This window comes from Pseudomonas sp. AC070, from assembly GCF_979258635.1.
Window position 1 is genome coordinate 1289486 of sequence record NZ_OZ409871.1, and the last position, 110962, is coordinate 1400447.

The 110962-nt window shown below is 60.6% G+C and carries 109 protein-coding genes, 2 tRNA genes and 1 pseudogene (1 of these 112 only partly in view); 64 read left to right on the forward strand and 48 right to left on the reverse strand.

What is annotated here, in order from left to right; genetic code table 11:
• Positions 1-147: 147 nt before the first annotated feature.
• Entirely contained in the window at positions 148-936 is a 789-nt protein-coding gene (locus ACZZ0Q_RS05675) for a DeoR/GlpR family DNA-binding transcription regulator (RefSeq protein WP_463539788.1), read from the forward strand.
• A gap of 7 nt (positions 937-943) precedes the next feature.
• Here the strand turns inward: ACZZ0Q_RS05675 and ACZZ0Q_RS05680 are convergent, their stop codons facing one another.
• Positions 944-2389, reverse strand: coding sequence for a SulP family inorganic anion transporter (locus ACZZ0Q_RS05680; RefSeq protein WP_463539787.1), 1446 nt, complete (start codon positions 2387-2389; stop codon positions 944-946).
• Positions 2390-3093: 704 nt separating this feature from the next.
• Here ACZZ0Q_RS05680 and ACZZ0Q_RS05685 point away from each other — a divergent pair.
• The 4 genes from ACZZ0Q_RS05685 (at position 3094) to ACZZ0Q_RS05700 (ending at position 6752) form a co-directional block, all read left to right on the forward strand.
• Complete coding sequence (locus ACZZ0Q_RS05685) at positions 3094-5022, forward strand: autotransporter family protein (protein ID WP_463539786.1); 1929 nt, start codon at positions 3094-3096, stop codon at positions 5020-5022.
• Between the two features lie 208 nt (positions 5023-5230).
• The gene (locus tag ACZZ0Q_RS05690; RefSeq protein ID WP_463539785.1) at positions 5231-5494 is read left to right on the forward strand and encodes a DUF3077 domain-containing protein; all 264 of its coding nucleotides are present in this window, start codon (positions 5231-5233) and stop codon (positions 5492-5494) included.
• 212 nt (positions 5495-5706) lie between these two features.
• Positions 5707-6171 (forward strand): helix-turn-helix domain-containing protein, encoded by a 465-nt coding sequence (locus tag ACZZ0Q_RS05695; RefSeq protein WP_463560358.1) that lies wholly within the window; start codon positions 5707-5709, stop codon positions 6169-6171.
• Positions 6150-6752: a mobile mystery protein B gene (locus tag ACZZ0Q_RS05700; RefSeq protein WP_463539783.1), complete on the forward strand. Its 603-nt coding sequence runs from the start codon at positions 6150-6152 to the stop codon at positions 6750-6752. The genes ACZZ0Q_RS05695 and ACZZ0Q_RS05700 overlap by 22 nt, the downstream gene beginning before the upstream one ends.
• A gap of 16 nt (positions 6753-6768) precedes the next feature.
• On the opposite strand, the gene ACZZ0Q_RS05705 is transcribed toward ACZZ0Q_RS05700, so the two are convergent.
• Positions 6769-7794: an AraC family transcriptional regulator gene (locus ACZZ0Q_RS05705; protein ID WP_463539782.1), complete on the reverse strand. Its 1026-nt coding sequence runs from the start codon at positions 7792-7794 to the stop codon at positions 6769-6771.
• 41 nt (positions 7795-7835) lie between these two features.
• Positions 7836-9542 carry a Na/Pi cotransporter family protein gene (locus ACZZ0Q_RS05710; protein ID WP_463560361.1) on the reverse strand — a complete coding sequence of 569 codons (1707 nt, stop codon included), beginning with the start codon at positions 9540-9542 and terminating at the stop codon, positions 7836-7838.
• Between the two features lie 201 nt (positions 9543-9743).
• Between ACZZ0Q_RS05710 and recC the strand changes: the two genes are divergently transcribed.
• The 4 genes from recC (at position 9744) to ACZZ0Q_RS05730 (ending at position 20542) form a co-directional block, all read left to right on the forward strand.
• On the forward strand, positions 9744-13085 hold the full coding sequence (recC, locus tag ACZZ0Q_RS05715; protein WP_463539781.1) for an exodeoxyribonuclease V subunit gamma: 3342 nt from the start codon (positions 9744-9746) through the stop codon (positions 13083-13085).
• Positions 13082-16633, forward strand: a complete 3552-nt coding sequence (gene recB / locus ACZZ0Q_RS05720; RefSeq protein WP_463560363.1) for an exodeoxyribonuclease V subunit beta — start codon at positions 13082-13084, stop codon at positions 16631-16633. The genes recC and recB overlap by 4 nt, the downstream gene beginning before the upstream one ends.
• Positions 16630-18522, forward strand: coding sequence for an exodeoxyribonuclease V subunit alpha (gene recD / locus ACZZ0Q_RS05725; protein ID WP_463539780.1), 1893 nt, complete (start codon positions 16630-16632; stop codon positions 18520-18522). The genes recB and recD overlap by 4 nt, the downstream gene beginning before the upstream one ends.
• A gap of 109 nt (positions 18523-18631) precedes the next feature.
• Positions 18632-20542, forward strand: coding sequence for a C1 family peptidase (locus ACZZ0Q_RS05730; RefSeq protein ID WP_463560365.1), 1911 nt, complete (start codon positions 18632-18634; stop codon positions 20540-20542).
• Between the two features lie 51 nt (positions 20543-20593).
• Here ACZZ0Q_RS05730 and ACZZ0Q_RS05735 read toward each other — a convergent pair whose 3' ends face one another.
• Positions 20594-20842: a DUF1127 domain-containing protein gene (locus tag ACZZ0Q_RS05735; RefSeq protein ID WP_463539779.1), complete on the reverse strand. Its 249-nt coding sequence runs from the start codon at positions 20840-20842 to the stop codon at positions 20594-20596.
• A 208-nt stretch (positions 20843-21050) separates the two neighbouring features.
• Here ACZZ0Q_RS05735 and ACZZ0Q_RS05740 point away from each other — a divergent pair, with 208 nt between their 5' ends.
• Positions 21051-22475, forward strand: coding sequence for an aminotransferase-like domain-containing protein (locus ACZZ0Q_RS05740; RefSeq protein ID WP_463539778.1), 1425 nt, complete (start codon positions 21051-21053; stop codon positions 22473-22475).
• A gap of 124 nt (positions 22476-22599) precedes the next feature.
• Here the strand turns inward: ACZZ0Q_RS05740 and ACZZ0Q_RS05745 are convergent, their stop codons facing one another.
• Together ACZZ0Q_RS05745 and ACZZ0Q_RS05750 are read right to left on the reverse strand one after the other, a co-directional pair.
• On the reverse strand, positions 22600-23760 hold the full coding sequence (locus tag ACZZ0Q_RS05745; RefSeq protein WP_463560367.1) for an MFS transporter: 1161 nt from the start codon (positions 23758-23760) through the stop codon (positions 22600-22602).
• Positions 23761-23966: 206 nt separating this feature from the next.
• Positions 23967-25460 carry an aldehyde dehydrogenase gene (locus ACZZ0Q_RS05750; RefSeq protein WP_463539776.1) on the reverse strand — a complete coding sequence of 498 codons (1494 nt, stop codon included), beginning with the start codon at positions 25458-25460 and terminating at the stop codon, positions 23967-23969.
• Positions 25461-25774: 314 nt separating this feature from the next.
• Between ACZZ0Q_RS05750 and ACZZ0Q_RS05755 the strand changes: the two genes are divergently transcribed.
• The 6 genes from ACZZ0Q_RS05755 (at position 25775) to ACZZ0Q_RS05780 (ending at position 30559) form a co-directional block, all read left to right on the forward strand.
• Positions 25775-26140: a cupin domain-containing protein gene (locus ACZZ0Q_RS05755; RefSeq protein WP_463539775.1), complete on the forward strand. Its 366-nt coding sequence runs from the start codon at positions 25775-25777 to the stop codon at positions 26138-26140.
• 741 nt (positions 26141-26881) lie between these two features.
• Positions 26882-27097, forward strand: a complete 216-nt coding sequence (locus tag ACZZ0Q_RS05760; protein WP_122452719.1) for a YjiS-like domain-containing protein — start codon at positions 26882-26884, stop codon at positions 27095-27097.
• 266 nt (positions 27098-27363) lie between these two features.
• Positions 27364-27579: a DUF1127 domain-containing protein gene (locus ACZZ0Q_RS05765; RefSeq protein ID WP_463539774.1), complete on the forward strand. Its 216-nt coding sequence runs from the start codon at positions 27364-27366 to the stop codon at positions 27577-27579.
• Between the two features lie 178 nt (positions 27580-27757).
• A complete protein-coding gene (locus ACZZ0Q_RS05770) occupies positions 27758-28078 on the forward strand; it encodes a DUF2388 domain-containing protein (RefSeq protein ID WP_463539773.1) in 321 nt (106 codons plus the stop codon).
• A 190-nt stretch (positions 28079-28268) separates the two neighbouring features.
• Positions 28269-28589 carry a DUF2388 domain-containing protein gene (locus tag ACZZ0Q_RS05775; RefSeq protein ID WP_463539772.1) on the forward strand — a complete coding sequence of 107 codons (321 nt, stop codon included), beginning with the start codon at positions 28269-28271 and terminating at the stop codon, positions 28587-28589.
• Positions 28586-30559 carry a DUF7844 domain-containing protein gene (locus ACZZ0Q_RS05780; protein ID WP_463560369.1) on the forward strand — a complete coding sequence of 658 codons (1974 nt, stop codon included), beginning with the start codon at positions 28586-28588 and terminating at the stop codon, positions 30557-30559. Before ACZZ0Q_RS05775 ends, ACZZ0Q_RS05780 begins: the two co-directional genes overlap by 4 nt.
• Before the next feature lie 3 nt (positions 30560-30562).
• Here ACZZ0Q_RS05780 and ACZZ0Q_RS05785 read toward each other — a convergent pair whose 3' ends face one another.
• Complete coding sequence (locus ACZZ0Q_RS05785) at positions 30563-30964, reverse strand: GFA family protein (RefSeq protein WP_463539771.1); 402 nt, start codon at positions 30962-30964, stop codon at positions 30563-30565.
• A 99-nt stretch (positions 30965-31063) separates the two neighbouring features.
• On the opposite strand from ACZZ0Q_RS05785, the gene ACZZ0Q_RS05790 reads away from it, so the two are divergent.
• From ACZZ0Q_RS05790 to ACZZ0Q_RS05800, 3 genes are all read left to right on the forward strand, one after another.
• Complete coding sequence (locus ACZZ0Q_RS05790; RefSeq protein WP_463539770.1) at positions 31064-31969, forward strand: AEC family transporter; 906 nt, start codon at positions 31064-31066, stop codon at positions 31967-31969.
• A gap of 240 nt (positions 31970-32209) precedes the next feature.
• Positions 32210-33514, forward strand: a complete 1305-nt coding sequence (locus tag ACZZ0Q_RS05795; RefSeq protein WP_463539769.1) for a CitMHS family transporter — start codon at positions 32210-32212, stop codon at positions 33512-33514.
• A gap of 122 nt (positions 33515-33636) precedes the next feature.
• A complete protein-coding gene (locus tag ACZZ0Q_RS05800) occupies positions 33637-34398 on the forward strand; it encodes a TerC family protein (protein ID WP_463539768.1) in 762 nt (253 codons plus the stop codon).
• Positions 34399-34446: 48 nt separating this feature from the next.
• Here the strand turns inward: ACZZ0Q_RS05800 and ACZZ0Q_RS05805 are convergent, their stop codons facing one another.
• Entirely contained in the window at positions 34447-34707 is a 261-nt protein-coding gene (locus ACZZ0Q_RS05805; protein ID WP_463539767.1) for a hypothetical protein, read from the reverse strand.
• Positions 34694-35041 (reverse strand): hypothetical protein, encoded by a 348-nt coding sequence (locus tag ACZZ0Q_RS05810; RefSeq protein ID WP_463560371.1) that lies wholly within the window; start codon positions 35039-35041, stop codon positions 34694-34696. Before ACZZ0Q_RS05810 ends, ACZZ0Q_RS05805 begins: the two co-directional genes overlap by 14 nt.
• Before the next feature lie 840 nt (positions 35042-35881).
• On the opposite strand from ACZZ0Q_RS05810, the gene ACZZ0Q_RS05815 reads away from it, so the two are divergent.
• Positions 35882-37254 (forward strand): IS3 family transposase gene (locus ACZZ0Q_RS05815; RefSeq protein WP_463539766.1). Its coding sequence is split into 2 segments (ribosomal slippage): positions 35882-36361 and positions 36364-37254, totalling 1371 coding nucleotides; the frame shifts between segments, so codons are not numbered across the junction.
• 99 nt (positions 37255-37353) lie between these two features.
• Here ACZZ0Q_RS05815 and ACZZ0Q_RS05820 read toward each other — a convergent pair.
• The 4 genes from ACZZ0Q_RS05820 to ACZZ0Q_RS05835 form a co-directional block, all read right to left on the reverse strand.
• Entirely contained in the window at positions 37354-37836 is a 483-nt protein-coding gene (locus ACZZ0Q_RS05820) for a thioesterase family protein (protein ID WP_463539765.1), read from the reverse strand.
• Positions 37837-37847: 11 nt separating this feature from the next.
• Entirely contained in the window at positions 37848-38813 is a 966-nt protein-coding gene (locus ACZZ0Q_RS05825) for an L-carnitine dehydrogenase (protein WP_463539764.1), read from the reverse strand.
• A 27-nt stretch (positions 38814-38840) separates the two neighbouring features.
• Entirely contained in the window at positions 38841-39728 is an 888-nt protein-coding gene (gene cdhC, locus ACZZ0Q_RS05830) for a 3-dehydrocarnitine:acetyl-CoA trimethylamine transferase CdhC (protein ID WP_463539763.1), read from the reverse strand.
• 75 nt (positions 39729-39803) lie between these two features.
• Complete coding sequence (locus tag ACZZ0Q_RS05835; RefSeq protein ID WP_463539762.1) at positions 39804-40736, reverse strand: choline ABC transporter substrate-binding protein; 933 nt, start codon at positions 40734-40736, stop codon at positions 39804-39806.
• A gap of 74 nt (positions 40737-40810) precedes the next feature.
• Here ACZZ0Q_RS05835 and ACZZ0Q_RS05840 point away from each other — a divergent pair, with 74 nt between their 5' ends.
• Both ACZZ0Q_RS05840 and ACZZ0Q_RS05845 read left to right on the forward strand, forming a co-directional pair.
• Positions 40811-40981: a hypothetical protein gene (locus ACZZ0Q_RS05840; protein ID WP_463539761.1), complete on the forward strand. Its 171-nt coding sequence runs from the start codon at positions 40811-40813 to the stop codon at positions 40979-40981.
• Positions 40959-41951, forward strand: a complete 993-nt coding sequence (locus ACZZ0Q_RS05845) for a GlxA family transcriptional regulator (RefSeq protein WP_463539760.1) — start codon at positions 40959-40961, stop codon at positions 41949-41951. The genes ACZZ0Q_RS05840 and ACZZ0Q_RS05845 overlap by 23 nt, the downstream gene beginning before the upstream one ends.
• Before the next feature lie 8 nt (positions 41952-41959).
• Here the strand turns inward: ACZZ0Q_RS05845 and ACZZ0Q_RS05850 are convergent, their stop codons facing one another.
• Entirely contained in the window at positions 41960-43930 is a 1971-nt protein-coding gene (locus tag ACZZ0Q_RS05850) for a sigma-54-dependent Fis family transcriptional regulator (protein ID WP_463539759.1), read from the reverse strand.
• A 318-nt stretch (positions 43931-44248) separates the two neighbouring features.
• Positions 44249-45433 (reverse strand): 4-hydroxybenzoate 3-monooxygenase, encoded by a 1185-nt coding sequence (gene pobA / locus ACZZ0Q_RS05855; protein WP_463539758.1) that lies wholly within the window; start codon positions 45431-45433, stop codon positions 44249-44251.
• Positions 45434-45567: 134 nt separating this feature from the next.
• On the opposite strand from pobA, the gene ACZZ0Q_RS05860 reads away from it, so the two are divergent.
• Both ACZZ0Q_RS05860 and ACZZ0Q_RS05865 read left to right on the forward strand, forming a co-directional pair.
• Complete coding sequence (locus tag ACZZ0Q_RS05860; protein WP_463539757.1) at positions 45568-46443, forward strand: helix-turn-helix domain-containing protein; 876 nt, start codon at positions 45568-45570, stop codon at positions 46441-46443.
• Positions 46444-46555: 112 nt separating this feature from the next.
• Entirely contained in the window at positions 46556-47380 is an 825-nt protein-coding gene (locus tag ACZZ0Q_RS05865) for an HDOD domain-containing protein (protein WP_463539756.1), read from the forward strand.
• A gap of 77 nt (positions 47381-47457) precedes the next feature.
• Here ACZZ0Q_RS05865 and ACZZ0Q_RS05870 read toward each other — a convergent pair whose 3' ends face one another.
• From ACZZ0Q_RS05870 to ACZZ0Q_RS05900, 7 genes are all read right to left on the reverse strand, one after another.
• Positions 47458-49806 (reverse strand): ATP-dependent DNA helicase, encoded by a 2349-nt coding sequence (locus ACZZ0Q_RS05870; protein WP_463560373.1) that lies wholly within the window; start codon positions 49804-49806, stop codon positions 47458-47460.
• A complete protein-coding gene (locus tag ACZZ0Q_RS05875; protein ID WP_463539755.1) occupies positions 49803-51443 on the reverse strand; it encodes a VRR-NUC domain-containing protein in 1641 nt (546 codons plus the stop codon). Before ACZZ0Q_RS05875 ends, ACZZ0Q_RS05870 begins: the two co-directional genes overlap by 4 nt.
• Before the next feature lie 95 nt (positions 51444-51538).
• A complete protein-coding gene (locus tag ACZZ0Q_RS05880) occupies positions 51539-51811 on the reverse strand; it encodes a hypothetical protein (protein WP_463539754.1) in 273 nt (90 codons plus the stop codon).
• Positions 51812-52151: 340 nt separating this feature from the next.
• Positions 52152-52862 (reverse strand): DUF3108 domain-containing protein, encoded by a 711-nt coding sequence (locus ACZZ0Q_RS05885; protein WP_122493948.1) that lies wholly within the window; start codon positions 52860-52862, stop codon positions 52152-52154.
• An 8-nt stretch (positions 52863-52870) separates the two neighbouring features.
• Positions 52871-53542, reverse strand: coding sequence for a phosphoribosylglycinamide formyltransferase (gene purN, locus ACZZ0Q_RS05890; RefSeq protein ID WP_463539753.1), 672 nt, complete (start codon positions 53540-53542; stop codon positions 52871-52873).
• Positions 53542-54600, reverse strand: a complete 1059-nt coding sequence (gene purM, locus ACZZ0Q_RS05895; protein WP_122452748.1) for a phosphoribosylformylglycinamidine cyclo-ligase — start codon at positions 54598-54600, stop codon at positions 53542-53544. Before purM ends, purN begins: the two co-directional genes overlap by 1 nt.
• A gap of 176 nt (positions 54601-54776) precedes the next feature.
• Positions 54777-56390: a methyl-accepting chemotaxis protein gene (locus ACZZ0Q_RS05900; protein ID WP_463539752.1), complete on the reverse strand. Its 1614-nt coding sequence runs from the start codon at positions 56388-56390 to the stop codon at positions 54777-54779.
• Positions 56391-56685: 295 nt separating this feature from the next.
• Between ACZZ0Q_RS05900 and ACZZ0Q_RS05905 the strand changes: the two genes are divergently transcribed.
• Positions 56686-57762, forward strand: a complete 1077-nt coding sequence (locus ACZZ0Q_RS05905; RefSeq protein WP_463539751.1) for a DUF2066 domain-containing protein — start codon at positions 56686-56688, stop codon at positions 57760-57762.
• Positions 57763-57788: 26 nt separating this feature from the next.
• Positions 57789-58898 carry an AI-2E family transporter gene (locus tag ACZZ0Q_RS05910; protein WP_463539749.1) on the forward strand — a complete coding sequence of 370 codons (1110 nt, stop codon included), beginning with the start codon at positions 57789-57791 and terminating at the stop codon, positions 58896-58898.
• 69 nt (positions 58899-58967) lie between these two features.
• Here ACZZ0Q_RS05910 and ACZZ0Q_RS05915 read toward each other — a convergent pair whose 3' ends face one another.
• The gene (locus ACZZ0Q_RS05915; RefSeq protein ID WP_463539748.1) at positions 58968-60020 is read right to left on the reverse strand and encodes a hypothetical protein; all 1053 of its coding nucleotides are present in this window, start codon (positions 60018-60020) and stop codon (positions 58968-58970) included.
• 511 nt (positions 60021-60531) lie between these two features.
• Here ACZZ0Q_RS05915 and hda point away from each other — a divergent pair.
• Positions 60532-61236: a DnaA regulatory inactivator Hda gene (gene hda / locus ACZZ0Q_RS05920; RefSeq protein WP_463539747.1), complete on the forward strand. Its 705-nt coding sequence runs from the start codon at positions 60532-60534 to the stop codon at positions 61234-61236.
• 126 nt (positions 61237-61362) lie between these two features.
• Here hda and ACZZ0Q_RS05925 read toward each other — a convergent pair whose 3' ends face one another.
• From ACZZ0Q_RS05925 to arsC, 3 genes are read right to left on the reverse strand one after another with little or no spacing between them, the layout of a single operon-like run.
• Positions 61363-61770 (reverse strand): DUF2069 domain-containing protein, encoded by a 408-nt coding sequence (locus tag ACZZ0Q_RS05925; protein WP_463539746.1) that lies wholly within the window; start codon positions 61768-61770, stop codon positions 61363-61365.
• Positions 61763-62380 (reverse strand): NAD(P)H:quinone oxidoreductase, encoded by a 618-nt coding sequence (gene wrbA, locus ACZZ0Q_RS05930; protein WP_463539745.1) that lies wholly within the window; start codon positions 62378-62380, stop codon positions 61763-61765. Before wrbA ends, ACZZ0Q_RS05925 begins: the two co-directional genes overlap by 8 nt.
• Positions 62377-62730, reverse strand: a complete 354-nt coding sequence (gene arsC, locus ACZZ0Q_RS05935; RefSeq protein WP_463542230.1) for an arsenate reductase (glutaredoxin) — start codon at positions 62728-62730, stop codon at positions 62377-62379. Before arsC ends, wrbA begins: the two co-directional genes overlap by 4 nt.
• Positions 62731-62841: 111 nt before the next feature.
• Between arsC and ACZZ0Q_RS05940 the strand changes: the two genes are divergently transcribed.
• Both ACZZ0Q_RS05940 and ACZZ0Q_RS05945 read left to right on the forward strand, forming a co-directional pair.
• A complete protein-coding gene (locus ACZZ0Q_RS05940; protein WP_122493937.1) occupies positions 62842-64080 on the forward strand; it encodes a virulence factor BrkB family protein in 1239 nt (412 codons plus the stop codon).
• Positions 64081-64245: 165 nt separating this feature from the next.
• Positions 64246-64461, forward strand: a complete 216-nt coding sequence (locus ACZZ0Q_RS05945; protein WP_122493936.1) for a hypothetical protein — start codon at positions 64246-64248, stop codon at positions 64459-64461.
• A gap of 150 nt (positions 64462-64611) precedes the next feature.
• Here the strand turns inward: ACZZ0Q_RS05945 and ACZZ0Q_RS05950 are convergent, their stop codons facing one another.
• Complete coding sequence (locus tag ACZZ0Q_RS05950; RefSeq protein ID WP_122493935.1) at positions 64612-65004, reverse strand: hypothetical protein; 393 nt, start codon at positions 65002-65004, stop codon at positions 64612-64614.
• A gap of 125 nt (positions 65005-65129) precedes the next feature.
• Complete coding sequence (locus ACZZ0Q_RS05955; RefSeq protein WP_463560375.1) at positions 65130-66539, reverse strand: PilZ domain-containing protein; 1410 nt, start codon at positions 66537-66539, stop codon at positions 65130-65132.
• Between the two features lie 63 nt (positions 66540-66602).
• On the opposite strand from ACZZ0Q_RS05955, the gene ACZZ0Q_RS05960 reads away from it, so the two are divergent.
• Positions 66603-67067, forward strand: a complete 465-nt coding sequence (locus ACZZ0Q_RS05960; protein ID WP_463542229.1) for a TlpA disulfide reductase family protein — start codon at positions 66603-66605, stop codon at positions 67065-67067.
• Positions 67068-67071: 4 nt separating this feature from the next.
• The gene (locus ACZZ0Q_RS05965; protein ID WP_122493933.1) at positions 67072-67347 is read left to right on the forward strand and encodes an acylphosphatase; all 276 of its coding nucleotides are present in this window, start codon (positions 67072-67074) and stop codon (positions 67345-67347) included.
• Between the two features lie 92 nt (positions 67348-67439).
• Here the strand turns inward: ACZZ0Q_RS05965 and ACZZ0Q_RS05970 are convergent, their stop codons facing one another.
• Genes ACZZ0Q_RS05970 through ACZZ0Q_RS05980 form a run of 3 tightly spaced genes read right to left on the reverse strand, consistent with a single transcriptional unit; the run spans position 67440 to position 70713 of the window.
• Positions 67440-68015, reverse strand: a complete 576-nt coding sequence (locus ACZZ0Q_RS05970) for a lytic transglycosylase domain-containing protein (RefSeq protein ID WP_463539744.1) — start codon at positions 68013-68015, stop codon at positions 67440-67442.
• Between the two features lie 7 nt (positions 68016-68022).
• Positions 68023-68979 (reverse strand): hypothetical protein, encoded by a 957-nt coding sequence (locus tag ACZZ0Q_RS05975; RefSeq protein ID WP_463539743.1) that lies wholly within the window; start codon positions 68977-68979, stop codon positions 68023-68025.
• Positions 68980-68997: 18 nt separating this feature from the next.
• Positions 68998-70713, reverse strand: a complete 1716-nt coding sequence (locus ACZZ0Q_RS05980) for a proline--tRNA ligase (RefSeq protein WP_463539742.1) — start codon at positions 70711-70713, stop codon at positions 68998-69000.
• Positions 70714-70827: 114 nt separating this feature from the next.
• On the opposite strand from ACZZ0Q_RS05980, the gene ACZZ0Q_RS05985 reads away from it, so the two are divergent.
• Entirely contained in the window at positions 70828-71235 is a 408-nt protein-coding gene (locus tag ACZZ0Q_RS05985; protein WP_463384737.1) for a PaaI family thioesterase, read from the forward strand.
• Positions 71236-71324: 89 nt separating this feature from the next.
• On the opposite strand, the gene ACZZ0Q_RS05990 is transcribed toward ACZZ0Q_RS05985, so the two are convergent.
• Positions 71325-72602: an OprD family porin gene (locus ACZZ0Q_RS05990; RefSeq protein ID WP_463539741.1), complete on the reverse strand. Its 1278-nt coding sequence runs from the start codon at positions 72600-72602 to the stop codon at positions 71325-71327.
• A gap of 803 nt (positions 72603-73405) precedes the next feature.
• Between ACZZ0Q_RS05990 and ACZZ0Q_RS05995 the strand changes: the two genes are divergently transcribed.
• Together ACZZ0Q_RS05995 and ACZZ0Q_RS06000 are read left to right on the forward strand one after the other, a co-directional pair.
• Positions 73406-73831, forward strand: coding sequence for an HIT family protein (locus tag ACZZ0Q_RS05995; RefSeq protein WP_463539740.1), 426 nt, complete (start codon positions 73406-73408; stop codon positions 73829-73831).
• Positions 73832-73834: 3 nt separating this feature from the next.
• Positions 73835-74041 (forward strand): SlyX family protein, encoded by a 207-nt coding sequence (locus ACZZ0Q_RS06000; protein WP_463539739.1) that lies wholly within the window; start codon positions 73835-73837, stop codon positions 74039-74041.
• 67 nt (positions 74042-74108) lie between these two features.
• Here ACZZ0Q_RS06000 and ACZZ0Q_RS06005 read toward each other — a convergent pair whose 3' ends face one another.
• The 4 genes and pseudogenes from ACZZ0Q_RS06005 to ACZZ0Q_RS06020 form a co-directional block, all read right to left on the reverse strand.
• Positions 74109-74333, reverse strand: coding sequence for a cold-shock protein (locus ACZZ0Q_RS06005; RefSeq protein ID WP_163016622.1), 225 nt, complete (start codon positions 74331-74333; stop codon positions 74109-74111).
• Positions 74334-74390: 57 nt separating this feature from the next.
• Positions 74391-74711: pseudogene (locus ACZZ0Q_RS06010) on the reverse strand (cold shock domain-containing protein membrane protein); the annotation flags it as partial.
• A 162-nt stretch (positions 74712-74873) separates the two neighbouring features.
• Positions 74874-75941 carry a GGDEF domain-containing protein gene (locus ACZZ0Q_RS06015; RefSeq protein WP_463539738.1) on the reverse strand — a complete coding sequence of 356 codons (1068 nt, stop codon included), beginning with the start codon at positions 75939-75941 and terminating at the stop codon, positions 74874-74876.
• A gap of 113 nt (positions 75942-76054) precedes the next feature.
• Entirely contained in the window at positions 76055-76525 is a 471-nt protein-coding gene (locus ACZZ0Q_RS06020; RefSeq protein ID WP_122493924.1) for a Dps family protein, read from the reverse strand.
• 346 nt (positions 76526-76871) lie between these two features.
• On the opposite strand from ACZZ0Q_RS06020, the gene ACZZ0Q_RS06025 reads away from it, so the two are divergent.
• The 17 genes from ACZZ0Q_RS06025 (at position 76872) to nadA (ending at position 90359) form a co-directional block, all read left to right on the forward strand.
• On the forward strand, positions 76872-77093 hold the full coding sequence (locus ACZZ0Q_RS06025; protein ID WP_110616213.1) for an FmdB family zinc ribbon protein: 222 nt from the start codon (positions 76872-76874) through the stop codon (positions 77091-77093).
• 44 nt (positions 77094-77137) lie between these two features.
• Complete coding sequence (gene aspS, locus ACZZ0Q_RS06030; protein ID WP_463539737.1) at positions 77138-78913, forward strand: aspartate--tRNA ligase; 1776 nt, start codon at positions 77138-77140, stop codon at positions 78911-78913.
• A 93-nt stretch (positions 78914-79006) separates the two neighbouring features.
• Complete coding sequence (locus ACZZ0Q_RS06035) at positions 79007-79756, forward strand: YebC/PmpR family DNA-binding transcriptional regulator (protein ID WP_463383512.1); 750 nt, start codon at positions 79007-79009, stop codon at positions 79754-79756.
• A 195-nt stretch (positions 79757-79951) separates the two neighbouring features.
• On the forward strand, positions 79952-80476 hold the full coding sequence (ruvC, locus tag ACZZ0Q_RS06040) for a crossover junction endodeoxyribonuclease RuvC (RefSeq protein ID WP_122493921.1): 525 nt from the start codon (positions 79952-79954) through the stop codon (positions 80474-80476).
• Positions 80477-80507: 31 nt separating this feature from the next.
• Positions 80508-81113, forward strand: a complete 606-nt coding sequence (ruvA, locus tag ACZZ0Q_RS06045; protein WP_463539736.1) for a Holliday junction branch migration protein RuvA — start codon at positions 80508-80510, stop codon at positions 81111-81113.
• Positions 81114-82163, forward strand: a complete 1050-nt coding sequence (gene ruvB, locus ACZZ0Q_RS06050) for a Holliday junction branch migration DNA helicase RuvB (RefSeq protein WP_463383511.1) — start codon at positions 81114-81116, stop codon at positions 82161-82163. It begins immediately after the preceding gene.
• Between the two features lie 76 nt (positions 82164-82239).
• Positions 82240-82689, forward strand: coding sequence for a tol-pal system-associated acyl-CoA thioesterase (ybgC, locus tag ACZZ0Q_RS06055; RefSeq protein ID WP_463383510.1), 450 nt, complete (start codon positions 82240-82242; stop codon positions 82687-82689).
• A gap of 2 nt (positions 82690-82691) precedes the next feature.
• Positions 82692-83387, forward strand: a complete 696-nt coding sequence (tolQ, locus tag ACZZ0Q_RS06060; RefSeq protein WP_122493917.1) for a protein TolQ — start codon at positions 82692-82694, stop codon at positions 83385-83387.
• 42 nt (positions 83388-83429) lie between these two features.
• Entirely contained in the window at positions 83430-83882 is a 453-nt protein-coding gene (tolR, locus tag ACZZ0Q_RS06065) for a protein TolR (RefSeq protein ID WP_122493916.1), read from the forward strand.
• Positions 83882-84892 carry a cell envelope integrity protein TolA gene (gene tolA, locus ACZZ0Q_RS06070; protein WP_463383509.1) on the forward strand — a complete coding sequence of 337 codons (1011 nt, stop codon included), beginning with the start codon at positions 83882-83884 and terminating at the stop codon, positions 84890-84892. The genes tolR and tolA overlap by 1 nt, the downstream gene beginning before the upstream one ends.
• Before the next feature lie 17 nt (positions 84893-84909).
• Entirely contained in the window at positions 84910-86190 is a 1281-nt protein-coding gene (gene tolB / locus ACZZ0Q_RS06075; RefSeq protein ID WP_463561001.1) for a Tol-Pal system beta propeller repeat protein TolB, read from the forward strand.
• Positions 86191-86242: 52 nt separating this feature from the next.
• The gene (pal, locus tag ACZZ0Q_RS06080) at positions 86243-86740 is read left to right on the forward strand and encodes a peptidoglycan-associated lipoprotein Pal (protein ID WP_463539735.1); all 498 of its coding nucleotides are present in this window, start codon (positions 86243-86245) and stop codon (positions 86738-86740) included.
• Positions 86741-86746: 6 nt separating this feature from the next.
• Positions 86747-87565 carry a tol-pal system protein YbgF gene (ybgF, locus tag ACZZ0Q_RS06085; protein WP_463560376.1) on the forward strand — a complete coding sequence of 273 codons (819 nt, stop codon included), beginning with the start codon at positions 86747-86749 and terminating at the stop codon, positions 87563-87565.
• Between the two features lie 119 nt (positions 87566-87684).
• Positions 87685-88332 (forward strand): 7-carboxy-7-deazaguanine synthase QueE, encoded by a 648-nt coding sequence (gene queE / locus ACZZ0Q_RS06090; RefSeq protein WP_463561003.1) that lies wholly within the window; start codon positions 87685-87687, stop codon positions 88330-88332.
• 1 nt (position 88333) lies between these two features.
• Complete coding sequence (queC, locus tag ACZZ0Q_RS06095; protein ID WP_463383508.1) at positions 88334-89008, forward strand: 7-cyano-7-deazaguanine synthase QueC; 675 nt, start codon at positions 88334-88336, stop codon at positions 89006-89008.
• Positions 89009-89062: 54 nt separating this feature from the next.
• Positions 89063-89138, forward strand: a tRNA-Lys gene (locus ACZZ0Q_RS06100).
• A 162-nt stretch (positions 89139-89300) separates the two neighbouring features.
• Complete coding sequence (nadA, locus tag ACZZ0Q_RS06105; protein ID WP_463539734.1) at positions 89301-90359, forward strand: quinolinate synthase NadA; 1059 nt, start codon at positions 89301-89303, stop codon at positions 90357-90359.
• A 78-nt stretch (positions 90360-90437) separates the two neighbouring features.
• Here nadA and ACZZ0Q_RS06110 read toward each other — a convergent pair whose 3' ends face one another.
• Positions 90438-91871 carry a M48 family metalloprotease gene (locus tag ACZZ0Q_RS06110; RefSeq protein WP_463539733.1) on the reverse strand — a complete coding sequence of 478 codons (1434 nt, stop codon included), beginning with the start codon at positions 91869-91871 and terminating at the stop codon, positions 90438-90440.
• Positions 91872-91968: 97 nt separating this feature from the next.
• On the opposite strand from ACZZ0Q_RS06110, the gene ACZZ0Q_RS06115 reads away from it, so the two are divergent.
• Together ACZZ0Q_RS06115 and ACZZ0Q_RS06120 are read left to right on the forward strand one after the other, a co-directional pair.
• Entirely contained in the window at positions 91969-92208 is a 240-nt protein-coding gene (locus ACZZ0Q_RS06115; RefSeq protein WP_463539732.1) for a sulfurtransferase TusA family protein, read from the forward strand.
• Between the two features lie 22 nt (positions 92209-92230).
• The gene (locus ACZZ0Q_RS06120; RefSeq protein ID WP_463539731.1) at positions 92231-93301 is read left to right on the forward strand and encodes an AI-2E family transporter; all 1071 of its coding nucleotides are present in this window, start codon (positions 92231-92233) and stop codon (positions 93299-93301) included.
• Between the two features lie 67 nt (positions 93302-93368).
• On the opposite strand, the gene ACZZ0Q_RS06125 is transcribed toward ACZZ0Q_RS06120, so the two are convergent.
• Positions 93369-93842, reverse strand: coding sequence for a peroxiredoxin (locus tag ACZZ0Q_RS06125; RefSeq protein ID WP_463539730.1), 474 nt, complete (start codon positions 93840-93842; stop codon positions 93369-93371).
• Positions 93843-93853: 11 nt separating this feature from the next.
• The gene (locus ACZZ0Q_RS06130; protein ID WP_122493907.1) at positions 93854-94414 is read right to left on the reverse strand and encodes a glycine cleavage system transcriptional repressor; all 561 of its coding nucleotides are present in this window, start codon (positions 94412-94414) and stop codon (positions 93854-93856) included.
• A 167-nt stretch (positions 94415-94581) separates the two neighbouring features.
• Between ACZZ0Q_RS06130 and dapA the strand changes: the two genes are divergently transcribed.
• The 4 genes from dapA to ACZZ0Q_RS06150 all read left to right on the forward strand — a co-directional run bounded on the left by dapA (position 94582) and on the right by ACZZ0Q_RS06150 (position 97837).
• Positions 94582-95460 (forward strand): 4-hydroxy-tetrahydrodipicolinate synthase, encoded by an 879-nt coding sequence (dapA, locus tag ACZZ0Q_RS06135; RefSeq protein ID WP_463539729.1) that lies wholly within the window; start codon positions 94582-94584, stop codon positions 95458-95460.
• Positions 95461-95478: 18 nt separating this feature from the next.
• Complete coding sequence (bamC, locus tag ACZZ0Q_RS06140; RefSeq protein WP_463539728.1) at positions 95479-96597, forward strand: outer membrane protein assembly factor BamC; 1119 nt, start codon at positions 95479-95481, stop codon at positions 96595-96597.
• 125 nt (positions 96598-96722) lie between these two features.
• Positions 96723-97592 carry a phosphoribosylaminoimidazolesuccinocarboxamide synthase gene (locus ACZZ0Q_RS06145; protein WP_463560378.1) on the forward strand — a complete coding sequence of 290 codons (870 nt, stop codon included), beginning with the start codon at positions 96723-96725 and terminating at the stop codon, positions 97590-97592.
• Between the two features lie 155 nt (positions 97593-97747).
• Positions 97748-97837 (forward strand) — tRNA-Ser (locus ACZZ0Q_RS06150).
• A gap of 99 nt (positions 97838-97936) precedes the next feature.
• Here the strand turns inward: ACZZ0Q_RS06150 and ACZZ0Q_RS06155 are convergent.
• Complete coding sequence (locus tag ACZZ0Q_RS06155) at positions 97937-98644, reverse strand: NUDIX hydrolase (RefSeq protein ID WP_463539727.1); 708 nt, start codon at positions 98642-98644, stop codon at positions 97937-97939.
• A gap of 174 nt (positions 98645-98818) precedes the next feature.
• Here ACZZ0Q_RS06155 and ACZZ0Q_RS06160 point away from each other — a divergent pair, with 174 nt between their 5' ends.
• The 3 genes from ACZZ0Q_RS06160 to nadE are packed head-to-tail and all read left to right on the forward strand — an operon-like array spanning position 98819 to position 101535.
• Positions 98819-99466, forward strand: coding sequence for a nicotinamidase (locus ACZZ0Q_RS06160; protein ID WP_463539726.1), 648 nt, complete (start codon positions 98819-98821; stop codon positions 99464-99466).
• 10 nt (positions 99467-99476) lie between these two features.
• Positions 99477-100709 (forward strand): nicotinate phosphoribosyltransferase, encoded by a 1233-nt coding sequence (pncB, locus tag ACZZ0Q_RS06165; protein ID WP_122493901.1) that lies wholly within the window; start codon positions 99477-99479, stop codon positions 100707-100709.
• Position 100710: 1 nt separating this feature from the next.
• Positions 100711-101535, forward strand: coding sequence for an ammonia-dependent NAD(+) synthetase (gene nadE / locus ACZZ0Q_RS06170; protein ID WP_463539725.1), 825 nt, complete (start codon positions 100711-100713; stop codon positions 101533-101535).
• Positions 101536-101598: 63 nt separating this feature from the next.
• Here the strand turns inward: nadE and ACZZ0Q_RS06175 are convergent, their stop codons facing one another.
• Positions 101599-102876, reverse strand: coding sequence for a flavin-containing monooxygenase (locus ACZZ0Q_RS06175; RefSeq protein ID WP_463539724.1), 1278 nt, complete (start codon positions 102874-102876; stop codon positions 101599-101601).
• Positions 102877-103341: 465 nt separating this feature from the next.
• Here ACZZ0Q_RS06175 and ACZZ0Q_RS06180 point away from each other — a divergent pair, with 465 nt between their 5' ends.
• Both ACZZ0Q_RS06180 and ACZZ0Q_RS06185 read left to right on the forward strand, forming a co-directional pair.
• Positions 103342-103629, forward strand: a complete 288-nt coding sequence (locus tag ACZZ0Q_RS06180; protein ID WP_122493898.1) for a hypothetical protein — start codon at positions 103342-103344, stop codon at positions 103627-103629.
• Positions 103630-103677: 48 nt separating this feature from the next.
• On the forward strand, positions 103678-103983 hold the full coding sequence (locus ACZZ0Q_RS06185; RefSeq protein ID WP_463560380.1) for a hypothetical protein: 306 nt from the start codon (positions 103678-103680) through the stop codon (positions 103981-103983).
• Between the two features lie 74 nt (positions 103984-104057).
• Here the strand turns inward: ACZZ0Q_RS06185 and ACZZ0Q_RS06190 are convergent, their stop codons facing one another.
• The 7 genes from ACZZ0Q_RS06190 to ACZZ0Q_RS06220 form a co-directional block, all read right to left on the reverse strand.
• Complete coding sequence (locus ACZZ0Q_RS06190; protein ID WP_463539723.1) at positions 104058-104345, reverse strand: DUF3509 domain-containing protein; 288 nt, start codon at positions 104343-104345, stop codon at positions 104058-104060.
• Positions 104346-104398: 53 nt separating this feature from the next.
• On the reverse strand, positions 104399-104635 hold the full coding sequence (locus ACZZ0Q_RS06195; RefSeq protein ID WP_122452914.1) for a hypothetical protein: 237 nt from the start codon (positions 104633-104635) through the stop codon (positions 104399-104401).
• A gap of 561 nt (positions 104636-105196) precedes the next feature.
• A complete protein-coding gene (locus tag ACZZ0Q_RS06200; RefSeq protein WP_108095560.1) occupies positions 105197-105409 on the reverse strand; it encodes a cold-shock protein in 213 nt (70 codons plus the stop codon).
• A 201-nt stretch (positions 105410-105610) separates the two neighbouring features.
• Positions 105611-106381: an L-cystine ABC transporter ATP-binding protein TcyN gene (gene tcyN / locus ACZZ0Q_RS06205; RefSeq protein ID WP_463542227.1), complete on the reverse strand. Its 771-nt coding sequence runs from the start codon at positions 106379-106381 to the stop codon at positions 105611-105613.
• A gap of 7 nt (positions 106382-106388) precedes the next feature.
• Positions 106389-107054, reverse strand: a complete 666-nt coding sequence (tcyL, locus tag ACZZ0Q_RS06210; protein ID WP_463539722.1) for a cystine ABC transporter permease — start codon at positions 107052-107054, stop codon at positions 106389-106391.
• 13 nt (positions 107055-107067) lie between these two features.
• A complete protein-coding gene (gene tcyJ / locus ACZZ0Q_RS06215) occupies positions 107068-107868 on the reverse strand; it encodes a cystine ABC transporter substrate-binding protein (protein WP_463539721.1) in 801 nt (266 codons plus the stop codon).
• A gap of 138 nt (positions 107869-108006) precedes the next feature.
• Positions 108007-109014, reverse strand: a complete 1008-nt coding sequence (locus ACZZ0Q_RS06220) for a D-cysteine desulfhydrase (RefSeq protein ID WP_463542226.1) — start codon at positions 109012-109014, stop codon at positions 108007-108009.
• 667 nt (positions 109015-109681) lie between these two features.
• Between ACZZ0Q_RS06220 and ACZZ0Q_RS06225 the strand changes: the two genes are divergently transcribed.
• A complete protein-coding gene (locus ACZZ0Q_RS06225; RefSeq protein WP_463539720.1) occupies positions 109682-110092 on the forward strand; it encodes a tetratricopeptide repeat protein in 411 nt (136 codons plus the stop codon).
• Between the two features lie 267 nt (positions 110093-110359).
• Positions 110360-110962 carry the start of a DNA recombination protein RmuC gene (locus tag ACZZ0Q_RS06230; protein WP_463542225.1) on the forward strand. It continues 798 nt past the right edge of the window, so only the first 603 of its 1401 coding nucleotides appear in the window; the start codon lies at positions 110360-110362; the stop codon falls past the right edge of the window.

A 110962-nucleotide genomic window follows, 5' to 3' on the forward strand; every position in this document is an offset into this window, starting at 1 on the left:
GAGGCCAGTAAGGCCGGGGAGTCTACAAGAGCGGCGGCGCTGATCGCAAAAGCGCCGGAAAGGTCGCCGTTGTATTTGCCTGAATGCCCCGCTAGGCTTGCGCTTATTCAGCGAAAAACGCACAAACATGCACAAGCAGGCATAACCATGCAAAGCCAGCACACCGTTACCGATCTACCGCAAGTTCGGCGCCAGAAGATTCTCCTAATGTTGGAGCGCGATGGTCGCGTATTGGCCAGTGAGTTGAGCGCGCACTTCGAGGTGTCGGAAGACACCATTCGCCGCGACCTGGCCGAGCTGGCTGGCGCCGGCCTGGTGCAGCGCGTACATGGCGGCGCGCTGCCACGGCCCAAGGATTCCGGGAAAGATTATTTCGCGCGGCTGAACGACAGCGACGACATGAAACGCCAACTGGCGCAATTGGCCGCCGAGCGTGTGCAAGACGGCCAAGTGGTGATTTTCGACTCCGGCACCACGCCCCTGCATATCGCCCGCGCGTTGCCGCTGGATATTCGCCTGACCGCGATTACCGCTTCACCGATGACGGCCGTAGCGCTGGCGGAATATCCCGGCATCAACGTGATTGTGGCGGGCGGGCAGCTCAATCCCACCACCATGGCCACCTACGGGCGCGAGGCGCTGGAGCTGATTCGCGGCGTGAAGGCCGACCTGCTGTTTACCGGCGTGTGCGCGTTGCACCCGGACATCGGCCTGACCACGCCGCGCTTCGAAGAAGTGGAGTTGAAACAGGCGCTGCTAAACAGTGCCTCGCAGGTGATCGCGGTGACCACCGCCGACAAACTGGGCGCTGTGGAGCCTTTCGTCATCGCGCCCTGCGCGCGGGTGCACACGCTGTTCACTGAAGCCCGCGTGCCTTCTGGTGACATCGAAGACTACCGACGCGTCGGCCTCGAAGTGGTGGTGGCCGACGCCTGATCGGCGATTAAGCGTGCTCGGCGCCGGCGCGCTTGAGCAGCTTTTTGCAGCGCTCGGATAAATGCACCACGCGCAGGTGCTTGCCGGCTTTGCTGTAGCGCTCACGCAGGGTTTTCAGCGCGGCAATGGCTGAGTAATCGACAAAGCTCAGGTGCTGGCAGTCGAGCGTGACGTGCGCCGGGTCTTGGGCGGGGTCGAATTGATTGAGAAACGGCGTCGTCGAGGCAAAGAACAAGGTGCCGTGCAGGCGGTACAACTTGCTACCGTCGGGTTCCAGGTGAATGTCGGCGTACAGCTCACGGGCGTGCTGCCAGGCAAAGTTGAGCGCGGCAATGATGATGCCCAGCAGCACGGCGGTGGCCAGGTCGGTGAACACGGTGATTACCGTCACCGCCACGATCACCAGCACATCATTCAGCGGCACTTTGTGCAGCACCCGCAGCGAGGCCCAGGCGAAGGTCTGCTGCGAGACCACAAACATCACGCCTACCAGCGCTGCCAGCGGAATACGCTCGATCAGCGGCGACAGAAACAGCACGAACAGCAGAATCATCACCCCGGCCACCACGCCTGACAGCCGCCCTCGGCCGCCGGAGCTGAGGTTGATGACGGTTTGCCCGATCATTGCGCAGCCACCCATGCCGCCAAACGCGCCCGACACCATGTTGGCCGCGCCCAACGCCACGCATTCGCGGTCGGGGTAGCCACGGCTTTCGGTCACTTCATCGGTGAGGTTAAGGGTGAGCAGGGTTTCCAGCAGGCCGACCATGGCCATCAGCAGCGCATAGGGCGCGATGATTTTTAGCGTCTCGACGGTCCAGGGCAGCGCGGGCAGGGCGAAGGTCGGCAGACCGCCGGCGATGTGCGCCATGTCACCGAGGGTGCGGGTGGGCAGGTTCAGCAGATACACGGCCAGGCCAACGCTGAGAATCGCCACCAAGGCCGGCGGCACCGAACGGGTCAGGCGCGGCAACAGATAGACGATGGCCATGGTCAGCGCCACCAGGCCGAGCATCAGCGCCAACGGCACACCGTTCAGCCACTGCTCGCCGCTTTTGAAGTGCTCTAACTGGGCCAGCGCAATGATAATCGCCAAGCCATTCACAAATCCCAGCATCACCGGGTGCGGCACCATGCGCACCAGCTTGCCCAGGCGCAACAACCCGAACAGCACCATGATCGCCCCGCCGAGCAACACCGTTGCGAGCAGGTACTGGACGCCGTGCTGCACCACCAGCGCCACGATCACCACCGCCATCGACCCCGCGGCCCCCGACACCATGCCGGGCCGCCCGCCAAACAAGGCGGTGAGCGTGCAAATGATAAAAGCGCCATACAGGCCCATCAGCGGATTGAGGTGCGCTACCAAGGCAAAGGCGATGCACTCCGGCACCAACGCGAATGAGGTAGTAAGACCGGCGAGGAGTTCGGCGCGAAGGCGAGCGGGTTTCATGGCAGCGGCTGCGGTACGGCAAAAAGGGGGGCGGATAGTACGGAAAATAGACGGGGGCGGCCAGCGAACACCGCCGTCTGGCAGGTAGCGGTTTATGGCTGAGTTGCGTGTGAAAGTGGGTGTTTTAATTCGGTTTCAGGCTGATTAATTTTTCTTCAATCCCAATGCTTTGTAGGGAAGTTCCTTGGCGTGGACAACTAAGTTTTCAACTTGGTACCGTCCGCGCCTGTCGTTACCGTCAGTCCCCCTTTTCTTCTAATGCTTCGGCCGTTATGGCAGCAGCGAATTTATTGTTTCGCCTATTAAGTGTCGCGGTGAAGTTGCTTTCTCAAGGAATAATCATGAATACATTTAAGTTGTCTGTTATTTGCGCTGTTGTTGCTCAGATTATTGCGGGTCATGCGCTTGCCGCAGATTACGATGCAAGCACTGATGGTGCTATCGCCATAGATATGGGCTTTGCTGGGCAAGATGTGGTGCAAGCCAATATAGAACACGCATTTAAAACGGGAACTTCGGTAGAGTTCTCGGGGGATAGTCAGTTGCAAGCAACAGTCGCCAATGCGCTGGATGCCGGCAAACAATACTTTAAAGATAATTCAAGTCTGGTGGCTTCAGCTAAAGGCTCGTTGAATGGTGCGCAAGTTACATTTTCAGATGCAAGTTTTATTCGCGTGACGGCTGAAGACGCTATTGCAGGCGGTTTGCTTACATTCAACGACAGTAGTTATTTAAAACTCGAAGGCGTAGACCTGACCAGCAAGATTGTCGCGGTGAAACTCAAAGGTACGGCAACCAGCTTGCAACTGGCTGGCCAGCGTTTGACGTTGGGTGGCTTGGTGGGCGAGGGCACCGTTCGCAATGGCGGGCAAGACAACAGCACATTGATCATCGACACCGGCGCGCTCGGAGCGTCGGCGTTCGACGGTGTGCTGGCAGATGGCGGCACCGGCACGCTCAGCCTGATCAAAGACGGTCTGCACGAATGGACATTTAATGGCGATGGCAGCGCCATGACTGGCACCACCAGCGTGAACGACGGGCAATTAACCGTTAACGGAACGCTGGCCAATTCCGCCGTTACCGTTAACAGCGGCGGCGTATTGAGCGGCAAAGGCACGGTCGGCAGCGTGGAAGTGAAAAAAGGCGGTGCGTTGGGCGCAGAGTTTGCCAGCGACACCCTGACCATCAACGGCAGTTTGAAAATGGAGCTGGGCACTACGTTCTATGTCAGCGCCGGTCCAGACGGCAAAGCCGGGCTGGTGGATGTGCGCGACAACGTCTCGATTCAAAACGCCAGTGTGCAGGTGGCGGCCGGGATGGGCGCCTATCAGCCGGATACCCGATACACCATCCTCAGTAGCGGAGCGGGCGTCAGCGGCACGTTCGAAGGGGTAAAAACCAATCTGTATTTCCTCGATCCGAAGCTTATCTATAACAGTCACTCTGTCGAGCTTGAGCTGCACCGTAACGACAAGTCGATTGTTACGGCAGCCACCAGCCCCAGCGCGATCAACGCCGCCAACAGCATGGGCGTGGCAACTCCCGGTCTGATCAATCACCTGTTGATGAGCGATTTGGATACAGCCGGCATCGCCTTGGAACAGCTGGCCGGCGCCGCCAATGCCAGCCGCGTTTCGGCCATGCTTGCCAGCACCGGGCAAGTCAGCAGCGGCATGCTGCAAGCGATGCAGCAACTGGAAAGCCGCGGCAACAGTTTGCAAGCGGCAATGCTCCGCGACGATGGCCCGCTGCTGGTCGCTACCGGCACACCCGACGACGCGCGTGGCCTGCAAGATCCGCAGGCGCAAGGGCGCGTCTGGCTGCAGGCACTCGGCAGCCAAGGCACATTCGAGCAGGACGACAACCCCGCAGATCTGCAACAGCGCACCAGCGGCGCGCTGGTCGGTGCCGACTGGGCGGTTACCAGCGACTGGCGCTTGGGCGTGGTGAGCGGCTACTCGAAAACCGACCTGGACGCCGGCAACTTTCTCACTGGAGCAGTGAACAGTTACCACCTCGGCGCCTATGCCCTGCATCAGAACGGTGCCCTGGCCACGCGTATGGGCATGGCCTACAGCGGCCACAGCGGCACCAGCAAACGGGAGCTGAGCTTCAACCAATTCAGCGATGCCCCACGTGGCGAATATTCGGCGAACGGCCAGCAAGCCTTTGTGGAGTTCGCCTACCAGACCGCCAGCGGCCGGCTGCTTAAAGAGCCCTTTTTCAACCTGGGTTACCAGCGCTACAACCGCGACGCCTACGATGAGAAAGGTGGCGCCGCGGCGCTGCACGTGGACGACCAACAGCAAAGCAACCTCAGCGCTACGCTTGGCCTGCGTTTGGCACACCTCGGCCAGCTTGAAAACGGCATGAGCGTCACGCCGCATGCGAGCGCTGGCTGGCGTCGGCTGTTTGGCGACGTAGACGTGATTACGCAGCAGGCCTACCGCTCCGGCGGCAGCACCTTTGACGTTTACGGCAGTACGCTGGACCGCAATAGCATGACGCTGGAGGCCGGCGTTGACCTGGGCATCAGTCCCTCGCAAAACCTTGGGGTGGGCTATGTCGGGGAGGTGGGCAGCAATTCCCGTAACCATGGTTTGCAAGCGGAATGGCGTGTGAATTTTTAAACACCGTTGCGGTTCCGATCACGCTGAAACGCCGTCTTGTGACGGCGTTTTTTTCGCCTGCCTCAGCCACAAAACAGCGATTTTGTTCCCGTTAGCCTGCGACCTTTTCCGTCGCAGCCGACATTCTTGCACCGCGTCACGACGTAGAGTTCGCCGTCGCTCGAATTGCAGCTCGCTTGGCCGCTTAATGGAGCTAAGGAAGATGACGATGAAAAACGCCGTAACCACGCCCCAACCATTTGACACCGTAGACGGCGTTGCGCTGTTCTCGGTCAATGCTGGAGTGCCCATCGAAGCTGCGCTGGAGCGCGCCGCCGATTTGATGCTCTACGTCGAAACGCTTGCAACCGCCGACGCCTTTATCAACAAGGCGCACGAATCTGGCGTGATTCAACAGCTGAGCCAAATGGCCAGTGCGTTAGTGAGAGCGAGCCAGCTCAGCGTGCGCGAGCTGCTTGGCGCCAGGATGTGACGCCCGTCTGCACACAGTGAACCCCAGCGTTTCCCTTCTACAACCCAACCCTGAATGAATCCACGTTGCGCCATAGACGCGCCTTTTTTTGTTCATCTGTACGCCTATAGGCGCACATAGAGTGGCTAATTTACTGCCTATAGGCCTACATAAAGAGGTGTCTTGTGTGCTTATACACATACAGACCGCGTTTTGGTTCGCAGGGGGGCGCCATGCAGACGTTCTCTTTCTTCAAGCTTCGTCTCCATCAAATTGAACGTGCCGTTGAGCCTTTCATGCTGGTGCAAGGCACGACTAAACCGCGCGGGGGGTGGTTAAAAGCCATTCGCGAGTCGCTTGGCCGCTCGGTTCGGGTTCAGGCGGCACTGGTCGGGGTATCGGCGTCCACGCTGCAAAAATGCGAGGTGTCAGAGGCCAACGACCGCATCACGCTCGGTCAACTTCGAAAACTGGCGGCCGGGCTGGATTGCGAACTTGTGTACGCCTTGGTCCCTCGCCAGCCGCTGGGCGACATGATCGAAGCGCGAGCCGACGCGTTGGCACGGCAAGAGGTAATGGGCGTCGCTCACACAATGGCCCTGGAAGATCAGCGGCCTTCGGACAGTTACATCGAGCGCAAAGTGGCGGACCGGCGACAGGAGTTGCTGTCCGGCTCATGGACGCGTTTGTGGCGGTGACGGTGGCGTTGCAGCCAGGTCAAACTCCACTCGATCCCGACGAGGCGGCAGGGCTGTTGCCCACTCATATCCGCACTCAAAGCGAGCTGGATGAATGGGAGGCCGAGAATATCTACAGCGCCCACCGCTGGCTCGATCGACAGAAAAAACTCGACGTGCTCACCGATCAGTTTTGCCGCGAGCTGCACAAACGCATGTTCTCCGACACCTGGGAATGGGCAGGGCGGTTTCGCCAGCCAGGTAAGAATATCGGCTGTGAATGGACCCAGATTGCTGAGCAGCTTCGGCACCTGCTTGGCAATGTCAGCTACTGGATTGAAAACGATGTTTACCCACTCGAAGAGAGCGCCGCTCGCTTCCATCACAAGCTCGTGTGGCTCCACCCGTTTGCCAACGGCAACGGTCGCCATGCTCGGCTGATGGCCGACTTACTACTGCGTCAATGTGGCAGTCGCGCCTTTTCATGGGGAAGCGCGGCTAATCTTGCGGTGGCCGACGCAGTGCGCAAAAGGTATATCGAGGCGCTGCGAGCCGCCGACAAGGGCGACTACCAAGCCCTTTTTGCCTTCGTTCGCACGTAGCGCCTCGCTGAGTGCTTTAGGCCGAACGTTTGCGCGACCGATACTCCCCCGGCGTCAACCCCGTCCAATTCCTGAACGCCCGAAAAAACACGCTCGGCTCCGAATACCCCAACAAAAGCGCTATTTCCGCCGCCGGTAATTGGCCATCGTCGAGGTAGCGTTCGGCCAATTGCTGGCGGGTGTCGGTAAGCAATTGCTGATAGCTGCTGCCTTCTTCGGCCAGGCGGCGTTGCAGAGTTCGCTCGCTCAGGTTGAGGGTGCGCGCCAGATCGGCACGGTCCGGTTCGCCATGGGCGAGTTGGGCGCCGAGTAGGGCAACTACACGGGCGATTAAACCTTCGCTGGGCAGGCGTGCCAGCAGCGCTTCGGCGTGCTGGCGCAGCAGGGTCTGTAGCGGTGGGTTGGCTTGAATCAGCGGTGCGCTGCGAAGCGCCAATGGCAATACCAGTACGTAGTCGGCGCAGCCGAAGCGAAGTTCGGCATTGAAGGCGGCGAGGTAGGGCCGCGTATCAAGCGGTTGCGGGTGGGTAAATTCGGCACGAAGCAGGCGATAGGCGTGCAGCAGCGGCGCCATCATGTGCACCCAGAACACCATCAGCGCCAGCACGCGCGTGCGAGTGGCGGGCAGCTCGGGGTGCACGGGGCGATAAATCACGCGCAGTTCCTCGCCCTCGGCGTGCAGGTGCAGCTCGCCACCTTCGCCCACCAGACGCTGATAACGCAGCGCCGCCGCCAGGGCGTCGCCCAGGGTCGCGCTGCTTTGCAGCAAGTAACCCAGCACGCTGAATGGGCCGGGCGCCAGATTGGCGCCGATGAGTAGGCCGGGCTCGCTGGCCTCCAGACGATTATCCAACTCCTGCCACAGCTGCTCATGGGCGCTAAAGGCCACGCGGCCGTCAGGATCGGTCAGCTGCTGCTCGTTCAAGCCGCAGCGGGCTAGCAAGTCGTTGCGGTCCAAGCCCAGTCGCACAGCGGCGTGCAACACCGACTGGGTGAGGCTGGCGCTGACGGAGGCGTGGCGGGGGTCGATGGCGTTGGGCATGGCGCCAGATTCTGCCCAAGCCGTCGGTTAAAAGACAGCGCTCAGCGTGCCGCCGGTTTTGCCTCGTGGGCGTCCATGTGGGTGGCGTGCTGCTCGGCTGATTCCGGGTGATCGTCGTCACTGTCGGCCAACGCACCGTGTTCGTGCGCCTCCAGCGCGGCATAGGCGCTGCTGCAGAACAGCGAGTTAAGCCGCTTCATATCAGCGATCAGCTCCAGGTGCAGCGAGCTGGTTTCAATGCTTTGCACAATGTGGTGATGCAGGCGGTACACGTGGGCATGAGCCATGCGCCGTTCCTGGGCGCGGAACCGACGTTTCTCGCGCAGCAACTGGCGCGCGCTGTGGGCGTCGCCCGACAAAAACACGCTCAGCCCCAAGCGCAAGTTAGCCACCAGTTGCTGGTGCATTTCCGTCAGCTCTTGCAGGCCAGCTTCAGAAAACGAATGTTGCTGCGCGGTCTTCTGGTTTTGCACTTTGCCGAGCATGCGTTCGAGCAGGTCGGCGGCCTGTTGCAAGTCCACGGTCAGCTCAATGATTTCCGCCCAGCGCCGGCGATCGTGCTCGCCCAGCGCCTCGCCTGGCACCTGCGCCAGGTACAGCTTCACTGCGTTATAGAGCGCGTCGACGTCATCGCCCAGTCGCCGCAGCTCCTTACCTGCCAGCGGCTGCGGACCGCGCAATACGGCAAGGAAATGGCTGAGCATGGTTTCGATCAAATCGCCGATGCGCAGGGTTTCGCGCACGGCGTTGTTCAGCGCCAGGCTGGGTGTGTCGAGCGCGGTCATGTCGAGGTGACGGGGTTTAGCGATGCCGTTGTCCAGCTGACGGTCAGGCAGCAGCCAATTGCAAAAGCGCGCCATCACATGAACCGTCGGCAGCATCAGCAGGCACCGCGTGGTGTTGTAGGCCAGGTGAAAGCCGATCACCAACGTTTGCGGGCTCATTTTCAAGGTGCTCAGCCAGTGCACCAACGGGTGAATAAACGGGCTGATCAGCAGCAGGCCGATGATTTTGTACAGCAGGCTGCCCAACGCCACGCGGCGGCCCGCTTCGGTCTGCATGCTGCTGGTAAGCAGGGCCAGAATGCCGCTGCCGATATTGGCGCCGATCACCAAACCCAGCGCCACCGGCAGGCTGATCAAACCGGCGCTGGCCATGGTCGCGGTCAAGAGCACGGCGGCCAGGCTGGAATAGGAAATCAGCGCAAACAACGCACCTACTAGCGCATCGAGCAGCACGTCGCCGGTCAGCGAGGAAAACAGCACTTTAATGCCGTGGGCTTCGGTGATCGGCAGGGCGGCGCTGACGATTAATTGCAGCGCCAACACAATCAACCCCAAGCCAATTGCCACGCGCCCCAACTGGCCGGCGCGGCTCTGTTTGCGCGAGAGGAAAAAAATCACGCCGAGGAAAATCAGCAGCGGCGACAGCCAGGACAAATCCAACGTCAGCACGCGCGCCATCAAGGCCGTACCGACATCGGCGCCGAGCATGATCGTCAGCGCCGGCGTAAGCGCCATCAGCCCCTGCCCCACGAACGAGGTCACCAGCAGTGCGGTGGCGTTGCTGCTTTGCACCAGCGCGGTCACGCCGATGCCGGCCGCGAAAGCTAGCGGGCGCGTGTCCATGTTGTGGCTAAGTATTTTGCGCAGTTGCGAGCCGTACACCCGAAGGATGCCGGTTCGCACAATATGGGTGCCCCAAATCAGCAGGGCGACGGCAGAAAGCAGGTTGAGCAGGGTCAGCATAAGCGCGGCCTCCCTGGCAGCATGGCGAATATGGGCAGTGGACCGGAAGCAAACGGCCCGCGTTCGATTTTTTCTTGTGCGCCATGCAGTTAGCTGTAGTTGGCGAATGCGCTTCACGCCAGTTTCCAGGCGCGATTTGCCGGTCCCGAACGGCCTGCCGAGCTGTTAACCTACGTGCCATCTTTGCAAGCGACGGCGCCCATGCTCACGCTCTACCACGCCCCCGATCTGGAAACCCTTGGCGCGTTGGCCACCACGATGTTGGCCCAACCGCAGCGCGAGCCGTTTGCCCCGGCGTTGGTGGTGGTGCCGAGCCAGGGCATGGGCCGTTGGCTGACGCTGGAGTTGGCGCGCAAACAAGGGATCGCCATGCAACTGGAGGTGCAACTGCCGGCCAAATTTGTCTGGGAAGTTTCGCGGCTGGTGCTGGGCGAGCTGATCGACAAGCTGCCGGAGCAATCGGCGTTTTCCCCCACCACGTTGACGTGGCGTCTGTACGACTGGCTGTGCGAACCGAGCAACCTGGAGCAAGCGCCACGGCTGGCGCAGTACCTGGAAGGTGGCGATGAACGTCGGCGATTGTCGCTCGGCGCTCGCATTGCCGACGTCTTCGACCAATACCTGCTGTACCGCGACGACTGGCTCGCCGCCTGGGAGCGCAACGAGTTGCTCGACCTTGGCGCCGACGAAGGCTGGCAAGCCTTGCTCTGGCGTGAACTGACCCGCGACGGCCATCCGCACCGCGCCCGCTTGCTCGACGATTTACTGCGCCGCCTGCACGACGACACCCCCATCGCCGGCCTGCCCGAACGCCTGTTGGTGTTCGGCATCAGCAGTTTGCCGCCGCATCATATGCGCGTGCTCGACGGCCTGGCTCGCCATGTTGAAGTGGTGGTTTGCGCCCTTAACCCGTGCCGCGAAGCCTGGGGCGATATTCGTGACGTACGCGAGCTGGCCCGCCAGCCGGTGCTCAATAGCGCCACGGCGGCGGATGATTGGTACCTGGACGTCGGCCACCCGCTGCTCGCCAGTCTCGGCAAACAAGGGCGCGACTTTTTCGACGCGCTGTTCGGCCTCGGTGGCCAGGAAATAGGGCTGTATTCCGAAGACGCCGACCTGCACGACACCTCGCTGCTGCGCGCCCTGCAAAACGATATTTTGCGCCTGCGCACACGCCAGCCCGAAGAGCGGCTGGTGCTGCGTGAGGACGACCGCTCCCTGGAAGTGCATATCGCCCATTCGCCACTGCGCGAAGTGGAAATTCTGCACGACCAACTGCTCGCCCGCTTCGCCGCCGACCCCACGCTGACGCCCGATCAGGTGGTGGTGCTGACGCCCGATATCGAACGCTACGCGCCCTTTATCGAAGCCGTGTTTGCCACCCGCGACAGCCACGGCCGCGGCCCCCGTTCGCCGCGTATTCCGTTCAGCCTGGCCGACCGCAGCTTGCGCGCCGAGCTGCCGATTATCGAAGCCTTCCTCGCGCTGCTGACCCTGGAGCAAAGCCGCTTCGGCGCCGAAGAAATTCTGACTTGGCTGGAACAACCGTCGATTGCCCGCCGTGCCGGCATTGAGAACGAAGATTTGCCGCTGCTGCGCGACTGGCTGCGCGAAGCCGGCGTGCGCTGGGGCCGCGACAGCGAGCACCGCGAGCAACTCGGCTTGCCTGCCGATGCTGCCTTCACTTGGCGCCAAGGCCTGGACCGTCTGCTGCTGGGCTTTGCCGCGCCGCCACAATTGGCGGGCGATGCCGCGCCGCTGTTGGGCGACACCTGGCCGCTGGACGCCCTTGAAGGCGCCCGCGCGCAATTGCTCGGGCGCCTGGCTGGTTTCGTTCAGCGCCTGGCGTCCTTGGCCGAAGACCTGCAACGCCCACGCTCGCTGGCCGCCTGGGCCGACACGCTGCAAGCGATGATCGACGCACTGTTCGACGAGCGCGAAGCCGGCGACACTTTGTTGTTGCTCAGCCAGGCCTGCGCCGCGTTGCGTGACCAGGCACAGGCCGCCGGCATCGAGCGGCCGCTGGAACTGGCGCTGGTGCGTCAACAGCTGAGCACGGCGTTGGAGCAGGGCAGTGGCGCCTCGGGTTTTCTGACCGGCGCCGTGACCTTCTGCACCATGGTGCCGATGCGCAGCCTACCGTTCCGTCTGGTCTGTTTGCTGGGCCTGGACGATGGCGCGCTGCCCCGGCGCACGCCGGCTGCCGGCTTCGACCTGATTACCCAACACCCCCGTCGCGGCGACCGCGCGCGGCGCCTGGATGACCGTTATCTGCTGCTGGAAATTCTGCTGTCGGCCCGCGATGCCCTGTACCTCAGCTACGTCGGCCGCGACCCACGCAACAACGCCGAACTGCCGCCATCGGTGCTGATCAGCGAAGTGCTCGAAGCCGTCGACCTCACCGCCCAGAGCACCTGTAAGAGCGGCTTCAGCCGCGATGCCCTTGAAGCGGACACCCAGGCTCAGGAGCTCGCCAGCAAACACCTGACCATCGCCCACCCCTTGCAACCGTTCTCGCCCGGCAACTTTTCCGGCGGCGCCCAGCGCAGCTATGCCGCGTCATGGTTCCGCGCCGCCCAGCGTCTGGCCGAGCCGCCGCAAAGCAGCCCGGCAGCGTTTGCCGGGCGCCTGCCGGAACCCGACGCCGATTGGCTGCATATCGAGCCGTCGCAGCTGCTGCAATGCTTCCGCCACCCGGCGCGGTTTCTCTTGGAACAACGCCTTGGCTTGCGCCTGGCTGACAGCGACGAAGCCTTGGCCAGCGACGAACCCTTCGTTCTTGAAGGCCCGGCATGGCGCGGGTTGCGCCAGTTGGCGCTGGAAGCGGTAGAGCGCGACTGGACGCTGGAACAGGAACGCGACATCGCCCGCGCCGCCGGCTGGTTGCCCACCGGCGAATTGGGTCAGGCGCTGTGGGGCAAGTTGCGCGGCCCGGTTCGCGCCTTTGCGCCACGGCTGTTTGAAGCGCGCCCGGAAGAACAGCCGCAGCCGCTGTTGGTCGACGTGCACATGGCCGGCGTGCATATCCACGGTTGGCTGGAAGGCGTGACCTCCAGCGGCTTATTCGAGTGGCGTCTTAACGCCCCGAGCGCGTGGGATTTGCCCTCGTTCTGGCTGCGGCACGTGCTGCTCAACCTCAGCGCCACCCCCGATATTGCCCGTGAAAGTTTGCTGATTTCTCCGGTTCACGACTGGCAACTGGGCCCGTTGGCCAACCCGCGCGAGCTGCTGGAGCCGTGGCTGTTGGCCTACCGCGAAGCATTGTGCGAGCCGCTGCCGCTGATGCTGAAAAGCAGCTATGGCTTTGCTGAAGGGCTGCTCAAGCCCGGGCGTAAAGAGCCGATTGAAGCGGCTCGCTATAAAGCCAAAGTCGCGTGGGAAGGTGCGGACTTCAGCCCGCTGCCCGGCGAGTCGCAAGACCCGTGGTACGCCCTGGCGTTTCGTGATCGCGAGGTGCTCGGCGAGCGCTTCGAGGCCTTGGCCCAAGCGCTGATTCTGCCCGCGCTGCAAGCCTTGGCACCGGACGGGGAGGACGAAGAATGAGCCTCGACCTTCACACCTCATCATTCGCTGGCCGTTCGCTGATTGAAGCCAGCGCCGGCACCGGCAAAACCTGGACGCTCACCGCGCTGTATGCACGCCTGTTGCTGGAGCGGCAACTGGGCGTCGGGCAGATTCTGGTGGTCACCTACACCACCGCCGCCACGGCGGAATTGCGTGAACGTATTCGCGGGCGCCTGGCCGAGTTGCTCGCGGTGTATGAAGGCACCCCCAGCAGCGACGACTTCCTCACGCGCTTGCACGCCGAGTACCCCGGCGAAGAGGCGCGGCGGCGTTTGCTGCTGGCCGTGCATGGCTTCGATGAAGCGGCAATTTTCACCATTCACGGCTTCTGCCAGCGCGCCCTGCAAGACGCCGCGTTCGAAGCCGGTGGCGATTTCGACAGCGAACTGGCCAGCGACGACCGCGAAGTGCTCGACGCCTTGCTCACCGACGCCTGGCGCCATGAATTGGCATCGGCCGATCCGGCCTGGGCGCGCTTTCTGGCGAAGAAAAAAATCACCCCGGCACTGTTGCGCCAGCGCTTGCGTCCGCATTTGGGCAAACCCTATTTGCGTATCGAGCCGCGCCTGGCTGAACCGGCTGCGGCCTCTGATGAGCTGGCCGCAGCCAGCCAGGCATGGCAGTCCGCCGCCGAGCTGTGGCGCCGGGGCGGCTACGGCTGGATTGAGGAACTGCAGGAGCACGGTGGCCTGAGCCAGAGCACGCACAAGGTGGCGAAGCTGCCATTGTGGTCGGCCGAGCTGGACAGCTATTTCGCCGACCCGGCGGCGCTGTTCGATGCGCCGATTGGCCTGGGCAAACTCACCGGCAGCGCGTTGTTCAAGGCCACCAAGAAAGGCCATAACCCGCCGGTCAGCGCCGTTGCCGAAGCGTTCGACGCGCTGTTGCTGGCCATCGCCGACGCGCTGCCGGCGGGCGAGCAACGCTTGATTGCCTTGCAGGTGCGTTTGCTCGACCGCCTGAACGCCGAGCTGCCGGCACGCAAAGCCGCCCAGCGGATTCTGGCGTTCGATGATCTGCTCAATCGCTTGAACGAAGCCCTGCACGGCCCGGTGGCCGAGACCCTGGCGCAAACGCTGCGCACGCGTTATCCGGTGGCCTTGATCGACGAATTCCAAGACACCGATCCGGTGCAGTACCAAATTTTCGACCGCATCTACCGAGACGGCGGCGACCTGTGTTTTGTCGGTGATCCCAAGCAGGCGATCTATGCGTTTCGCGGCGCTGACCTGGCCACCTACCTAACCGCCCGCGCCGCCGCCGAGCGGCGCTACGACCTGCCATTCAACTACCGCTCCACCGCCGAGCTGATTGGCGCCCTGAACTTGCTGTTCGCGCGGCCGCAGCCCTTTGCCGTGGATGGCTTGGACTATCCGCAGGTAAGGGCTGGCATCAAGGCGCGCTCGCAACTGGTGCTGCCGCCCGGCAATGAAGCGCCGTTGTCGCTGGTGTGGCTCGGCGATGAACCGCTGAACAAAGGCCGCGCCGATGCGCTGGTGGCGGTCGATACCGCGCAACGCATCGCCACGCTGCTGGCTGCCAGCGCACAGGGGCAGGCGTATTTCGACAAAGACGGCACGCGCACGCCGCTCAAGGGCGGCGACATTGCCGTGCTGGTGTCCAACCACCGGCAAGCCTCGGACGTGGCCGAGCAATTGGTGGCACGCGGCGTGCCCAGCGTGCGACGCGGCAACCAAAGCGTGTGGCACAGCGAGGAAGCAGCCGAGCTGGCGGCGGTGCTGGCGGCCTATGCCGAACCGGGCCGCGAGGGCGTGCTGCGGTATGCGTTGTCCACGCGCCTGCTCGGCCGCGACGCTCAGCAACTGGCGCGCTGTCAGGACGACGAGCGCGCCTGGGACCGTGAGCGCGAAGACGCCGAGCTTTATCACCAGCTCTGGCAGCAACAAGGGTTTATGCGCGCCTTCCGCGCCTGGCTCGATCAAGAGCAAGTGGCCGAGCGCCTGCTGGCAGCGCCTGATGGCGAGCGGCGGCTGACCAACGTGCTGCACCTGGCCGAACTGCTGCAAGCCGAGAGCCAGCAGCGGCCAGGCTTTGAACCGTTGCTGGCATGGCTCAATGCCCAACGCGGCAGCGAAGGCGCCGGTGAAGACGCCTTGCTGCGTTTGGAGAGCGATGCCGAGCGCGTGCAGATCGTCACCATCCATACCAGTAAAGGGCTGGAATACCCGTTGGTGTTCTGTCCGTATCTGTGGAATGGCCGGCTGCTGGGGCAGCACAAAGACAGCGCCACCTGCCACGACGAGCACGGCCAGCCGATGCTCGACATGGGCAGCGAAAACCTCGACAGCAACCTGCAGCGCGCCCGCGAAGAAGTGTTCGCCGAGCAACTGCGTCTGGCCTATGTCGCGCTTACCCGCGCCCGCGATCGGCTGTGGTTGCACTGGGGGCCGGTGGCGGTGCCGGCGCCGGTGAAGAAAACCGGTTTGCTGCCCGAGGAAGGCCTGCACAGCAGCGCCCTGGCGTGGTTGCTCCATGGCCGCGAGCTGGCCGGCGCCGATGCGTTGGGCGAGTTGGCGCAGCACCTGAACGAGCGCAGCGGCGAAGCATTGGCCAGCGAAATTGATGAACTGGCAGCCGTAAGCGGCGGCACCGTTGCGCGCTTGCCGCTGCTCAATAGCGAAGCTTCGGCAGCGGGCGAGCAGCGCGCACCGGCTCCGCAGCAGCTCGGGCAATTCGAGCGCAGCCTGCACAGCGCCTGGCGTATCGGCAGCTTTTCCGGGTTGTCGGCTGGCATGCACATGGAAGCGCCCGACCGCGACAACCTGAGCATTCCTGATGCCAGCGACCCTGGCCTGGGCTTTTTCGCCTTCCCCCGAGGCGCCCGCGCCGGTACCTGTTTGCATGCGGTGCTGGAAGAGTGGGCGCGGGGTAAAGGCGAGCTGCCGGCGTTGGTGGAACACGCGCTGACCGACCACGGTCTGTCTCGCGACTGGACCGAGCTTGCCGCCGACCATTTGCAACGCGTGCTCGACACCGACCTCGACGGCCACGGCCTGACGCTTGCCAGCCTGGTATCGGCGCGGCGCCTGCCTGAGCTTGGCTTTACCTTTCCGGTGGCAAATCTGGATGTGTATCGCCTGCGCGCCATTCTCGCCGACCCGCAACACGGCCTGGCGGCTCCCATGCGCGAAGCGGCGCAGCGGCTGGAATTCGACAGCCTCAAAGGCTTTCTCAAGGGCTTTATCGACCTCACGTTCGAGCACGAAGGCCGCTGGTATATCGCCGACTACAAATCCAACTGGCTGGGGCCGGACGCCAGCTTCTACAGCGGCGAGCGCCTGTTGCAAGCGCTGGCCGGCGAGCATTACTACCTGCAATACCTCATCTATCTGGTAGCGCTGCGCCGCTTCCTGCGCCAGCGCCTGGCCGACTTTACCGACGCGCAACTGGGCGGCGTCTATTACCTGTTCTTGCGCGGCATGCCGACGGCGGGCGTGTATTTTTCGCGGCCCGCCGACAGCCTGCTCGATGCCCTCGACCAGTTATTCAACGAGGAGCAGCCATGAGCCTTGCCGATCTGCCCCTTGGGCCATTGGAGCGCGCATTTGTCGCCAGCTTGCAGCGCCTGGATGACGACGCCAGCGAGCCGGTGCTGCTGGCCGCGGCGCTGACCTGCGCGGCGTTGGGCAATGGCGATGTGTGCCTGCTGCTGCGGCGCTGGGCCGGGCAGCGCGCGTGGCCGGAAGTGGGCGGCGGTTTGCTGGTGCCGGCATTGGCGCCTTGGGTGGCACAGTTGCAGGCTTCGCCTCTGGTGGGCGCGCCCGGCGAGTTCGCGCCGCTGATACTCGACGGCGAGCGCCTGTATCTGGCGCGTTATCACCACTACGAAACGCAGCTGGCGGCGCAGTTGCTGGCCCGCGGCAGTGCCAACCCGGAGGTGGACGAACGCGTGCTGGCCGACGGCCTGGCGCGCCTGTTCGCCCGCAACAACAATCAAGCTGGGCCAGACTGGCAGCGTCTGGCCGCCGCGCAAGCGGTGCGCCGTAACCTGGCGGTTATCTCCGGCGGCCCCGGCACGGGCAAAACCACCACGGTGGTGCGCCTGCTCGCCGCGTTGCTTGAACAACCGGGCGGCGAACGCTTGGCCATTGGCCTGGCAGCGCCGACGGGCAAAGCCGCCGCGCGCATGGCCGAGGCCATTCGTAACGCCAAGGCCGAGCTGCCGGTGAGCGAGGCGATCAAAGCGGCTTTGCCGGAAGAAGCGCGCACCTTGCACCGGTTGCTCGGTAGCCGGGGCGACACGCCGCGCGTGCGTCACACGGCGGCCAGCCCTTTGCCGCTGGACGTGCTGGTGGTGGACGAAGCGTCGATGGTCGACCTGGCGCTGATGGCCAAACTGCTCGACGCGCTGCCTACTCACGCGCGCCTGATTTTGCTCGGCGACAAAGACCAACTGTCTGCCGTGGAAGCCGGCGCAGTGTTTGCCGAGCTGTGCGAGGGCCGAGGCTTTACCGCCGAAACTGCCGCCGCCTTGCAGCACCTCACCGGCCAACCGGTGGAAGCGCAAACGCCGAGCTCGCGGCTTGGCGATGCGGTGGTGCTGCTCACCCACAGCCACCGTTTTGCCGGCGACAGCGGTATCGGCGAGCTGGCGCGCCGCATCAACAGCGGCGATGCCACCGGCACGCTCAACCTCCTGAAAGAGGGCAGGGCAGACCTGGCCTGGGAGCGTGAGCCTACGCCGAGTGCGCTGCTTGATCGTCTGGACCAGGGCTACGCGCCTTATCTGACGGCAGCGCGCAGCGGCGACGTGGCGGCGACCTTCGCAGCCTTCAACCGTTTCCGCGCGCTGACCGCGCAACGCCAGGGCGCTTGGGGTGTTGAAGGCATCAACGAGGCGCTGGAAGCGCGGTTCAAACGGCGCTTCAGCCTGCCAAGTCGCGAGCGTTGGTACCCCGGCCGGGCGGTGATGGTGCGCCAGAACGACTATGCGCTCGGCCTTTTCAACGGCGACATCGGCATTTGCCTGGCCAGTGAAAACGGCCTGCGGGTGTTCTTTGAAAGTGCCGGCGAAACCGAGCCCACCTTCCGCCCGTTTTCCCCGGCGCGGTTGCCCAGCCACGACAGCGCCTTCGCCATGACCGTGCACAAAAGCCAGGGCTCGGAATTCAGCGAAGTGCTGCTGGCACTGCCCGATACCGCCAGCCCGCTGCTTACTCGCTCGCTGTTCTACACCGGCATTACCCGCGCCAAGCACAAGGTTGAAATCTGGGCGTTGCCGGCGCGTTTGATGGAAGCCGTCGGCACCCGCGCTGAACGGGCGGCGGGGTTGGCGGAGCGCTTGCGAGTGGACGGGTTTGTGGCGCCGGTCGCGGCCGCTGAACCGGCGCCCGAACCGCCGAAAAGCCCGGAGAGCAAACTGGCAGGCGAGCAGGATCAGTTGAGTTTGTTTTGAGGCGATGGGCAGGCCTTTGGTCGGGTGCTGCCGCTGCGGTTTGACTCTGGGGAAAAGCGGTCAATGCTTGGCAGCAGCAGTGTTTCCCACCTCTGGACAAGGAACGGTCATGGCCAAGCGTCCTGTTGCCTCCGGGGCTCGCGCGACCGCAGCGAACACCGGCAAAAAAGCTGCCTCCACGAAAAGCCCCGCCAAGAAGCCCTCCAAGAAAAGAAGCGCCCCGCAAACGTTGGACGTGCGCCGCGATTCCATGGATTTTCGCGACCTCACCTACAGCGCCTCGCTTACGCCGCTGCCCGATGAGTTGTACCCGGTGTGGTCGCAGCTGACGATTCTCGACCAGGGCACGCAAGGCGCCTGCACCGGCTTTGGCTTGGCCGCGACGGTCAATTATTTGCGCGCCGGCCGAGGTCAGCAGGGGCTGGTCAGTCCAGCCATGTTGTTCGCCATGGCGCGCCGCTATGACCAATGGCCGGGCGAGCGCTACGACTACAGCAGCGCTCGGGGGGCCATGAAGGGCTGGCACAAACACGGCGTGTGTTTGGACGCCAGCTGGCCGCTGGCACGCAAAGCCGGCATCACCCCGGCGATTCAGAAGGAAGCCTTGGACATTCCCCTTGGTGCCTACTTCCGGGTGTTCTCGCGTATCAACGATGTGCAAGCAGCGTTGCGCGATGTGGGCGTGGTGTTTGCCTCGGCGCAAACCCATGGCGGCTGGGAGGCGCCGCGCGATGGCACGATTGTCTGGCGGCCCCAGGCCGGCGAAGAAGACAGCGGCCACGCCTTCGCCATTGTTGGCTACACCCGCGACGGATTTCTGGTGCAGAACTCTTGGAGCGACTGGGGCGGCTTCACCGTTGGCAAACACACCTACGCCGGCGTGGCGCTGTGGAGCTATGCCGACTTTGAAGCCAACATCTGGGACGTGTGGGTGGCGCAGCTGGGGGTCAAGGTCAACTTCCAGGTCACCGATACCGCCAGCCGTTACACCGCCGACGGCGGCGTGGCCCGCGCGACGCAACCGGCGCCGCCACAGGAATCGATTTACCTGCACTACCTGCACATTGATAACGGCCGCCTCGACGATCAGGGCCAGTACGCTTCCGACACCACGCAGCTCGACGCCATCATCGCCTCGCTGCAAACCACCCAGCCCAAGCACATCGTGTTGTACGCCCACGGCGGCCTGAATGCGGTGGAAGGTTCGGCCATGCGCGCCTTCAAATGGCGGCCGGTGTTCGAGGCCAACGGCATCTTTGAGCTGCACTTCATTTGGGAAACCGGCTTGTGGAGCGAGCTCGGCGATTTGCTGCGCATCAAGAAGCCGGCGGTGGACGAACGCGTCGGTGCGGCCAGTTCGTGGTGGGACAATCAGGTCGAAAAACTCACCCAGCCGTTAGGCTTTTCGCTGTGGCAGGAAATGAAGCTCGATGCCCAGCGCGCGTTTGTGCCGCAGGGCGCCGGCACCCAGGTGCTGAAGCGCTTGATTGCATGGTTGGCGGGGCAGGGCAGCGCGGTGCCTAAAGTGCACCTGGCGGGGCACAGCGCCGGTTCCATCTGGCATGCGCATCTATTGCAGCGCTGGCAGGCGCAGGGCGGGCCGAAAATTGCCAACCTGCTGTTGTTCGCCCCGGCGTGCAGCGTGGCGCTGTATGAGCAAACCATTCTGCCGGCGTTGGGCACGACCATTGCCCAGCAAAAGCTGCTGATCCTCTCGGACCAGGCCGAGCAAGACGACAACGTGGGCCAGGTGTATCGCAAGTCGCTGCTGTATTTGGTTTCCAACGCCTACGACAACAAAACCGCCCGCATCCCGATTCTGGGCATGGATGCCTTTCAGCCTGAGCGCCAGCCAAAAAACAGCACGCTGGTGATCGCCAGCAGTGCCAGCGCGCAAAGCAGCAGTCGCAGCCATGGCGGGTTCGATAACGATTTGCCAAGCATGAACAACTTGCTGCAAACGGTACTGGGCAGCGAGGTGCGGCGCTTGTTTAAAGACGAGGATATGCAGGGGTATTGAAGCGCCGTTTTGCCCGCGAGCAGACAAAACGGCGGCGGTGAACCATACAGATCAGAGCGTCCAGAACGGACGCAGCGCCTCATGGTTCGCTTCAGCGCGGGTAATGCCGATGTCGGCGAGTTGGGCATCGGTAAGATTCAGCAGCGCGCGGCGGGTGGTCAGTCGCCGCCAGAAGGCGCTCCAACGCGAGGCGTGCGGCGCTTTCACTGCGGTGTTGAACGCCGCTGCCTTGGCGTGCGCCAACCTGCCCACCAACTCATCCTGACCCAAGGTCAACCGAACATCGCTAAGCCCATTCATTTCCCTCACCTGCTTCTGTGTGTATGTGGCAAGCATGATGCCGAGCCGAACAGAAACCCGACAGATTCAAAAAATTGGTATTTGCTCCATACAGATAACTGCCCTACGCACCTGAATGGTGTTTTTCTTTGGTATCTGTATGGGTGTTGCCAAAACGCCGCACAAAAAGCACCATCTGTGCTTTCCACGCTCGGGCAGGTGCCGCGCCATGACCCTTTATGTAAATCTCGCCGAGCTAATAGGCGCCCGTATCGAACAGGGCTTGTACCGCCCGGGCGATCGCCTGCCGTCAGTGCGCGCGCTAAGCGCCGAGCACGGCGTGAGCCTGAGCACGGTGCAACAGGCTTACCGTCATCTGGAGGATCAGGGCCTGGCGCTGCCGCGTCCGAAGTCGGGCTATTACGTGCCCGAGGAGCGCGAACAGCCGGCGCTGCCGATGGTGTCGCGCACGGCGCAGCGGCCGGTCGAGGTGTCGCAGTGGGATCAGGTGCTGGAGCTGATCAGCGTGGCGCCGGGCAGCGATGGTCTGATTCAACTGGGCCGCGGCCGGCCGGATCACACCAGCCCGACGCTCAAGCCGTTACTGCGTTCGCTGTCGCGCCTCAGTCGCCGGCAAGACCTCAACGGCCTCACCTACGGCTGCATTCGCGGCCACTTGCCGCTGCGTCAGCAAATTTCCCGGCTGATGCTCGACTCCGGCTGCCAAATTCCCGCCGAAGACGTGGTGGTGACCACCGGTTGCCATGAGGCGCTGTCGGCGGCCATTCGCGCCATTTGCGAGCCGGGCGATATCGTCGCGGTGGATTCGCCCAGCTTTCACGGCGTGATGCAGGCGCTTAAAGGCTTCGGCATGAAAGCGCTGGAGCTGCCCACCGACCCGCTCACCGGCATCAGCCTGGAGGCGTTGGAACTGGCATTGGAACAGTGGCCGATCAAGGCCATTCAACTGACCCCCACGTGCAATAACCCCATGGGCTACATCATGCCGGACGCCAACAAGCGCGCCCTGATCGCCCTGGCCCAGCGCTATGACGTGGCGATTATTGAAGATGATGTGTACGGCGAACTGGCCTACCACTACCCGCGTCCACGCACGATCAAGTCATACGACGATGACGGTCGCGTGCTGCTGTGCAGCTCATTTTCGAAAACCGTGGTGCCGGGGCTGCGCATCGGCTGGATCGCACCGGGGCGCTATCTCGAGCGCGTGCTGCACATGAAATACATGGGCACCGGCACTACCGCGCAGCTGCCGCAGCTGGCGCTGACCGAGTTTATTGAAGGCGGTCATTACGAGCCGCATATTCGCCGTATGCGCGCGCAATATGCCCGTGGCCGCGACCAGATGACCGAATGGGTACGCCGCTATTTCCCGGCAGGTACGCGAGTGAGCCGGCCGCAAGGCAGCTTTATGATTTGGGTAGAAATGCCCGAAGGCTTCGACAGCCTGCGCCTGAACCGGGAACTGAAAGCGCACAAAATTCAGATCGCACCCGGCAGCATTTTTTCGGCAGCGGGCAAATACCGCAACTGCTTGCGCATGAGCTACGCCAGCAAGCCAGACGCCAAGACTGAGGCTGCGGTGAAGGTGGTAGGGGAGACGGTGGCGCGGTTGTTGGCGGAGCATGCCTAAACCGCTAAAAGCCCCTCACCCCTAGCCCCTCTCCCGCAAGCGGGCGAGGGGGACGGAACAGCGCGGTCAGCTCCCTCTCCCGTTTACGGGAGAGGGTTGGGGTGAGGGCAAGCGGCTGACGCGATCATTTCCCCCCGACCGCATTCGAGGGCGCGTGCTCCCCCAACCCATTCCCCCGCCACAGCAACAGCACAAACCCCGCAGCACCCACCGCCATCAGCAGCGGCAACGCATGGCCGCTGATCCACTGGCTAACGGCGCCCGTCAGCAGCGGCCCGATCAGGCAGCCAATACCCCAAAGCTGCGAAATGTGGGCATTGGCGCGCACCAGTTGGTCATCGCGAAACCGCTCGCCGATCAGAATCAACGACAGGGTAAACAGCCCACCCGCGCTGGCGCCGAACAGCACCCACACCGGCCAGATCAGCGGCGTATGCAGCAGCACGGGCACGCACAAGCTGGAGATCAACAGCACCAAGCCGCACCCCAGAAACAGGCGCTCGCGCGACATGCGATCGGCCAACCAGCCGATGGGCAGTTGCAACAATGCATCGCCCACCACCACCACGCTGGCCATCAGCAGCGCGGTTTCCTGACTGAAGCCCTGACGCAAGCCGTAGACCGGCAGCAGGGTCAGCATCATCGCCTCGAAGGCGGCAAATAGACTGACCGCCCAGGCAATCGCTGGCATGCTCGCGCAAAACGCCCACAGGCCGCGCCCCGAGGCGCTATGGCCGTCCACTTTCGGCGCGCCGGTGCGGCCCATCAGCATCAGTGAACCGCCAATCAGCAAGCCAGTGCCCGTCCAAAAGCCGAGGTCGGTGGCGGTGCCCAGCAGGCTTAGCACCAGCGGCCCGCACAGTTGGCTCAGCGCGTAACCCGTGCCATACAACGCCACCAACCGCCCGCGCCAACGGTCGACGGCTAGTTGATTGATCCAGCTTTCGCCGAGGATAAACACCACCGTCAGCGCGACGCCCAAGAGCAAGCGCAGCACCAGCCAAACCGGATAGCTGGGCAACAGCGCCATGGTGGAAATGCCCAGGGCGCTGATCAGAAAGCAGATTTGCATCAAGCCCGTGGTGCCAAAACGCGCCGCCAAGCGGCCGGCCAATACCGAGCCCAGCAGCACGCCCACCGCCGGCATCGCCGCCATCGCACCAATGGCGAAGTTGCCGTAACCCCAGCCCTCCAAACGCAGCGACACCAACGGCATGGTCACGCCCAGCGCCAAGCCGATGCTGACCACCGCCGCGACCACGGCGAAATAGGTTCCCCAACGCATCACCACGGACTCTTCCCTCCAGTCGCGCCACAAAATAAAACGGCCGGGTCTCTTCGCAGAAACCCGGCCGCAGGTATGGCTCCAAGAGCCGGCTCTTAAAGAGCGGACCTTAATGTCGTAAATCCAATGCACCGCGATAAAGGTTTCCGGGGCTAAGGTCAGGCAACGCAGCCTGGCCGACGACCCGGAGACCGCCCCGATATCGCTTACAGCTTGATCCAGGTGGATTTGAGCTCGGTGTACTTGTCGAAAGCGTGCAGCGACTTGTCCCGACCATTACCCGACTGCTTGAACCCGCCAAACGGCGCAGTCATGTCGCCGCCGTCGTATTGGTTCACCCACACGCTGCCGGCGCGCAGGGCCTTGGCGGTGAGGTGAGCTTTGGAGATGTTGCTGGTCCACACCGCAGCGGCCAGGCCGTAGATGCTGTCGTTGGCGATTTCGACGGCTTCTTCGGCGGTGTCGAAGGCGATAACCGAGAGCACCGGGCCGAAGATTTCTTCCTGGGCGATACGCATGGAGTTGGTCACGCCGTCAAAAATGGTCGGCTCAACGTAAGTGCCGCCAGTGGATTCCAGCGTACGTTTGCCGCCCGCCACCAGCTTGGCGCCGTCGGCATGGCCGGCTTCGATGTAGCTCAGTACGTTGTTCATTTGCTGAGTGTCGACCAGGGCTCCGACATTGGTTTCCGGGTCCAGCGGGTTGCCGGCTTTCCAGCCTTTCAGGGCGTCGATCACCATCGGCACGAAGGTGTCTTTGATCGAACGCTCGACCAGCAAACGCGAACCGGCGGTGCACACTTCGCCCTGGTTGAAAGCGATGGCGCCCGCAGCGGACTCAGCGGCGGCTTGCAGGTCTGGCGCGTCGGCGAAAACGATGTTCGGGCTCTTGCCGCCGGCTTCCAGCCAAACGCGTTTCATGTTCGATTCGCCCGCATACACCATCAGTTGCTTGGCGATTTTGGTCGAGCCGGTGAACACGATGGTGTCGACATCCATATGCAGCGCCAGGGCTTTGCCAACGGTGTGGCCGTAGCCTGGCAGTACGTTGAGCACGCCAGCAGGAATGCCGGCTTCGATGGCCAATTGAGCGATGCGAATGGCGGTCAACGGCGATTTTTCCGAAGGCTTGAGTACCACCGAGTTACCGGTGGACAGCGCTGGGCCGAGCTTCCAGCAGGCCATCATCAGCGGGAAGTTCCACGGCACGATGGCGCCCACTACACCGATTGGCTCGCGCGTTACCAAGCCCAGTTCGTTGTGCGCGGTGGCGGCTACTTCGTCGTAGATTTTGTCGATGGCTTCACCGCTCCACGACAGCGCGCGGGCGGCGCCCGGTACGTCGATGTTCAGCGAGTCGCTAATGGGTTTGCCCATGTCCAGAGTTTCGAGCAGGGCCAGCTCTTCGGCGTTCTGATCGAGCAGGGCGGCAAAGCGGATCATGATTTCTTTGCGCTCAACCGGCGCTTTGCGCGACCACACGCCGGAATTGAAGGTGGCGCGGGCGTCTTTGACAGCGAGGTCGGCATCGGCCTGGTCGCAGCTGGCGACTTTGCCCAGCACACGGCCGTCAACCGGGCTGACGCAGTCGAAGGTGTCGCCCGATACCGCTGCGGTGTATTCACCGTGGATAAAGGCGCGGCCTTCAATCTTCAGATCCTGGGCGCGTTTTTCCCAATCGGCGCGGCTCAAGGTAGTCATGTGTGCGTCCTCTTATTAGTTGAGCTTTATCAAGACGAAACAGGCGTTGCATGCACGCGCGCCTGTCAAAAATTCTGCAAGCCTGCTTGGCCCGCCGGTGCCGGCCACACTAAACCAGAGCACGGCGCCTTTCCAATATTTTTTACACGAAGGCAGTAAACACCCTTGTCATGTTCGTTTTATTAAACATAGACTGCGACGCTCCGCTGCACGGGTCGTCGTCTCGACGTTCAAGGCATTGAGCGGCTGTGCTGGCCACGAAGGCTGCGCAGAAAAACACACACTTACTTACGAGCTTGGACTGGGACCAGACCATGAATATTGCCGCCATCGTCGACTTCGCCGCTGCCACCACTGCCGCCGAGCACTACCGCCCCGCCGCAGAAAAGGTGCTCAAGGGCGACCCCGAGCAAAGCGTGCGCAACCACTACTCCAGCCCGTGCGGCCAGTTTGCCAGCGGCATCTGGGAAGGCGCGGTAGGGCAGTGGACGGTGAATTACAGCGAACATGAATACTGCGAAATTCTGCAAGGCGTGTCGGTGCTGCGTGACGGCGAAGGCAACCCCAAAACCCTGCGTACCGGCGACCGCTTTGTCATCCCGGCTGGCTTCTCCGGTACCTGGGAAGTGCTGGAAGCGACCCGCAAGGTCTATGTAATTTTCGAGCGAGCGGCGAGCTGATCCCGCTTCGACTGATTTCCTGCGTGAACTTTTAACCCGCTCCCCGCGGGTTTTTTTATGGCCCGAATAACCCGGATGTGGATGGGCTGCGTGACATCTATATAGGGGCGCTTGTGCCGATCCTGCTGATCCGCGTTCAAGTCGGCATCGGCGGCGGTTCTGAGTCCGCATCTCGCGACGCTTGTGAAGGAGCGCGCGCAGTTGAAACTGTTACGCGAAGCACTGCGGTGACCTGTCAATTTGAAGGAAAACGATCATCTGCGCAGGGCTGGTGCGGAGCGCGTGCACTTGAGGCAAGTAGCGCGAGGGGGCAGTGCTGAGCAAGGGGAAGCTGTATTTTCCGCTTTCTCGCCAGTTGCATTGCGCAATTCTGATTTTTCGCGCAATTAACATTAAATAGTGGTTGGCCGGGCTCACCTGAACAGTTACCGCGAAACCGGAAAAAATCTGTTTTCCCTGCGCATCAACAGAGAAAACACCTGTAGGAAATTGAAAACTGTACTGGTCGTCAGCCGCTGTCCTGGCAGAACCTGGCGAACTCGTCAGGATTTTTTGAGTAAAAACGCCTCAAAATTGGGCGTACCGATACAGTTTGCACCGTTATGGATAAAACAGTTTGTGTATAAACTTCCCACCACCAGCACAATTTGAGGGAACTGTGACTACAAGGTCAGCTGTGCGAGGCGCAACATACGCTTCAGTTAAATAACCAGTCCCGCCATAAGCGGAAGGAAGCAAACCATGGAACGTACCCTCAGTTCCGACATGTTCGTAAGCGAAAAAAGTTCGAAAGCCCAAGCTGCTCTGCCACTGCGCATCGTCTCCAATCTGCTGCTCTGGCAACGCCGCATGTCCAGCCGCCACCAGTTGGCCCGCCTGGATCCACGTCTGCTGGCAGACGCCGGTATCAGTGAAGCCCAGCGCTTCGCCGAGCTGAGCAAGCCGTTCTGGCGTTGAGTGTTGTAACTGGCTGAAGCATTTTTCGCACCAGCCACTGAATTGAATAAACGAAGCCCGCCGCAGGAGACTGCCGGCGGGCTTCGTCGTTTCCGGCTCAGAAAAGCCATTTAAACAGCTACACCTGGGAAGGGCGGTACAGTTTTAAAAATACGTGAACTGAAGCCGTACAATTTCTGCTTGCTGTCACTGCCGCGTTACCAGCTCGCTGGGGGACGATGTTTTCCCATACCCAGCACTCGCGACACAGCGAGAAGGAACGTGCCATGGAACGCGCACTCGGCCAAACCGCCGCTCTTCTGCCCACCCTTGCCCAACGGCGACCTTTTGTTAAACGCGTTGCCGGCGCCATTGCGCTGTGGCTGCGCAACGCCCATACCCGCCGGCAGTTGGCGCGGTTGGATGAACGTCAGTTGGCGGACGCGGGCATCAGCCTGTGTGATCGGGAAGTGGAGTTGAGTAAACCGTTCTGGCGCGAGTGAGCGCCAGTGACGCCTTGTGTTGGGCTTCGCCAGAGGCTCAACCCAACCTGCGGTCGCGAACCTTTTGTTTTCCGCGTGCGAACCTTCCTTATTCATGCCCCTCCAAGTGCGACCCAAGCGCCGCCGCTGCGCTAGTCTGTCTAGCGACGTCGCCCTTCGTCTCATCCGGAGAAATGCCATGACCACCTTGCGCCTGCTAACCGCTGCTGCACTGCTAACCGTCGCCGCTAGCGCCTCGGCCACCAGCTTTGTTTACACCACCGATGCCGTGGTCGGTGCCGTTAAAGGCACGTCCGATGTCACCTCGGATCTTTCCTCCTCCTTCGGCGACGACAAAATCGTGCTAGCCGCCCGCGAAGACGCTGCCAGCTTTGTCGCCACCGCCGGCGATATCCGTGGCGCGCGGTTGGAAGCGGCCCTCGCGCATATCCGTCAGCAAGCGCCGCAATTGCAAGCCCGCAGCGACTTGCAACTGGCCGAGTCCATTCTGGTTCTGTAAGCCCTGCGACACCGCGCGACGCTGGCCCCACGTCGCGCCTTCAGCTAGCCTTGGCGCCCGCCGTTGCGGGGCGTTTTGCGACCGCCATCAAATAGCCACAATTGGCTTGGAACTGGCGCGGTGCAAATTCGTCCAACTGTTTCACTCGCTATCAGTCAATTTTCCCCGCATTTGTTTCGGAGATTTCCTTATGCGTCGTCCGCTTCCGCTTGCCGTTTTCGCTCTGCTGCTGACCACCGGTGCCGCTCAGGCCCACACGTTGGTGGAAACCAGCGAAATCATCGTTCGCGCCTTCGGCCGCACCATCGATTTCACCTCCGACACCACCACCTCCGTGCGCGACTCCAAAGTCGTGCTCGAAGCCCGTGATGACGCCGCCAGCTTTGTTGCCAGCGAAGGCTCCATTCGTGGCGCTCAATTGGAAGCCGCGTTCACCACCCTGCGTGACCGCGTTCCCGAAGCCCGCGATGCCAGCGACCAAACGCTGGCCGAGGCTATTCTCGCCCTGTGAAGCGCCTTTTCGTTCGCGGCGGCGCCTGGCTGTTAGGCGCCGCTCTGCTGTGCGGCGCGAGTCTGGCTCAGGCGCAACTGCGCCTTGAGCTGCAACCTGACGGGTTGAGTGCCAGTGAGCAACAGGCCAGTCAGACGCTGCTCGACGAGGCCATGGCCGCGCTCCCCCCGGCTTTCGTTCAGCGTCTCGACCGATCGGTGCAGGTGCGTTGGACCGACGAACTGGAAACCAACGCTTACGGCCAAGCCCGCGACGCATCGTTGTTAGTGCTCAACCAACGGCTATTGCCTGGGTTGACTGACGGCTCGGCCGCCCGCGAACACACGCAACGCCCCCACGGCACCGTGCGCCGGGAATTGCTGGCTACGGTGCTGCATGAACTCACCCATATTTATGACCGCGCGCGGCTGTGGTCGCCGGCGGAGAAAACGCTGCTGCTGCGTTGCCAGCGTCAAGCCAAAACCCAGGGCGTGATTGGCCTGATGGCGGACTGCCGTGGCCAGACGGAGCGGCGCTTTACCCTTAGCGACGACCCGCGCTTGCTCGATCTTGCCGGCTGGCCGCAATACGTGGGCCGACGCGGCGAGCGTGAAGCCCGCAACGGTCAGGTCGCGCGTAGCCCCGACATCTACGAACTGAGCAACCCGCGCGAATTCGTCGCCGTGAACATGGAGTACTTCCTCCTCGACCCGGCGTACGGCTGCCGCCGCCCAGCCCTCAACCGCTACTACCGCGAACAATTCGACGGTTGGGCGCCGGCCAATGCCCAGCCTTGTCCTAGCACGTTTGCTTACCTCAATGCCGGTCGTGATTTTGCCCGTCAGCCTTTGGGGAAGCTGGATCCCGAGCGCGTATACGAGGTTGATTACCTGCTCGCCGAGGCCAACGACGAGTGGGCCAGCCGCTGGGGCCATAGCATGTTGCGCCTGGTGATCTGCGCCCCAGGCCGCCCGCGCGGCCCGGATTGCCGGCTGGATATGGATCAGCACCTGGTGTTGTCGTACCGCGCCTTTGTTGGCGACTTGCAGCTGTCGAGCTGGGACGGCCTCACCGGCGTGTACCCCTCGCGCCTGTTTGTGCTGCCGCTTAGCCAGGTGATCGAGGAGTACACCAAGGTGGAGCTGCGCGGCCTAGTCTCGGTGCCGCTCAAACTGGATCGCCCCCAGTTGGAAGCCTTGGTCGAACGGGCCGCCGAGCAGCATTGGAGCTACGACGGCAACTACTACTTCCTGTCCAATAACTGCGCCGTGGAAACCCTGAAATTGCTGCGCAGCGGCACCGAGCAGGCGCAGCTGCAAACCCTCGACAACATCATGCCCAATGGCCTGCTGGAAGTGCTGGCCGGGCGAAATCTGGCGGACCTTAGCGTGCTCGATGATCGCCGCGAGGCTCTGCGGCGCGGCTACCGATTCGACTCGTTTCGCGACCGTTACCAGGCCATGTTCGAGGTGCTCAAAGAGCGCATGCCCATCCCGCAGCAAGCCGTGGATGAGTGGATCAGCCTGAGCGCCGAGCAGCGTCGCAGCTGGTTTGAAAAAGCCGACCTGCGTGCGAGCGCCGCCATGCTGCTACTCGAACAGGCCGCCCAGCGCCGCCAACTTTTGCTGGCCCAAGACGAACTCAAGCGCCGATACCTCAGCAGCCGAGCGCTGGCCGATGGCAGCAGTGGTGAAGCCGGCAAAACCCTGGAAAAAATTCTCGCCAACAGCGGCTTTTTAAGTCGTCCGGCGGAGCTGCTCGACGGCGGCTATGGTCTACCGCAAGCCAGTGAATGGCAGACGCTGCAAGCCGAGAGCGACAGTCGCCAAAAAGAGCTGCGCCAGCTCAGCGACGACCTCGACGACCAGGTGCGCAGCCTGCTCGAACCCCAGCGCCTGGCCGCGCTGGATGCCGGAGACGCCAACCTGAAACTGCTCAGCGAACACCTGCGCGCGCTGCACAAAGCGTCCGGCGGTTTGGTGCTGCCGTAAGCCTCAGGTGCTTTCGCCATCTTCGGACGGCAAGTGTTCATCCAGATGCAGCCACGGCAAACGCGTGGTGACCCAGATGTGCCGATCAGGTTTGGCCTGGTCGGGGTGGTCGAGGGTGCCGACCGTAATGTCGATGGTTTGCGGGCTGTGCTCGGTATGAAACGTCAGGTGCGCGCCGCAGGTGGGGCAAAACGAACGGGTACAGCCGGGTGAAGAAACGAAGCCTTGGGGCGTGCCCTGGGTCCATTCGAAACGCTCCAGCGGCACGGTAAACCAGGTGGTGACCACGGCGCCGCTAGTGCGCCGGCACATGCTGCAATGGCAGTGGGCAACGTCGTTCAATGGCGCGTTGAAGCGGTAGCGCAGCGCGCCGCATTGGCAGCCGCCGGTGTGGATGTCCGTCATGGTGAAGCCTCCTGAGTTGCCGACAACCCGCCCGGTTCGTGTTGCGCCTCGCGCCTTGCCTGCGCAAGATGCCGGCTTGAGCCAAGCGGGGAGCGTGTCGTGTTGCAGTTGTGGTTGGCCTTGTGGCCGTTGTTTGCCTTGATCATCGCCGGTTTCGCCCTGCGTCGCCTGCGCTTTGCCGGTGACGAGTTCTGGCCGACGGCGGAACGTCTCAATTACTTCGTTCTTTTTCCGGCGCTGTTGTTCAGCAATTTAGCCACCGCGCCACTGGCCGACCCGGCATTGCCGCGCCTGGCGTTGGCCGTGCTGTTGGGCCTGGGCGTGGCGTGGGCGGCGCTGCTGCTGTGCAAGCGTTTGCGCAAATGGACGGCGGCGCGTTTCGGCGCCATCAGCCAGGGCGTGCTGCGGTTCAACACCTACCTGGGGCTCGCCGCCGTGGGTAGTTTGTACGGCAAGGAAGGGCTCACGCTCGCCGCTTTGATGCTGGCAATGATGGTGCCGGCCGTAAACCTGTTGTCGGTGTGGGCGCTGACGGCGGAGCGGGGCGTTAGCGCGCGCAACTTGCTGCTGCCGATTGTGCGCAATCCGCTGATTCTCGCCTGCGCCGCTGGCGCGCTGGTCAATGTGTTGGGCATTGGCTTGCCCGGTGGCACGGACCGTCTGCTCAACCTGCTGGCCGTCGCCAGTTTGCCGCTTGGCTTGCTGTGCGTCGGCGCGGCCTTGCGCCCGCAAGAGCTGGCCGGCGAGGCGTCGGCGTTGGCGTGGAACTGTGTGGTTCGCTTGCTGCTGATGCCGCTGCTGGCCTTTGCCGTGGCCCGCGCCTTGAGCCTGCCGGCGCTGCCGAGCAGCGTGTTGATACTGTTTTTCGCCCTGCCTACCGCGCCGACTTCCTACGTGCTCACCCGCCAACTGGGCGGCGACAGCCAGCTCATGGCCGGCATCATCACTCTGCAAACCTTGTTCGCTGCCCTCAGCCTGCTGTTGGTCCTGAGCCTGCTCGGTTAAGCCCGCTGCGCATTGAAAGCTGGCTGAAAGTTTCGCCGCTTAGCATCCCACCACTGCCGGCATTCGACCGGCCGCCGGCCGCTGTGTGCGTGCTGGTGACTTCCAACAATAAAAATTGGTGATTGCCATGCCCCGCTGCGCTGTTTCTGCACCTGTTCTCCGTCCCCCTCGAGCCTGTCGCTGAGCCCGTCACCCTGACGGCCGCCCGCCACCACGCCCGCTAATGCACGGAGAATTCCTATGTTGACCCTCCTTGGCTTCGCCATGGTCATCACGTTCATGTACCTGATCATGAGCAAACGCCTGTCGGCGCTGATCGCTCTGATCATCATCCCGATTGTTTACGCGCTGGTTGGCGGCTTTGCCGGGCAGATCGGCCCGATGATGCTCGAAGGCATCACCAAGCTCGCACCCACCGGCGTGATGCTGATGTTCGCCATTCTCTACTTCGCCCTGATGATCGATTCCGGCCTGTTCGACCCGGCCGTGCGCAAGATTCTCAAACTGGTCAAAGGCGACCCGCTGAAAGTGTCGGTGGGCACCGCCGTGCTGGCGCTGGTGGTGTCGATGGATGGCGACGGCGCCACCACCTACATGATCTGCGTGGCCGCCATGCTGCCGCTTTATCAGCGCTTGGGCATGAGCCCACGGATCATGGCCGGTCTGATTATTCTGGCCGGCGGGGTGATGAACATGACCCCGTGGGGCGGGCCGACCGCACGCGCCGCCAGTGCGCTGCATGTGGACCCCTCCGACATTTTCGTACCGATGATTCCGGCCATGGCCGCAGGCGTGCTGGCGATTCTGGCCATCGCCTACTTCTACGGCAAACACGAGCGTGCGCGCTTGGGTGAGCTGCATTTGCCAGGCGAGGCCGTGGGTGGCGCCGAGATTAGCGTGTCGCAATTTCCCGACGCACGCCGGCCGAAGTTGCTGTGGTTCAACGCCGCGCTGACCGTGGCCTTGATGGTCGCACTGATTCAGGGCCTGCTGCCGTTGCCGGTGCTGTTTATGCTCGCGTTCGGCATCGCCATGATCGTCAACTACCCCTGCCTGCAACAGCAAAAAGAGCGCGTGGCGGCCCACTCGGCCAACGTGTTGGCGGTGGTTGGGTTGATTTTTGCGGCGGGCATTTTCACCGGCATTCTTTCTGGAACCGGCATGGTCGACGCCATGTCGAAAAGTTTGCTGGCCGTTATTCCCACCGCCATGGGCCCGTATCTGGCGGTGATTACGGCTGTGGTGAGCATGCCGTTCACGTTCTTTATGTCCAACGACGCCTTCTACTACGGCGTTCTGCCGGTGTTGGCCGAAGCCGCGAGCCACTACGGCATCAGTGCGGTGGAAATGGCCCGGGCTTCAATCGTTGGCCAGCCGGTGCACTTGCTCAGCCCGTTGGTGCCTTCGACCTATTTGTTGGTGGGCCTGGCCGGCATCGAGTTTGGTGACCATCAGCGCTTTACCCTGAAATGGGCAGTTCTGGTTTGCCTGTGTATCCTTGTCGCCGCGCTGCTGATGGGAATTTTCCCCGTGTTTGGCGGCTAGGCATTTTTAGGAGCCAGCAAGCTGGCGAACCCCTGGAAGCGCGAGGTTTGCAGGGGTTCGCCAGCAAGCTGGCTCCTACAGGTTCCAATTGACGTTTTATTTGAAACACGAGGACGCTGTACATGGAATGGCTGACCAGCCCGGAAATCTGGATTGCATTTTTTACCCTGACGGCGCTGGAGATTGTGCTGGGGATCGACAACATCATCATGATTTCGATCCTGGTCAGCCGTATGCCCAAAGACATGCAGCCCAAGACCCGTTTCTTCGGTTTGGCGCTGGCCATGGTCACGCGAATTCTGCTGTTGCTGTCGATCACCTGGGTGATGCGCCTGACCGCGGACCTGTTCAGCATCATGGGCCACGGCTTCTCCGGGCGTGACCTGATTCTGTTCTTCGGCGGCCTGTTTCTGCTGTGGAAAAGCAGCACCGAGATGTACCAGAGCCTGGAAGGCGAAGACGAAAGCGCTGAAGGCCCGAAAGGCGGCGGCGGCAGTTTTATAGCCACCATTATTCAGATCGCCATTATCGACATCGTGTTCTCGCTGGACTCGGTCATCACCGCTGTCGGCATGGTGTCCCATGTGCCGGTGATGATCGCCGCCATCGTCGTGGCCGTGATGGTCATGATGCTTGCCGCCGGCACCATCAGCGCGTTTATCGATAAGCACCCGTCGCTGAAAATGCTCGCCTTGTCGTTCCTGATCATGGTCGGCACGGTGTTGATTGCCGAGGCCTTTGATGTGCATGCGCCGAAAGGCTACGTGTACTTCGCCATGGCGTTCTCGCTGGCGGTGGAAGCGGTGAACATCAAAATGCGCACCGTGCGGGATCGCAAAAAGAACGAAGCGGTAAAGCTGCGCAAGGATATTCCAGGGCAGTAATGGCCCATCGGTTGACGTGAAAAATCCCCGGTTATGCCGGGGATTTTTTCATCCGTGGTTTTCTTTGTACTGGGCGAGGGCGGGTAGCAATTGCCGGGAAATGGCTTCGCGCACGGCCGGCAGCATCACCGCGCCGCTGCCGAGCATTTGCTCGACGAGTTTGCGCAGGGCCAGCGCACGCGGGCCGTCGAGGCCGAGCACGGCGTGTTCGCAGGCCTGTTCCGGCGAGGCGCCGGGCGGCACGGCGAAGCCCAGGGTTTGCAGGCGTTCGCGCAGGTCGTCCTGGTCGATCAGGTCAGCGTGCATCATGGCCGTGGTCCTTGTTGCGGAGGAGGTGGGGTCGATTCTGGTGAGGGGTTGGGCTGGCTTCAAGGGCGATGGCTGTTATATGCATGAAGAGGTCGTTTTCAACTAATTCTCGGTCGTTCGCGATGGGCACAATGGCGGCCAGAGTGTCAGCCTTGATTGGCGTGCGTTGGCTGTTTTGGTTGGGTTTGGTCACCTGATCGAGGTTGTCCGGTTCGACGTTGGCGCTCCCTGTTAGAAGCATTTTGGCCCCCCGTGCTGTGTCGGCTTTTCGGGGGGCTTTTTTTTGGGTGCTGGATTGTCGTTTGGCGCAGGTGGCGGCAAAAAAAACCGTCATTCCCGCGCAGGCGGCGGTCCGACGATTCGGGATCCCGAATTTCCAGTCGAATGCGGTAGCAGCACAAACCCCCGTCATCCTCGCGTACGCGAGGATCCAGAATCTCCAGTCGGACGCGGTGGCGGCCCAAACCCCGCGTCATCCTCGCGCAGGCGGCGGTCCGACGATTCGGAATCCAGAATCTCCAGTCGAACGTGGTGGCGGCACAAACCCCGCGTCATCCTCGCGCAGGCGGCGGTCCGACGATTCGGAATCCAGAACCTCCAGTCGGACGCGGTGGCGGCCCAAACCCCGCGTCATCCTCGCGCAGGCGGCGGTCCGACGATTCGGGATCCAGAATTTCCAGTCGAACGCGGTGGCGGCACAAACCCCCGTCATCCTCGCGCACGCGGGGATCCAGAATTTCCCGGCGGACGCAGTTGTAGAGGTATTCGTTACCGTGTGCGCTGAACGTTTTAGTTTCGCGCCTTACGCGCGAGTCACTTTTGTCATTGCGACAAAAGTAACCAAAAACGCTAGCCCCTACCTTGGCCCTACGCTGCGCTACGGGTTCCCTCGCTCCGTCGCCACTCCGGGGGCACGGCGAGACGGGCCATCCTTGGCCCGACACGCCTCTCGCGGCTCCCGGCCGCTCAACCCCCTGCGCAACGACTCCACTCGGCCTGCGATGAACGGTGCGGGGTGGATCACAAGCGAGATCAAAAGCGGTGAAGCAAAAGCGTGGAGCAAAAGCGTGGAGCAAAAGCGGTAGGTCAACATCTCGCGGCTGAAGCCGCTCCCACAGGGGAGTGAAGTGCGCCCCAAAAGTTGGACACCCATCCAACCTTTGGGGCTTCTTCCATGAGCAAGTACACAACGCAGTTCAAGCTGTCTGTTATCACCGCCTTTCTTGAGCGAGGCCGAGGCTTTCGCTTTATTGCTGAGCAATTCCAGCTAGATCCCACCCTGCTTCGGCGTTGGGTAGAAGCCTACCGGTTGCATGGCGATGCCAGCCTGCGGGCCCGGCCAGTCAGCTATAGCGCAGAGTTCAAGCTCGCTGTTCTTCAGCAGATGTGGCGTGAAAATCTTTCTTTTCGTTGCGTGGCCGCGGCTTTCAATTTGGGTAATTCAACCCAAGTGGGCATATGGCAGCAGCAGTATTACAGTGGCGGCTTTGAAGCCCTGGAGTCAGCCAGGAAAGGACCGCCCGCCGTTATGACACTACCTCCCGCCAAGCCCTCTGCACCTGAAACCACAAGCGATGAAGATCTTTCGCATGCTGAGTTGCTGCTCAAGCTACGCAAGCTCCAAGTGGAGAACGCCTGGCTAAAAAAGCTCAAGGAGCACAGGGAGGAGAAGAAAAGGCAGGAGAAAGCAGCAAAGAAAAAACGAAGTTGATCACCGAGCTGCGTGATCATTTCTCGCTCGAAGAACTGCTTGAAGTCGCGCAGTTGGCGCGCAGCACGTATTACTACCAGCTCAATCTGATGAACACCGGAGATCGGTTCGCGCCTCTGAAAGCCTCTATCCAGAGCGTTCAGGAGGAGCATATGGGGCGCTATGGCTATCGCCGAATGACCGCTGCGCTGCGTAATGCTGGCCAGATGGTTAACAGCAAAACGGTGCGGCGCCTCATGGGCGATCTAAATCTCAAATGCACGGTGCGACCGAAAAAGTACCGCTCGTATCGGGGCTTGGTCGGCAAGGCTTCGCCTAATGTTTTGGCCCGTCAGTTTGAAGCGGACCAGCCAAACCAGAAGTGGGTCACGGACGTAACCGAGTTCAAAGTGGCCGGCGAAAAGCTTTACCTGTCCCCGGTGCTGGACCTGTTCAACGGCGAAATCGTTGCCTATCAAACCGACACCCGACCACGTTACGCCTTGGTAGGCCGCATGCTGGAGCAAGCGCTTGAAGGTCTGCCCGAGACGGCAAAACCGCTGCTGCACTCAGATCAGGGCTGGCACTACCAATATCCTGACTACCGGGAGCGCTTGGAAAAAGCAGGCCTGAAGCAAAGCATGTCACGCAAAGGCAACTGCCTGGACAACGCCACAATGGAGAGCTTTTTTGGCACGCTTAAGTCGGAGTACTTCTACCGCGAGCGTTTCGATAACGTCGCTCAGCTGCAAGCCGGGCTGGACGAATACATCCGTTACTACAACCATGATCGGATCAAGATGAAGCTAGGCGGCCTCAGCCCTGTTGCTTACAGAGCAAAGGCCGTCATGGCTTAACCAGTACGTGTCCAACTTTTGGGGCGCACTTCAGAGTGGTGGTGGTAATGGCGGTGGCGCTGCTTTGCTTTTTGTAGGAGCGGCTGGGCGGTATTCCGATTAGCCGCGATGCTTTTGCGCCGGAAGGCTGATTATCCGGCCGGCATATTCGGGCTTTTCCATCTCGCCCTGCGCGATCACCAGTCCTTCAATCCTGGCCAATGTCGTGGCGCTGAAGGGCGTCGATTTCGGCCCGTTGGTGTCCACGTGCAGCAGCATCTGTTCACTCACGGCCACGGCATCTTTGTGTCCGTCGCAGTAAAGGCTGAGGTACAGGTGCAGCCGTTTCTGGTCATGCCCGAGCACCAGTAAACGCACCTCTACAGCCTGGTTTTCTTTCACTTCGTGCAGGTAGTTGAGGTGCACTTCCAGGGTGAACAGGCTGTGGCCGGTGGCTTCGCGGGCGCTGGCGTCGAGGCCGATGGTGTCCATCAGCGCGTCGACGGCCTGGCTGAAGATCAGCAGGTAGTAGGCGTCGCGCAGGTGGCCGTTGTAGTCGACCCAGTCGGCGCTGATGGGGGTGCGAAAAAGTCGGTGTTCCATGGGCGCGGTCCTCAGTCGGCGAAGGCGAAGCCGTGTTTGGTTTTGCAGGTTTTGATCGCGTCCAGCACGGCCATCAGGCAGTCGTCGCGGTAGCGTTCCAGTTCGGCGATGCTGCGTTGGCCTTGCTGTTCGGTGGTGCCAGCGACCACGTCGTCGATGAGTTTTTCGGTCAGCTCGGGGGCGGGCAAGTAGGTCCAGGGCAGTTGCAGGGCGGGGCCGAATTGGGCCATGAAGTGGCGCATGCCGGCGTCGCCACCTGCCAGGGTGTAGGTCAGGAAGGTGCCCATGAAGGACCAGCGCAAACCGGCGCCAAACCGAATCGCATCGTCGATTTCACCGGTGGTGGCAACGCCGTCGTTGACCAGGTGCAGGGCTTCGCGCCACAGCGCTTCGAGCAGGCGGTCGGCGATAAAGCCGGGCACTTCCTTGCGTACGTGCAGGGGCCGCATCCCAAGGGCTTGGTACACCTCGATGGCGGCCTGAACCGCTGCCGGCGCGGTGTGTTGGCCGCCGACCACTTCCACCAGCGGCAGCAGGTAAACGGGGTTGAACGGGTGGCCGACTACGCAGCGTTCCGGGTGCGTGGCGTCGGCGTAGAAATCGCTGGGCAGCAGGCCAGAGGTGGACGAGGCAATCAACGCGTTGGGCTTGGCCGCCGCGCTGATTTTGGCGTGCAGGTCGAGTTTCAGATCGAGGCGTTCCGGGGCGCTTTCTTGGATGAAGTCGGCGTCGCGTACGCAGGCTTCAATGCTGTCGACAACGCGCAAACGCTCGAGACTCGCGCCTTCTGCCACGCCTTGTTTGACCAGCGCCGGCCAGGCGTTGGCCACGCGCTGGCGCAAGGCGGCTTCGGCGCCGGGTGCGGGGTCCCAGGCGATTACGTCTAGGCCATGGGCGAGGGCGCGGGCAACCCAGCCGCTGCCGATTACGCCGCTGCCCAGGGCTGCGAAAACCTTGATGTCGGTGATAAAGCTCATAGCCACTCCAGCAGGAAAAAAAACAGGTCAGCCGCGACGGCTGAGGTTCATTTTTGCCCGGCCCTCGGCCGGCGTCAGAATGCGCGCGCCAAGGCGTGTGAGAATTTCACCCACGCGCTCGACCAGTGCGCCATTGCTGGCCAGCACGCCTTTGTCCAGCCACAGGTTGTCTTCCAGCCCGACCCGCACGTTGCCGCCCAGCAGCACGGCTTGTGCCGCCATGGGCATTTGCATGCGGCCGATGCCAAAGCCGGCCCAGGTGCAGTCGGCGGGTAGGTTGTCGACCATGGCTTTCATGGTGGTGGTGTCGGCCGGCGCGCCCCAGGGAATGCCCAGGCACAGTTGGAATAACGGGTCGTGCAGCAGGCCTTCCTTGATCATCTGTTTGGCGAACCACAGGTGGCCGGTGTCGAAGATTTCCAGCTCGGCTTTCACGCCTAGCTCGGTGATGCGTTTGGCCCCGGCGCGCAGTTGGGCGGGGGTGGAAACGTAGATGGTGTCGCCGTCGCCGAAGTTGAGGGTGCCGCAGTCTAGGGTGCAGATTTCCGGTAGCAGTTCTTCCACATGGGCCAGGCGGGTGAGCGGGCCGACCAGGTCAGTATTGGGGCCGAATTCCATGGGCGTTTCGCCCGGGCCGATTTCCAGGTCGCCGCCCATGCCGGCGGTGAGGTTGACGATGATGTCTACGTCGGCCTCGCGGATGCGCTCCATCACTTCACGGTACAGCGCCACGTCGCGGCTGAATTTGCCGGTATCGGGATCGCGCACGTGGCAGTGCACCACCGTCGCGCCGGCTTTGGCCGCTTCCACCGCAGCGGCGGCGATTTGTTTGGGGGTGATGGGCACCAGATGGCTTTTGCCGGTGGTGTCGCCGGCACCGGTCAGGGCGCAGGTAATGATCACGTCGTGGTTCATGGCATGTCCTTCAACAAGCAGGCAGGGCAAGCCGCTGCGCAGTCACGGTGGACTGTGCAGCGGTAGGTTGGGCGGTCAGGGGTTGGTGCTGAGTTTCAGGTGTTCGCTGGCCGGGCGGCCGTCGAGGGTGGTCACGCCTTCAAGCCAGCGCTGCTGGTCTTGCGGGTGATCCTTGAGCCATTGCTTGGCCGATTCGAGCGGGTCTTTGTGGTCGAGCAAGGGCTGCATCATGCGGCTCTCGTCGGCGGCGGTGAAATGCAGGTTGTTGAGCAGTTTGTCGACGTTCGGGCAGCGGCTGGCGTAGTCCGGCGCGGTAACGGTCCATACGGTGGCGCGGCCTTCGTCCGGGCCGAGGGCGTCCTGGCTGCCGGACAGGTAGGTCATGTCCTGGTTGACGTTCATGGGGTGCGGCGCCCAGCCAAAGAACACCACGGCTTCCTTGCGTTTTACCGCACGGCTGACGGCGGACAACATGCCGGCTTCGCTGGATTCCACCAACTGGAATTTGCCCAGGCCGAACTGGTCTTTGGCGATCATTTCCTTGATCTGCGTGTTAGCGCCTGAGCCCGGTTCGATGCCGTAGATTTTCCCGCCCAGCTCCTTCTCGAACTTGGCGATGTCGGCAAAGGTTTTCAGGCCTTTGTCGGCCAGGTAGGTGGGGACGGCGAGGGTGGCGCGGGCGTCGTCAAGGCTGGGTTTGTCCAGTACGCGCACCTGTTTGGCCTCGATAAACGGCGCGATGGTGCGGGTCATGATCGGGTTCCAGTAGCCCAGGAACAGGTCCAGGCGTTTGTCGCGGATGCCGGCGAAAATGATTTGCTGCGAGGCGCTGGTTTGCTTGGTTTCATAGCCCAGGCCGTCGAGCAGCACTTGGGTCATGGCGCTGGTGGCGATCACGTCGGTCCAGTTGACCACGCCCAGGCGCACGTTTTTGCATGAGGCCGGGTCGGCGGCGAAAGCGGTCTGGCTGGCGAGCACTAACAAACAGCAACTGAGTACGGTCTTCATCGGTGTTCCTCATGTGGCTGATTCCTCGCCAGCGCGGTGCTGCCGGGAATACTTGTTGTCGAGTGGAGCCAGCGATGCCTTGCCAGCTGTGGGCCAAATTACCGGCAGCGCCGGCGGCAAAATCACACGGTAGCGACCCGCATTTGTACTCAGGCGACCTGCTGCATTGCCAACACCACCGCAACGGCGTAAGCCACGACTATTCCCTTGCCGAGCCGTGTCATGCCTTCGACTCCAGTCACTGAAGACTTCTGGTTTCTGCTGCTGCCGGGCTTTTCCATGCTCGGCTTTCTGTCGGCGGTGGAGCCGTTGCGCGTGGCCAACCGTTTTCAGGCCGATTTGTACCGGTGGCAGGTGATGAGTCTGGACGGCGGGCCGGTATTGGCCAGCAATGGCATGTCGATCAACGCCGACAGCGGCCTGGTGCCGCTCGCGCGTACTGCGCGGCTGCTGCTGGTGGCCGGTTTTGAGCCGTTGCAGGCCTACAGCCCGGCGCTGGCGCGGTGGCTCAAGCGCCTGGACGGCGACGGCGTTACCCTGGGCGGCATCGACACCGGCGCCGTGGTATTGGCCGAAGCCGGGCTGCTCGACGGCCATACCGTGACGCTGCATTGGGAAGCGCTGGACGCCTTCAAGGAGTCGTACCCGCGCCTGCACGTGACACAGGAATTATTCGAAGTGGATCGCTCGCGCATCACCTGCGCCGGCGGCACGGCCTCGATTGATCTGATGCTCGACCTGATCGCCCAGGCCCACGGCGCCGAGCTGGCGGTGCAGGTGTCGGAGCAGTTTGTGCTCAGTCGCATTCGGCCGCGTCAGGACCACCAGCGCATGGAAATCGCCACGCGCTACGGCATCAGCAACCGCAAGCTGGTGCAGGTGATTGGCGATATGGAGCGCCACACCGAACCGCCACTCGACACCCTGGAATTGGCCGAGCGCATTCAGGTGACGCGGCGGCAATTGGAGCGCTTGTTTCGCTTGTACCTCAACGACACGCCGTCGAATTTCTACCTGCGCCTGCGCCTGGAAAAAGCCCGGCAACTGCTGCGCCAGACCGACATGAGCGTGTTGGAAATCAGCCTGGCGTGCGGCTTCGAATCGCAGTCGTATTTCTCCCGCTGCTACCGCACGCGCTTCGCCTGTTGCCCGCGTGAAGACAGGCACCCGGTGCCTGCACGTTCACGCAAAACCCTGGCGCCGCTGCTGGGCTGAGGCGCCTGTTAAAACACCTCGTTGGGCTGCACGATGCCGTGCTTTTTCATCTTGCGGTAAAGCGTCGAGCGCGAGATGCCAAAGCTCTCGGCGGCGGCGGTGATGTTCCATCGATGCTGACGCAGCGTGGCGTACAGGTGGCGGACTTCATCGCTGTCCAATTGCTCGGCGAGGTTGTTACTCGCCGGCGCGGCGACGGAGACGGGCGCTGGGCTGATCGCGCCTTGTAGCTCGGCGGGCAGGCAGTCGCTGTCGATCACGCCGTCTTCGGCCAATGCCACGGCGTAACGCAGGCAGTTGAGCAACTGACGGATATTTCCCGGCCAGCCGTAGCCGAGTAACCGCGCCCGTGCCTGTTCATCCAGACGCAATCCTTTCGCCCCCGGCTGCGCAGCCAACAGCTGCTCGATCAGTTGCTCGCGGTCGCTGCGTTCACGCAAGGCGGGCAGGTGCAACGTCATGCCGCTGAGGCGGTAGAACAAGTCTTCGCGAAACTGCTTGGCGCTAATCATGCCGGCCAAGTGCTGGTGAGTAGCGGACACCACTTGTACATCCAACCCAACCGGCGTTTCGGCACCCAGTGGGGTGATCTCGCGCTCAGCCAATACGCGCAATAAACGGGTTTGCAGGTGCGCGGGCATGTCGCCAATTTCATCGAGAAACAGCGTGCCGCCATTGGCCAGTTCCAGCTTGCCCTTCATGCCTTTTTTGTTGGCGCCGGTAAAGCTGCCGCTGCGGTAGCCGAACAGTTCGCTTTCGATCAGGGTTTCTGGAATGGCTGCGCAGTTAAGCGCCACGAACGGTCCGTTACGCCGCGCGCTGGCCTGGTGAATGGCGCGGGCAAAGGCTTCTTTGCCGGTGCCGGTTTCGCCGGTAATCAGCACGGCGATGCCTTTGTCGAGCACCTTGCGAATACGCCTTACGCCTTGCTGCAACTGCGGGTCGTTGCCGCCCAGTTGCTGGAGCTGCGGATGTTGCTGAGCCGCACTGCGCGTGGCAAGCGGGCTGGCAGCCGCCGGGCTCGCCTGAGCCGGACGAACACGGCCGACGGGAATGCGCAGGCCCACGTCAACCAAGGCTTCGTCCACCAGCGCCCGCAGTTGCACGCCGCGCGCGCCGCCGCTGGTCATGCTTAGCAATTCATCCACGCTGGCGGGCAGCAGCGTGTCGATACGCCGGCCCAGCAGCGCCTGGTTGTGCGCCTGGTCGTAGGCCACAAAGGCGGCGCGGTTGGCGCCGATAATGCGGCCGCTTTCGTCGATCGCCAGAAGCTGCTCGTTGGCCAGGTCGGTGACGTCGTCGCGCGGTTTGATCGCCAGGGTCAGGCAGTCGCGGTAGCGCTGGCGAAAGTGCGCGTTCTCGATCAGCCGCGCATACATGATCACCAGTTGCAGGGTCAGGTATTGCGCTTCTTTGGGGCCGTCGCTGTTCAGGCTGGTGGCGTTCAGGCAGCCACGCAGCAGGCCTTGGGCATCGAATATCGGCGCCACCGAGCAGCTCAGGCGAAAGTTGGAGGTGAGGAAATGCTCTTCGCGGTGAATGGTCATCGCCTGCTCGGCCGCCAAGGCGGTGCCGATGCCGTTGGTGCCGGCCACCGACTCATCCCAGCGTGCGCCAACAATCAATCCCGACTGGGTGTACAAATCGCGCTGATTGGGCAAGCGCGAGTCGAGGGTGATGCCTTTTTCATCGCTCAGTAATACCGCGAAGCCGGCTTGCACCACCCGCTTGGCCAGGCCGCTGACGCCCTGGCTGGCGATGGCCAGATATTCCTGATGTTGCTGCTGATGCTGGCGAATTTCTTCGGCGGTGAGAATGTGTTTGACGTTCACCGCGCGGGGGTTGAGCTGGTGTTGGTTAACGCTGCGGTACCAGGATTGGGCGATAACGCCGTCCGGGCGAATACCACGTTCAGGAAAGTTTTCGCTGACGAACGCGGCCAGTTCACTGGCGCTGGTTTCCAGGGCATGCAAAGGCATAGCAGGACTCCCGATGGCCGATGTCGCGGGGCGAATCGGCGTCTTGTTCTTGTGATGAATCGGCGCCGGAATGTCGTGCTTAATAGCAGGGCAGACGCTGCGCAGGTGACACAACCATAGCCTGATGGGTTGCCGCTTGCAGTCATCCTTCCGTCGCATGCCGGGGTTGCAGCAAGCGACATGCCCAAAGCGCAGCGCCCGGCTACAACGCCCGAAGTAGCGCGGTGCAAGGCTTGCGGCGCGGTGGTGAGCGGTGTGCCGGGAGTGACACACCTGTCGCAGTGGGGTGATTCATGTGTTGCAGGGTCGCGCGCTGTTTTACTCGATCGCCTCGTAAGGCAAGCCCACGTAGTTCTCGGCGATGGTCTTGCGCCCGGCTTCGGAGCTCACGAAGTAATCCAGCTCGGTTTGCTGCATGCGCAGGCTGAACGCATCGGTGTCGGGAAAGCGGTGCAGCATCGAGGTCATCCACCAGGAAAAGCGTTCGGCTTTCCACACGCGGCGCAGGCAAATCTCCGAGTATTTATCGAGCACATCGGTACGGCCCTCGCCATACACTTTGAGCAGAATGCGGTACAGCGTGCTGACGTCGCTGGCCGCCAGGTTCAAGCCCTTGGCGCCGGTCGGCGGCACGATGTGCGCGGCGTCGCCGAGCAGGAACAGGCGGCCGTATTGCATGGGCTCGACTACAAAACTGCGCAGCGGCGCGATGCTTTTCTCGATTGAGGGGCCGGTTACCAAACGGGCGGCTACCGGAGCGGGAAGGCGCAGTTTGAGTTCGTCCCAGAAGCGCTCGTCGGACCAGTCTTCCACCTGCTCATCCGCGCCCACTTGCACGTAATAACGGGTGCGGGTGGGCGAGCGCATGCTGCACAGGGCAAAGCCGCGTTCGTGGTTGGCGTAGATCAGTTCTTCATTTACAGGCGGCGTGTTGGCCAGGATGCCCAGCCAGCCGAACGGGTAAACCCGCTCAAACTCCTTGAGCACGCCAGTTGGAATGGACTGGCGCGAGACGCCGTGAAAACCGTCGCAACCGGCGATGTAGTCGCAGTCCAGGCGCAGGGTTTGGCCGTTGTGTTCAAAGGTGACGTAGGGCTGGGCGCTTTTCATATCGTGCGGCTGCACGTTGCTGGCGCTGTAGAACGTCTGCGCGCCGGCTGCCTGGCGGGCCTGCATGAGGTCGCGGGTCACTTCGGTCTGGCCGTACACCATCACGGTTTTGCCGCCGGTCAGGCCCTTGAGGTCGATGTGTTCGCTACGCCCGTCGAAGGCCAGTTCGAAGCCGTCGTGCACCAGGCCTTCGGCGTCCATGCGCTCGTTGACGCCGGCTTCGCGCAGCAGGTCGACCATGCCCTGTTCGAGCACGCCGGCGCGGATGCGGCCGAGGATGTAGTCGGGGGTTTGGCGTTCAATGATGACGTTGGCGATGCCGGCTTTGTGCAGCAACTGGCCGAGCAACAAACCGGACGGGCCGGCACCGATGATTGCGATCTGGGTTTTCATGGCGTTGTCCTGTGCAGCTCTGCGGTGGGCGAGAGCACTTAGTTGTTTTTATGACTCCTGTATTTTTTGTGGTTAAAGGCTGGCCGGGAAGGCAATATCGAATCGCTTTTCTGTACTTTTCGTGGGTGATGGTTGTGCTGAAAACTGCTGAAAACCCCGTGCCGGTGTTCAAGTTGTATGGCGAAACGGCGGCCTGGCCGACGCCGGATCTGATTCATTGCGAAACCATTCCGGCGCGCAGCCGGTTGCACCATTGGGAAATCAAACCGCACCGCCATGGCGATCTGGTGCAGTTGCTGTATGTGCAATCCGGGCAGGCGCAGTTGCAGGTGGAGGGCTCGCTGGTCGAGGTGGTCAGCAGTTCGGTGCAGGTGGTGCCGGCGTTGTGTGTGCACGGTTTTCGCTTTTCCGACGATGTGCAGGGCTACATCCTCAGCCTGGCGCAACCCTTGGCCGAGCAACTGGCCGCCACCCTGGAAAGCCAGGTGCTGCGACAGCCCGCCTGTTTCGCCATCGACCGGGAGGGCGGCAGCGAGGGGCGGTATCTGGATGCGCTGTTCGAGTCGATTGCCGCCGAGTACGACCAGCAGCAAAGCGGCCGCGATGTGATGTTGCAGTCGCTGATCAGCGTGTTGTTGGTGTCGCTGAGCCGCCGCGCCCAGGCGCAATCGCTGGCGCACGGGCCGGACCGGGGGCGCGAGCATGTCGACGCGTTCACCCGCTTGCTCGAAGCCCATTACCGCGAGCACCTGCCAATTGAGCATTACGCCAGCGCCCTGAACATCAGCACTGCCCACCTGAATGCGCTGTGCCGACGTTTGGCCGGGCAATCGGCGTTGCAGATGATCAATCAGCGGCTACTTTTAGAAGCCAAACGCTGCCTGGTTTACAGCGCCATGACCGTTAATCAGGTCTCTGACCGTTTGGGGTTTTCCGATCCGGCTTATTTTTCGCGGTTCTTCAAGCGCGGCACGGGGTTGTCGCCAAAAGGCTTTCGGATTCAGCGCTAGCGCAGGCAGCGACGCCTTGCTAGCTTCAATGGGGCAGCCCACACGCGGTGTCGGTACGCGGAAAAACTTTGCCTATGCTGTCCTTACACGCCGTTTAACTGAGAGTGAGCTCATGGATATAGAAACGCTGTTTGCCGACCTGCATGCCCTGCCGAGCATTCCCAAGGTGGCCCTGGAACTGATTCAGCAATTTGACAGCCCCTCGTCCAGCCTGGACGCCGTGGCGCGCAATATCTCTCTGGACCCGGTGATCGCTGCGAAGGTGCTGCGTTTGGCGAACTCCTCGCGCTACCGCGGCGCCCGTGAATCCACCAGCATCGAAGACGCCGCCTCGCGCCTGGGTTTCAACACCTTGCGCACCCTGGTAATGGCCTCGGCGGTGACGGGCGCCTTTAAAGCCGACGCCACGTTTGATCTCAAAGGCTTCTGGATTCACAGCTTTCAGGTCGCCAGTATCAGCCGTTTGCTGGCCAAGCAGGCCGGCCAGGACGCCGACACCGCCTTCACCTGCGGCATGATGCACAACATCGGTGAACTGCTGATTCAAACTGGCGCGCCGCAATACGCGCCGCAACTGAACAACAGCAAACACGCCAACGCCGCTGGGCGCGCTGCCAATGAAACCTTGCAGTTAGGGTTTGGTTACCCGGAAGTGGGCGCCGAGTTGGCCCGTCGCTGGCAACTGCCGAAACTGATTCAGACCGCCATCGCCATGCAAGGCAACCCCAAACAGGCACCGGCCGACCAACCCCTTGCGAAAACCCTGGCGCAAGCCGTGCTGATCGCCGAAGCCATGAAAGCCCATGGCGGCGCCACAGAAGAAGCCAAAGCCTCGCTGAGCGGGCCGTTGGTGGAAGAACTGGATCTGGACGCCGTGTTTGCTGCGTTGCCAGCGGTGCTTGAAGCGGACAAGGCGTTTGCCGAGTTGCTTGGGTAACGATCAACAGCATCGCGGCTAAAGCCGCTTCTACGCACCCTTGTAGGAGCGGCTTTAGCCGCGATTCCTGGAAACGGTTATGCATCAGTTGGGGAAGGATCAACCGCATCGCGGCTAATCGGAATGCCGCCCAGCCGCTCCCACAGGTTGTCCACCGTCGGCAACCGACACCGCTGCACTTCCCACCACGTTGGCAATAAGCGCCGCACGGCCGCCTGGCTGAAGCGGTCGTCCATCAAATACACCACGCCATTGTCTTGCTGGGTGCGAATCACGCGGCCCGCGGCCTGCACCACTTTTTGCAAACCGGGATACAGGTAGGTGTAGTCGTAGCCGCTGCCGAACATGGCTTGCATGCGTTGCTTGATCTGCTCGTTGATCGGGTTGATTTGCGGCAGCCCGAGGGTAGCGATAAAGGCGCCTATCAGCCGATTGCCAGGCAGGTCGATGCCTTCACCAAACGCGCCGCCCAGCACCGCAAAGCCGATGCCCTGACCGTCTGCGTGAAAGCGTTCAAGGAAATGCTGGCGTTCGGCTTCGTCCATTTGCCGCGATTGCACCCAGATCGGCACCAGCGGGTGCGCGGCGATAAATTCGTCGCGCACTTGTTCCAGGTAGGCGTAGCTGCTGAAAAACGCCAAATAGTTGCCGGGCCGCTCGGCGAATTGGCGGGCCATCAGCGCGCTGATTGGCGCCAGCGAACGCTCGCGGTCAACGTAGCGGGTCGACAGGTTGCTCACCGCCTGCACGTTTAATTGCTCGGCCAAAAACGGCGATTCCACGTCCACCCAGGGCGTGTGTTCCGGCAGGCCGAGCAGGTCGGCGTAGTAGTTGGCCGGGCTCAACGTGGCCGAGAACAGCGTGCAACTGTGCGCCGCTGCCAGACGCGGCGCGAGAAACGGCGCGGGCACCACGTTGCGAATGCACAGGGTCGATTGCGCGGTACCACCAGGGCCGAGGTGGCGGCTGATGTCGAACAACGAGTGTGGGCCGAACACTTCGGCCAGACGACAAAACAGCATGGCGTCGAGGTAGAAATGCAGCAGCTCGGCTTCGTTGCCGGTGGGCTGGTCGGTGAGGTGGTCGGTGATCGCGCTCACGGCTTTTTGCAGGGCCATGATGAACAGGTCCGGCGCGGCCGGGTACACCTGGTACAGCGCTTCCTGGTCTTTGTGCAGCTGGTTCCAGTGACGGTTTACCCGGTCCAGCACGCTCTTTAGGGCTTTGGGCGCCAGGCCGCGCATGGTCTTGAAACGCGCTTGCTGCAGCTCGGCGCTGTACATGCCGCGCCCGCGCTCCACCAGGTTGTGGGCTTCGTCGACCAGCAGCGTCACTTTCCATTCGTTGAGCTGGGTGAGGCCGTAAAGCAAAGCGGTCATGTCGAAGTAATAGTTGTAGTCGCCGACCACCACGTCGCTCCAACGACACAGTTCCTGACTGAGGTAGTACGGGCAAATGCCGTGCGCCAGGGCCACGTCGCGCACCGCGTTCTGGTTCAACCACTGACTGTCGAGGGCCGCTTTGCGCGCGGCGGGCAGGCGGTCGTAAAAGCCTTTGGCCAGCGGGCAGGAGTCGCCGTGGCAGGCTTTGTCGGGGTGCTCGCAGGCTTTGTCGCGCGCGACGTGTTCGAGCACGCGCAGGGCGATTTTCGGTTCCTGGGCGCGCAGGGTTTCCAGTGCATCGAGGGCCAATCGCCGGCCCGGTGTTTTCGCGGTGAGGAAAAACAGGCGGTCGAGTTTCTGCTCGGGAAACGCCTTGAGCTGGGGAAACAGCGTGCCGATGGTTTTACCAATGCCAGTGGTGGCCTGGGCCATCAGGCTGTGGCCGTCGCGGGCGGCGCGGTACACCGCTTCCGCCAGTTGGCGCTGGCCGCTGCGAAACGTGGCGTGGGGGAAACGCAGATGGCCGAGGCTGTCGTCACGCTCGATGCGGTGCGCCTGTTCCTGCTTGGCCCAAGTGATAAAGCGCTGGCAATGCAGCTCGAAAAACGCCTGCAAGGCGCGGGCGCTGAAGGTTTCGCGAAAGCTGGTTTCCTTGTGGGTGAGCACGTTGAAATAGACGACCGCCAGGTCCACCTCTTCCAACTCGTACTCGCGGCACAGCAGGGCGCCGTACACCTTCACCTGCGCCCAATGCAGCAGCCGGTGGTTTTCCGGAATGCGCGAGATGTCGCCACGGTGGGTTTTGATTTCTTCCAGCAGGTTCTCGTCCGGGTTGTAGCCATCGGCGCGGCCGCGTACCAGCAAGCCTTCGTACTCGCCGCTCAGCGGCAGCTCGGCGATATAACCCGAGCCGCGCCGAGCCACCACGCTCATGTGGCCGGCGATGCCTTCCTGGGCGGTGGGCGAGGGGGTGAAGCGCAAGTCGAGGTCGCCTTGTTTGGCGGTGAACTCGCAGAGGGCGCGCACGGCCACCTGATAAATCACGCATCACTCCATTGCACGTAGCAAACGTCCACCGGCATACCGTGTTCGGCGCAGAACGCCAGCCAGCGCTTTTGATTGTCTTGCAGGCGGTCGCCGGGGCCTTTCACTTCAATCATGCGGTAGCGCTGTTCGGCGGGCCAGAACTGGATCAGGTCGGGCATACCGGCGCGGTTGGCTTTGATGTCACCCAATAAACGCTGAAACCAGGCCCGCAGGTGCGCCGCGGGCAGGCAGAGCAGCGCGTTTTCCAGCAGTTCTTCGCTGAGCAGGCCCCAATACACGAAGGGCGACTGAATGCCGAATTTTTCCGCGTAGGTGGCACGAATGCGTTGCCGGTAAGCGTCGCCGTTCAAGGCGTCGAGGCAATCCGCAAACTGCGCGGCGCGGCGTTGGCTGAAGTCGGCACGCAGCAAGTCCACGGGCCCGGCATGAAAGGGATGGAAAAACGCGCCCGGCAGCGGCGCATAAATCGCCGGCCAGCAGAGCAAGCCGAACAGGCTGCAAATCAGCGCGTTTTCCACGTAGTACACCGGCGCGCCGTCTTCGCTCAGGTGCAGCTGCACGCGTTGCTCCACGCTAAAGTCAGGATGGAACGGCAGGCTCAGTTCGATCAGCCCGGCTTCCACCTTCGCCGGCCGGCTGGCTTTGGCCAGGCCCAACTGCCGGTTTAGCCGAGTGAGCGCGCGGCCCACCAGTTGCGCCTCGGCATCATTGACTGGCGCGGCGGCAGCTTGCTGGGCCAGGGCATGGGCCTGTTCAAAATCACTGAGGCGTTCCAGCACACGAATCTGCCGCTGCCGCGCCTGCGGGTAGCCGCTGACGCCATACAGCCCCAGGGCGTGTTCCAGCTCGCCGAGGCGCTCCAGGTGCTGGCCAATGCGAAACAGCAGCTTGCCGCGTCGCTCCAGCAGCAGCGGGTTGTCGGTGTGCACCTGAGCAATTTGCTCGATCACTTCGGCCAACGGCTCGCCCGCCTCGAAGCGCTGGCGGCAATTCCATAGGTGGATATAGGTGTCGACGTCTTCACGCCGCGTGAACCCGCGAGACTCGGCGCTGAGCTCAACCTGTTCGTAACGGAAAATGCCTAGATCTGAGAGCACGAACTCCACCCAGTCCTGATGCAGATTGCCGAAGAACATCAGGCGCAGGCGGTCGATCAATTCGCCGATGGAAAGGGTTAACAAGGGATCGTCCAGCGCCGGGCACCACTGACTGAACGGGCGCGCGCCGGGCAAGTGCTCTTCGAGCTGTTCCAGCAATTGCGGCTTGTTGGCCGTGCGGGTGAGCAGCAAGGCGCCGAAGTGGTTGAGTACTTCGTCTTTGCGCAGGTAGGCAAACAGCTCGGCGAGGCTCAGTGCGTGTTCGTTATGCACCCAACCGTAAGCCAGCAACGGCTCGGCGGCCTGGCGCGGACAGCCGATTTCTTCATAGCTGAGCTTGCTGGCGCGAAAGTGCGGCCCTTTGCGCATGATCATCCGCGTGAGCAGCGCTTGCGAGGGCAACGGCAACTCGACAAACACGCGTACAAAGGCCGCCTCGTCGGCGCTCAGCAGGTCGCTGTAACGCGCAGCAAGCCAGGCCAGCGCTTTATGAAAGTTGGCCAGGTAGTAGAAACGGGGATCGTCGAGGGAGTGCATCGGTACGCCAAACCACTGTGTGCATGTACAGATACCAGCGCCCGGGCGCGCTGGCAAATACAAATAGATCGGTGGCTTGGCGAGGGCGGTGGCGGTCAGTTGTAGCTGATGGTGATCACTGGGCTGTCGAGGTCGGTTTGGCTGCCGTCCAGAGAGCCGACCTGGGTCGTAAACGCTGGGGCGCCGCGCGAGCAGGCGTCGTTTGCCGGGCGGGTAATGACCTGGACGTTGCTTGCCGTTGCAGTGGGCTCGGCGCTGACCGTACAGGCGGCTTCGACGATCTGGCCCTCGAAGCGGATGGTGCCGCCGTCGGCAAGGGCGGGTAGAGCGGTGAACAGGGAAAGCAGCAAGGCGAAGCGTGCGGGCATGGCGGTGACTCCGTGGGCTGGATGGCGCACGGGGAAGTTAAGAGGGGTTTGAGGGTTGCTGCCAGATGGTGATGTTTGTTTTGTGGGAAGGGTCTTGGATTGATTATTTTCCTACACGTGTAGGACGGGGTTTTGTGGTTGGGGGGATTTGCGGGGTGGGTGGTGATTGAGGTTTGGGGGCGAAACGGCGGCACCTTCACGATTCTGGATCCCGAATCGTCGGACCGCCGCGTTCGCGAGGATGACGGGTGTTTGGTGAGGGTTTTCCGTCATTCCCTGCTTCCATCCCCCAAGAAAAAGCCCCGCACAAGGCGGGGCTTTTTTCGCAGTCGGTCAGGCGTTAGCTGCCCTTAACTGCCTTGCCATCGACGCTGCCGTCTTTGAGCATGATTTGGTATTCCTTGCCGTCTTTCTCGACCTGATACAGGCGAACCAGCAAGTAATTCCAGTCTTTGGCAAACCAAAGCACGGTTTTACGGCTGCTTTGGGTCGGGTCGCGCACGCGCTCGACTTTGATGGCGTCGACGCTGCCGGCCATGGTCTCGACTTTCTCTTCGCCCAGCACGCGGAAGTCGTAGGTTTCGATCTCGCCGCCATCAACCACTTGGTAGCTCATGGTTTTCTTGCCGGCCGCGACGTCGGCTTGCAGCACCACTTGATAGGTGGATTTGTCTTGCACGCCACGGTTGAGCGGCAAGGACACTTGATCGCCACGGTCGCTGCCGATGACTTTCTTGGCTTCCCAGTCGAAGTCCAACTCAACCGATTTGCCCTTGCCCAAGCCGCTGCGTTCGTAGCGGTAGGTTTGTGGCAGGAAGGCGTTGTTGTCGATGCGGAAGGCGCTTTCTTCGGTGAGGCTGGCCACCAACATGGAGGCTTTGAAGTTCAGCAACCAGCGACCGTCCGCTTGCTTTTGCAGACTGCGCTCGGCAGTACCGCTTACGGGAAGCTGTTTCCAGTCGGCGGTGTAGCTGGCCGAAAAGGGTTTCAGCTCCAGGGCCTGCGCCGGCAGGGTGAGCACGGCGAGGACGAACAGCAAGGCACGACGCATAAAGTCTCCTAGGTTCGAATCAAATGGCCAGTGGCCGGTAACAACTGCTGGTGGAGCATTGCCCCCTCGCGGGTCAGTTGCAAGTCGCCGGTGGCGAACCAGCGAACCGCGAGCGGGTAAATCTGGTGTTCCTGGGCGTGCACGCGGTTGGCCAGGGTTTGCGCCGTGTCATCCGAGCGCACCGGCACAACTGCTTGTACGACCAGAGGCCCTCCGTCGAGTTCCTCCGTTACAAAGTGCACGGTGCAGCCGTGCTCGCGGTCACCGGCATCCAGCGCACGCTGGTGGGTATGCAGGCCTTTGTAGTTGGGGAGCAGGGAAGGATGAATGTTCAGCAACCGCCCTTCGTAGTGCCGCACAAAGGCGCCGCTGAGGATGCGCATAAAACCAGCCAGCAACACGAGCTGCGGTTGGCAGCTGTCGATCAGCGCCATGAGCGCGGTGTCGAACTGTTCACGGTCGGTAAAAGTGGTGTGGTCGAGCACGTGGGTGGCGATGCCGGCCGCCTTGGCCCGTTCCAGGCCATAGGCGTCGCTGCGGTTGGAGATGACGGCGCAAATCCGCGCGGGGCTGCGCGCTTGCGCGTCAGCACCGCCGTGGAGATCGTCGATCAATGCCTGCAGATTGCTGCCCGAACCGGACAGCAGAACCACCACGTTGCAGGGCGAGGCGTCTGGCATTAGTGGGCTTTCAGGTTGTTCAGCACAACGCGCTCGGCATCAGCTGCGCCGGCGTTGATCTGGCCAATCACCCAAGGCTGCTCGCCGCTGGCACGCAGGTTGGCCAGAGCCGCTTCGACGTGTTCTTGAGCTACGCAGATGACCATGCCCACGCCGCAGTTCAGCACGCGGTGCATTTCGGTTTCGTTGACGTTGCCTTGTTGCTGCAGCCAATCGAACACGGCCGGGCGTTTCCAGCTGGCCACATCGACCACGGCTTGAGCGCCGTCTGGCAGTACACGCGGAATGTTGTCCAGCAGGCCGCCACCGGTGATGTGCGCCATAGCTTTCACGGCGCCGGTGTCTTTGATCAACTTGAGCAGCGGTTTGACGTAGATGCGCGTCGGGGCCATCAGCAGTTCAGTCAGGGCTTTGCCTTCGAGCTGAACGGTTTCGATGTCGGCACCCGACACTTCGATGATCTTGCGGATTAGCGAGTAGCCGTTGGAGTGCGGGCCGGACGAGGGCAGGGCGATCAGGGCGTCGCCGGTTTGCACCTTGGAGCCGTCGATGATTTCAGACTTTTCCACCACGCCAACGCAGAAACCGGCCAGGTCGTAATCTTCGCCTTCGTACATGCCAGGCATTTCTGCGGTTTCCCCGCCAACCAGCGAGCAGCCCGCCAGTTCGCAGCCGGCGCCGATGCCGGTGACCACGGTGGCAGCTACATCGACGTTGAGCTTGCCGGTGGCGTAGTAATCGAGGAAGAACAGCGGCTCGGCGCCGCACACCACCAGATCGTTGACGCACATGGCGACCAGGTCCTGGCCGATGCTGTCGTGTTTGTTCAGGTTCAACGCCAAGCGCAGCTTAGTGCCCACGCCGTCGGTGCCGCTAACCAGGACAGGCTGTTTGTAACCAGCCGGGATCTCGCAGAGGGCGCCGAAGCCACCCAGGCCGCCCATCACTTCCGGACGCGCCGTGCGCTTGGCCACGCTTTTAATGCGCTCGACCAGGGCTTCACCTGCATCGATATCGACGCCGGCGTCCTTGTAGCTAATGGAGGGTTGCTTGCTCATAGATCCAGGCCTTTAGAAAGGGATGTTCGGGGAGCGACCGAGACAGGCGTAGGCACTTGGCCAGCGCGCGGAAGAGGCACGGTCTGCGAAGGCGCGCGATTTTATCAGGCTTGCCCGTAGGCGGCCATCCGCGCAGCCGGATGGCCAGAAAATTAATGAAAAAGGCGGGGCCAGGCTTACAGACGAAAGCGATCAACCGATAACGACAGCTGCCCGGCCAGCCCTGAGAGTTCATCCGTGGTGTCGGCGGTTTTGCCAATCACCGTGCTGTTGCTGACCGACATGCTGGCGATGGTTTCCACCTGATGGGCAATCTCGTTGCTGGCCAGGCTTTGTTCGCCGATGGTGCGGCTGATGTCGTTCACCAGTTGCGTGGTGCTCAACGTGGCGGCCAGGATTTCGCGAATCGCCCGTTCCACGTCGGCGGTCACGGCCATGCCTTTATCCACCTGGGCAACGCCGGCTTCCATACTGTTCGCCGCCTCGCGGGTGCTGGTTTGAATGCGCTGCACCATGGCAGCAATTTCCTGCGTCGAAGCGCTGGTGCGGCCCGCGAGGCTGCGCACTTCGTCGGCCACCACGGCAAAACCCCGGCCCTGCTCGCCAGCCCGCGCCGCCTCGATAGCGGCGTTGAGGGCGAGCAGGTTGGTTTGGTCGGCGATGCCCTTGATCACCTGAATGATGCTGAAAATCTGCTCGGACTCTTGGTCCAGCGTGCGGATCACCTGCGCTGATTGCTGCACGGAGCGGGCGATGCCGTCCATGTCTTGCACCACTTGGTGAATCACTTTGCCGCCGTCGTTTGCCAGGCGCTCGGCCTGGTTGGCCATGTCCAGCGCCTGACCGGCATGGCGGGTAATTTCCTCGATGCTGGCGGTCATTTCGCTGGCAGCGGCGGCCATGGTGTTGGAAGCCTCGCTTTGTTGCGTACTGCTGTTGGCGACTTGGTGGCAGCCGGCGCTGAGTTGCTGGGTGAGGCTGTTGACGTTGTTGGCGTTGCTGCGCACCACGCCGATCATGTCGCGCAGGTCGCGTTGCATGGTGGCCAGGCTGCGGATCAGCGCGCTGGCTTCGTCCTGGGTAGCCGGCTCTTCGATGCGCCGGCTGAGGTCGCCCTGGGCGATGCTGGTGGCAATTTCACTGGCAGCGAGCAGCGGCCGCATGATGCCGCGAATGATCCACGCGCCTTGCAACACCAGCAGCACTAAGCTCGCTATCAGCACAATGGTCAGCGTGAGGTTGGCGGTGCTGATGGCGCTTCCGGTGTCTTTCGACGTTTGCCCGGTGTTGCTTTCGATCAGCTCGCTGAGGTCGGCCATTTCGCCTTCCAACTTGCTGAACGCCGCGTTGAACGTGGGCAACTGCCCTTGTGCCGCGTCGGGGTTGGTGAGCGCTTGGCCGACGATGGCTTCGGCGGCAGCGATGTAGGAATCCAGACTGGGTTTGACCGTATTCAGTCCCGCCTTGATTGCCTCGTTCACCGGCAATTTCAGGTTATCGGCCAGCACCTCGCGAAAATGCCCGGCGTGTTCTTCCAGGCTGGTTCGTGCTTCGGCAGCGGTGGTGGGGCTTTTACCCAGCCCGACTAACATGGCCGCCAACACATCGGCGCGCAGGGCGTCGTGCATCATGTCCGCTTCCATATGGTTGCGCAGGGCATTGAGGCTGATCTGATTGGCTCGTACGGCATCGGCCACGTGGTAGTTACCCACGAAGCCAACGAGGCTGAGAATCAGCGCAGCCAACAGGCCGGTACCCGTTAGTAGCAGCAAGCGTAATTTTATCGACACCGCAAGTACCCCTTCCTTTGTTGGCCAAACGGCGCCTGTGCTGCTCGCCTAGTGTGCTTATGTGCTGCGTATCGGCCGGCCGCTGCGCTAGTTGAGCGGGGCGTTTGATTAGCTAGTTAAGCCGCAAATGTCAAAGCGTGCCGGTTGTGCGGGTTATATGCGCTCGACAGCCCCCAAGTCGCCTGTTTAAGGTAGGGCTCTTTGCATTGGGGTACGGCGCGTTTTCGCAGCGCCGCACCGCCGTCATGCGACTGGCCACTAGCGCTGGCGCCCCTTTCCGAGCCGAGAGCCCATCATGCGTTTGTCCGCCTCACTGTTCAGCCCGTTACTCGCCCTAAGCTTGTCGTTGTGCAGCTTCGCGTCCCAGGCAGCGAGCGTTGAAGACCTCTATCAAGTGCGCCAACCGGTGACCAGCCAGCAACCGCAAGAACGCGCCGCCGCCCTCAGCAGTGCCCTCGATACGCTGGTGCTGCGCCTGACCGGCGACAACAAGACCCTGAGCAATCCGGCCATTGCCGAACTGCGCAAAGACCCGCAGCAATTGGTGAGCCAATACGCTTACGAGAACGGTCCGCCTGAAGTGCTGGTGGTCGACTTCGACGCCATCAGCACCGACCGCAGCCTGCGTCAGGCCGGCATTCCGTTATGGAGCGCCAACCGCCCGGCGGTACTGGCCTGGTGGCTGAACACCACGGCCGAAGGCGCCAGCCTGGTCGGCGACAGCCAGCCGGCGGCCACGGCCCTGCAAGGTGCGGCGCAAAACCGTGGCTTGCCGCTGCGTTTGCCGATTGCCGATCTCAACGAACAACTGGCCGGTACCGCTGAAAACCTGGCGGCGACCAATGCTGATGCGCTGAAAGAGCCGTCTGCCCGTTATGGCGCCGACGCCTTGTTGGCCGTTAACGCTCAGGAAGACGGCGGCAAATGGCAGGCGCAATGGCGGTTGTGGTTGGGTGAAAGCCGCGAGCAGGGCAAAGCTGAAGGTGCCGACGCCGATGCGCTGGCCGACGCGGTAATGCTCGCCGTCAGCCAACGCCTGGCCACCCATTTCGTCGCGGCCCAAGGCGCTGCGCAAGCGTTGACTCTGGATATCCAGGGCGCAGACCTGAACCGCTACGCCGAACTGCAACGCCTGCTGGAACCGTTCGATGCCCGCTTGCAAAGCGCCGTGGGTGATCGTCTGACCTATCAAGTAAAAGCCAGCCCCGAACAACTGCGTGCGCAACTGGCCTTGGCTCGCCTGCGCGAGCTGCCGCCAGAACCGGTTGCCGCTGCGCCGGTAGACGCCAGCACCGCACCAGCTGGCCAAGCACCGGTTCCAGCGCCAGTGGCGCCTGCACCGGCAACCAACGTGCTGCATTACGGCTGGTGAATTCTTCTCCCCTGAGGTTGCTGAGCATGACTGACTCACGTCATTGGCCATGGATTGCCGCGCTGGTTGTGCTCGGTGTTCTGCTGTACGCCATTCACCCGATTCTTTCGCCCTTTCTGATCGGCATTTTGCTGGCCTACATGGGCGACCCGCTGGCCGACCGCTTGGAGCGCTGGAGACTGTCGCGCACCTGGGCGGTGATCGTGGTGTTCAGCGTGTTTACCCTGATTCTGGTGATCGCCCTGCTGGTGCTGGTGCCCATGCTCGGCAGGCAATTGGTTCGCTTGTACGAGCTGGCGCCACAGATGATCGACTGGGCCCAGCACAGCGCCTTGCCGTGGGTGCAAGCAAAGCTGGGGCTGGCCGATGGCTTCTGGAAGTTCGATCAGGTTAAAACGGCCGTTACCGAGCACTTGGGCAAAACCACCGACATCGTTGGCGCCGTGCTGGCTTCGGCCACCGCCTCGAGCCTGGCCTTGCTCGGCTGGCTGGGCAACGTGGTGCTGATTCCGGTGGTGAGTTTTTATCTGCTGCGCGACTGGGACGTGATGGTCGCCAAGCTGCGCGGCCTGCTCCCTCGCAGCCGCGAAGGCTTCATCGTGCAGTTGATGGGCGAATGCCACGAAGTGCTTGGCGCGTTTCTACGGGGGCAACTGCTGGTCATGCTCGGCCTCGGCGTGATTTACGCCAGTGGCCTGATGCTGGTCGGGCTGGAGCTGGGCTTGCTGATCGGCGTAATTGCCGGGCTCGCCAGCATCGTGCCGTATATGGGCTTCGTTATCGGTTTCGGCGCGGCCATTACGGCTGGCTTGTTCCAGTTTGGCCCGGAGTTCTACCCACTGCTCGGCATCGCCGCCGTCTTCACCGTGGGCCAACTGCTGGAAGGCATGCTGCTTACGCCGTTGCTGGTCGGCGACCGCATTGGCTTGCACCCGGTGGCGGTGATTTTCGCCATTCTCGCCGGTGGCCAGCTATTCGGCTTCACCGGCATTTTGCTGGCCCTGCCGGTGGCGGCGGTGATCATGGTGTTACTGCGTCATGTCCACGACTTCTATAAACAGTCGGATATGTATGACGACGGGCAACCAGTGGAAGCGGTTGAAGTTGTCGAGGTATTGCCCGCACAGCCCGAGTAGCTTTTCTTCACTGTTCAGCTAAAAACACAGGTGGTTGGGTTCGCAAAGGACCCACCACCTGTTTGTGTTTCAGGGTTTAGTGTTTTGCGCTGCATGATGGTCGCGAACCGCAGCTCTACTGACCGCTCGGCCCACGCCTTGGGACAAGACATACCCGCCTATCCCACCCAGCAAGGTGCCCAAGGTGTTTTCGGTCAGCAGCTTCGACATGCCGAGCACGCAGATCACGATCAATATCACCATCACGGTGGCGAATTGAATGACCTGGCCCGATGCGATCAGCTCCACTTGTATTTCTGATGGGAATATCCGCACCGCCAGAAACATCAAAATGCCAAAGGCGCAGAACACCCCGATGATGAACCCGAGCTGGTCCGCTACTTTTGTGGCAGGGGCACTTTCCTCTTCGATCGATTTCATCAGCAGGTCCCGATACTGTGACCACACTTCGCTCAGCGCCTTGGCTCGCGGCGCTCGTTCATTGATAGTGGAAATCTCTTCGGCCAGTTTTTTGCTGGCGATGCTGATGGTGGATTTCAACTGGTTGCGCATCGTCTCAAATGCATTCTTATCGCTGTATTTCTCGCAGATAACTTCAGGGCTTAACGCCAGGAAATGAACGATGTCGGCGATGGTCGTCGCTTCGCTTTCGTTGAGTGATTGATCTTCCTGAGGCGCAGAGAAGATATCGAAGGCGATGGTGTTGTCGAACTGCAGCAGTTGGCGCCGGATGATCAGAATGTTCTCGGCAATACCCGTTTCACGACAGTCCTTAATCAGATCAGGCAGCTTGTTCATCGCCTCGGCTGTTCGGCTTCTGATGCTATCCACGGATATTTTCTCGAGCGCCATCAACTCGTCAGGAATGCGCGCGTAGCGTTCCGCTGCCTCCCGCGCCTCGGCGAGTGCTTCCTGATTTAACGCCGCGCTTTTGGACGGTGTGAGCTTGCGGATTCGATCGATCTCGCGGCTGGCGGACTGCTCCGAAACCAGCACTTCGGAACCGCTCGCGCTGACGGAATAGGCGGCGCGGGCATGGCCAGCCAGCGCCAGTAAACACAAAACAAAAATAGCCACTGTTGCGTAAGACGACGGAGCGGGTGCGTTTTTCAGAGTGGTCATGATTAGGGTCTGATGGGCTGAGGGATGTAAGGGGCAAGCGCCGCTTCGTTCGACGGCGGCGATGGCCCTGACGCTCGGCAATCTAATCGGGCCCGTTGTGCTTTGGGTGTGCCTTCAATTGGCGACGGCTATCAAGCAGCAGGCATCAATAGGGAAGGGGCTGCTGATGGAGGGGAACGTCCGTCAGGCGCGATCGCACACCAGCAGTCCGCGCCGTCTCCTCAAGCGAGGCCGCACGCGGCGTGGAGCGAAGCGCCCCCCGAAGGGACCGGTCTGGCATGCGGCCGATACCGATGGGTGGATGGCGAATGCATCGCGACGATCGGGAAACTCCTCGCGCTCAGTAGAAATGAGCCTACAGATGTTTGGCCACGTTCACGCGGCTGCCGCTGCTGGCGCTGCCTCCTGTATCGATGCTTTTGCCATCAATGACTTAGCGCCAAGAAGCCGATAAACTTCGCCCCCTTTGTCGCGCGCCTTCCTGGCGCCGCCCGGAACCGCCCGATCCTGCATGAAACCGATACAGCTGCCCCTTGGCGTGCGCTTGCGCGACGACGCCACCTTCGCGAATTACTACCCCGGCGCCAACGCCGCAGCGCTTGGCTATGTGGAGCGTTTGTGCGAGGCCGACGCGGGCTGGACGGAAAGCCTGATGTACCTCTGGGGCAGCGATGGCGTGGGCCGAACTCACCTGTTGCAAGCGGCGTGTTTGCGTTTCGAGCAGCGCGGCGAGTCGGCGGTGTATTTGCCGTTGGCGGACGTGGTGCAGCTGGGTCCGGAGCTGCTGGATAACCTGGAGCAGTGCGAGCTGGTGTGTCTGGACGATCTGGATGCCATCGCTGGCAATGCCGTATGGGAAGAGGCGCTGTTCCACCTGTTCAACCGGTTGCGCGACAGCGGCCGGCGTTTGCTCTTGGCCGCGGGTGCCTCGCCTCGCGAATTACCGGTGCAGCTAGCGGATTTAAAGTCGCGGCTGACCCTGGCCCTGGTGTTTCAGCTGCAAACCCTATCGGACGAAGACAAACTACGCGCCTTGCAATTGCGGGCGTCGCGCCGTGGGCTGCATCTAACGGATGAAGTAGGGCGCTTCATTCTCACTCGAGGCACCCGCAGCATGAGCGCGTTGTTCGAATTGCTCGAACAACTGGATCAGGCCTCGCTGCAGGCTCAGCGCAAGCTGACGATTCCGTTTTTGAAAGAGACATTGGGCTGGTAGCGCCAGGCGCCGTCTTGATGTTTCCCGGACGTCTCGGCTAAACGAAATGCCGCCCTGCCGTTCCCATCGATTGCCAATCCGTAGGAGCGGCTGGGCGGCATTCCGATTAGCCGCGATGCTTTTAGATCACTCGCCCGCCAACTTCCGGTCATGCTGAAAGCGCCAGCGCGTGTACAGCAACGCGCTGGTAAACAGCGCCAGGCTTAGCAGCGCTTCGCTCCAGCCCAGCCAACTGCGGTGCGGGTCGAAGGCGGCGAGCACGCCTTTGATGAAGTACAGGTTAACGACAAAACAGGTCCAGGCATGGGCACGCGCGTTGCCCATCAGCAGGCCGGGAGCAAGCAGGGCCAGCGGGCCGAGCTCGATGCACAGAATCACCCAAGTGCGTGCGCCATGCAGGTCGGCGTAGACCAGGTTCCACACCAGCAACAGCGCCGCCAGGGCGAAGAAACTAATCAGCGTCAGGGCACGGCTGACTTTCAAGCGCGGCGCCAGCCAGGTGAGTTCGGGCAATGGCTTCGGGGTTTTAGCCACGGGTGTTCTCCAACGGCGCGCGCAGGCGCAGGGCGGTTTCGGCCAGGCGCTTGCCCAGGGCTCGGCACAAGCTGATTTCGTGTTCGTCCAGCGGGCGTTTGCCATCTTGTCCTGCGTGGTGGCTGGCGCCATACGGCGTGCCGCCGCCCCGGGTTTCCAACAACGCGCCTTCGCTATAAGGCAGGCCGGCGACCAACATGCCGTGGTGCAGCAGCGGTAACATCATCGACAGCAAGGTACTTTCCTGGCCGCCATGCAGGCTGGCGGTGGAGGTAAATACGCCGGCGGGTTTGCCCACCAGTTCGCCGGTCAGCCACAGGCTGCTGGTGCCGTCGAGGAAGTACTTGAGCGGCGCGGCCATATTGCCGAAGCGGGTCGGGCTGCCAAGGATCAAACCGGCGCAGTTCTTCAAGTCATCCAGCGTGGCGTACAGCGCGCCTTCAGCCGGAATGCTTGGCGCTACAGCTTCACATTCGGCGGAGATGGCCGGCACGGTGCGCAGGCGGGCGTCGATGCCGGCCAATTCAACGCCACGGGCGATTTGCTTGGCCATCTCCAAGGTCGCGCCGTTACGGCTGTAATACAGAACCAGAATGTACGGTTGGCTCATGGCAGCAGCTCCAAAATGCGCTCCGGTGGGCGGCCGATGACGGCGTTGTTGCCCGCGACGAGAATCGGTCGCTCGATCAGTTTCGGGTGCGCGGCCATGGCGGCGATAAGTTGCGCATCGCTCAGGCTGGCGTCGGCGAGATTGAGGGTTTTGTATTCGTCTTCACCGGTGCGCAGCAGCGCGCGGGCAGAGAGCTGCAATTTGCTCAACAGGGCGGTGAGCTCGGCCGCGCTTGGCGGCGTTTCCAGGTAGCGCACCACGGTGGGTTGCAGGCCACGGGCTTCAAGAAGCTCCAGCGCGCCGCGAGATTTACTGCAACGCGGGTTGTGATAAAGCGTCAGGTCGGTCATGTGCATATCGCATCTTGCCTAGGGTGGCGGCTATTCTACCCGCGTCGGCAGCCAGGCCTGAATACGGCGTTGCGCGCACAGGGCGAATTACTACTGAACAAGGGAAAGGGCATGCGCCAAGGTTTCGATGATTTTGTGGAATTCTGGCGATTTCTCTTGCATCGCTTTTTGGCTGATCACGGGCCTAACAGCGCGGCGGCGCTGACGTACACCACGCTGTTTGCGGTGGTGCCGATGATGACCGTGACCTTCGCCATGCTCTCGGCAGTGCCGGCCTTTTCCGGCGTCGGCGAGCAGATTCAGCATTTTATCTTCCATAACTTTCTACCCGCCTCTGGCGAAATGGTGCAGGAGTACCTGAACAACTTCACCACCCAGGCGCGGCAGCTGACTTGGATCGGCGTGGTGTTTCTTGCGGTCACGGCGTTCGCGATGTTGGTGACGGTGGAAAAGGCGCTGAACAATATCTGGCGTGTGCGTCAGCCGCGTCGCGGCATTTCCAGCTTTCTGCTGTATTGGGCGATTCTCAGCCTCGGCCCGCTGCTGCTCGGCGTGGGGTTTGTGGTGAGCACCTACATCACCTCGCTGTCGCTGATTTCCGGGCCGGACGCCGTTATTGGTGCGCAGGCGCTGCTGCGTCTTACGCCGCTGATGTCGAGCATGGCGGCCTTTACCCTGATCTACGCCTCGGTTCCCAACACCCGCGTGCCGTTGAAGAACGCCTTGCTTGGCGGCGTGTTTGCAGCGGTGTTGTTTGAAGTGGCCAAGGCTCTGTTCGGGTTGTATGTGCGACTGTTTCCCGGTTTCCAACTGATTTATGGCGCCTTCGCCACGGTGCCGCTGTTTCTGCTCTGGCTGTATCTGTCGTGGTTGATCGTGCTGTTTGGCGCCGAGCTGGCGTGCAACCTCGGTTCGTCCCGGCACTGGCGCCGTCGCGCCTTGCCGCGTTTGTTGGTGACGCTGGGGCTGCTGCGCATGTTCCACGATGCCCAGGTACGCGGCGAAGTGCTGCGCCTTAACGATGTTCACGGTCAGGGTTGGCGGCTGCCTGAGGATGAGTGGGACGAGATCGTCGAGTTTCTTGAGGGTGAGTTGCTGATCTGTCGCGCCAGTGGTGGCGGCTGGGTACTGTGCCGCGACCTCGGCCAGTACACGTTGCATCAGCTGTTGTTGCATTGCCCCTGGCCGCTGCCGCGTTTGGAACAACTGCCGGCGCAAATGGATGAAGCGTGGTATCCCGGCTTGCGGGCTGGATTGAAGGCCTTGCATGACGAGCAAGCCGAACTGTTCGGCGCTAGCTTGTTGCAGTGGCTGCAAGCGGCAGACGAGCAAGAGGGCGGGGCGGACTGACAAAAAGTGTCAGTTTGCGCGTAGCCCCGCGCTGCGCGCCGCGCTCCTGGCCGTCGGGACGCTGCGAAATGGCAGAGATTACAGTTGGCACGCTTTTGGCTCTCTTACCCGCAGATAGCTATCAAACTGCCAGCCTGGCACGGACTAGCCAAGGAATCGGGTGCTATGAGTAAGCCCAACAGCCACACCGCGAAAAAGCACGGCACCGTGATTGCCCTGCACCACAGCCATCCCGAACACGCGCTGGAAGGGCTCAATCGCATTACCGGCCTCAACTTTGCGCGCTGGCCCGAGTCGCTGGCAGTGCGCGCGCCGGTTGAGCAAGATGCCGACGTCGATTACTTGCCCGAGCGCGCGACTGGCAACTGCACGCCTCGTTAATCAGGATCGCTGTTCCCACGGATTGTGCATTTTGTAGGAGCGGCTTCAGCCGCGATGCGCCGGGCCTGAAAACGATGCCCTCCGTTCAAATAAAAAACCCCGCAGCCAAGGCGCGGGGTTTTTTGTTTACTGGGGAACGGTTCGCTCAGTTCAAGCCAGTGCTTGTTGGCTCTGGGCGACGGCGGGTTCCACGGCTTGAACGAACAATTCCTCGACCACCAGGCTCGTAGGCGCAATGGCCGAGCGCAGGCACACCTGCATGTCTTCAATCTTCTGCTTCACCGGCACGCGGCCGATGCCGGATAGCAAAATCTTGCCCTGACCGTTGACCTTGCCGTGGTCCACCAGCACTTCGCGGCGGGCACCGGCGTCGCGGTAGCTGATTACCAGCGACACCGGCAGATTGGCCAGGCCGGGCAGTTGCAGCCAGGCGGCGACGTTGAAGTCAGCTACGCGACCGTCGTATTCGGTCACGAGCAGGCGGGCGGCGTCGGTGATGCGCGATGGCACGGGGCCGATCAGCTTGTCGTGGGCTTGAGACATGGAGGCTTCCGGGCTGATTTTAGAATGGGGTGTAGGGACAGACGGCCGAAATTATAGGCACGGCGCTACAAGCAAACTGTGCGCTTGGCCGCCGGTCGGCGTGATCGGTCTCGCAGTTTTGACTATTAGGCCAGCTTCAATGGGTGACGGCTGACCGAGGCTGTTTCGAGGTTCGCGGGGGGTAGGGGCAGGGCGGCCTGGTTGTGTACGCTGACCAATTGCAGCCAGAGGTTTTCGCCAGCGCTGAACTGGCCATTGGGCAGCCACAGGCCGTGGTTCCAGCCGCCCCCGACAACCGGCGTGCTTTGCAATACGCCGGGGTGAGTCTGCGTGCTGGGGCTGCGCCGCAGCCAGACCGGGCGCGGCAGGCCTTTTAAATAGCGCAGGCCCAAATACAGGCCGTCGGCGTTTTGGTGCCGCCAGCGCAACAGGGCGAGGGTGGGTGTGCCGCTGTTGGTCAGCAGCAATACCAACTGGCCGACGGGCAACAAACGGCCTTGGTCGGCGTGACACAACAGGCGCGCGCCGCCGGAGCTGGTGTCGAGCATTTGCGCGGCGCAATGGCCTGGACGGTGCTCAAGCAGTTGCGCGTGAATGGCCGGCAAGCCGACTACCAGGCTGCAATCCCCCACTTGATCGGAGCGCTCATGGCGACGCGGTTGGCGACCTAGCCAGTGATGCCGCACCCGTTGCAGCAGTTCGCCTTCCACCTTGGTTTGCAGCGGTGCCGGTTCGTGCAGCGCGACCAGCAACGCGCCCAATTCGAAGCGGCGCAAATACGCTGGATCGCTGTCGGCGTGTTGCTCAAAGGGCAGGCTGGGTTGCGATTCGGTCAGGTCAACGATGGGCCCTTCGGTGTCATCTTCGTCATCCCACGGCAGCAAGCGCGCCAGACTCGCCAGCGGCGCCAATGCGCTGAACAACTGCGGGCTTTCGCCTTCAGCCAAATGGAATGGATTGCTCAAGGACAGCAGCAGCATTTGCTGGTACAGGCCACGCAAGGTGTTCGCGGGCAGCGGATGAAAGGCGGCGGCCACGGGCTCGTCGAGGCAGTCTTGATGTTCGCCAATCCAGTACAACAAATGGCTGTCGCGCCACAGGCTGGCCGGTGGCTCTTGGTACAGCTGGTAATGGCGCAACAGGTTCTGCGCCAGGAAGTGCTGGGCCATATACAGGCACCAGGCCAAGTGCGGGCGCGAAGGTTGCCGGCCCTGCAGAATCTGCAGCAGCAGGCGCTTGAAGCCGATGGCCATTTCCCCACAGAAACGCACAAACAACATCGGCGGCGTGTTGCCGTGACGGTAGTGCTCGGCGTAGTGGCGATACTCATCGCTCAGACTTTGCAGCGCGCGTTGCCTTTCGAGTAAGGTCGTGGCGCTGCGATTGAGGCGAAACAACAAACCCAACACCAGATGCAGCGCGCCTTCATGCGATTGCAGGCGGGCTTCGGCCAAGCGCTCATTGAGATCGGCCAGCGGCGCGGCCGCTTCGTCGAGGATGTCCGGCACCTCAAGGCGTAGGGCGTCCAGTGTCATACCACCCCTGCAGGTACGAGGATCGAATGCATGGTTGCGCTTGCGCGTAAGGTCATTAAAAAAATGCTCATGGGGCAGATTGCGTTAAGTGTCTGCGCGGGGCTTTTGCTGGCTGGCTGCGCTGATGACTACGGCGTCGATCAGCATGGACGAAAGGTAACGGCTGAGCAGTTGGATGGCCAGTGGTTAGTGATTAATTACTGGGCCGAGTGGTGCGGACCCTGCCGCACGGAGATTCCAGAGCTCAATAGCCTGGCCGAGCAACTCAAAGGTCAGCACGCGCAAGTGCTCGGCGTGAACTTCGATGCCCTGCAAAGCGAGGCGCTAAGCAAGGCCGCCGACACCATGGGCATTCGTTTCATGGTGCTGGCGACCGACCCTGGCGAGCGTTTCAAACTGCCGCGCAGCGAAGCATTACCGGTCACCTATCTGGTCGACCCCAAAGGCCAGGTGCGCGAGCGCCTGATGGGCGAACAAACCGCAGCGGGCCTGAGCAAGCGCCTGGCTGAACTGCAAACGAAGGAGTAGCGCAATGGCCCGAATCTGTTTGCATGGCTATGTCAGTGGCAAGGTGCAGGGCGTGTTTTTTCGCCAAAGCACCGAAACCGAAGCCACCCGGTTAGACCTTGATGGTTGGGTACGCAATTTGGCCGATGGCCGGGTTGAGGTGTTGGTTGAAGGCGAAGAAGAGGCTGTGCGGGAGCTGGCTGCCTGGCTGGAAACCGGGCCGAAAAAGGCCAAGGTGACGGCGGTGGAGTTGCAAGAACATCCGCTGCAGGGCATTGCCGGGTTTGTGGTTCGTGGGTGAAAACGCGATGTCCTGGTAGAGCCCATCGAGGCTAAAGCCTCTCCCACAGCAGCGCGTTCAATTGTGGGAGAGGCTTTTAGCCTCGATGCTTTTCAGGGTTTCACATACCAATAATCCTGCCAATAACCGACCACCTTTCCTGAATACGTAGTTTTGCCGAGGCTGCCGTTGTAGCGGGCCAGGGCGCGGTTCAGGTCGCCGTTCTCTTTCTTCAGGTAGTAGCTGAGGATGGTGCAGCCGTAGCGCAGGTTGGTGGCGTTGTCGGTGAGGTTGTCTTGCTCGCGGCCCAGCTCGGCTTTCCAGAAGGTCATCACTTGCATCATGCCTTGGGCGCCGACTGAAGAAATGGCGAAGCGGTTGAAGCGGCTCTCGGCGTGAATCAGCGCCATGACCAACTCCGGCTTCAGCCCGGCTTTGCTGGCTTCGTGGTGCACCTGTTTGAGCAGCGTCAGACGCTCTTCAGCGTCGGGCATGTAACGGCTTAGCCGCGTGGACATGTCGAGCAGCCAGACTTCAGCGTCATAGCGATCAACAAAACTGTCGGCCTCGGACACCGTGCGTTGCAGCAAGTCGCGCAACTCCGGTTCCGGCGCCTGGCGCACATTTGCGCTCAGGGGCAGGGCGAGTAATAACAGGCAGTACAGCGCCAGGCGCAAGCACGCGCTCATGCCAGGCTCAGTTGTTGGCGCCGGGATCGGCCACAAGGCGGCCGGCATCCTTGCGCAGCGAGGCGAGAAATTCCTGCTGCAACTCGGGGTCGTTGCGGGTCAGTTCAATCAGGCTTTGTTCCAACTCGTTGGCTTCTTCTTCCAGGCCCAGGTCAGACAGGCGTTTAACCCGGTGAACCCACTGCGCCACTTCGTCGTCTTCCAGATCGTCGTAGATCAGCGCGTGTGCTTCCAGCAACTTGCCGCGCAGGGTGCGGCTGACTTGCAGGGTGGCGTCGGCGCGGGTGTGGTCTTGATCGTCTTCTACGCTCAGTACGAGCTTGCCGACGCGGCTGACATCCTGCTCGGCAAACGGCCCGTCGAGCAGGTTGAGGCGCAGCACGCCGTTGCGGTCTGTGCTCAATTCGTGGGTTTGCGGCCCCGCCGTAATCAGCACCGGGCGCTCGGCCCAGGGCAGACTGGAATACTCGGTGCGTTTGTCTTTCTGCTGTTCGTTGATACGCGCCAGGTTCTGCTGCGAGCGACCATTGGATTGGGTGTTCATAAACGGGTTGAGGCCCGCGAACCCGTAGTCGATCCAGCCTTTGGTTGCTGTCTCCGGCACGTTGCCGAGCATCACCACGTTCACCACGTTGGCGCCAACCCCGGCCACCACAGCCACCACGCCCAGCGGCACTTCGTACAGCTCGCGCCACGCCTGGTAAGGCGTGTAGCGGTCGTAGATGCGGGTGACCTCGAACTCAGTGACTTCGAAGGTTTTCTGGTCCTGAATGCGCACGCGCCGTTGCGGCAGTTCGAGTACGTCGGGTTGCCCCACGTCGATCTGCAAGCTGTGGTTGAGCAATTTGCGCTCAGCGCGGTCCTCGCGCTCAGCCCGCTGCGACATGTGATTGGCGCAGCCGCTGAGCAGCAAGGCGCCGCACAGAGCGGCGCCGATGAGGCTAATGGAACGTGGCTTGAACATGGGAGCTCTGGCTAACACTCAACGACCGGTACGGGACTGGACAAAGGACAACACCTCAGCAACCGGAATGGCCTGCGCCTCGGTTTCACGACGGTTCTTGTATTCCAGATTGCCTTCGGCCAGACCACGGTCACTGACCACGATGCGGTGCGGGATGCCGATCAATTCCATGTCGGCAAACTTGATGCCGGGGCTGGTTTTCTTGTCACGGTCATCCAGCAGCACTTCGAAGCCGGCAGCGGTGAGGTCGGCGTAGAGCTTGTCGGTCGCGGCGCGCACGTCTTCGTTCTCGTAGCGCAGCGGTACCAGGGCGATTTGGAAGGGCGCCAGAGCGTCGCTCCAGAGAATGCCGCGCTCGTCGTTGTTCTGCTCGATGGCAGCCGCCACCACCCGCGACACGCCGATGCCATAGCAACCCATGGTCAGAATGGCAGGTTTGCCGTTCTCACCCATCACGGTGCAATTCATGGCTTCGCTGTATTTGCTACCGAGCTGGAAGATGTGCCCGACTTCAATGCCGCGTTTGATTTCCAGCGTGCCTTGGCCGTCTGGGCTTGGGTCACCGGCGACGACGTTGCGCAGGTCAGCGATTTCCGGCAGCGGCAAGTCGCGCTCCCAGTTCACGCCGAAGTAATGTTTGTCGTCGATGTTGGCGCCGATGGCGAAGTCGCTCATCAGGGCAACCGAACGGTCGATTACACAAGGCAGCGGCAGATTCAGCGGGCCGAGGGAACCGGCGCCAGCGCCGATGGCGTTGCGCAGTTCTGCTTCGGTGGCGAATTCCAGCGGGCTGGCAACCTGCTCAAGATTGGAGGCCTTGATTTCGTTGAGTTCGTGGTCGCCACGAACGATCAGCGCCACCAACTTGCCTTCTTCAGCGCCATGCACCACCAGTGTTTTGATGGTTTTTTCGATGGGCAGGTTGAAGCCTTCTACCAGCTCGGCGATGGTTTTGGCGTTTGGCGTGTCCACCAGTCGCATTTCTTCGGTCGCGGCGCCTCGAGAAGTTTCCCGCGGTATGGCTTCGGCTTTCTCGATATTGGCGGCGTAATCGGAGACGTTGCTGAAGGCGATATCGTCTTCACCCGACTCGGCCAGCACGTGGAATTCGTGCGAGCCAGTGCCGCCGATGGAGCCAGTGTCGGCTTGCACAGGGCGGAAGTTCAGGCCCAGGCGGCTAAACACATTGCAGTACGCCTGGTGCATGCGGTCGTAGGTTTGTTGCAAAGAGGCCTGGTCGATATGGAACGAGTAGGCGTCTTTCATGGTGAATTCGCGGCCGCGCATCAAGCCGAAGCGTGGGCGGATTTCATCGCGGAACTTGGTTTGAATCTGGTACAGGTTGATAGGCAACTGTTTATAGCTGCTCAACTCGTTGCGCATCAGATCGGTGATGACTTCTTCGTGCGTCGGACCCACGCAAAAATCGCGCGCGTGGCGGTCTTTCAAACGCAGCAGCTCAGGGCCGTATTGTTCCCAACGCCCGGATTCTTGCCACAGCTCGGCAGGTTGAATGGCAGGCATCAACACTTCGAGCGCACCGGCCGCGTTCATTTCTTCACGAACGACAGTTTCCACCTTACGCAGAACACGCAGGCCCATGGGCAACCAGGTGTACAGGCCAGAGGCCAGTTTGCGAATCATGCCGGCACGCAGCATCAGCTGGTGGCTAACCACGACGGCGTCGGTTGGGTTTTCTTTGAGGGTCGAGAGCAAATACTGACTGGTACGCATGTTTGGCCGTTATATCAGTTGCGAAGGCAAGGAAGTGCTCGGCATTGTACGGGGCCTGTACTGCCGCGTACAGGATTCAGGCCATCGCAATGTAAGGGGTTTCGAGTGACCGCTTTGACTGCTGAACAAGTACAAGCCTTGATCCGTTTTGGTGTGCCGATGGCCGAGGATATTGACCTGTGCATCGACCAGTTGGACGCTAACAACGCCTACGCCCGCGTGCCGTTCCAGGCCAAATTGGTGCGCCCGGGCGGCACCGTTTCGGGGCCTACGATCATGGCGCTTGCCGATGCCGCGATGTACGCCGTGGTGCTGGGGCGCCTCGGCAAGGTCGAGATGGCGGTGACCGCTAACTTGAACATCAACTTTCTGGCGAAACCAAAGCCGGTCGACTTAATCGCCCATGCGCAAATACTTAAACTAAGTCGTCGTCAAGCGGTGTGTGAAGTGTCTTTATATTCGGCGGGCGATGATGACAATCTAGTGGCTCATGTAACGGGCACGTACGCACTTCCGTTGTAAGTTAGTTAAACCGTACCAACTTGCAGACGAAAAAAAGCCCGGCTAATGCCGGGCTTTTTCTTATATCGAATTACCTGCTGAGTTCTGGATTACAGAATGCTCAGTGGGTATTCGACGATCAGGCGCAGTTCGTCGATCGAAGGCGAGGAACGCAGGTACACGGCGTCGCTCGAACGATAAGTGGCTTGACGAATACGCAGGCTCAGGTCTTTAGCTGGGCCATCTTGCAGTACGTATTTAGCTTCGATGTCGCGTTCCCACTCTTTACCGTTGTCGGTCGACGCAACGTTCGCGCCTTTACCAGTAACGTAGCGAGTCATGAACGACAGGCCAGGAACACCAAGAGTGGCGAAGTCCAGGTCATAACGAGCGCCGTAGGATTTCTCGTCTTCAGTGTTGAAGTCGGAACGGGCGATCGAGTTGTTCAGGTAAACAGTACCGCCGCCGTCTACGCCGTAGGCGTAGTCGCCGTCACCAGTTACGTCCTGGAAGGACAGGGTGAACTTGTGAGCGTCGATGCTGTAGGAAGCTGCGAAGCTGTAAGTCAGGTTGTCGATGTCGCCGCTGCCGTTGGTGTTATCGGCGTCAGCCAGACCGTCGCCAATGCTGTCTACCTTGTAGGCGTTTACATCGAGGCCAAACGCTTGGCCTTCGGTGATAGGCAGAGTCCAGTTTACGTTGGCGTAAATCTTCTTGAAGAAGTCTTCAACGCGCGAGTAGTAAAGGGTTGCCGACAGGGAATCGCTGAATGCGTAGGTGCCGCCGAACACGTCCGCTTTGGTCAAACCAAGGCCGTCGTGGTTGGTGGAATCCTGAGCGTTGATACCGGTGAAGTGACCTGCTTTCAGCTCAAGACCAGCGATTTCGTTGCTGGTGATCTGGAAGCCTTCAGCAACTTCTGGCAGCAAACGGCTGTCGTCAGTTGCGAACACGGGCATGGTGGTGAATTGATCGCCGTACTTCAGAGTGGTGTTGGAAAGGCGAATTTTCACAGCGCCACCAGCTTCACCGTAGCTGTCTTCCGAACGACCATCAGAGTCTTCCGGGAACAGACCGGTGCCAGCACGGCCGCGGCCGCTGTCGAGCTTGATGCCGGCCAGGCCGATCGCATCAACGCCGAAACCTACAGTGCCCTGGGTGAAGCCGGACTCGAAAGTGCCGATGAAGCCTTGGCCCCATTCTTCAACGCGGCTTTGCTCGGTGTTTGGGTTGTTGCGGCGGTCACGGGAGAAGTAGAGGTTGCGAGCCAGAACATCCAGGCTGCTGTCTTCTACGAAGCCCTTGGAGTCGGACTGTTCGCTGGCTACTGCCAGTTGGGTGCTGCCCGCTACTGCGAGGGCGATTAAGCTCCACTTCATCACTTGCATCGTGATTGCTCCTTTGGTTTAGAAGTTGCGCTGCCCATCTTATTTGTTGTATGGGCTAGCTCTTTCTTTTTGTGTCGGCGCTAAGTTATAGCACGGCGACATTGTTGGCGACAGATAGTGCAGAGACCCTACAAATTCTTTACGACAATGTCGCAAAAGCTTATGTGGCATGTCGCAAATTCGTAGTTTTACGCTTGCATCCCAGCGATTACTCTTTCCGTGACTTCTGATGATTAACGAGTCGATAAAAACCACTCTCATTAATCCCTTTTAAAGACCAACGGTTAATTCCTGTCCGTAGGGTTAACTGTTGTTCCAAGCAAGGTACACAAACACTGTTGGGCGTATGTGCTCATTGATCTTGGTTTGGGATAAAGCAATTAGCGTGCACAAACGCCGAAACGGTCGTGAAAATTTCGTAATGTGTGATTTTCTGAGCGTTGCGTTGAGCAAGGCGCAACAGAAGCGGGGTTTGCCGCTGCGCTTGGGTGGCGCGGCGGGCTGCGGTCAACCGTTACTGGCGGTGGCAGTAACGCTGCAAAAGTGGGGCTTGCGGGGCTTGGGTAACAAAGTGTGCACAGTGGCGGTGCATGGTCGAGCGGCTCATGCTGAGAGCGGGCGCTGTTTTGGTGCGGCTCATACTGGCGGGCGATAGGCGGGTTGAGCGCTCGCCCTTCGGTAACGATCTCGCGTCTGGGCTGGGGGCGAATTCCCACCTAAGCAGGTATCCTTGCGTCATCGCGCGGCCGGCTTGTTCGCAGCGCTTGGCATCGTTGTACCTATATATAAGTAGGAGTTTGTGTATGTTCGCCCTGGATTCACGTTTGCAGAACGACACCCTGCTGATCGGCGACTTTCCGTTGTGCCGTTTATTGTTAATGAATGACGTCCACTACCCCTGGTTCATCCTGGTTCCGCGCCGCGAAGAAGTGAGCGAGTTGTTCCAACTCAGCGCCGACGAACAGAAGCAGCTGTGGCACGAAACGGTCACGCTGACCGAATTGTTAAAAGACACCTTCGCAGCCGACAAAATGAACATCGCCACGCTCGGCAACGTGGTGAGTCAGTTGCACATGCACGTGATCGTCCGTCGGCGCAGCGATGCCGCGTGGCCGGCGCCGGTGTGGGGCAAGTTTCCAGCGCAAGCCTATGCCGCCGAACAGGTTGCCGCGATTCGCGCGAAGTTGCGTTCGGTGCTGGGCAGCGATTTTACGTTCGCTGAGGAGTAAGCCATGACTTTAGAAAACCGAGTGATGGAACTGGAAACCCGGCTGGCGTTTCAGGACGACACCATTCAGGCGCTGAACGACGAGCTGGTCAGTCAGCAGCGAATCATTGAGCGCTTGAGCTTGCAGATCGCCGCGCTGGCCAAGCGCCAGGAAGATATGCAGAGCGGCTTTGGCATGAACGAGCACGAGGCACCGCCGCCGCACTATTAATAGAAGGCTTTTCCACAGGTATAAAAAAACCCGCCAGTGGCGGGTTTTTTGTGGGTGTAGCCAGCGCTTAGCGACGTAGCGGAAGGGCTGCGATCACATCCTCAGCTTGCAGGCCCTTGTCGCGCTGCATCACCGAGAATTCAACGCGTTGTCCTTCGACCAGCACGCGGTGGCCTTCGCCACGAATGGCACGAAAGTGCACAAAGATATCGTCGCCGCTGTCGCGGGAGATAAAGCCGAAGCCTTTCGAGGTGTTGAACCACTTTACGGTGCCGGTTTCGCGATCACCCAGGTCTTGCGGGACTGCTTTGCTGCGACCTTTCATGCGCAGGTTTGCGCACAGGTGAAGTATCACCGCTAGCAATACGGTAAGCAGGCTGAGCAACACGGCCGGCTGGCCGCCGATGACGGGCAGCGGGGCCAGCAAAATCAGAACTTGCAGCACAACGGCCAGTACCAACAGCGCGCTGACCAAGCCCTGAATGTGTTGGCGCGCACCCATATGCCAGATTGGAAAAAGAGGGGCCAGCAGCAGGTTGATCAAACCAAGCAGAGCGAGGTAAACGGCATCGGGCTGTTGCAGGTAAGGAAGGTTGTCGGCATGGAGACTAGGAACAAAAGACAGGAGTAGTGCGGCGACTCCTACAAGCAGGTGGACGATTTTAAGCATGTGCAATGAGCTCACTTATAAGGATATTCAGCAGAAGAGCGGGGTGGGACACGGGTTGCCGTAACTGAAAATCGGCTCTCGACACGCGTTCCATCCGCCTATGCGCCGCGCCAAGCGGCAACACGGGGGAGTATTTAACAGCAAAGCGGAGGGCTACTCAAATCAAGCGCTTAGCGCTGGCTCGGGCAGGTGAGGATGAACCTGATTACGGCCGGCGCGTTTGGCTTGATACAGGGCGTCGTCGGCTCGGGTGAGCAGGCTTTCGAGGTTGTCGCCGGCTTCGGCCAGGGCGAAACCGAACGAGGCGGTAATGGTGTCGAGGATTTCATCGGTGCGGCGCACCTTCACCCGCAGCGCCTGAATTTTCAGGCGTAATTGTTCGGAGAAGGCGTGGGCCGTTTCCAGATCGGGGCATTCTCGTAGGATCACGCAAAATTCTTCGCCACCATAACGGGCGGCCATGCCCCTGGGTGGCAACAGTTCACGCAGCAATTGGCCCACATGCTGTAGCACGCGGTCGCCCAGGGGATGTCCGTATTGGTCGTTGAAGTGTTTGAAGTGGTCGATGTCGAGCATCACCAGCGCCACGCCTTGATGACCGTGGGCAAGGGTTTGCTCCAGCAGGCGAGTGAAGGCGTGGCGGTTGAATACGTTGGTCAGGCTGTCGAGCGTCGCGGCCATGTGGGCGCGTTCGAGCTGCCCGCGCAGGTGGGAAATTTCTTCCTGGGCACTGCGCAGGCGGTAAAGGAATTTTTCCTGCTGGTCTTGCATGAGCTGGGTGCTTTGCTGCAAGTCGTTGAGCACGCTGGGCAGGTCGTCGATCAAGGGTTCCTGCAAGGCGCTGAGGCCGTGATTGAGACTATCTTGATAGGCTTTGCTGGTGCTGACGCTTTGCGAAACGCCGCCTTCGATGTCATCGACCAGTTCAATGACTTGCTGCTGCCCGGCGCGCGCTTCTTCGAGTTCGCCGCGAATAATAAAGTCGCGAAACAGCTTCGCTGCGGTTTCTGGTGGAAAGCTATCGAAATCTTTAACGGCTTTGTCGAGCCGACGATTGAGCTCTGGTTCCTTGCCTTTGCTGTACGTGTACCAAAGCGCGTAGTGCACGGGGTTGGGCGGAATATCGTGGCGCACCATGAGCGGTACGGCCTGCTTTAACAGATCAGCTGCCTCGCGGGTCTCCTCCGGATAGAGACTGAGAATGTTGGGCGATTTCGGCGGCTGGCTCATGCGTCGTACAAGTTCAAACTATTGATTGCCAGAGCATAGAGCAGCCATACAGGTTGCGCCTAGCAAAAGGCCCGGTTTTGCGCCGGGCCTTTACTGTTTTTTGCGGGATTGGATCACGCTGCCAGGAGGCTGCGAAGCATCCATGCGGTTTTTTCGTGGATCTGCATGCGTTGGGTCAGCAGGTCGGCGGTAGGCTCGTCGCTGACTTTGTCCAGCAGCGGGAAAATGCCGCGTGAGGTGCGCACGACTGCTTCCTGGCCCTGGATCAGTTGCTTGATCATGTCTTCGGCGCTCGGTACGCCTTCCTCTTCTTTAATAGAGGAAAGGCGAGCGTAAGCGGCATAAGTGCCCGGCGCGTTGAAGCCCAGGGCGCGGATGCGCTCGGCGATGGAGTCGACGGCCAATGCCAGCTCGGTGTACTGGCCTTCAAACATCAGGTGCAGGGTGTTGAACATTGGACCGGTGACGTTCCAATGAAAGTTGTGGGTTTTCAGGTACAGGGTGTAGGTGTCGGCGAGCAAGCGAGACAGACCTTCGGCAATGGCGGCGCGGTCCTGTTCGGCAATTCCGATATTGATTTCCATGGCATTTCTCCTTTTTCAGGCTAATGAAGACGGGCTGACGCGATGGCGAGAGCCTAGCATGGGCCCTGGGGGGGATGTCGCGGTGCGAGAGTCAATAAATGCTATTGGGCAAATGCATTGCACGCTTGGACGCCTGCGCTGTTAATCGCGTTCAGTTCGCGCACGACTTTCCGCTTAATTGACTGTTAGTGGCTGCTGGCGTGCACGGTTTTTGGGTTTATTGCCAGGCGCGATCCGTCATATACTCCCGCACCTTGCCGCGAGCAGGCGTCCCCTGCGCAATCGCGGAGCGCCCAGGGCCAGCCCCAGGGCCGAGTTTGCAGTCACGCATGCTGAGATGAGCCAAATGCCAATTTACGATTACCAATGCGCTTCCTGTGGCCATCAGATGGAAGCCATTCAGAAATTCAGCGATTCGCCTCTGGTCGATTGCCCGACCTGCAAGGCCCCCGAGTTGAAGAAGTTGCTGTCCATGCCGGGCTTTCGTTTGAAGGGCAACGGCTGGTACGAAACCGATTTCAAGACCGGCGCTAAAAAGAACCTCGCTGGCGGCGACAAAGCCGATTAAGCAGCACCCCGATTAGTCGAATTACGAGAAGCGAAACCACCATCATGATGCGCAGCCATTATTGCGGCCAATTGAACGAGAGCCTGGAAGGTCAGGAAGTCACCCTGTGCGGTTGGGTTCATCGCCGCCGAGATCACGGCGGGGTGATCTTCCTCGACATCCGCGACCGTGAAGGTCTGGCCCAGGTGGTATTCGATCCGGACCGCGCAGAAACCTTCGCCAAGGCTGACCGTGTGCGCAGCGAATACGTGGTGAAAATCACCGGTAAAGTGCGCCTGCGTCCGGCCGGCGCGAACAACGCCAACATGGCTTCCGGCGCCATTGAAGTGCTGGGCTACGAGCTGGAAGTGCTCAACGAAGCGGAAACCCCGCCGTTCTCGCTCAACGAATACACCGACGTTGGCGAAGAAACCCGCCTGCGCTATCGCTTCATCGATTTGCGCCGTCCGGAAATGGCCGAGAAGCTCAAGCTGCGCTCGCGCGTGACCAGCAGCATCCGCCGCTACCTCGACGACAACGGCTTCATCGATGTCGAAACACCGATCCTCACCCGCGCCACGCCCGAAGGCGCCCGTGACTACCTGGTGCCTAGCCGTACCCACCCCGGTAGCTTCTTCGCATTGCCACAATCTCCGCAGCTGTTCAAACAACTGCTGATGGTTGCTGGCTTCGACCGTTACTACCAGATCGCCAAGTGCTTCCGCGACGAAGACCTGCGTGCTGACCGCCAGCCGGAATTCACCCAGATCGACATCGAAACCAGCTTCCTCGACGAAGACGACATCATCGGCATCACCGAGAAGATGATTCGTCAGCTGTTCAAGGAAGTGTTGAACCTGGAATTCGGTGAATTCCCGCACATGCCGTTCTCCGAAGCCATGAGCCGCTACGGTTCCGACAAGCCGGACCTGCGTATTCCGCTGGAACTGGTCGACGTTGCCGATCAGCTCAAAGACGTGGACTTCAAAGTATTCAGCGGTCCGGCCAACGACCCGAAATGCCGCATCGCCGCCCTGCGTGTTCCTGGCGGTGGCGCCATGCCGCGCAAACAAATCGACGACTACACCAAGTTCGTCGGCAACTACGGCGCTAAGGGCCTGGCCTACATCAAGGTCAACGAGCGTGCTAAGGGCGTTGAAGGCCTGCAGTCGCCGATCGTGAAAAACATTCCGGAAGCCAACCTCAACGTCATTCTTGACCGCGTAGGCGCTGTGAATGGCGACATCGTGTTCTTCGGTGCCGACAAAACCAAGATCGTGTGCGATGCCCTCGGCGCGCTGCGTATCAAGGTGGGCCATGACCTGAATCTGCTGACCTGCGAATGGGCGCCGATGTGGGTAGTGGACTTCCCGATGTTCGAAGAAGCCGACGACGGCAGCCTGAACTCGCTGCACCACCCGTTCACCTCGCCCAAGTGCACTCCCGAAGAGCTGGAAGCCAACCCGGCTGCCGCTCTGTCGCGCGCTTACGACATGGTGTTGAACGGTACTGAATTGGGTGGCGGTTCGATCCGTATCCACGACAAGGCCATGCAGCAAACGGTATTCCGCGTGCTGGGCATCAGCGAAGAAGAGCAAGAAGAGAAGTTCGGCTTCCTGCTCGACGCGCTGAAATTCGGTGCACCGCCCCACGGTGGTCTGGCCTTTGGCCTCGACCGTCTGGTGATGCTGATGACCGGTGCACAGTCGATTCGTGAAGTGATCGCCTTCCCGAAAACCCAAAGCGCTGCCGATGTGATGACGCAGGCGCCGGGCGAAGTCGACGCGCGTCAGTTGCGTGACCTGCACATTCGCTTGCGCGAGCAAGTCAAAGCCGACTAAGCATTCGGTTGGGCTTTTACAGCGCCCCTCTCTCACTCGGGACAGGGGCGTTTTCAATTCAAGTGTGAGTTATTGGACAGGACGGAGCGAGTTATGGCGGGTCATTCCAAATGGGCCAACATCAAGCATCGTAAAGGGCGTCAGGACGCCAAAAAGGGCAAGATTTTCACCAAGCTGATTCGTGAGCTGACCGTGGCGGCCAGCCAGGGCGGCGGCATTCCGGCCGACAACCCGCGCTTGCGACTCGCGGTGGACAAGGCGCTGGGCGCCAACATGACCCGCGACACCATCGACCGCGCGATCGCTCGCGGCGTTGGCGCGGACGACGGCACCAAGGTTGAAGAGTTGAGCTACGAGGGCTACGCACCCAATGGTGTGGCGGTGATCGTCGAAGCCATGACCGACAACCGCAATCGCACCGCAGCGGCGGTGCGCCACGCCTTTACCAAGTGCGGCGGCAACCTCGGCACCGATGGTTCGGTGGCGTATATGTTCGACCGCAAGGGCCAGATCAGCTTCGCCCCCGGCGTTGATGAAGATGCGCTGATGGAAGCGGCACTTGAAGCGGGCGCCGACGACGTGGTCACCCATGAAGACGGCTCCATCGATGTGTTCACCAGTTTCGTCGACTTCATTTCCGTCAACGAAGCGCTGCAAAAAGCTGGCTTCAAAGGCGAGGAGGCGGAAATCAACATGATTCCGTCGATCACCGTCGAGCTGAGTGAGCTGGAGACGGCGCAGAAGGTGCTCAAGCTGATCGACATGCTCGAAGACCTGGACGACGTGCAAAACGTGTACTTCAACGGCCAGATTCCAGAAGAGATCATGGAGCAGGTGGGGTAACCCCGGTGGAAATGCATCGAGGCTAAAGCCTCTCCCACAGGCAGGTACGGTTCCTGTAGGAGAGGCTTTAGCCTCGATTGCGCCCTATAGGGGATGTTCGGCAAACCGCCTGCGCCGCCGCAACCGTCGCTATGCGCGTCCCCCATCTGCCTTTAAGCTGACCCCACTTACCCCCTTCGCCCAATCGCAGGTGCTATGACCCTTATTCTCGGCATTGACCCCGGTTCCCGTATCACCGGTTATGGCGTGGTGCGCGACATCGGGCGTGGCTGTGAGTACGTGGCCTCGGGCTGCATTCGTACCGGTGCCGGCGAGCTGCATGAACGGTTGCAAATCGTGTTTCGCGGCGTGCGCGAGGTGATCGAAACCTATGGCCCGATCACCATGGGCATCGAGAAAGTGTTCATGGCCAAGAACGCCGACTCCGCACTCAAGCTCGGTCAGGCCAGGGGCGCGGCGATTGTTGCCGCCGCCGAGCACGGGCTGGAAATCGCTGAATACACGGCCACCCAGGTGAAGCAGGCGATTGCCGGTACGGGCGGGGCGGACAAGCAGCAGGTGCAGTTGATGGTGATGCACTTACTGAAATTGACACAAAAACCGCAGATCGATGCCTCTGACGCGCTGGCAATTGCCTTGTGTCATGCCCACACTCGCTCCAGTTTGATTCCTCACGGCCTGGTCGGCGCTCGCAGTCGCGGCGGGCGTCTGCGTCTGTGAGGCTGCGCTTCTTTATTAAGGAACTGATGTTGTGATTGGACGCCTGCGCGGGACCTTGCTTGAAAAGCAGCCGCCGCACCTTATCGTCGATGTGAATGGCGTGGGGTACGAAATCGAAGTGCCGATGACCACGCTGTATCGCTTGCCGTCGCTGGGCGAGCCGGTGATGTTGCACACCCATCTGGTGGTGCGTGAAGACGCTCATTTGTTGTTCGGGTTTGCCGAGAAGCGCGAGCGCGAGCTGTTCCGTGAGCTGATCCGCCTTAACGGTGTGGGGCCAAAGCTGGCGCTGGCGTTGATGTCTGGCCTTGAGGTCGATGAGCTGGTGCGCTGCGTGCAAGCGCAAGACACCTCGGCACTCACCCGCATTCCCGGCGTCGGCAAAAAGACCGCCGAACGCCTGCTGGTCGAATTGAAAGACCGCTTCAAAGCCTGGGAAACCGTGCCGGGCATCGCCACTTTTGTCACTGAACCTCGTGCCGGTGGCACAGTCTCAAGTGCGGAGAACGATGCCGTGAGCGCCCTGATTTCCTTGGGCTTCAAGCCGCAAGAGGCCAGTCGCGCGGTATCGGCGGTGCAGGAAGAAGGCTTGAGCAGCGAAGAATTGATCCGTCGTTCATTGAAAGGAATGGTTTAAGTGATAGACGCCGATCGCCTGATCACCGCTTCTGGCCGTGACCGCGATGAACAACTGGACCGCGCCATTCGGCCGCTGCGCCTGGCCGAGTACATTGGTCAGCCGAAAGTCCGTGAGCAGATGGAGCTGTTTATTCAGGCGGCGCGCGGCCGTGCCGAATCCCTTGACCACACCTTGATCTTCGGGCCGCCCGGTCTGGGTAAAACCACACTCGCCAACATCATTGCCCAAGAAATGGGCGTGTCGATCAAGAGCACTTCAGGCCCGGTGCTGGAGCGTCCTGGTGATCTGGCCGCGATGCTGACCAACCTTGAGCCCGGCGACGTGCTGTTTATCGATGAAATCCATCGCCTGTCGCCCATCGTTGAAGAAGTGCTGTACCCGGCGATGGAAGATTTTCAACTCGACATCATGATTGGCGAAGGGCCCGCTGCACGCTCGATCAAACTCGATTTGCCTCCTTTTACCCTGGTCGGCGCCACTACCCGCGCGGGCATGCTCACCAATCCGCTGCGTGACCGTTTCGGCATTGTTCAGCGCCTCGAGTTTTACAGCACGGCAGACCTGGCCACGATCGTTCAGCGCTCGGCCGGCATTCTTGGCCTGCCGCTGGATCCCGAGGGCGCGTTCGAAATTGCCCGTCGCGCCCGTGGCACGCCGCGTATTGCCAACCGCTTGCTGCGCCGTGTGCGTGACTTCGCTGAAGTGCGTGCCCAGGGGCATATCACGCGCGCGATTGCGGACCTGGCGCTGAATCTACTGGATGTCGATGAGCATGGTTTCGATCATCAGGACCGGCGTCTGCTGCTGACCATGATCGAGAAGTTCGACGGCGGCCCGGTGGGCGTCGACAGTCTCGCGGCGGCCATCAGTGAAGAACGCCACACCATCGAAGATGTGCTCGAACCCTACCTGATTCAGCAGGGCTACATCATGCGTACACCGCGCGGTCGTGTGGTGACGCGCCATGCTTATCTGCACTTTGGCCTCAACGTGCCCAAGCGCATGGGTGATCTGCCGCAGACCGATCTGTTTGCAGTGGACGAATAAGATGAACTTGCAGATGCAAATCGATGAAAAACAGTTGGTTTGCCCAATTGGCAACCCGGGGAGTAAGCACTAGAGTATGCGCGCGCAAAATGGGCTTGAGCCGTTCACCCATCGCTGTCGGGTTTACTACGAAGACACCGATGCCGGCGGCATCGTTTACTACGTCAATTATCTGAAATTCATGGAGCGGGCCCGCACCGAGCGGCTACGTGATCTGGGCTTTTCCCAGTCACAGCTGGCGGGCGACATGTTGTTTGTCGTGCATTCCAGCGAAGCGCGTTATCACGTGCCGGCGCGGTTGGACGATGAGTTGCTGGTGAGTGCCGACGTAATCGAATTAAACCGTGCCAGCCTGCGCTTCCGTCAACAGGTGCGGCGGGCTACGGATAAAACGCTGCTCTGTGAAGGGCAGTTCCTGGTGGCCTGTGTGCGCGCCGACAGTTTGAAACCCCGGGCCATTCCCGAAGCGTTGCGTACCGCCTTTGCCGGCGTGAGCGACGCGGGTACATCTAAAGCAGGAGATTAAGCGTGGAAGCCACCGTCGTCGACCATACCTCTATGTGGAGCCTGATCAGCAACGCCAGCATCGTGGTACAGCTGGTCATGCTGATCCTTGTAGGCGCATCGGTTACCTCATGGATCATGATTTTCCAACGCAGCACCATGATCCGTGCCGCCCGCCGTTCGCTTGAGTCGTTTGAAGAGCGTTTCTGGTCGGGTATCGATCTGTCCAAGCTGTACCGCCAAGCCGGCGCCAACCCAGACCCGGATTCGGGCGTGGAGCAGATTTTCCGCGGCGGTTTCAAAGAGTTTTCGCGCCTGCGTCAGCAGCCGGGCGTTGACCCTGATGCAGTCATGGACGGCGTGAACCGTGCCATGCGCGTTGCCATCTCCCGCGAAGAAGAAAAGCTCGAGCAGAGCTTGCCGTTCCTGGCCACCGTAGGTTCCACCAGCCCGTACATCGGTCTGTTCGGCACCGTGTGGGGCATCATGAACTCCTTCCGTGGTCTGGCCTCCGCTCAACAAGCCACGCTGGCGACCGTAGCGCCGGGTATTGCCGAAGCCTTGATCGCCACGGCCATCGGCCTGTTCGCTGCGATTCCGGCGGTAATTGCCTACAACCGTTTTGCTGCTCGCGGCGAAACCCTGATCGGCCGCTACTACACCTTCGCCGATGAATTCCAAGCCATCTTGCACCGCAAAGTGCACACCAGCGACGAATAAGACGCCGGTTCTACTGAAGGCTATATGGAAAGGTTTTAACTCATGGCACGTATTCGTAAGAGACGTAAACCAGTCGCCGAAATGAACGTGGTGCCCTACATCGACGTGATGTTGGTGCTGCTGGTGATTTTCATGGTGACTGCCCCGATGCTCAACCAGGGTGTGAAGGTGGATTTGCCCAAGGTGTCGAGCGATGCCTTGCCGCAAGACAACAACACCCAGGTGCTGACCATTTCGATCAAGGCCGACAAGACCTACTACTGGAACCTGGGCAGTGAAGTGGACACCGACAAGCAGCAGGCCAAAGCCCTGACGCTTCCGGAAATGACCACTGCCGTGACCGCGATCATGAATCAGAGCCGCGCTCAGGGTAAGCAGACTCAAGTGTTTATCCGCGCCGACAAAGTGGTCGACTACGGTGCCGTGATGGCCGCCATGGGCGGGCTGCAGCAAGCGGGCGTGGGTAACGTCGGCCTGATTACCGAGGCGCCCTGATGCAGGAACGCGAGCGCTCCTCATCGGAAGGCTATTTCTGGCCAAGCATTTGGGCGGTAGGGCTGCATGTCCTGCTGTTCGGCATGCTGTTTGTCAGCTTTGCTTTTACGCCGGAGCTTCCACCGACTAAACCCATTGTTCAGGCCACACTCTACGAGCTCAAATCCAAGAGTCCGGCGACCACGCAGACCAATCAGAAAATTGCCGGCGAAGCGAAGAAAACCGCTGCCAAGCAATATGAAGTCGAGCAACTGGAAGCCAAGAAAGTTGAACAGGAAAAGCAGGCCGTGAAGGCCGCGGAACAAAAGAAAGCGGAAGAAGCTCAAAAAGCCGAACAAGCAGAGCAGGCTGAGGCGGAAGCGGCGAAAGCGGCTGATGCGAAAAAAGCGGCCGAAGCAAAAGCGGCCGAAGAAAAGAAACTCGCCGATATTGCGAAAAAGAAAACCGAAGAAGAAAAGAAAAAAGCTGAGGAAGAGGCGAAGAAGAAAGCCGACGCCGAAGCTGCGAAGAAAAAAGCTGCAGACGATGCCAAGAAAAAGGCAGCGGATGCGAAGAAAGCAGCAGACGCTAAAAAGAAAGAAGCGGAGGCCGTGAAAAAGAAAGCAGCCGAAGCAGCCCGCAAATCCGCAGAAGATAAAAAGGCGCAGGCGCTGGCAGAATTGCTTTCGGATACAACCGAGCGTGAGGCGACCACCGCTGACGAAGTGGGCGACACGGTTTCCGGTAACTTCGATGATTTGATTCGTATGCGGGCTTCGGAAGTGTGGACTCGTCCACCAGGCGCCCGAAATGGTATGGCGGTAGTTCTGCAGATCACCATGCTGCCGGACGGCACCATTACCAGCGCAAGTATTGCCAAATCGAGCGGTAACGCGCCGTTTGATAACTCGGCTGTAGCCGCAGTGAAAAACATTGGGCGTTTAGTAGAAATGCAGGGTCTGAGTCCTACTGACTTTAATCCGTACCGTTCATTCAAGATGACCTTCAAACCTGAGGATCTAGATTTGTGATCAACCTTCTTCGAGGAATGCTCCTGGTCCTTTGCTGCGCTGCAGGACTGGCAGTGGCAGAGGAAAAAAACATTGTGGTTGGCACCGGCTCTGACCGCGCCATCCCAATTGCCGTGGTTCCGTTCGGCTGGCAGGGCGGCAATGTGTTGCCCGAAGACATGTCTGACCTGATCGGCAAAGACCTGCGCAACTCCGGTATTTTCGAACCGATCCCGCGTCAGAACATGATCAGCCTGCCGAGTCAGGCAAGCGAAGTTATCTTTCGTGATTGGAAAGCACTCGGCGCCCAATATGTGCTGGTCGGCAACATCGTGCCTAACGGCGCACGTTTGCAAGTGCAGTTCGCCTTGTTCAACGTGGCCACCGAGCAGCAAGTATTTGCCGGTAGCGTTGGCGGTACTACCGACCAACTTCGCGATATGTCGCACTACGTTTCGGATCAGTCGTTCGAAAAACTCACCGGCATCAAGGGCGCGTTTTCTACGCAGATGCTGTACGTGACTGCCGAGCGTTTCTCCGGCACCAACACCCGTTACACCTTGCAGCGTTCCGACTATGACGGCGCCCGCGCCGTGACATTGCTGCAATCGCGCGAGCCCATTCTGTCGCCGCGTTTCGCCAGTGATGGCAAGCGCATCGCCTATGTGTCGTTTGAACAGAAGCGTCCGCGCATCTTTATTCAGCACATCGACACCGGTCGCCGTGAACAGATCACCAACTTCGAGGGCCTTAATGGCGCGCCGGCGTTCTCGCCGGATGGCAGCAAGTTGGCGTTTGTATTGTCGCGCGATGGCAACCCGGAAATTTATGTGATGGACCTGGGCAGTCGCCAGATGACCCGCGTGACCAATCACTACGCAATTGATACCGAACCGTTCTGGGGCAAGGACGGTCAGACTATTTACTTCACTTCGGATCGCGCTGGGAAACCACAGATCTATAAGACGAGTATTGGCGGCGGTGCAGTTGACCGGGTGACCTTTGTAGGTAACTACAATGCCAACCCTAAACTGTCTGCTGACGAGAAGACGTTGGTGATGATTCACCGTCAGGACGGGTTCACCAACTTCAAAGTTGCGGCGCAGGACCTTCAAACGTCCCGTTTGCGCATTCTTTCAGATACTAATCTGGATGAGTCGCCTACTGTTGCGCCCAACGGCACCATGGTAATCTACGCCACCCGCCAGCAGGGCCGTGGAGTCTTGATTCTTGCCTCCATCAATGGACGAGTAAAACTCCCGATTCCAACCGCGCAAGGCGAAATCCGAGAGCCATCCTGGTCGCCCTTCCTGAACTGACGCGGCGCTACACCTTTTACTTAACACACTGGGGTTCATTAGGAGTTTTACTATGGAAATGTTGAAATTCGGTAAGTTCGCAGCTCTGGCTCTGTCCATGGCCGTAGCAGTAGGTTGCTCCTCCAAAGGCGGCGACAACGCTGGCGAAGGCGCTGTTGATCCAAACGCTGGCTACAACGCTAACAACGGCGCTGTAGATGGTAGCCTGAGCGAAGAAGCTGCTCTGCGCGCTATCACCACCTTCTACTTCGAATACGACAGCTCGGATCTGAAGCCAGAAGCCATGCGCGCCCTTGACGTTCACGCCAAGGACTTGAAAGGCAACGGCGCTCGCGTCGTTCTGGAAGGCAACACCGACGAGCGCGGCACCCGCGAGTACAACATGGCTCTGGGCGAGCGTCGCGCCAAAGCTGTTCAGCGCTACCTCGTGCTGCAAGGTGTTTCCCCAGCTCAGCTGGAACTGGTTTCCTACGGTGAAGAGCGTCCAGTTGCTACCGGCAACGACGAGCAATCCTGGGCTCAAAACCGTCGCGTTGAACTGCGTAAGTAATTCGACATGCGAACGTGCCGTCGTGCTCTGACTATATTGACTCTCAGCCTCCCGCTTTCAGCGTGGGCTGCGGTTCCGGTGGTAGAAGACAATGCCAGTAATGGCGGTGGCAGCTATCCACCTGCAGGTTATGGCACGACCGGCGCCTATGCAGGGGGAGGGGTTACGGCCCCTGCCTCGGCACAGGGCGAGCTGTTCATGCAGCTGCAACAAATGCAAGACGAAGTCGCGCGTCTGCGCGGCATGGTCGAGGAGCAACAAAACGAAATTCAGCGCCTGAAACAAGAAGGCCTGGAGCGTTATCAAGACCTCGACAGACGTATAGCTGGCGGCGCCACCGGTGCTCCTGCCGCTACTCCAGATTCCAGCAACGCCGGGGCTATCAATGCCGGCGGTGCACCTGTTCAGCCGACAGCGCAACAGCCTGCGGCGAGCACAGAGCCAGGTGATCCAGCGAAGGAAAAGCTCTATTACGATGCTGCCTTCGACCTGATCAAAGCGAAAGACTTCGACAAAGCCAGCCAGGCTTTCGCCGCATTCCTTCGCAAATACCCACAGAGCCAATACGCCGGAAACGCGCAGTATTGGTTGGGCGAAGTAAACCTCACCAAAGGCGATTTGCAAGGCGCCGGCCAGGCGTTTGCAAAAGTGAGTCAGCTGTACCCGACTCATAACAAGGTGCCGGATTCGCTGTACAAACTTGCCGATGTTGAGCAGCGTTTGGGTCATACCGACAAAGCCAAAGGTATCTTGCAGCAAGTTATTGCGCAGTACCCCGGCAGCTCAGCCGCACAGTTGGCCCAGCGGGATTTGCAGCGTTTGTAAAACCCTGACTTTCTGTTCAATAAAACCCGCGCCTGTCGCGGGTTTTTTGTTTAGAATCGCCGCCCCAATTCCCGCAACGGAGGCGGATGGCCTGTTTCGCCGTCACGCCCGTGGCTGATATGCAAAAAAACCTGCGCATTACCGAGATTTTTTACTCGTTGCAGGGTGAAACGCGCACTGCCGGTTTACCGACTGTGTTCGTTCGCCTGACTGGCTGCCCGTTACGCTGCCAGTACTGCGACACCGCCTACGCCTTCAGCGGCGGCGAAATCATGTCCCTCGACGACATCGTTGAGCAGATCGCGGCCTACAAGCCACGCTATGTCTGCGTCACTGGTGGCGAGCCGTTGGCTCAGCCCAACTGCATCCCTCTGCTGGAGCGCCTGTGCGACGCCGGCTTCGAGGTGTCGCTGGAAACCAGTGGCGCGCTCGATGTGTCGGCGGTCGACCCACGTGTGAGCAAGGTGGTCGATCTCAAGACCCCAGGTTCGGCGGAGGTTGGCCGCAATCGCTACGAGAATATCGAGTTCCTGACGGCAAACGATCAGGTCAAATTCGTTATCTGTTCCCGTGAAGACTACGACTGGTCCGTCTCCAAGCTCATCCAGTACGGTTTGCAGAACCGTGCCGGTGAAGTGTTGTTTTCGCCCAGCCACCAACAAGTAGACGCCCGTGCGTTGGCCGACTGGATTGTGGCCGACAACCTGCCAGTGCGTTTGCAGTTGCAGCTGCACAAAATTCTTTGGAACGACCAGCCGGGGCACTGACATGACAACTAAAAAAGCGGTAATTCTGCTCTCCGGCGGCCTCGACTCCGCCACCGTTGTGGCGATGGCCAAGGCCGACGGTTACGCCTGCTACACCATGAGTTTCGACTACGGCCAGCGACACCGTTCCGAGCTGCAAGCCGCCGAGCGCGTGGCCGAGCAGCTCGGCGTCATCGAACATAAAGTGATTGGCCTGAACCTCAACGGCATGGGCGGTTCGGCGTTGACCGACAGCAGCATCGCCGTGCCGGAAACGCCCGGCGAAGGCATTCCGGTGACCTACGTTCCGGCACGCAATACCGTGTTCCTCTCGCTCGCCCTGGGTTGGGCTGAAGTACTGGGCGCGCAAGATATTTTTATCGGCGTTAACGCAGTGGATTATTCGGGCTATCCCGATTGCCGCCCCGAGTTCGTCGAGGCGTTCGAGCGCATGGCCAATCTGGCCACCAAGGCGGGCGTAGAAGGGCAGGGCTTTCGTATCCAGGCGCCGCTGCAGTTTCTGAGCAAGGCGCAGATCGTTCAGGCAGGCATGGCGCAGGGCGTCGATTACGCGTTGACTGTCTCGTGCTACCAGGCCGACGACGACGGCCGCGCCTGTGGCAAGTGCGACAGCTGTCGTTTGCGCGCTGCCGGGTTTGCCGAGGCCGGCGTGAATGACCCTACAAGATATTTCTAAATCTTTACCGCATGCTGTTGATTTTATGAATTAAATCAGTATTATGCACACCGCGGGTCGTTAGCTCAGTTGGTAGAGCAGTTGGCTTTTAACCAATTGGTCGTAGGTTCGAGTCCCACACGACCCACCATATTTCCTTCGCAAGAAGGACCGGAAAACCCGGAACATTCCACCTCGAATGTTCCGGGTTTTTTCGTTTCTGTCGTCCCAGTTTTATTCTTGCCGCGCGCTTGCGCTGACATTCGGGCGGGTATACTCCGCCCCACTGAAAGCATATTCAGAGCCTGATGACATGACCCAGATTTCCGAACGCCTGTTGGTTCAGGCGCACCTCGATGCCAAACAACCCAAGCCCCTGTCGCCGGAAGAAGAGGCGCGTTTGCGCGCAGACATTGCGGCCGAACTGAAGGCGCAGGATGCGGTGTTGGTCGCGCACTACTATTGCGATCCGGTGATTCAAGCGCTGGCCGAAGAAACCGGCGGGTGCGTGTCCGACTCGCTGGAAATGGCGCGCTTCGGCAACCAGCATTCGGCCAAAACCGTGCTTGTCGCGGGCGTGAAATTCATGGGTGAGACCGCGAAAATTCTCAACCCTGAAAAGCGCGTTTTAATGCCGACGCTGGAGGCAACCTGCTCGCTGGACCTCGGTTGTCCGATAGACGAATTCTCAGCATTTTGCGACCAACATCCCGAGCGCACGGTGGTGGTGTACGCCAACACCTCGGCCGCCGTTAAGGCGCGTGCCGACTGGGTGGTGACATCGAGTTGCGCGTTGGAAATCGTCGAAAGCCTGATGGATAACGGCGAGAAAATCATCTGGGCTCCCGACAAGCACCTGGGCCGGTATATCCAGAAACAGACCGGCGCCGACATGCTGCTGTGGGACGGTGCCTGCATCGTTCACGAAGAGTTCAAGTCCAAGCAGCTCGAAGACATGAAGGCGCTGTACCCGGACGCCGCCATTCTCGTGCACCCGGAATCGCCGGAGTCGGTGATTGATCTGGCCGATGCAGTGGGCTCGACCAGTCAGTTGATCAAAGCCGCGCAGACCTTGCCAAACTCCACGTTCATCGTCGCCACTGACCGCGGCATTTTTTACAAGATGCAGCAGCTGTGCCCCGACAAGATTTTTGTGGAAGCGCCAACAGCCGGCAACGGCGCGGCCTGCCGCAGCTGCGCGCATTGTCCGTGGATGGCGATGAATACCCTGGAGCGCACGCTCCAATGTTTGCGTGAGGGCAGCAATGAAATCTTCGTTGACCCGGCGTTGATTCCGCGCGCGCTCAAGCCGCTCAAACGTATGCTCGATTTCACCCAGGCGGCGCGGTTGAAGGTGGTCGGTAACGCTTGATGGATCGGCGTTGCGGCTATCGCGGCTGAAGCCGCTCGTACAGGAAGCGCGCCGTGTCGGGATTCGCCGCGATGCTTGTTAGCGCATCAACTGCTTGATCATGCGCTGTTGCTCCATGATTTCTTTCTGTCTGGCATCGATCTTCGAGGCCAGCGGGAAGTTGTTGATGGCGCGGCGTTTGGCGAAGTCCAGTTGTTCCAGCGCCTGGTCAAAGTCAGCCATTAACGCGAAGTACTCGGCACGCGCTTGATGCAGGCCGATGATGTCGCCCGCCTGGCCGCGCACTTCGGCGATTTGGTACCACACATCCGGGTCGTTCGGCCGCGCTTTCAGCAGTTCTTCCAGCGCTTTCTGCGCCTGTGGTGCCTGGTTCTGTTTCAACAGTAAATCGATGCGGCTCTGCTGTAGCGGGTAGTCGTCCGGAAACTGGCCGAGCATTTTGTCGACGCGCTGCTTGGCATCCGGCAGGCGGTTGGCGGTGATGTCGAGGTCCACCTGCGCCAGGTTATAGGTGATGTTGCTGGGGTCTTTCTTCAGCAAAATCGCCAGGCTGTCGCGGGCTTCGTTGAGCTGGCCGTTCTTCACTTGCGCCAGGGCCAGGCCGTAGCGGGCGGCGTCCATGCCAGGGTCGTCTTGCAACATGGCGCGGAAGCGCTTGCCGGCGATGCCCGGGGTTTCTTCAAAGGTGAGCTGAACCCGTGCGCGCATCAGCTGATATTGCAGGGTGTCTTCACGCCCGCTCGCGCCGAATTGTTCGGCGCGGTTGCGGGTGTCGGCGATACGCGATTCGGTCACCGGGTGAGTCAGCAAGAATTCGGGCGGACGTTTGTCGTAGCGGTATTGGCGGGCCATGCGTTCGAACATGTTTGGCATGGCGCGTGGGTCGTAACCGGCGCGCTCCAGATTGACCACACCGACGCGGTCGGCCTCTTGTTCGTTCTGCCGCGAGAAGCGCAGCTGGTTCTGAATGGCCGCCGCCTGCGTGCCCATGATTGTCGCCATGCCGACGTCCCCGGCACCGGCTGCCGCCGCGATAATGCCGGCGAGCATCGCCGCCATCACCGGAATCTGCATTTGCTGCTGAGCCTGTAAGCCTCGGGCGTAGTGGCGCTGAATCAAGTGACCCAATTCGTGCGCCAATACCGCGGCGTATTCCGCTTCGGTTTGCGCGTACAGAAACAGACCGCCGTTTACGCCAATGACGCCGCCGGGTGCGGCGAAGGCATTGATCTGCGGGTCTTTGATCAGGATGAACACCAAGCGATGGTCGTGCAGGTCGCTGGTTTCGGCGAGCTTGTACACGCTGCTTTCCACGAACGCTTTGAGCTGCGGGTCGTTCAGCTGCGGCACCTGGCTGCGCACCACGCTGAGCCAGGCGCGGCCCAGTTGAAACTCCTGCTCCGGCGACACAATGGAGGAGCTCGAGTCGCCCAGCGAGGGCAGGTCGTCGGCGAAGGCAGGGGAGGCGAGCAAGCAGGCAAGTGACAGCAGAGTGGGGCGCAGGAGATTCATGCACGGAGCTCTTGGCGGCAAAGTCGCTACTGTAGCCGCCATGGCGGTCGGCTGACCACCTCGGTATCCTGATCCACCGATTTTGGAGCCCGATTTGATGAGTGATGCTGTGAACGCTGATGCCGAGCTGGATGCCAGCGGCCTGAATTGCCCGCTGCCGCTGCTCAAGGCCAAGCTCGAACTCAATCGCCTGGCCAGTGGCGCGGTGCTGAAGGTGACCGCCACCGATGCCGGCTCGCAGCGTGACTTCCGCGCCTTCGCCAGGCTTGCCGGTCATACGCTGCTGCATGAGGAAGTGGACGCTGGCGTGTACCGCTACTGGTTGCAAAAGGCCTAGCTCAAGCCGTTAAGGAATTGTGATGTTCAACGTGTTACGCAATTGGGTGCAGCGCTATTTCTCGGACGAGCAAGCCGTGGTGCTCGCCGTGCTGCTGGTGGTCGCGTTCGCGGTCATTCTGACGTTTGGCGGCATGCTTGCGCCGGTACTGGCCGGTCTGGTGCTGGCGTTTCTGATGCAGGGTCTGGTGCGCACGCTGCAGCGCATGCGAGTGCCGCGGGTGGCCGCGGTGTGGCTGGTTTTTGCCTGTTTCCTCGGCCTGTTAGGCGTTTGCCTACTGGTGATGGTGCCATTGCTCTGGCAGCAGGTGATCAAGCTGTTCAATGAGCTGCCCGGCATGTTGGGCAAATGGCAGTCGCTGCTGCTGTTGTTGCCAGAGCGATATCCGCAGCTGGTTTCCGATGAGCAAGTGCTGCACCTGATCGAAGTGGTGCGCAATGAAATCGGCAGCTTCGGCCAGATGGCACTCACGGTTTCGCTGTCGAGCCTGCCGTTGCTGGTCAACGCCATGATCTATCTGGTGCTGGTGCCGATTCTGGTGTTTTTCTTTTTGAAAGACGGTGCGTTGATTGCGCGCTGGCTGCGCAGTTACCTGCCCCGTGAGCGCACGTTGATCACCCGAGTGGCGCGGGAAATGAACCAGCAAATCGCCAATTACATTCGCGGCAAGGTCATCGAAATTCTGATTTGTGGCGGCGCGACCTACGTGGCGTTCATCGCCCTGGGGCTTAACTACGCCGCGCTGTTGGCATTGCTGGTCGGGCTTTCGGTTGTGGTGCCTTATGTGGGCGCCGTGGTGGTTACCGTGCCGGTTGCCCTCATCGCGTTGTTCCAGTGGGGCTGGGGCGATCAGTTCATTTACCTGATGGCGGTGTACGGCATCATCCAGGCATTGGATGGCAACGTGTTGGTGCCGCTGTTGTTCGCCGAAGCGGTGAACCTGCATCCGGTGGTCATCATCTGCGCCGTGCTGCTGTTCGGCGGCCTGTGGGGCTTTTGGGGAATCTTCTTTGCCATTCCGTTGGCCACGCTGTGCAAGGCATTGCTCGATGCCTGGCCCCGGCAGGAGCCGGTGGTCGCACCGTTGATGTAAAGCCTGCGTCGCAAGCACAAAAAAAGCCCGGCACTTAGCCGGGCTTTTCGTAGGCGAACGGTGCTGCTTAGTTGGCGTTCAGCGCCTGCGCAGCAGCCAACACAGCGTCGACATGGCCGGGCACTTTCACACCGCGCCATTCCTGACGCAACACGCCATTGGCGTCGATCAGAAAGGTGCTGCGATCCACGCCCAGGTATTCCTTGCCGTAGAGCTTTTTCAGCTTGATTACGTCGAACAACTGGCACAGCGCTTCATCTTTATCCGACAGCAGCTCGAAGGGGAATTCCTGCTTGCACTTGAAGTTCTCGTGCGACTTCAAGCTGTCGCGCGACACGCCAAATACTTCGGTGTTCGCGGCTTTGAAGGCTGCGTATTGGTCGCGAAAGCCCTGGCCTTCGGTGGTGCAGCCGGGCGTGCTGTCTTTGGGGTAGAAATAAATCACCACCTGCTGGCCTTTTAGCGCCGAAAGGGTGATTTGCTTGCCGCTGGTGGCCGGCACGGTGAAGTCGGCCACGGCCTGGTCGAGGGAAACGCTCATGCGGGAATTCCTTATGCAGGCGTTTGTGGGCGCCAGGGTTCGATCAGGGCATCCAGGTTCAACGCGTCGGCGAAGTCGAGGAATTGGTCGCGCAGCCAACTGATTTGCGTGCCGGCGGGCAGCGTGACGGTGAGCGTGGCATTAAGCATGGTGCCGCCGGTCTGCGGCGCCAGGTAGGTGTCGCAGGTGAGGTTTTCCAGCTCCACGTTGTGGTCGAGGAAAAACTGGCACAGCTCATTAAGAATGTCGGGACGGTACGCCGAGCTGACATACGCGACATAAGGCAGCGCCTGCGGGCGGACTTCAGCGGCTGCGCTGCGCACCACGCTGGCGGTGAAAGCGTGCTTCTTCGACAGCGACGGCAGGCTGGTTTCCAGGCGGGCCAAGGCATCCCAGCTGCCCGACACCTGAACGACCAGCGCGCTGTATTCACCATGACGACTCAACCGCGTGCTGACCACGGCGCAACGGTTCTCATGGCAAGTGCGGCAGAGAATGTTGGTCAGCTCCATCGGGTTGGTGCCAAGGGCACTGATGACAAGGAATTGTTCGCGGACGATGGGGGTGGACATGCAGCATTCCTAAAGCGATGAGCGGTCGGCAGGTTAACTGTCGATCAAAGCCGGAAGGTTAGCGAAAACTGTCGCTGAGGGGAATGCTCATAGCGCGGTACTTCGCTTGTGCAAGGCAGGTGGCGCCAGTACCATTACGGCTCTCTTTTTCCGGCAGGAGCGGTTGCATGATTGCGGGCAGTATGGTGGCACTGGTCACGCCTATGGATGCGCAGGGTCGTCTTGATTGGGACGCGCTGAGCAAGCTGGTGGACTTCCACCTGCAAGAAGGCACCAACGCCATTGTCGCGGTCGGCACCACCGGTGAGTCGGCGACGCTGGATGTCAACGAACACATCGAAGTGATCCGCCGCGTAGTCGATCAGGTCGCGGGCCGCATTCCGGTCATCGCCGGCACGGGCGCGAACTCCACCCGCGAAGCGGTCGAGCTCACCACCAACGCCAAGACCGCCGGCGCCGATGCGTGCCTGCTGGTCACCCCCTACTACAACAAGCCGACCCAGGAAGGCTTGTATCAGCACTTCCGCCACATCGCTGAAGCCGTGGCCATTCCGCAGATTCTCTACAACGTCCCGGGCCGCACCGTGTGCGACATGCTGCCGGAAACTGTTGAGCGTCTATCGAAGATCTCCAACATCGTCGGTATCAAGGAAGCCACAGGCGACCTGCAACGCGGCCAGGAAGTTCTGGACCGTGTGAGCAGCGATTTCCTCGTGTATTCCGGCGATGACGCCACCGCCGTCGAGCTGATGCTGATGGGCGGCAAAGGCAATATTTCCGTAACTGCCAACGTTGCACCGCGCGCCATGAGCGAGCTGTGCGCTGCGGCGATGTCCGGTGATGCCGTGACAGCCCGGGCGATCAACGATCGCCTGATGCCGCTGCACAAAACGCTGTTCATTGAATCCAACCCGATTCCGGTGAAGTGGGCCCTGCAGGAAATGGGCTTGATGGTCGAGGGCATTCGTCTGCCGCTGACCTGGCTTAGTCCGCGTTGTCATGAACCGCTGCGTCAGGCCCTGCGCCAGTCCGGCGTATTGGTTTAATTGAAGGAAGCACTACGCATGAAGCGACTGGCCGGACTTTCTGCCCTTGCCGTGATCATTTCCAGCACCAGCGGTTGCGGGTGGCTGTGGGGTGAAGATGGTTATTTCCGTGATCGTGGCAGTGATTACCTGACCCAACACCAGAGCCCGGCGATGCAAGTGCCGCAGGGCCTCGACGTTAAACCGCTCGACCCGTTGCTGCCGGTTCCACGTAACGTGGCCGACTCCACCGTACAGGGCGAATACGACGTACCGCGTCCACAACCGCTGACTGCCCAGGCCGACTCCAGCGAATTCAGCCTGCAAAAAAGCGGCGATGCCCGTTGGCTGGTAGCGCAGCGTCCGCCGGCAGAAGTCTGGCCAGTGGCTCATCAGTTCTTTGAAGACAACGGCTTTCGGATTAGCGAAGACCGTCCGCAAACAGGCGAATTCAGCACCGACTGGCAGCGTTTTGAAGAACTGTCTGCACCGATGGCGCGTCGCCTCAGCGGCCGTGTCGCCGATGTTGATCCGAAAAGCGAGACCCGCGTTCGCGTTCGTATCGAGCCTGGCGTTCAACGCAACACCAGCGAAATTTATGTCGTAAGTGCCACGCGTCCAGCCGACAGCACCGCCGACGTCGCCTTCCCGGACAAAATGACCAACGCCAGCCTCGATGCTGCGCTGCTCGACGAAATGCTCGCCAGCATGGCGCGTAGCGCTGAGCAGGGCGGTTCGGTTTCCTTGCTCGCGGCACGCGACTTCGACGCACCCAGCCGCGTCAGCCTGACCGAAGACGGCAACAACAACCCGGTACTGAACCTGGGCGCCGACTTCGATCGTGCCTGGTCCAGCGTGGGCCGCTCACTGGAAACCGCCAACGTGCGTGTCGACGACCTCAACCGCAGCCTGGGTGTGTACTACATCAACCTGGCTGAGGGTGCAGAGAGCAAAGACAAAGAGCGCGGTTTCTTCAGCCGTCTGTGGAGCAGCGAGCCGACCAAAGAAGAGGTCGACGCCCGTGCCGAGCGTTATCAAGTGCGCCTGACCAAAGCCGCCGACAACGTGCAAGTCACCGTGGAAAAAGACCTCAACACCGTGGCACCGGCCGAAGTGGCCCGCCGCGTTCTGGCCTTGATCCAGGAAAACCTGGGCTGATGATGTTCAAGCCGCCCTTGGTGGGGCGGCAGGGGCGGGGCCACAAGGCCCCTGCAGCTCGCTCGATCGATAGGCGAAACCCTGGTGGTTTCGCCTGTTTCGTTTAATAAAGGCGGAAATTTTCCATGACCACTCCCTCCACCTTGAGCTTGAAAAAAATCTATTCCGGAAAGGTTCGTGATCTTTACGAAATCGACGCCGCGCGCATGCTGATGGTCGCCACCGACCGTCTCTCTGCCTTCGACGTCATTCTTGCCGAGCCGATTCCGGACAAAGGCAAGATTCTCACCGCCATCTCCAACTTCTGGTTCGACAAGCTCGCCGACATCGTGCCCAACCACTTCACCGGCGACCGCGTTGAAGACGTGGTGCCTGCGGCCGAGCTGCCGTTGGTGGAAGGGCGTGCTGTGGTGGCCAAGCGTTTGCAGCCCATTGCCGTTGAGGCAATTGTGCGCGGCTACATCGTTGGTTCCGGGTGGAAGGAATACCAAAAGAGCGGCACCGTTTGCGGCATCCAACTGCCGGCCGGGCTGAAGGAAGCGTCGAAGCTGGCCCAGCCGATTTTCACACCATCGACCAAAGCGGCTGTCGGCGATCACGACGAAAACATCTCGTACGAGCAGTGCGAAGCCGTGATTGGCAAAGAGCTGGCCGCTAAAGTTCGCGACACCGCCATCGCCTTGTACAGCGCGGCAGTGGAATACGCCGCCACGCGCGGCATCATCATCGCCGACACCAAGTTTGAATTTGGCCTGGATGAAAACGGCACGTTGACCTTGATGGACGAAGTGCTAACGCCTGACTCGAGCCGTTTCTGGCCCGTGGAAAGCTACGTGGAAGGCAAGAACCCGCCGAGCTTCGACAAGCAGTTCGTGCGTGACTGGCTGGAATCCACCGGTTGGAACAAAGAGCCGCCGGCACCAGCTGTGCCGGCTGACGTCGCGCAGAAGACCGCCGACAAATACCGCGAAGCGCTGACCAAACTCACGGCTTAACGCCCGGCGTGTCAGCACAAAAGAGAGGCTTCGGCCTCTCTTTTGCGTTTAAGCGCGGGCAAGGCGTTAATTATCGCAACCGCCTGAAAGCAGGCGAAAAATTTCCATTTTTGGGTTTCACCAATCGCAATTGAGCTGTTATCATGCGCGCCGCTGGGGAGATGCCGGAGTGGCCGAACGGGACGGATTCGAAATCCGTTGTGTTAGCGATAGCACCTAGGGTTCGAATCCCTATTTCCCCGCCATCATTTAAAACGAAAGCCCCCGAAATCTTCACGGTTTCGGGGGCTTTTGCGTTTCCGGGGTTTGGTTGTAGGCAGCGATCGCGCGCCCCTGTCAAAAACTCATTCCAGAAAACACCGATCAAACAAGTACAGGCTGGAAGGCTTGATATTTTCCAGTGTCGCCTGTGGTCGTCCGCCGTCGCCGTTTTTCTTGCGGCCGGTTTCTCGCAAATAGCCGGCTTCGGTCATTTTCATCAAGCGTTGACGCATGCTGGTTTTTAGCACGGGGCGGGCCAATACCTGGGAGAAGATCATCACCGCTTCCGGTGCGCTGAATTCGTTGCCGAGGAACATCAGCGGCAAGCTGCTGTAGAGCGATTTCGACAGCAGCCGTTCGTGTGCCGCCGCCACCAAGGCGTTGTGGTCGAAAGGCAGCTTAAGCGAAGCGTTTGATACATCCGTCAACGGGAAAAATGCCTGCGTGCTGTTTAGCGCTACGTCTTCGTGGGCGACGGCCAAGTAGAAGGTTGATGAAGACCAACACCGTGGATCGCGAAACGCATCGCCGACGGTGCCCACTTGCTCAATGTAGGCTAACGGCATGCCCACCTTGTTGGAGGCGCGCAGGCGGTCTACTGCATCGTCCAGCGTCAGGTCGGCGGTCGCGCCATTGACCACGATTCCAGGCAACGCCCAGTGTCCGGGAAACGGTTCGGCTTCGCGCTTGTTCAGCAAAATCTGCAACGCCTGGCTCTCGCGGCAGTAGCGCACTACGCAGAGGTCGACGGTGTGGAGGTAGGCGCTTCGTTCTTCTCGATGGTTTGGCATTTCAGTTAATCGCAGGGCAGGGTGGTCGCGCATTGCATGGAAAGGTATATGTCATGTACTTAGTTTTCAAGCCTGTTAAGCGAGCATGTCATGGGAAAGAAAATAAATCCAAAGCGGCTGTTGAATTGTAAGTACACGACGTGTACCTTGTGAGTTGTGTACAGGAGAGATGCCATGAACAGTGCCGTGATGAACACCGCTTCCTTCGATGTTGATGCGCAGAAAAGCTTCACCCCGTTGTGCCCTGATGAGTTGCCCGTTGCTGGCGGAGACCTGATTGGCGCCGAGCTGAATGTGATGGCGAGCCTGGCCCGCGTTCGTGTCGGCAGCAAAGATGCCCACACGCCGATGGCGCCCTGGGTGGTGGCGCAGCCTTCTCAGATGCTCCAGGCGACCGGCCTTGAGCACGCCGACCTGACGTGGGTGAGCCACTGCGTACCAGGCACCGAAGGGTTCACGCTGCTTGATGAGTTGCCCACTCCTTACGAGTACGACTATTTCGTTTGGAAAGGCGTGGAGCCGGACCTTCACCCATACGGCGCCTGCTACCACGATTTGCACAACAAACTGTCCACGGGGGTTATCGAATACCTGCGCGGTCAGGACATTTCACGGGTCATCGTGGGTGGGCTGGCATTGGATTTCTGCGTGAAGACCACTGCGTTGCAGTTGGCATCCGCAGGGTTTGAAGTGATTGTCCATCTTCCCGCCTGCCGCGCGATTAGCGAAGATGGCGCCCAACAAGCGGTCGCCGACATGCAGGCGCAGGGCATACGCCTTAGCAACAGCCGCGAACAGTTAGCCTTGCTGCAAGGCCAATAAGGACATCACCATGGAAAGTGCTTACGGCCGCGAAGGCGGGGTGATTCAGAGTCTTCTGGATACCGACTACTACACCTTCACCATGATGCAGGCGGTGCTGCACCAGCACCCGAACGTCGATGTGGAATACCAATTCATCGTGCGCTCCAAGGAAAACCTGGGGCACTTGATTCCAGAAATTCGCGAGGAACTGGAGAAGTTGTCTCAGCTGCGTATGCGCGACGACGAGCTGCGCTTCCTGTTCAACCGACGTTTTCGCGAATACCTCACGCCTGACTTCGAACAGTTTTTAGGATTGTTCCGCTTCAATCTGCGCTACATCCTGGTCAACGAAGTGGACGGGCAACTGAACATCCGCGTCCGTGGCCCGATGCTGCACTGCATCATGTTTGAGCAGCCGGTGCTGGCCTTGGTCAGCGAGCTGCGTAACCGTGAGAAATACGCCGATATCGAACTGGAAGACGTTACGCGTCGGCTGTATCAGAAGTTCGAATGGCTGGAAAAAAACGTCAGTAAAGAAGAACTCGCCGACTTTCGTGTGTCTGACTTTTCAACACGGCGGCGTTTGTCGTTCAAAGCGCAGCGTGAGGTGGTTGACATCATGCGCCGCGATTTCCCCGGCGTGTTTGTCGGCACCAGTAACGGGCACTTGGCCTACGAGTTCGATCTGCCGCTGATTGGCACCATGGCGCACCAGTGGCTGATGGTTCACCAGCAACTGAGCCGCTTGCGTGAAAGCCAGAACGTGGCATTGGAAAACTGGGTGCATGAATACCGCGGGCGCTTGGGCATTGCCCTGACTGACTGCATCAGCACCGATTTTTTCCTCAAGGATTTCGATCTGTATTTCGCCAAGCTATACGACGGGCTGCGCCAGGACTCGGGCAACCCAATCGTTTGGGCCGACAAAGTGCTGGCCCGCTATGGTCAGCTGGGCATCGACCCAATGACCAAAGAGCTGATGTTTTCCGATGGGCTGAACTTCGAGAAGTGCTTGCCCATCCTGCGTCACGTTCGCGGCAGGGCGAAATTCGGTTTTGGCATGGGCACGAGCTTGGCCTGTGACGTAGACGGTGTAGAGCCGTTGAGTATTGTGATGAAACTGGTGCGGGTGCACGGCGAACCGGTGGTGAAGTTCTCCGACGACCCGGTGAAAAATGTCTGCGAAGACGCCTCGTTCCTGCAATACGCCTCGAACGTATTCGGCGTACGCGACACCAAACAGCAACTGGTAGGAGTGTGAAATGGGCACGGCAAAACAAGATGCGATTGCGCGCGAGCTGGGGGTAAACCGCCAGTTGGCTAAAGGTGGCGAGCAGGCGGAAATTGCTCGTCGCGTCGACTTCATCAAAGGCGTGGTGCGTAATTCCGGATGCAAGTCGCTGGTGCTGGGCATCAGTGGCGGCGTCGACTCGTTGACCGCCGGGCGCCTCTGCCAACTCGCCGCCGAGCAACTGCGCGACGAAGGTTATGAGGCTCAGTTCATTGCCGTGCGCCTGCCCTATAAAACCCAGGCTGACGAGCATCATGCCCAGGCCTCGCTGGACTTTATCAAGCCGGACCAGATCACCACCGTTAACATTGCCGACAGTGTCGAAGGCCTGATGTCCAACATCGCCATCGAAGGGCTGCAGCCGAGCGAGGGGCTGATCGACTTCACCAAAGGCAACGTCAAAGCGCGCACGCGGATGGTGGCCCAGTACGCCATCGCCAACTTCACCAACGGTTTAGTAGTGGGCACCGACCATGCCGCCGAGGCGTTGATGGGCTTCTTCACCAAGTTCGGCGACGGTGCGTGCGACTTGGCGCCGTTGAGCGGCTTGTGCAAGAGCCAAGTGCGGATCGTCAGCGCTGCGTTAGGCGCCCCCCATGAGCTGGTGTTCAAGGCGCCCACCGCAGACCTGGAAGAGCTAGTGCCAGGCAAGTTGGACGAAGATTCGTACGGCTGCACCTACGAAGACATCGACAACTATCTGCTAGGCAATGAAGTGCCTGCCGCGGCGGTGGAGATCATCGAGCGCGCGTACGCCAAAACAGCGCACAAGCGCGCACTGCCTTTGGCGCCGTAACACAGCGTCTATTCCGGTCTGTGTCATAGCGAGCGCGCTGTTACAGCGCGCTCGCTATCGTTTTTATCCCTGCGTTTTTCGTTGCGCCGCATCGCGATAGGCGAGGTATTTGCGCTGCGTGGCGATATGGTCGGCGATGATCTTCGCGTCGTGCCACACCCCCCAGATAAACGTCGACCCTCGGCGCAGCAGCCAGGGCAAGCCCAAGAAGTAAACCCCAGGCTCGCTGGACACGCCGCGTTGATGTTGCGGCTTGCCGTTGGCATCGAAGGCGTTCACTTGCAGCCAGCTGTAGTCCACCGCATAGCCGGTCGCCCAGATGATCGAGGTGATGCCGGCTTGGGCTAAATCCAGCTGCACGAGCGGGTTTTTTACGCACTCCGGTTCCGGCAAGAAGAAACGGGCCTCCGGCTCTTCGGGAAGATCGAGCCCGTTGCGAGCGATATAGGAGTCGGCCGCGTCCAGCAGCGACAAGTAGTTCTGATCACCATTGGCCAGGTTCTGTGCGAGGTCGGCTTTGAAGGTCACCACGCCTTTCTCGAATGAGTCGGTCAGTCCCACCAGCGTGATGCCAAGTTTCGCCAGGGCACGAAAGTCCACGGTATGACCGCCGCGAGCGCCACTGACGGCGATGGTCACGTGCTCTTTGCCGGGCTTGCTGGCGGGTGCATCCCACTCGCCCAACACGCCGAGCCACCAGCAAAAATCACGGTTGCGGTACGACCGGGGCGGGCGGTCATGGGCGCCTACTGACAGGTACACCTGCTTGCCTGCCCGCTGCAATTCATCGGCAATTTGCACACCGGAAGAGCCCGCGCCAACGACCAGCACTGCGCCGTCGGGCAACTGCGCCGGGTTGCGGTAGTCGGCCGAGTGGATCTGGTGAATGTCGGTGGTGGTGGGCGCGATTGATGGAATTACCGGACGCTGAAACGGACCGGTTGCCGCCACGATGCGGTTGGCTTCGTAGGTGCCTTCGGAGGTTTCGATGGTGAAGCCCGCACGGTCGGCATTGCGGGTGACTTTTTTCACCTCTACGCCGGTACGAATCGGTGCGTTGAATTTTTTGGCGTAGGTCACGAAATAGTCGGCGACGCGCTCTTTTGAGGCGAACGCATCGGGCTCCAGGTCGTCGAATTCCAAGCCGGGAAAACGGTCGTGCCACACCGGACCGTTGGCCACCAGCGAATCCCAGCGGCCCGAGCGCCACGCTTCAGCGATGCGGCTTCGCTCCAAGACCAGATGCGGTACGCCGAGGTTGCTCAGGTGCTCGCTCATGGCGATGCCGGCTTGGCCTGCGCCAATCACAAGTGTGTCGATGGAGATTTTTTCGGCTGTCACATCTCAGTCCTTCTGAATGGCGTTTGGCCTTTTCCGGTAGTGACGAGCGAAATGGTTGGCGCCGCCATTACCGAGGAGATAGGGCGCATTCTGTTCAGCGGAAGGAAATAGCGAAAATATGATTTATGTAGTCGCTAGCTAGGAAAAAGATGCCTCTGCGAAGGCCGCACGGCGTGCCGTGCAAGCGGGGCTCCGCGAATGGGCGGTCATGCTGCAGCAGAACGTTTGGGATGGCTTGAATGCGTTGCGCAATGCGTTGTGTCGGGCTGCGGCTTTAGCAGATACTGCGCGTGGATTTTTTCCCTCATTCCTTGCAAGAAGGGCTCAGCAATGGGCGTTTTAAGGAACGAGTGCGGTGCTAAGGATGGCAATTAACAGGTTAGGGCATGCCCCACAGAGGCGCAGCCATGAGTAGAACCGTAGTTGCATCCAGAAACTGAAACAGGCGCCGCATAAGGACACCGAATGAAGCGTCTTTTAATACTGCTAACCGTACTGGCGATCGCCGGCTGTTCGTCGAGCCCTACGGTGCATAAGAAGTACGGCAAAAAAGCAGGATTGCACATCAGCTGTTCCGGGCTGACGTCCTCTTGGGAAAACTGTCTGGCTGAGGCCGCGAAAAGTTGCGGCAGTGCCGGGTACAAAGTGCTGGCGAAGTCGGGAGTGGGGGAAGGGGATTATGACGAAAATTATCCGTTTGGCCTGAACCCGGACGGCTTCTCCAGCCGAAACATGATCGTTCTCTGCCGTTAACAGTCAATTGAAGGGCTACGGTTTTGCACACGCTCACCGAGCGCTCACATGGGAAGCACTATGGCTAAGTTGGGCTGGGGATTACTGGGGGGCGCAGCGTTGCTGCTGGCGCTGAATGGCTGCGCAACGGTCAACCCAACGATTACCAAGGATGGCGATCAGGCGCTGAGCATCGACTGTTCGGGGCAGGCGCTCAAATGGCAACACTGCTACGAGAAAGCCACGCAAAGCTGCCCGAGCGGCTATGACGTGGTCGGCAAAAAGGGGCGCGCCGATGCAGCCCCGGATGACCGCGTGCTGGGCATGGAGCCAGGCGACTATGCTTACCGCAGCTTGGTCGTTACCTGTCACTGACGCGTATCACGCGAGCATAAAAAAACCGGAGTCTGTGAAAACAGGCTCCGGTTTTTTTATGGCGATATCGGCAATCAGGCCGGTATGTAACTCATGACCCCGGCGTTATCCACCAGTTGCTTGCGCATCTCTGACGAGAGTGAGCCGGCACGCACGCAGAGCTCGCGGCGTACACCTTCAACCACCTGGCCGAACGCCTCGGCGCTGACCACTTCATCCGAACTGATAACGCGGCTATAGGCCATTTCATCGTTGCTGTCGGCGAGGGTCAACACCACGCTGCCATCGGGGCGGAGCTGGCCTAGGGAAGGGCGCAGCGGGTGGAAGGCTTTCTCGAGCAGGTCGAAATTAACATGACGCATATAAGCGCTCCGTCGCGGGTGAGTTAGCTCAGACCGTCCCGCTTTGCGGAGGTTCAGGCCGCCAGGCCTTTGGTTGCCAGCGATTGACGCGTGCGGTCGATCACGTGCTGCAACGAGCCGTTTTCATACTGCTCGGGGTACAGGCGTTCGCAGTGACGGGCTACGCCGCGTTCGTTGACGATGGTGAAGCTGAAGCAGCCATTGCGTACGGCCTGGATATGGCAGGCCAGAGGAGCGAAGGCGTTACGAAGGGTGCTGATCGCATCCTGAACTTGGGGTTGGGTATTCATCATTATTAGATGTTCCTACACGTGCGGCGTCTTGCCGCTAATAAAATAACTCCGATATTGGCCGCCAAATGGGCGAGCTCAAATGACTCTGATCGGAGCAGGACCGCACGCTAAAAGTTCCGCCAATATGCGGTGCTCATCGTGCAGGTAGGTACTTCGGAGGGCAGGTGCCACGGAACACTTTAAGGTGCGGTTCCAGTGGTGGTCCTGATCAATCGACAGATTGGCGTTGCAGAGTTGGAGGCAGCACGGCGATCTTTGGAGAGGGCGGTGAAGCTTTATCTGGAGGCCAGCCAGGTGTGCTTAAAAAGCGGTCACTTGGCATCAGGCACTTCGCATCAGCTAGGCTCGGTTGAGCGAGGAAGCTGGAGAGGAGGGCGTAAATTGACTTTCAAACGTGGTACTAACCGGCAGGCACCCTACGGCAAAAACTGAGGCGTGACCAATCAGTCTGACCAGCGGTTGCGTTATCGGCGTATGAGGTCGCGGGTCAGGCACAAACAATGGCCCATAAAAAAGCCCCACCGGAGCGGGGCTTTTTACATTCAGCGCTGGGCTGAATTAGGCAACCTGAACTTCTTCAGCTTGCATGCCTTTCTGGCCTTTAGCAGCTACGAAAGTAACCGACTGGCCTTCTTTCAGGCTTTTGAAGCCATCGCTTTGGATAGCTTTGAAGTGTACGAAAAGATCGTCGCCGCCCGATTGTGGAGTGATGAAGCCGTAGCCTTTTTCATCGTTGAACCACTTAACGGTACCCGCTTGGCGATTGGACATGGTGTAGCTCCTTGAACAAAGTTAACTGAGGTCGTGAGACCAGGTTCGGACTGAGTGCAAAGAGTAAAAGGAGTCGTGGAGCAAGAGCTAGCTTCCATTGCGATTCACGGTGACACAAGCAGCACAGTGGCGACACCATACAAGGTTTATTCACCGAGTGCGAGCCCTTCGCATCGCCGAAAATCACCCTGTATTTACTGGCTAAATGACGTAGTCGGCGACGTCGTTGCTTTCAGAAAATTTGCTTAAAAATTGCTGCGTCCGCGCCTCACGCGGGTTGGCAAATAACGCCTTGGCTTCGCCCTGTTCGACGATCACGCCCTGGTCGATAAACACCACGCGATTGGCCACATCGCGAGCGAAACTCATCTCGTGGGTGACGATGATCATGGTGCGATTTTCTTGGGCCAGACCGCGAATAGTTGCCAGCACTTCGCCGACCAGTTCTGGATCGAGCGCCGAGGTTGGTTCGTCGAACAGAATCACGTCGGGCTGCATGGCCAGGGCCCTGGCGATGGCCACGCGTTGCTGCTGGCCGCCTGACAAGCGACGTGGATACGCATCCTCCTTGCCCGCCAGACCGACCTTCGCCAGCAGCGCGCGGGCCCGTTCAACCGCGGTGGCGCGCGCTTCTTTTTTCACCACCAGTGGCCCCTCAATAATGTTTTCCAGCGCTGTGCGATGGGGAAACAAATTGAAGTTCTGAAACACAAAACCGACGCGCTGGCGCAGGCTGCGAATCAGCTCTTTTTGCTTGGCCAACGGCTTGCTCGCATCAATAAACATATCGCCAACGCGAATGCTGCCGCCGTCCGGTTCTTCGAGCAGATTGAGGCAGCGCAGCAGCGTGGTTTTGCCTGAGCCGCTGGGGCCGATAATCGCCACCACTTCGCCCGTTTCCACATCCAGGTCGATGCCTTTGAGCACCGTCTGGCCGTTGAACACTTTTGTCAGCGCACGCACTTCAATCATCGGTCTGTCATGGCTCATGGTTGTGGCGGTTGACCCGCGCTTCCAGATGGTTTTGCAGCGTCGCCAGGGCGGTGGCCAGCAGCCAATAAATCAACGCGGCGGCCAAGTACATTGTGAAAATTTCGAAGGTTCGCGCGGTAATCAACTGCGCTTGTCGGAACAGCTCCGGCACCTGAATGGTGGCGGCTAATGCCGTGTCTTTAACCAGCGAAATAAAACTGTTGCCCAACGGTGGCAATGCCGTGCGCGCGGCCTGAGGAAGAATGGCGCGACGCAACGTTTGCGCGCGGGTCATGCCGATACTCGCGGCAGCTTCCCACTGGCCTTTGTCGATAGAGCCGATGGCCGCACGCAAAATTTCGCACACATACGCGGCCATGTTCAGCGAGAAACCGACGAGCGCTGCCGGCAGTGGGTCCAGTTGGATACCCAGCTGCGGCAGGCCGTAATAGATCATAAACAGCTGCACCAGCAGCGGCGTGCCGCGAAAGAACGACACGTAGATGCGTGACGTCCAGCTCAGCAGCCGCAATGCCGACAAGCGCATCAGCGCCAGGCCAAAGCCCAGCAGCAGGCCGAAAAACATCCCGCCCAGGCTCAGCACGATGGTGTACATCGCGCCCTTGAGCAGGAAGGGCGCCGAGTTCAGCGCCAGTTGTAGGCTTTGTTCCATTATTGGGCTTCGATCACTGAGTTACGTCGGCCTTGAACCACTTCACCGAGAGCTTCTGCAAGGTGCCGTCGGCGCGCAGTTTAGCGATGGCTTTGTCGATGGCGGCGAGCAGTTGCGGGTTGCCTTTGCGCAAAGCGATGCCCGCTTCCTGCGGGGCGAACGGCTTGCCGGCAACGGCCAGGGTGTCGCCGGTTTTTTCGATCAGTTCGAACGCGGCCAGACGGTCGCCAAGAATCGCGTCCAGGCGGCCAACGCGTACGTCCTGGTTACGGCTGGCGTCGTCGTCATAGGTGCGGATGTCAGCTTGCGGCACGTTCTCTTTCAGCCATTGCTCGTAGTTGGTGCCCAGCACCACGCCGACTTTTTTGCCGTTCAGATCGGTCGGCTTGGAGAAGTTGCCTTCCTGCCCTTTGCGCGTCAGCACTTGAATGCCGGAGACGGTGTACGGGCTGGAAAAGTCGTACTTCTTCTTACGCTCTTCGGAGATGGTCACTTGGTTGACCACAATGTCCAGACGCTTGGATTCCAGCGCCGCGAGAATGCCGTCCCACTTGGTCGGCTGGAACTCGGCTTTCACGCCCAGCTCTTTGGCCACGGCTTCGGCAAATTCCACTTCAAAACCGGTCAGCTTGCCGCTCTCGTCCTGGAAGTTGAACGGCGGGTAGGTGCCTTCCAAACCGATCTGGATGGTGCCTTTTTTCTGGATGGTTTGAAGGAGGTCATCGGCAGCCTGGCTGGTGCCGATAAGACTGGCGCCAAGCATCAAGCTCAAGCCGCCGAGGATGAAGGTGCGGCGCAGTGCGGAAATGGTCATAGCAGAGTCCCTGTTACCGGTGGGTGGCGTGAAGTGGGGATAACTATAGAGCGAAAAATACTATGCAATTAAATAATAAAAAAGCAGATATGCCGCACTTTGGAGAATAAGCGAAGCGGCCCCGCCTTTCGCTTGCGCTTAGCCTCCCGTTGCCCCGGCAGGCTGATAAGCGAACAGCGCAGGCGCGCCGCCGGTGTGCAGAAACAGTAGAGGGCCGTCACCGTCAAAACGTTGCGTGGAAATGCCATCCAGTAGACCGGCGAATGCTTTGCCGGTGTAAACCGGGTCGAGCAGCACGCCTTCCTGGCTGGCTAACAGTTTGATCGCGGCCAGCGTACCGGCGTTGGCTTCGCCGTAGCGGGGGCCGAAATACTCATCCCACAGGTTTACCTTGAACGCCGCCGGCAGGCTAATGCCGAGCAACTCGGCAGTGCGTTCGGCCAGGCTTTGCACCTTGGGAAATTGCGTGGCAACGGGGCGCGACACTGTTACGCCAATCACTGGCAACGTGGGCAGCCGCTCCGCCAGCGCCAGCGCCAAGCCGCTATGGGTGCCAGCGCTGCCGGAGGCCAGCACCACGGCAGCGAAGGTGATGCCGCTGGCCTCTATCTGATCGGCCAATTCCAATCCGGCGCGTACGTAGCCCAAAGCGCCCAGTGCGTTGGAGCCGCCAATCGGCACCACATACGGCAGCTTGCCCTGTTGGCGCAGGCGTTCAGCGCTTTGTTGCAGCAGCTCGTCAGCGTTGTCGAGCGTCGCTACGGGCTCGATGTGCGCGCCGAACAAATCCAGCAGTAGGCGATTGCCATTGTTTAGATAGTTGGCGTCCGAGGTGCCAATCGGGTTTTCCAGCAGCGCCACGCAACCCAGTCCCAGGCGTGCAGCAACAGCAGCCGTCTGGCGAACGTGATTGGACTGAATCGCCCCGGCCGTTACCAGGGTGTCGGCGCCGCTGCGCAGGGCATCGGCTAGCAAATACTCAAGCTTGCGCACCTTATTGCCGCCAAGGGCGAACTGAGTGGTGTCGTCGCGCTTGATATGCACCTCGCGACCTAGCGTCGCCGATAGGCGCGGCAGGTGTTCAAGCGGGGTGGGGGCAGTGAATAACGGTAGGCGGGCAACGGCTTCGAGGCGGTGGTTGATCATAATGTTCGGCAGCATTCAGGAGCGGGAAGCAGAGGACTATAGGCAGCGATCCGATCAGCCACAACCCGGATTCTCCTCGTCGTAATACTGGCCTTTTGCGCCGTGCGCACAGCTTTAGCGCAGCCTTTGTCTGGCGCAATGCCACCTTGAAAACCGCTTTGCTGGCGTTGCCGTGGAAGCGGCTAGCAAATTTTCGTGATGCTTGTATGTCAGCCCTTTCGCTGACGACCAAGCGCGGGCGCAGTAGTTCCGTGGGTTCCAGCGAATGCTGTAGGAAAACTACCTGGCGTTTTAGCTATTTTTGGCACTTGGGCGCCCTGAAAAAGGGCGCCAAGCAATCGAGCGTCAAAACTTGTGCACAATTGCGAAGCGGCACTTTCCAGGACGCGCAAAATCCTATAAGGGCGTTCAAGTTTTTTCCTGTGCGCATTAAGTCAATGAAAAATATAGGTTTTTTCAGTTGGTGAAAAAATCATCAATTCGACTTCGAGCCCCGCATCATCGGCCTTGGCGAGGCTTGCTCCCAAGTTACCCACTGAGTTATCCACAGGTTCTGTGGATTGTCCCAAGCGCTTGCTCTAGATCGCGGGCGTCGGTTTTTTGCAAGACTTTACTGACATAAAAATCGGAGTAGAGTGGCCGCCCTCTGTTGCCATTGCCCACTCTTATGCCGCGCAATTCCGCTTCTGCCGTTCCTAAGACCGCGCCGCGTTTTCCGCTGCGAGTCGCTTTATGGCTATTGGACAGCCCTCGCTTTGGTCGCCGCGTCAGCACGAAACAGTTCGCCGGCCGCCTGCTAAAACAGCCGGCTCGCCAGGGCGTAGTGGTTGCGCAAACTCGGTTGGGTGAGTTGCTGTGCCGCGATTGCGGCAATGCCCGCGACCGCCGCATTGGCTTTGAGCTGTTGCGCCAAGCCGGGCGCGCCCATGACCCGCGCGCTCAGCTGGAGCTGGGCCGCTTGTATAGCCTGCCGCGTCATTTCGATTTGGCCGAAGCCCGGAACTGGTTAGAAATGGCCGCTGCGCAAGGCTGTGACGAGGCTGTCGAGCGTTTGCAGGCCTTGCCCCAAGCGCAATAAACGCTTCGCGAGCAAGCTCGCGCCTGCGTAATAGTCGGCCATGTAGGAGCGAGCTTGCTCGCGAAGCCGTTGATCCTTGCGCCGCCTAACGCGCCCTGATCCGCCGTCTGGAACCCTGGTTATACTGCCCGCCATTCTCGCGCGGAGCCTTTCATGCCTATCGATGTGCCCACTCTGTTTATTGGTTTGGCCGCCGCCGCCGTGCCGTTGCTGGCGCTGCTCTGGCAACAGCAGCGGCGCCTGGTGCAAGCGCAGTCGCAACTGGCGCTGCTTGACGAGCGTTTGAGCACGGCGCAACTGGCCCAGGATGGTTTGGCCGCGCAGTTGGATGGCTACCGCAACGACATCGCCGACCTCATCGAAACCAAAGCTGAGCAGCAGGCCGAGCTGGCAGCACTGCGCCGGGAAACCGATCTGCTGCAAAGCGAGCGCAGCCGTGCCCGTGAAGCGGCGCAAGAGTGGCGAAGCGAGCGCGAACTCAAGGAAGCGGAGTTGCGTCAGCTGTCGGCCGAGCGCGCCAGCCTCAGCGCCGAACTTCGCGAGCAACACGACAGCCATCAACAACGGCTTAGCGACCTGCAAGGTTCGCGCGATGAGTTGCGCGCGCAATTCGCCGAGCTGGCCGGAAAGATTTTCGACGAGCGTGAGCAACGCTTCGCCGAAACCAGCCAACAACGCCTTGGCCAGTTGCTCGACCCCCTGAAAGAACGCATCCAGTCGTTCGAAAAACGTGTGGAGGAGAGCTACCAGCAAGAAGCGCGCGAGCGTTTTTCGCTGAGCAAGGAATTGGAGCGCTTACAGTTGCTAAACCAGCGCCTCGGCGACGAAGCCACCAACCTGACACGCGCGCTGCAAGGGCAGAAAACCCAG

What these genes read in the sequence shown, in the direction of transcription:
- ACZZ0Q_RS05675 (WP_463539788.1), top strand. Translation starts at nt 148, where the DNA reads ATGCAAAGCCAGCACACCGTTACCGATCTACCGCAAGTTCGGCGCCAG.
- ACZZ0Q_RS05680 (WP_463539787.1), bottom strand. Translation starts at nt 2,389, where the DNA reads ATGAAACCCGCTCGCCTTCGCGCCGAACTCCTCGCCGGTCTTACTACC.
- ACZZ0Q_RS05690 (WP_463539785.1), top strand. Translation starts at nt 5,231, where the DNA reads ATGAAAAACGCCGTAACCACGCCCCAACCATTTGACACCGTAGACGGC.
- ACZZ0Q_RS05695 (WP_463560358.1), top strand. Translation starts at nt 5,707, where the DNA reads ATGCAGACGTTCTCTTTCTTCAAGCTTCGTCTCCATCAAATTGAACGT.
- ACZZ0Q_RS05700 (WP_463539783.1), top strand. Translation starts at nt 6,150, where the DNA reads ATGGACGCGTTTGTGGCGGTGACGGTGGCGTTGCAGCCAGGTCAAACT.
- ACZZ0Q_RS05705 (WP_463539782.1), bottom strand. Translation starts at nt 7,794, where the DNA reads ATGCCCAACGCCATCGACCCCCGCCACGCCTCCGTCAGCGCCAGCCTC.
- ACZZ0Q_RS05710 (WP_463560361.1), bottom strand. Translation starts at nt 9,542, where the DNA reads ATGCTGACCCTGCTCAACCTGCTTTCTGCCGTCGCCCTGCTGATTTGG.
- recC (WP_463539781.1), top strand. Translation starts at nt 9,744, where the DNA reads ATGCTCACGCTCTACCACGCCCCCGATCTGGAAACCCTTGGCGCGTTG.
- recB (WP_463560363.1), top strand. Translation starts at nt 13,082, where the DNA reads ATGAGCCTCGACCTTCACACCTCATCATTCGCTGGCCGTTCGCTGATT.
- recD (WP_463539780.1), top strand. Translation starts at nt 16,630, where the DNA reads ATGAGCCTTGCCGATCTGCCCCTTGGGCCATTGGAGCGCGCATTTGTC.
- ACZZ0Q_RS05730 (WP_463560365.1), top strand. Translation starts at nt 18,632, where the DNA reads ATGGCCAAGCGTCCTGTTGCCTCCGGGGCTCGCGCGACCGCAGCGAAC.
- ACZZ0Q_RS05735 (WP_463539779.1), bottom strand. Translation starts at nt 20,842, where the DNA reads ATGAATGGGCTTAGCGATGTTCGGTTGACCTTGGGTCAGGATGAGTTG.
- ACZZ0Q_RS05740 (WP_463539778.1), top strand. Translation starts at nt 21,051, where the DNA reads ATGACCCTTTATGTAAATCTCGCCGAGCTAATAGGCGCCCGTATCGAA.
- ACZZ0Q_RS05745 (WP_463560367.1), bottom strand. Translation starts at nt 23,760, where the DNA reads ATGCGTTGGGGAACCTATTTCGCCGTGGTCGCGGCGGTGGTCAGCATC.
- ACZZ0Q_RS05750 (WP_463539776.1), bottom strand. Translation starts at nt 25,460, where the DNA reads ATGACTACCTTGAGCCGCGCCGATTGGGAAAAACGCGCCCAGGATCTG.
- ACZZ0Q_RS05755 (WP_463539775.1), top strand. Translation starts at nt 25,775, where the DNA reads ATGAATATTGCCGCCATCGTCGACTTCGCCGCTGCCACCACTGCCGCC.
- ACZZ0Q_RS05760 (WP_122452719.1), top strand. Translation starts at nt 26,882, where the DNA reads ATGGAACGTACCCTCAGTTCCGACATGTTCGTAAGCGAAAAAAGTTCG.
- ACZZ0Q_RS05765 (WP_463539774.1), top strand. Translation starts at nt 27,364, where the DNA reads ATGGAACGCGCACTCGGCCAAACCGCCGCTCTTCTGCCCACCCTTGCC.
- ACZZ0Q_RS05770 (WP_463539773.1), top strand. Translation starts at nt 27,758, where the DNA reads ATGACCACCTTGCGCCTGCTAACCGCTGCTGCACTGCTAACCGTCGCC.
- ACZZ0Q_RS05775 (WP_463539772.1), top strand. Translation starts at nt 28,269, where the DNA reads ATGCGTCGTCCGCTTCCGCTTGCCGTTTTCGCTCTGCTGCTGACCACC.
- ACZZ0Q_RS05785 (WP_463539771.1), bottom strand. Translation starts at nt 30,964, where the DNA reads ATGACGGACATCCACACCGGCGGCTGCCAATGCGGCGCGCTGCGCTAC.
- ACZZ0Q_RS05795 (WP_463539769.1), top strand. Translation starts at nt 32,210, where the DNA reads ATGTTGACCCTCCTTGGCTTCGCCATGGTCATCACGTTCATGTACCTG.
- ACZZ0Q_RS05800 (WP_463539768.1), top strand. Translation starts at nt 33,637, where the DNA reads ATGGAATGGCTGACCAGCCCGGAAATCTGGATTGCATTTTTTACCCTG.
- ACZZ0Q_RS05805 (WP_463539767.1), bottom strand. Translation starts at nt 34,707, where the DNA reads ATGATGCACGCTGACCTGATCGACCAGGACGACCTGCGCGAACGCCTG.
- ACZZ0Q_RS05810 (WP_463560371.1), bottom strand. Translation starts at nt 35,041, where the DNA reads ATGACGGTTTTTTTTGCCGCCACCTGCGCCAAACGACAATCCAGCACC.
- ACZZ0Q_RS05820 (WP_463539765.1), bottom strand. Translation starts at nt 37,836, where the DNA reads ATGGAACACCGACTTTTTCGCACCCCCATCAGCGCCGACTGGGTCGAC.
- ACZZ0Q_RS05825 (WP_463539764.1), bottom strand. Translation starts at nt 38,813, where the DNA reads ATGAGCTTTATCACCGACATCAAGGTTTTCGCAGCCCTGGGCAGCGGC.
- cdhC (WP_463539763.1), bottom strand. Translation starts at nt 39,728, where the DNA reads ATGAACCACGACGTGATCATTACCTGCGCCCTGACCGGTGCCGGCGAC.
- ACZZ0Q_RS05835 (WP_463539762.1), bottom strand. Translation starts at nt 40,736, where the DNA reads ATGAAGACCGTACTCAGTTGCTGTTTGTTAGTGCTCGCCAGCCAGACC.
- ACZZ0Q_RS05840 (WP_463539761.1), top strand. Translation starts at nt 40,811, where the DNA reads ATGCCTTGCCAGCTGTGGGCCAAATTACCGGCAGCGCCGGCGGCAAAA.
- ACZZ0Q_RS05845 (WP_463539760.1), top strand. Translation starts at nt 40,959, where the DNA reads ATGCCTTCGACTCCAGTCACTGAAGACTTCTGGTTTCTGCTGCTGCCG.
- ACZZ0Q_RS05850 (WP_463539759.1), bottom strand. Translation starts at nt 43,930, where the DNA reads ATGCCTTTGCATGCCCTGGAAACCAGCGCCAGTGAACTGGCCGCGTTC.
- pobA (WP_463539758.1), bottom strand. Translation starts at nt 45,433, where the DNA reads ATGAAAACCCAGATCGCAATCATCGGTGCCGGCCCGTCCGGTTTGTTG.
- ACZZ0Q_RS05865 (WP_463539756.1), top strand. Translation starts at nt 46,556, where the DNA reads ATGGATATAGAAACGCTGTTTGCCGACCTGCATGCCCTGCCGAGCATT.
- ACZZ0Q_RS05875 (WP_463539755.1), bottom strand. Translation starts at nt 51,443, where the DNA reads ATGCACTCCCTCGACGATCCCCGTTTCTACTACCTGGCCAACTTTCAT.
- ACZZ0Q_RS05880 (WP_463539754.1), bottom strand. Translation starts at nt 51,811, where the DNA reads ATGCCCGCACGCTTCGCCTTGCTGCTTTCCCTGTTCACCGCTCTACCC.
- ACZZ0Q_RS05885 (WP_122493948.1), bottom strand. Translation starts at nt 52,862, where the DNA reads ATGCGTCGTGCCTTGCTGTTCGTCCTCGCCGTGCTCACCCTGCCGGCG.
- purN (WP_463539753.1), bottom strand. Translation starts at nt 53,542, where the DNA reads ATGCCAGACGCCTCGCCCTGCAACGTGGTGGTTCTGCTGTCCGGTTCG.
- purM (WP_122452748.1), bottom strand. Translation starts at nt 54,600, where the DNA reads ATGAGCAAGCAACCCTCCATTAGCTACAAGGACGCCGGCGTCGATATC.
- ACZZ0Q_RS05905 (WP_463539751.1), top strand. Translation starts at nt 56,686, where the DNA reads ATGCGTTTGTCCGCCTCACTGTTCAGCCCGTTACTCGCCCTAAGCTTG.
- ACZZ0Q_RS05910 (WP_463539749.1), top strand. Translation starts at nt 57,789, where the DNA reads ATGACTGACTCACGTCATTGGCCATGGATTGCCGCGCTGGTTGTGCTC.
- ACZZ0Q_RS05915 (WP_463539748.1), bottom strand. Translation starts at nt 60,020, where the DNA reads ATGACCACTCTGAAAAACGCACCCGCTCCGTCGTCTTACGCAACAGTG.
- hda (WP_463539747.1), top strand. Translation starts at nt 60,532, where the DNA reads ATGAAACCGATACAGCTGCCCCTTGGCGTGCGCTTGCGCGACGACGCC.
- wrbA (WP_463539745.1), bottom strand. Translation starts at nt 62,380, where the DNA reads ATGAGCCAACCGTACATTCTGGTTCTGTATTACAGCCGTAACGGCGCG.
- arsC (WP_463542230.1), bottom strand. Translation starts at nt 62,730, where the DNA reads ATGACCGACCTGACGCTTTATCACAACCCGCGTTGCAGTAAATCTCGC.
- ACZZ0Q_RS05940 (WP_122493937.1), top strand. Translation starts at nt 62,842, where the DNA reads ATGCGCCAAGGTTTCGATGATTTTGTGGAATTCTGGCGATTTCTCTTG.
- ACZZ0Q_RS05945 (WP_122493936.1), top strand. Translation starts at nt 64,246, where the DNA reads ATGAGTAAGCCCAACAGCCACACCGCGAAAAAGCACGGCACCGTGATT.
- ACZZ0Q_RS05950 (WP_122493935.1), bottom strand. Translation starts at nt 65,004, where the DNA reads ATGTCTCAAGCCCACGACAAGCTGATCGGCCCCGTGCCATCGCGCATC.
- ACZZ0Q_RS05955 (WP_463560375.1), bottom strand. Translation starts at nt 66,539, where the DNA reads ATGACACTGGACGCCCTACGCCTTGAGGTGCCGGACATCCTCGACGAA.
- ACZZ0Q_RS05960 (WP_463542229.1), top strand. Translation starts at nt 66,603, where the DNA reads ATGCTCATGGGGCAGATTGCGTTAAGTGTCTGCGCGGGGCTTTTGCTG.
- ACZZ0Q_RS05965 (WP_122493933.1), top strand. Translation starts at nt 67,072, where the DNA reads ATGGCCCGAATCTGTTTGCATGGCTATGTCAGTGGCAAGGTGCAGGGC.
- ACZZ0Q_RS05970 (WP_463539744.1), bottom strand. Translation starts at nt 68,015, where the DNA reads ATGAGCGCGTGCTTGCGCCTGGCGCTGTACTGCCTGTTATTACTCGCC.
- ACZZ0Q_RS05975 (WP_463539743.1), bottom strand. Translation starts at nt 68,979, where the DNA reads ATGTTCAAGCCACGTTCCATTAGCCTCATCGGCGCCGCTCTGTGCGGC.
- ACZZ0Q_RS05980 (WP_463539742.1), bottom strand. Translation starts at nt 70,713, where the DNA reads ATGCGTACCAGTCAGTATTTGCTCTCGACCCTCAAAGAAAACCCAACC.
- ACZZ0Q_RS05990 (WP_463539741.1), bottom strand. Translation starts at nt 72,602, where the DNA reads ATGCAAGTGATGAAGTGGAGCTTAATCGCCCTCGCAGTAGCGGGCAGC.
- ACZZ0Q_RS05995 (WP_463539740.1), top strand. Translation starts at nt 73,406, where the DNA reads ATGTTCGCCCTGGATTCACGTTTGCAGAACGACACCCTGCTGATCGGC.
- ACZZ0Q_RS06000 (WP_463539739.1), top strand. Translation starts at nt 73,835, where the DNA reads ATGACTTTAGAAAACCGAGTGATGGAACTGGAAACCCGGCTGGCGTTT.
- ACZZ0Q_RS06015 (WP_463539738.1), bottom strand. Translation starts at nt 75,941, where the DNA reads ATGAGCCAGCCGCCGAAATCGCCCAACATTCTCAGTCTCTATCCGGAG.
- ACZZ0Q_RS06020 (WP_122493924.1), bottom strand. Translation starts at nt 76,525, where the DNA reads ATGGAAATCAATATCGGAATTGCCGAACAGGACCGCGCCGCCATTGCC.
- ACZZ0Q_RS06025 (WP_110616213.1), top strand. Translation starts at nt 76,872, where the DNA reads ATGCCAATTTACGATTACCAATGCGCTTCCTGTGGCCATCAGATGGAA.
- aspS (WP_463539737.1), top strand. Translation starts at nt 77,138, where the DNA reads ATGATGCGCAGCCATTATTGCGGCCAATTGAACGAGAGCCTGGAAGGT.
- ACZZ0Q_RS06035 (WP_463383512.1), top strand. Translation starts at nt 79,007, where the DNA reads ATGGCGGGTCATTCCAAATGGGCCAACATCAAGCATCGTAAAGGGCGT.
- ruvC (WP_122493921.1), top strand. Translation starts at nt 79,952, where the DNA reads ATGACCCTTATTCTCGGCATTGACCCCGGTTCCCGTATCACCGGTTAT.
- ybgC (WP_463383510.1), top strand. Translation starts at nt 82,240, where the DNA reads ATGCGCGCGCAAAATGGGCTTGAGCCGTTCACCCATCGCTGTCGGGTT.
- tolR (WP_122493916.1), top strand. Translation starts at nt 83,430, where the DNA reads ATGGCACGTATTCGTAAGAGACGTAAACCAGTCGCCGAAATGAACGTG.
- tolA (WP_463383509.1), top strand. Translation starts at nt 83,882, where the DNA reads ATGCAGGAACGCGAGCGCTCCTCATCGGAAGGCTATTTCTGGCCAAGC.
- tolB (WP_463561001.1), top strand. Translation starts at nt 84,910, where the DNA reads ATGCTCCTGGTCCTTTGCTGCGCTGCAGGACTGGCAGTGGCAGAGGAA.
- pal (WP_463539735.1), top strand. Translation starts at nt 86,243, where the DNA reads ATGGAAATGTTGAAATTCGGTAAGTTCGCAGCTCTGGCTCTGTCCATG.
- ybgF (WP_463560376.1), top strand. Translation starts at nt 86,747, where the DNA reads ATGCGAACGTGCCGTCGTGCTCTGACTATATTGACTCTCAGCCTCCCG.
- queE (WP_463561003.1), top strand. Translation starts at nt 87,685, where the DNA reads ATGCAAAAAAACCTGCGCATTACCGAGATTTTTTACTCGTTGCAGGGT.
- queC (WP_463383508.1), top strand. Translation starts at nt 88,334, where the DNA reads ATGACAACTAAAAAAGCGGTAATTCTGCTCTCCGGCGGCCTCGACTCC.
- nadA (WP_463539734.1), top strand. Translation starts at nt 89,301, where the DNA reads ATGACCCAGATTTCCGAACGCCTGTTGGTTCAGGCGCACCTCGATGCC.
- ACZZ0Q_RS06110 (WP_463539733.1), bottom strand. Translation starts at nt 91,871, where the DNA reads ATGAATCTCCTGCGCCCCACTCTGCTGTCACTTGCCTGCTTGCTCGCC.
- ACZZ0Q_RS06115 (WP_463539732.1), top strand. Translation starts at nt 91,969, where the DNA reads ATGAGTGATGCTGTGAACGCTGATGCCGAGCTGGATGCCAGCGGCCTG.
- ACZZ0Q_RS06120 (WP_463539731.1), top strand. Translation starts at nt 92,231, where the DNA reads ATGTTCAACGTGTTACGCAATTGGGTGCAGCGCTATTTCTCGGACGAG.
- ACZZ0Q_RS06125 (WP_463539730.1), bottom strand. Translation starts at nt 93,842, where the DNA reads ATGAGCGTTTCCCTCGACCAGGCCGTGGCCGACTTCACCGTGCCGGCC.
- ACZZ0Q_RS06130 (WP_122493907.1), bottom strand. Translation starts at nt 94,414, where the DNA reads ATGTCCACCCCCATCGTCCGCGAACAATTCCTTGTCATCAGTGCCCTT.
- dapA (WP_463539729.1), top strand. Translation starts at nt 94,582, where the DNA reads ATGATTGCGGGCAGTATGGTGGCACTGGTCACGCCTATGGATGCGCAG.
- bamC (WP_463539728.1), top strand. Translation starts at nt 95,479, where the DNA reads ATGAAGCGACTGGCCGGACTTTCTGCCCTTGCCGTGATCATTTCCAGC.
- ACZZ0Q_RS06145 (WP_463560378.1), top strand. Translation starts at nt 96,723, where the DNA reads ATGACCACTCCCTCCACCTTGAGCTTGAAAAAAATCTATTCCGGAAAG.
- ACZZ0Q_RS06155 (WP_463539727.1), bottom strand. Translation starts at nt 98,644, where the DNA reads ATGCCAAACCATCGAGAAGAACGAAGCGCCTACCTCCACACCGTCGAC.
- ACZZ0Q_RS06160 (WP_463539726.1), top strand. Translation starts at nt 98,819, where the DNA reads ATGAACAGTGCCGTGATGAACACCGCTTCCTTCGATGTTGATGCGCAG.
- pncB (WP_122493901.1), top strand. Translation starts at nt 99,477, where the DNA reads ATGGAAAGTGCTTACGGCCGCGAAGGCGGGGTGATTCAGAGTCTTCTG.
- nadE (WP_463539725.1), top strand. Translation starts at nt 100,711, where the DNA reads ATGGGCACGGCAAAACAAGATGCGATTGCGCGCGAGCTGGGGGTAAAC.
- ACZZ0Q_RS06180 (WP_122493898.1), top strand. Translation starts at nt 103,342, where the DNA reads ATGAAGCGTCTTTTAATACTGCTAACCGTACTGGCGATCGCCGGCTGT.
- ACZZ0Q_RS06185 (WP_463560380.1), top strand. Translation starts at nt 103,678, where the DNA reads ATGGGAAGCACTATGGCTAAGTTGGGCTGGGGATTACTGGGGGGCGCA.
- ACZZ0Q_RS06190 (WP_463539723.1), bottom strand. Translation starts at nt 104,345, where the DNA reads ATGCGTCATGTTAATTTCGACCTGCTCGAGAAAGCCTTCCACCCGCTG.
- ACZZ0Q_RS06195 (WP_122452914.1), bottom strand. Translation starts at nt 104,635, where the DNA reads ATGAATACCCAACCCCAAGTTCAGGATGCGATCAGCACCCTTCGTAAC.
- ACZZ0Q_RS06200 (WP_108095560.1), bottom strand. Translation starts at nt 105,409, where the DNA reads ATGTCCAATCGCCAAGCGGGTACCGTTAAGTGGTTCAACGATGAAAAA.
- tcyN (WP_463542227.1), bottom strand. Translation starts at nt 106,381, where the DNA reads ATGATTGAAGTGCGTGCGCTGACAAAAGTGTTCAACGGCCAGACGGTG.
- tcyL (WP_463539722.1), bottom strand. Translation starts at nt 107,054, where the DNA reads ATGGAACAAAGCCTACAACTGGCGCTGAACTCGGCGCCCTTCCTGCTC.
- tcyJ (WP_463539721.1), bottom strand. Translation starts at nt 107,868, where the DNA reads ATGACCATTTCCGCACTGCGCCGCACCTTCATCCTCGGCGGCTTGAGC.
- ACZZ0Q_RS06220 (WP_463542226.1), bottom strand. Translation starts at nt 109,014, where the DNA reads ATGATCAACCACCGCCTCGAAGCCGTTGCCCGCCTACCGTTATTCACT.
- ACZZ0Q_RS06225 (WP_463539720.1), top strand. Translation starts at nt 109,682, where the DNA reads ATGCCGCGCAATTCCGCTTCTGCCGTTCCTAAGACCGCGCCGCGTTTT.